Annotated in this window: 100 protein-coding genes, 1 tRNA gene, 1 other RNA gene and 4 pseudogenes (1 of these 106 cut by a window edge); 53 read left to right on the top strand and 53 right to left on the bottom strand. The window is 70.5% G+C overall.

What is annotated here, in order from left to right:
• The 4 genes and pseudogenes from ISO16_RS19635 to ISO16_RS19620 all read right to left on the bottom strand — a co-directional run.
• Nucleotides 1–108 (bottom strand): annotated as a pseudogene (locus ISO16_RS19635) (MlaE family ABC transporter permease); its annotated part reaches 414 nt to the left of the window's first position; the annotation flags it as partial.
• Nucleotides 109–167: 59 nt separating this feature from the next.
• Nucleotides 168–1,751, bottom strand: coding sequence for a fatty-acid--CoA ligase FadD5 (gene fadD5, locus ISO16_RS19630; RefSeq protein WP_072634061.1), 1,584 nt, complete (start codon nt 1,749–1,751; stop codon nt 168–170).
• A 273-nt stretch (nt 1,752–2,024) separates the two neighbouring features.
• Nucleotides 2,025–2,804, bottom strand: coding sequence for an enoyl-CoA hydratase (locus ISO16_RS19625; protein WP_072634060.1), 780 nt, complete (start codon nt 2,802–2,804; stop codon nt 2,025–2,027).
• Nucleotides 2,801–3,784, bottom strand: a complete 984-nt coding sequence (locus tag ISO16_RS19620) for an NAD(P)H-dependent flavin oxidoreductase (protein ID WP_072634059.1) — start codon at nt 3,782–3,784, stop codon at nt 2,801–2,803. The genes ISO16_RS19625 and ISO16_RS19620 overlap by 4 nt, the downstream gene beginning before the upstream one ends.
• Before the next feature lie 248 nt (nt 3,785–4,032).
• On the opposite strand from ISO16_RS19620, the gene ISO16_RS19615 reads away from it, so the two are divergent.
• Genes ISO16_RS19615 through ISO16_RS19605 form a run of 3 tightly spaced genes read left to right on the top strand, consistent with a single transcriptional unit; the run spans nt 4,033 to nt 6,907 of the window.
• The gene (locus tag ISO16_RS19615; RefSeq protein ID WP_072634058.1) at nt 4,033–5,313 is read left to right on the top strand and encodes a TetR/AcrR family transcriptional regulator; all 1,281 of its coding nucleotides are present in this window, start codon (nt 4,033–4,035) and stop codon (nt 5,311–5,313) included.
• The gene (locus tag ISO16_RS19610; protein ID WP_083662376.1) at nt 5,310–6,428 is read left to right on the top strand and encodes an NAD(P)-dependent alcohol dehydrogenase; all 1,119 of its coding nucleotides are present in this window, start codon (nt 5,310–5,312) and stop codon (nt 6,426–6,428) included. The genes ISO16_RS19615 and ISO16_RS19610 overlap by 4 nt, the downstream gene beginning before the upstream one ends.
• Before the next feature lie 2 nt (nt 6,429–6,430).
• Complete coding sequence (locus ISO16_RS19605; protein ID WP_072634057.1) at nt 6,431–6,907, top strand: DUF4334 domain-containing protein; 477 nt, start codon at nt 6,431–6,433, stop codon at nt 6,905–6,907.
• Nucleotides 6,908–7,016: 109 nt separating this feature from the next.
• Here ISO16_RS19605 and ISO16_RS19600 read toward each other — a convergent pair whose 3' ends face one another.
• The gene (locus ISO16_RS19600) at nt 7,017–7,700 is read right to left on the bottom strand and encodes a GntR family transcriptional regulator (RefSeq protein ID WP_072634056.1); all 684 of its coding nucleotides are present in this window, start codon (nt 7,698–7,700) and stop codon (nt 7,017–7,019) included.
• A gap of 4 nt (nt 7,701–7,704) precedes the next feature.
• Nucleotides 7,705–8,856, bottom strand: coding sequence for an acyl-CoA dehydrogenase family protein (locus ISO16_RS19595; protein ID WP_072634055.1), 1,152 nt, complete (start codon nt 8,854–8,856; stop codon nt 7,705–7,707).
• Nucleotides 8,857–8,986: 130 nt separating this feature from the next.
• Here ISO16_RS19595 and ISO16_RS19590 point away from each other — a divergent pair, with 130 nt between their 5' ends.
• Both ISO16_RS19590 and ISO16_RS19585 read left to right on the top strand, forming a co-directional pair.
• Nucleotides 8,987–10,501 (top strand): aldehyde dehydrogenase family protein, encoded by a 1,515-nt coding sequence (locus tag ISO16_RS19590; RefSeq protein ID WP_072634054.1) that lies wholly within the window; start codon nt 8,987–8,989, stop codon nt 10,499–10,501.
• The gene (locus ISO16_RS19585; RefSeq protein ID WP_083662375.1) at nt 10,471–11,481 is read left to right on the top strand and encodes an oxygenase MpaB family protein; all 1,011 of its coding nucleotides are present in this window, start codon (nt 10,471–10,473) and stop codon (nt 11,479–11,481) included. Before ISO16_RS19590 ends, ISO16_RS19585 begins: the two co-directional genes overlap by 31 nt.
• Nucleotides 11,482–11,540: 59 nt before the next feature.
• On the opposite strand, the gene ISO16_RS19580 is transcribed toward ISO16_RS19585, so the two are convergent.
• The 4 genes from ISO16_RS19580 to ISO16_RS19565 form a co-directional block, all read right to left on the bottom strand.
• The gene (locus ISO16_RS19580; protein WP_072634052.1) at nt 11,541–13,037 is read right to left on the bottom strand and encodes an MFS transporter; all 1,497 of its coding nucleotides are present in this window, start codon (nt 13,035–13,037) and stop codon (nt 11,541–11,543) included.
• 100 nt (nt 13,038–13,137) lie between these two features.
• A complete protein-coding gene (locus tag ISO16_RS19575) occupies nt 13,138–13,695 on the bottom strand; it encodes a TetR/AcrR family transcriptional regulator (RefSeq protein WP_006947463.1) in 558 nt (185 codons plus the stop codon).
• A complete protein-coding gene (recR, locus tag ISO16_RS19570; RefSeq protein WP_072634051.1) occupies nt 13,692–14,300 on the bottom strand; it encodes a recombination mediator RecR in 609 nt (202 codons plus the stop codon). Before recR ends, ISO16_RS19575 begins: the two co-directional genes overlap by 4 nt.
• Before the next feature lie 9 nt (nt 14,301–14,309).
• Nucleotides 14,310–14,633 (bottom strand): YbaB/EbfC family nucleoid-associated protein, encoded by a 324-nt coding sequence (locus ISO16_RS19565; RefSeq protein WP_050034469.1) that lies wholly within the window; start codon nt 14,631–14,633, stop codon nt 14,310–14,312.
• 76 nt (nt 14,634–14,709) lie between these two features.
• On the opposite strand from ISO16_RS19565, the gene ISO16_RS19560 reads away from it, so the two are divergent.
• Nucleotides 14,710–15,468: an Rv3717 family N-acetylmuramoyl-L-alanine amidase gene (locus ISO16_RS19560; RefSeq protein WP_083662374.1), complete on the top strand. Its 759-nt coding sequence runs from the start codon at nt 14,710–14,712 to the stop codon at nt 15,466–15,468.
• On the opposite strand, the gene ISO16_RS19555 is transcribed toward ISO16_RS19560, so the two are convergent.
• Nucleotides 15,465–15,899, bottom strand: coding sequence for an SRPBCC family protein (locus tag ISO16_RS19555; protein ID WP_029547133.1), 435 nt, complete (start codon nt 15,897–15,899; stop codon nt 15,465–15,467). The genes ISO16_RS19560 and ISO16_RS19555 overlap by 4 nt on opposite strands.
• Before the next feature lie 137 nt (nt 15,900–16,036).
• On the opposite strand from ISO16_RS19555, the gene ISO16_RS19550 reads away from it, so the two are divergent.
• Complete coding sequence (locus ISO16_RS19550) at nt 16,037–17,470, top strand: FAD-binding oxidoreductase (protein ID WP_006947457.1); 1,434 nt, start codon at nt 16,037–16,039, stop codon at nt 17,468–17,470.
• Nucleotides 17,467–18,768, top strand: coding sequence for a class I SAM-dependent methyltransferase (locus ISO16_RS19545; RefSeq protein WP_072634050.1), 1,302 nt, complete (start codon nt 17,467–17,469; stop codon nt 18,766–18,768). Before ISO16_RS19550 ends, ISO16_RS19545 begins: the two co-directional genes overlap by 4 nt.
• Before the next feature lie 38 nt (nt 18,769–18,806).
• On the opposite strand, the gene ISO16_RS19540 is transcribed toward ISO16_RS19545, so the two are convergent.
• The 7 genes from ISO16_RS19540 to ISO16_RS19510 form a co-directional block, all read right to left on the bottom strand.
• On the bottom strand, nt 18,807–19,844 hold the full coding sequence (locus ISO16_RS19540; RefSeq protein WP_065923560.1) for a type IV toxin-antitoxin system AbiEi family antitoxin domain-containing protein: 1,038 nt from the start codon (nt 19,842–19,844) through the stop codon (nt 18,807–18,809).
• Between the two features lie 123 nt (nt 19,845–19,967).
• Nucleotides 19,968–22,118 carry a 3-hydroxyacyl-CoA dehydrogenase NAD-binding domain-containing protein gene (locus tag ISO16_RS19535; RefSeq protein ID WP_029547131.1) on the bottom strand — a complete coding sequence of 717 codons (2,151 nt, stop codon included), beginning with the start codon at nt 22,116–22,118 and terminating at the stop codon, nt 19,968–19,970.
• Nucleotides 22,119–22,146: 28 nt separating this feature from the next.
• Nucleotides 22,147–23,361, bottom strand: coding sequence for an acetyl-CoA C-acetyltransferase (locus ISO16_RS19530; protein ID WP_006947448.1), 1,215 nt, complete (start codon nt 23,359–23,361; stop codon nt 22,147–22,149).
• A 148-nt stretch (nt 23,362–23,509) separates the two neighbouring features.
• Nucleotides 23,510–24,172, bottom strand: a complete 663-nt coding sequence (locus ISO16_RS19525; protein WP_006947447.1) for a response regulator transcription factor — start codon at nt 24,170–24,172, stop codon at nt 23,510–23,512.
• Complete coding sequence (locus tag ISO16_RS19520; RefSeq protein ID WP_072634049.1) at nt 24,157–26,091, bottom strand: sensor histidine kinase; 1,935 nt, start codon at nt 26,089–26,091, stop codon at nt 24,157–24,159. Before ISO16_RS19520 ends, ISO16_RS19525 begins: the two co-directional genes overlap by 16 nt.
• A 44-nt stretch (nt 26,092–26,135) precedes the next feature.
• On the bottom strand, nt 26,136–26,822 hold the full coding sequence (locus tag ISO16_RS19515; protein WP_072634048.1) for a hypothetical protein: 687 nt from the start codon (nt 26,820–26,822) through the stop codon (nt 26,136–26,138).
• Between the two features lie 217 nt (nt 26,823–27,039).
• The gene (locus ISO16_RS19510; RefSeq protein ID WP_072634047.1) at nt 27,040–28,599 is read right to left on the bottom strand and encodes a hypothetical protein; all 1,560 of its coding nucleotides are present in this window, start codon (nt 28,597–28,599) and stop codon (nt 27,040–27,042) included.
• A 352-nt stretch (nt 28,600–28,951) separates the two neighbouring features.
• Here ISO16_RS19510 and ISO16_RS19505 point away from each other — a divergent pair, with 352 nt between their 5' ends.
• Nucleotides 28,952–30,328 carry an MFS transporter gene (locus tag ISO16_RS19505; protein WP_072634046.1) on the top strand — a complete coding sequence of 459 codons (1,377 nt, stop codon included), beginning with the start codon at nt 28,952–28,954 and terminating at the stop codon, nt 30,326–30,328.
• A 7-nt stretch (nt 30,329–30,335) separates the two neighbouring features.
• Here ISO16_RS19505 and ISO16_RS19500 read toward each other — a convergent pair whose 3' ends face one another.
• A complete protein-coding gene (locus ISO16_RS19500) occupies nt 30,336–32,009 on the bottom strand; it encodes a PucR family transcriptional regulator (protein WP_072634045.1) in 1,674 nt (557 codons plus the stop codon).
• Nucleotides 32,010–32,263: 254 nt separating this feature from the next.
• Between ISO16_RS19500 and ISO16_RS19495 the strand changes: the two genes are divergently transcribed.
• The 8 genes from ISO16_RS19495 (at nt 32,264) to ISO16_RS19460 (ending at nt 39,218) form a co-directional block, all read left to right on the top strand.
• Entirely contained in the window at nt 32,264–32,713 is a 450-nt protein-coding gene (locus ISO16_RS19495; RefSeq protein ID WP_006943161.1) for a GlcG/HbpS family heme-binding protein, read from the top strand.
• A 185-nt stretch (nt 32,714–32,898) separates the two neighbouring features.
• Nucleotides 32,899–33,618 (top strand): TenA family transcriptional regulator, encoded by a 720-nt coding sequence (locus ISO16_RS19490; RefSeq protein WP_006943160.1) that lies wholly within the window; start codon nt 32,899–32,901, stop codon nt 33,616–33,618.
• 83 nt (nt 33,619–33,701) lie between these two features.
• Nucleotides 33,702–34,085: a Rieske (2Fe-2S) protein gene (locus ISO16_RS19485; protein WP_072634044.1), complete on the top strand. Its 384-nt coding sequence runs from the start codon at nt 33,702–33,704 to the stop codon at nt 34,083–34,085.
• Nucleotides 34,082–35,305, top strand: a complete 1,224-nt coding sequence (locus ISO16_RS19480) for an NAD(P)/FAD-dependent oxidoreductase (RefSeq protein ID WP_072634043.1) — start codon at nt 34,082–34,084, stop codon at nt 35,303–35,305. Before ISO16_RS19485 ends, ISO16_RS19480 begins: the two co-directional genes overlap by 4 nt.
• Before the next feature lies 1 nt (nt 35,306).
• Complete coding sequence (locus tag ISO16_RS19475; RefSeq protein WP_072634042.1) at nt 35,307–36,761, top strand: aldehyde dehydrogenase family protein; 1,455 nt, start codon at nt 35,307–35,309, stop codon at nt 36,759–36,761.
• Nucleotides 36,762–36,803: 42 nt separating this feature from the next.
• Complete coding sequence (locus ISO16_RS19470; protein ID WP_072634041.1) at nt 36,804–37,160, top strand: Rieske (2Fe-2S) protein; 357 nt, start codon at nt 36,804–36,806, stop codon at nt 37,158–37,160.
• Complete coding sequence (locus ISO16_RS19465) at nt 37,157–38,755, top strand: gamma-glutamyltransferase family protein (protein ID WP_072634040.1); 1,599 nt, start codon at nt 37,157–37,159, stop codon at nt 38,753–38,755. Before ISO16_RS19470 ends, ISO16_RS19465 begins: the two co-directional genes overlap by 4 nt.
• A gap of 7 nt (nt 38,756–38,762) precedes the next feature.
• Nucleotides 38,763–39,218, top strand: a complete 456-nt coding sequence (locus ISO16_RS19460; protein WP_230304393.1) for a RidA family protein — start codon at nt 38,763–38,765, stop codon at nt 39,216–39,218.
• Nucleotides 39,219–39,493: 275 nt separating this feature from the next.
• Here ISO16_RS19460 and ISO16_RS19455 read toward each other — a convergent pair whose 3' ends face one another.
• From ISO16_RS19455 to ISO16_RS19425, 7 genes are all read right to left on the bottom strand, one after another.
• Complete coding sequence (locus tag ISO16_RS19455; RefSeq protein ID WP_072634039.1) at nt 39,494–40,711, bottom strand: M50 family metallopeptidase; 1,218 nt, start codon at nt 40,709–40,711, stop codon at nt 39,494–39,496.
• A complete protein-coding gene (locus ISO16_RS19450; RefSeq protein ID WP_072634038.1) occupies nt 40,708–41,394 on the bottom strand; it encodes a cutinase family protein in 687 nt (228 codons plus the stop codon). The genes ISO16_RS19455 and ISO16_RS19450 overlap by 4 nt, the downstream gene beginning before the upstream one ends.
• Before the next feature lie 117 nt (nt 41,395–41,511).
• Entirely contained in the window at nt 41,512–42,384 is an 873-nt protein-coding gene (locus tag ISO16_RS19445) for a polysaccharide deacetylase family protein (protein ID WP_072634037.1), read from the bottom strand.
• Nucleotides 42,381–42,872 carry a hypothetical protein gene (locus ISO16_RS19440; RefSeq protein ID WP_072634036.1) on the bottom strand — a complete coding sequence of 164 codons (492 nt, stop codon included), beginning with the start codon at nt 42,870–42,872 and terminating at the stop codon, nt 42,381–42,383. The genes ISO16_RS19445 and ISO16_RS19440 overlap by 4 nt, the downstream gene beginning before the upstream one ends.
• 5 nt (nt 42,873–42,877) lie before the next feature.
• Nucleotides 42,878–44,824, bottom strand: coding sequence for a primary-amine oxidase (locus ISO16_RS19435; RefSeq protein WP_072634035.1), 1,947 nt, complete (start codon nt 44,822–44,824; stop codon nt 42,878–42,880).
• Nucleotides 44,821–46,302 carry an APC family permease gene (locus tag ISO16_RS19430; RefSeq protein ID WP_072634181.1) on the bottom strand — a complete coding sequence of 494 codons (1,482 nt, stop codon included), beginning with the start codon at nt 46,300–46,302 and terminating at the stop codon, nt 44,821–44,823. The genes ISO16_RS19435 and ISO16_RS19430 overlap by 4 nt, the downstream gene beginning before the upstream one ends.
• 209 nt (nt 46,303–46,511) lie before the next feature.
• On the bottom strand, nt 46,512–48,017 hold the full coding sequence (locus ISO16_RS19425) for an aldehyde dehydrogenase family protein (protein ID WP_072634034.1): 1,506 nt from the start codon (nt 48,015–48,017) through the stop codon (nt 46,512–46,514).
• A gap of 446 nt (nt 48,018–48,463) precedes the next feature.
• Here ISO16_RS19425 and ISO16_RS19420 point away from each other — a divergent pair, with 446 nt between their 5' ends.
• Together ISO16_RS19420 and ISO16_RS19415 are read left to right on the top strand one after the other, a co-directional pair.
• A complete protein-coding gene (locus tag ISO16_RS19420; RefSeq protein ID WP_044476308.1) occupies nt 48,464–49,885 on the top strand; it encodes an APC family permease in 1,422 nt (473 codons plus the stop codon).
• Entirely contained in the window at nt 49,882–50,637 is a 756-nt protein-coding gene (locus ISO16_RS19415) for an IclR family transcriptional regulator (protein WP_029547119.1), read from the top strand. Before ISO16_RS19420 ends, ISO16_RS19415 begins: the two co-directional genes overlap by 4 nt.
• A gap of 46 nt (nt 50,638–50,683) precedes the next feature.
• On the opposite strand, the gene ISO16_RS19410 is transcribed toward ISO16_RS19415, so the two are convergent.
• The 3 genes from ISO16_RS19410 to ISO16_RS19400 all read right to left on the bottom strand — a co-directional run bounded on the left by ISO16_RS19410 (nt 50,684) and on the right by ISO16_RS19400 (nt 55,205).
• The gene (locus ISO16_RS19410) at nt 50,684–51,397 is read right to left on the bottom strand and encodes a response regulator transcription factor (protein ID WP_072634033.1); all 714 of its coding nucleotides are present in this window, start codon (nt 51,395–51,397) and stop codon (nt 50,684–50,686) included.
• 92 nt (nt 51,398–51,489) lie between these two features.
• Nucleotides 51,490–52,905 (bottom strand): amidase, encoded by a 1,416-nt coding sequence (locus tag ISO16_RS19405; protein ID WP_075288587.1) that lies wholly within the window; start codon nt 52,903–52,905, stop codon nt 51,490–51,492.
• Between the two features lie 98 nt (nt 52,906–53,003).
• Nucleotides 53,004–55,205 (bottom strand): DNA polymerase III subunit gamma and tau, encoded by a 2,202-nt coding sequence (locus ISO16_RS19400; RefSeq protein WP_072634030.1) that lies wholly within the window; start codon nt 55,203–55,205, stop codon nt 53,004–53,006.
• A gap of 73 nt (nt 55,206–55,278) precedes the next feature.
• Between ISO16_RS19400 and ISO16_RS19395 the strand changes: the two genes are divergently transcribed.
• Nucleotides 55,279–56,073 carry an SDR family NAD(P)-dependent oxidoreductase gene (locus ISO16_RS19395; protein WP_044476307.1) on the top strand — a complete coding sequence of 265 codons (795 nt, stop codon included), beginning with the start codon at nt 55,279–55,281 and terminating at the stop codon, nt 56,071–56,073.
• Nucleotides 56,074–56,087: 14 nt separating this feature from the next.
• On the opposite strand, the gene ISO16_RS19390 is transcribed toward ISO16_RS19395, so the two are convergent.
• Nucleotides 56,088–56,417 (bottom strand): hypothetical protein, encoded by a 330-nt coding sequence (locus tag ISO16_RS19390; RefSeq protein ID WP_072634029.1) that lies wholly within the window; start codon nt 56,415–56,417, stop codon nt 56,088–56,090.
• Nucleotides 56,418–56,711: 294 nt separating this feature from the next.
• On the opposite strand from ISO16_RS19390, the gene ISO16_RS19385 reads away from it, so the two are divergent.
• The 5 genes from ISO16_RS19385 to ISO16_RS19365 all read left to right on the top strand — a co-directional run bounded on the left by ISO16_RS19385 (nt 56,712) and on the right by ISO16_RS19365 (nt 60,736).
• Nucleotides 56,712–57,860 (top strand): beta-mannosidase, encoded by a 1,149-nt coding sequence (locus tag ISO16_RS19385; RefSeq protein ID WP_072634028.1) that lies wholly within the window; start codon nt 56,712–56,714, stop codon nt 57,858–57,860.
• Between the two features lie 222 nt (nt 57,861–58,082).
• Complete coding sequence (locus ISO16_RS19380; RefSeq protein WP_006943118.1) at nt 58,083–58,358, top strand: DUF4193 family protein; 276 nt, start codon at nt 58,083–58,085, stop codon at nt 58,356–58,358.
• A 151-nt stretch (nt 58,359–58,509) separates the two neighbouring features.
• Entirely contained in the window at nt 58,510–58,788 is a 279-nt protein-coding gene (locus tag ISO16_RS19375) for a GlsB/YeaQ/YmgE family stress response membrane protein (RefSeq protein ID WP_006943117.1), read from the top strand.
• Between the two features lie 217 nt (nt 58,789–59,005).
• Nucleotides 59,006–59,188: a hypothetical protein gene (locus ISO16_RS19370; protein ID WP_029547113.1), complete on the top strand. Its 183-nt coding sequence runs from the start codon at nt 59,006–59,008 to the stop codon at nt 59,186–59,188.
• Between the two features lie 222 nt (nt 59,189–59,410).
• Nucleotides 59,411–60,736 carry an ammonium transporter gene (locus ISO16_RS19365; RefSeq protein WP_072634027.1) on the top strand — a complete coding sequence of 442 codons (1,326 nt, stop codon included), beginning with the start codon at nt 59,411–59,413 and terminating at the stop codon, nt 60,734–60,736.
• A gap of 11 nt (nt 60,737–60,747) precedes the next feature.
• Here the strand turns inward: ISO16_RS19365 and ISO16_RS19360 are convergent, their stop codons facing one another.
• Nucleotides 60,748–61,701 (bottom strand): IS5 family transposase, encoded by a 954-nt coding sequence (locus tag ISO16_RS19360; protein WP_230304392.1) that lies wholly within the window; start codon nt 61,699–61,701, stop codon nt 60,748–60,750.
• Nucleotides 61,702–62,154: 453 nt separating this feature from the next.
• Here ISO16_RS19360 and ISO16_RS19355 point away from each other — a divergent pair, with 453 nt between their 5' ends.
• The 3 genes and pseudogenes from ISO16_RS19355 (at nt 62,155) to ISO16_RS19345 (ending at nt 64,782) form a co-directional block, all read left to right on the top strand.
• The gene (locus ISO16_RS19355) at nt 62,155–62,484 is read left to right on the top strand and encodes a hypothetical protein (RefSeq protein WP_072634026.1); all 330 of its coding nucleotides are present in this window, start codon (nt 62,155–62,157) and stop codon (nt 62,482–62,484) included.
• A 448-nt stretch (nt 62,485–62,932) separates the two neighbouring features.
• The gene (locus ISO16_RS19350) at nt 62,933–63,901 is read left to right on the top strand and encodes an alpha/beta hydrolase (protein WP_072634025.1); all 969 of its coding nucleotides are present in this window, start codon (nt 62,933–62,935) and stop codon (nt 63,899–63,901) included.
• A gap of 279 nt (nt 63,902–64,180) precedes the next feature.
• A pseudogene (locus ISO16_RS19345) lies at nt 64,181–64,782 on the top strand (C40 family peptidase).
• A gap of 1,002 nt (nt 64,783–65,784) precedes the next feature.
• Here the strand turns inward: ISO16_RS19345 and ISO16_RS19340 are convergent.
• The 4 genes from ISO16_RS19340 to ISO16_RS19325 all read right to left on the bottom strand — a co-directional run bounded on the left by ISO16_RS19340 (nt 65,785) and on the right by ISO16_RS19325 (nt 72,401).
• A complete protein-coding gene (locus ISO16_RS19340; RefSeq protein ID WP_006943109.1) occupies nt 65,785–66,168 on the bottom strand; it encodes a Zn-ribbon domain-containing OB-fold protein in 384 nt (127 codons plus the stop codon).
• A complete protein-coding gene (locus ISO16_RS19335) occupies nt 66,165–67,004 on the bottom strand; it encodes an alpha/beta fold hydrolase (protein WP_442800801.1) in 840 nt (279 codons plus the stop codon). The genes ISO16_RS19340 and ISO16_RS19335 overlap by 4 nt, the downstream gene beginning before the upstream one ends.
• A 739-nt stretch (nt 67,005–67,743) precedes the next feature.
• On the bottom strand, nt 67,744–71,028 hold the full coding sequence (locus ISO16_RS19330; protein ID WP_072634023.1) for a protein kinase domain-containing protein: 3,285 nt from the start codon (nt 71,026–71,028) through the stop codon (nt 67,744–67,746).
• 797 nt (nt 71,029–71,825) lie between these two features.
• Entirely contained in the window at nt 71,826–72,401 is a 576-nt protein-coding gene (locus ISO16_RS19325; protein ID WP_072634032.1) for an HhH-GPD-type base excision DNA repair protein, read from the bottom strand.
• Between the two features lie 192 nt (nt 72,402–72,593).
• Between ISO16_RS19325 and ISO16_RS19320 the strand changes: the two genes are divergently transcribed.
• Entirely contained in the window at nt 72,594–73,820 is a 1,227-nt protein-coding gene (locus ISO16_RS19320) for a carboxymuconolactone decarboxylase family protein (RefSeq protein WP_139310934.1), read from the top strand.
• A 24-nt stretch (nt 73,821–73,844) separates the two neighbouring features.
• Here the strand turns inward: ISO16_RS19320 and ISO16_RS19315 are convergent, their stop codons facing one another.
• From ISO16_RS19315 to ISO16_RS19300, 4 genes are all read right to left on the bottom strand, one after another.
• Nucleotides 73,845–73,997 (bottom strand): hypothetical protein, encoded by a 153-nt coding sequence (locus ISO16_RS19315; protein ID WP_157127598.1) that lies wholly within the window; start codon nt 73,995–73,997, stop codon nt 73,845–73,847.
• A gap of 60 nt (nt 73,998–74,057) precedes the next feature.
• Nucleotides 74,058–74,747 carry a ZIP family metal transporter gene (locus ISO16_RS19310; protein WP_072634021.1) on the bottom strand — a complete coding sequence of 230 codons (690 nt, stop codon included), beginning with the start codon at nt 74,745–74,747 and terminating at the stop codon, nt 74,058–74,060.
• A gap of 207 nt (nt 74,748–74,954) precedes the next feature.
• Nucleotides 74,955–75,698, bottom strand: a complete 744-nt coding sequence (locus ISO16_RS19305; protein ID WP_072634020.1) for a hypothetical protein — start codon at nt 75,696–75,698, stop codon at nt 74,955–74,957.
• A 217-nt stretch (nt 75,699–75,915) separates the two neighbouring features.
• Nucleotides 75,916–76,407: a DUF2231 domain-containing protein gene (locus ISO16_RS19300; protein WP_072634019.1), complete on the bottom strand. Its 492-nt coding sequence runs from the start codon at nt 76,405–76,407 to the stop codon at nt 75,916–75,918.
• 81 nt (nt 76,408–76,488) lie between these two features.
• On the opposite strand from ISO16_RS19300, the gene ISO16_RS19295 reads away from it, so the two are divergent.
• Both ISO16_RS19295 and ISO16_RS19290 read left to right on the top strand, forming a co-directional pair.
• Nucleotides 76,489–76,881 carry a BlaI/MecI/CopY family transcriptional regulator gene (locus ISO16_RS19295; RefSeq protein WP_029547104.1) on the top strand — a complete coding sequence of 131 codons (393 nt, stop codon included), beginning with the start codon at nt 76,489–76,491 and terminating at the stop codon, nt 76,879–76,881.
• Nucleotides 76,882–77,002: 121 nt separating this feature from the next.
• Nucleotides 77,003–77,761, top strand: coding sequence for a M48 family metalloprotease (locus ISO16_RS19290; RefSeq protein ID WP_326839318.1), 759 nt, complete (start codon nt 77,003–77,005; stop codon nt 77,759–77,761).
• Between the two features lie 45 nt (nt 77,762–77,806).
• Here ISO16_RS19290 and ISO16_RS19285 read toward each other — a convergent pair whose 3' ends face one another.
• On the bottom strand, nt 77,807–78,262 hold the full coding sequence (locus ISO16_RS19285) for a DUF6098 family protein (protein ID WP_072634017.1): 456 nt from the start codon (nt 78,260–78,262) through the stop codon (nt 77,807–77,809).
• Nucleotides 78,263–78,670: 408 nt separating this feature from the next.
• Between ISO16_RS19285 and ISO16_RS19280 the strand changes: the two genes are divergently transcribed.
• A complete protein-coding gene (locus ISO16_RS19280) occupies nt 78,671–78,829 on the top strand; it encodes a hypothetical protein (protein ID WP_006943091.1) in 159 nt (52 codons plus the stop codon).
• 190 nt (nt 78,830–79,019) lie between these two features.
• Here the strand turns inward: ISO16_RS19280 and ISO16_RS19275 are convergent, their stop codons facing one another.
• Complete coding sequence (locus ISO16_RS19275; protein ID WP_072634016.1) at nt 79,020–80,309, bottom strand: aminotransferase class I/II-fold pyridoxal phosphate-dependent enzyme; 1,290 nt, start codon at nt 80,307–80,309, stop codon at nt 79,020–79,022.
• A 49-nt stretch (nt 80,310–80,358) separates the two neighbouring features.
• Nucleotides 80,359–80,453, bottom strand: an RNA gene (gene ffs, locus ISO16_RS19270) — signal recognition particle sRNA small type.
• Between the two features lie 117 nt (nt 80,454–80,570).
• Here ffs and ISO16_RS19265 point away from each other — a divergent pair.
• Both ISO16_RS19265 and ISO16_RS19260 read left to right on the top strand, forming a co-directional pair.
• Nucleotides 80,571–80,658 (top strand) — tRNA-Ser (locus tag ISO16_RS19265).
• A gap of 89 nt (nt 80,659–80,747) precedes the next feature.
• Nucleotides 80,748–81,014, top strand: a complete 267-nt coding sequence (locus tag ISO16_RS19260; protein ID WP_006943087.1) for a DUF1905 domain-containing protein — start codon at nt 80,748–80,750, stop codon at nt 81,012–81,014.
• Between the two features lie 13 nt (nt 81,015–81,027).
• Here ISO16_RS19260 and ISO16_RS19255 read toward each other — a convergent pair whose 3' ends face one another.
• A complete protein-coding gene (locus ISO16_RS19255) occupies nt 81,028–82,020 on the bottom strand; it encodes a GmrSD restriction endonuclease domain-containing protein (protein WP_072634015.1) in 993 nt (330 codons plus the stop codon).
• Between the two features lie 133 nt (nt 82,021–82,153).
• Here ISO16_RS19255 and ISO16_RS19250 point away from each other — a divergent pair, with 133 nt between their 5' ends.
• The 4 genes from ISO16_RS19250 to ISO16_RS19235 all read left to right on the top strand — a co-directional run bounded on the left by ISO16_RS19250 (nt 82,154) and on the right by ISO16_RS19235 (nt 85,827).
• Nucleotides 82,154–82,804 (top strand): YoaK family protein, encoded by a 651-nt coding sequence (locus tag ISO16_RS19250; protein ID WP_072634014.1) that lies wholly within the window; start codon nt 82,154–82,156, stop codon nt 82,802–82,804.
• A 60-nt stretch (nt 82,805–82,864) separates the two neighbouring features.
• Entirely contained in the window at nt 82,865–83,677 is an 813-nt protein-coding gene (locus ISO16_RS19245) for a helix-turn-helix domain-containing protein (protein WP_170914014.1), read from the top strand.
• On the top strand, nt 83,674–84,231 hold the full coding sequence (locus ISO16_RS19240; RefSeq protein ID WP_072634012.1) for a TIGR03086 family metal-binding protein: 558 nt from the start codon (nt 83,674–83,676) through the stop codon (nt 84,229–84,231). Before ISO16_RS19245 ends, ISO16_RS19240 begins: the two co-directional genes overlap by 4 nt.
• Nucleotides 84,232–84,294: 63 nt before the next feature.
• On the top strand, nt 84,295–85,827 hold the full coding sequence (locus ISO16_RS19235) for a metallophosphoesterase (protein WP_072634011.1): 1,533 nt from the start codon (nt 84,295–84,297) through the stop codon (nt 85,825–85,827).
• 7 nt (nt 85,828–85,834) lie between these two features.
• Here ISO16_RS19235 and ISO16_RS19230 read toward each other — a convergent pair whose 3' ends face one another.
• On the bottom strand, nt 85,835–86,764 hold the full coding sequence (locus ISO16_RS19230) for an LLM class flavin-dependent oxidoreductase (protein WP_072634010.1): 930 nt from the start codon (nt 86,762–86,764) through the stop codon (nt 85,835–85,837).
• An 81-nt stretch (nt 86,765–86,845) separates the two neighbouring features.
• Here ISO16_RS19230 and ISO16_RS19225 point away from each other — a divergent pair, with 81 nt between their 5' ends.
• The 3 genes and pseudogenes from ISO16_RS19225 (at nt 86,846) to ISO16_RS19215 (ending at nt 88,743) form a co-directional block, all read left to right on the top strand.
• Entirely contained in the window at nt 86,846–87,253 is a 408-nt protein-coding gene (locus ISO16_RS19225) for a hypothetical protein (RefSeq protein ID WP_006943069.1), read from the top strand.
• A gap of 113 nt (nt 87,254–87,366) precedes the next feature.
• Nucleotides 87,367–88,020: pseudogene (locus ISO16_RS19220) on the top strand (superoxide dismutase family protein).
• Between the two features lie 138 nt (nt 88,021–88,158).
• On the top strand, nt 88,159–88,743 hold the full coding sequence (locus tag ISO16_RS19215) for a TetR/AcrR family transcriptional regulator (protein WP_006943066.1): 585 nt from the start codon (nt 88,159–88,161) through the stop codon (nt 88,741–88,743).
• An 88-nt stretch (nt 88,744–88,831) separates the two neighbouring features.
• Here ISO16_RS19215 and ISO16_RS19210 read toward each other — a convergent pair whose 3' ends face one another.
• A complete protein-coding gene (locus ISO16_RS19210; RefSeq protein ID WP_072634009.1) occupies nt 88,832–89,569 on the bottom strand; it encodes a 3-hydroxybutyrate dehydrogenase in 738 nt (245 codons plus the stop codon).
• The gene (locus ISO16_RS19205) at nt 89,566–90,951 is read right to left on the bottom strand and encodes an MFS transporter (RefSeq protein ID WP_006943064.1); all 1,386 of its coding nucleotides are present in this window, start codon (nt 90,949–90,951) and stop codon (nt 89,566–89,568) included. The genes ISO16_RS19210 and ISO16_RS19205 overlap by 4 nt, the downstream gene beginning before the upstream one ends.
• Before the next feature lie 123 nt (nt 90,952–91,074).
• Here ISO16_RS19205 and ISO16_RS19200 point away from each other — a divergent pair, with 123 nt between their 5' ends.
• The 5 genes from ISO16_RS19200 (at nt 91,075) to ISO16_RS19180 (ending at nt 95,954) form a co-directional block, all read left to right on the top strand.
• Nucleotides 91,075–91,977, top strand: coding sequence for a LysR family transcriptional regulator (locus tag ISO16_RS19200; protein WP_006943063.1), 903 nt, complete (start codon nt 91,075–91,077; stop codon nt 91,975–91,977).
• Nucleotides 91,978–92,030: 53 nt separating this feature from the next.
• Nucleotides 92,031–92,954 carry a tRNA glutamyl-Q(34) synthetase GluQRS gene (gluQRS, locus tag ISO16_RS19195; protein ID WP_072634008.1) on the top strand — a complete coding sequence of 308 codons (924 nt, stop codon included), beginning with the start codon at nt 92,031–92,033 and terminating at the stop codon, nt 92,952–92,954.
• 181 nt (nt 92,955–93,135) lie between these two features.
• Complete coding sequence (locus tag ISO16_RS19190) at nt 93,136–94,050, top strand: membrane protein (RefSeq protein ID WP_029547082.1); 915 nt, start codon at nt 93,136–93,138, stop codon at nt 94,048–94,050.
• 49 nt (nt 94,051–94,099) lie between these two features.
• Nucleotides 94,100–95,134, top strand: a complete 1,035-nt coding sequence (locus ISO16_RS19185; protein ID WP_072634007.1) for a hypothetical protein — start codon at nt 94,100–94,102, stop codon at nt 95,132–95,134.
• Nucleotides 95,135–95,228: 94 nt separating this feature from the next.
• A complete protein-coding gene (locus ISO16_RS19180; RefSeq protein ID WP_006946396.1) occupies nt 95,229–95,954 on the top strand; it encodes a queuosine precursor transporter in 726 nt (241 codons plus the stop codon).
• 67 nt (nt 95,955–96,021) lie between these two features.
• Here the strand turns inward: ISO16_RS19180 and tgt are convergent, their stop codons facing one another.
• The 4 genes from tgt to ISO16_RS19160 all read right to left on the bottom strand — a co-directional run bounded on the left by tgt (nt 96,022) and on the right by ISO16_RS19160 (nt 100,420).
• Nucleotides 96,022–97,287, bottom strand: coding sequence for a tRNA guanosine(34) transglycosylase Tgt (gene tgt / locus ISO16_RS19175; RefSeq protein ID WP_006946397.1), 1,266 nt, complete (start codon nt 97,285–97,287; stop codon nt 96,022–96,024).
• A gap of 25 nt (nt 97,288–97,312) precedes the next feature.
• Entirely contained in the window at nt 97,313–98,545 is a 1,233-nt protein-coding gene (locus ISO16_RS19170; RefSeq protein WP_072634006.1) for an MFS transporter, read from the bottom strand.
• A 295-nt stretch (nt 98,546–98,840) separates the two neighbouring features.
• Nucleotides 98,841–99,338, bottom strand: a complete 498-nt coding sequence (locus ISO16_RS19165; RefSeq protein WP_072634005.1) for a cysteine dioxygenase — start codon at nt 99,336–99,338, stop codon at nt 98,841–98,843.
• 179 nt (nt 99,339–99,517) lie between these two features.
• A complete protein-coding gene (locus ISO16_RS19160) occupies nt 99,518–100,420 on the bottom strand; it encodes an amidohydrolase family protein (RefSeq protein ID WP_072634004.1) in 903 nt (300 codons plus the stop codon).
• A gap of 181 nt (nt 100,421–100,601) precedes the next feature.
• Between ISO16_RS19160 and ISO16_RS19155 the strand changes: the two genes are divergently transcribed.
• Nucleotides 100,602–101,126 (top strand): DUF6448 family protein, encoded by a 525-nt coding sequence (locus tag ISO16_RS19155; protein WP_230304389.1) that lies wholly within the window; start codon nt 100,602–100,604, stop codon nt 101,124–101,126.
• Between the two features lie 191 nt (nt 101,127–101,317).
• Here ISO16_RS19155 and ISO16_RS19150 read toward each other — a convergent pair whose 3' ends face one another.
• Complete coding sequence (locus ISO16_RS19150; protein WP_072634002.1) at nt 101,318–104,041, bottom strand: calcium-translocating P-type ATPase, PMCA-type; 2,724 nt, start codon at nt 104,039–104,041, stop codon at nt 101,318–101,320.
• Between the two features lie 158 nt (nt 104,042–104,199).
• Between ISO16_RS19150 and ISO16_RS19145 the strand changes: the two genes are divergently transcribed.
• Nucleotides 104,200–104,616, top strand: a complete 417-nt coding sequence (locus tag ISO16_RS19145) for a pyridoxamine 5'-phosphate oxidase family protein (RefSeq protein ID WP_006946406.1) — start codon at nt 104,200–104,202, stop codon at nt 104,614–104,616.
• Nucleotides 104,617–104,629: 13 nt separating this feature from the next.
• Here the strand turns inward: ISO16_RS19145 and ISO16_RS19140 are convergent, their stop codons facing one another.
• Nucleotides 104,630–105,229 carry a LysE/ArgO family amino acid transporter gene (locus ISO16_RS19140; RefSeq protein WP_029547076.1) on the bottom strand — a complete coding sequence of 200 codons (600 nt, stop codon included), beginning with the start codon at nt 105,227–105,229 and terminating at the stop codon, nt 104,630–104,632.
• A 72-nt stretch (nt 105,230–105,301) separates the two neighbouring features.
• Here ISO16_RS19140 and ISO16_RS19135 point away from each other — a divergent pair, with 72 nt between their 5' ends.
• Nucleotides 105,302–106,183 (top strand): LysR family transcriptional regulator ArgP, encoded by an 882-nt coding sequence (locus ISO16_RS19135; RefSeq protein ID WP_050034400.1) that lies wholly within the window; start codon nt 105,302–105,304, stop codon nt 106,181–106,183.
• Between the two features lie 163 nt (nt 106,184–106,346).
• Here the strand turns inward: ISO16_RS19135 and ISO16_RS19130 are convergent, their stop codons facing one another.
• The gene (locus ISO16_RS19130) at nt 106,347–107,534 is read right to left on the bottom strand and encodes a PucR family transcriptional regulator (RefSeq protein WP_072634001.1); all 1,188 of its coding nucleotides are present in this window, start codon (nt 107,532–107,534) and stop codon (nt 106,347–106,349) included.
• Between the two features lie 185 nt (nt 107,535–107,719).
• Here ISO16_RS19130 and ISO16_RS19125 point away from each other — a divergent pair, with 185 nt between their 5' ends.
• The 4 genes and pseudogenes from ISO16_RS19125 to ISO16_RS19110 all read left to right on the top strand — a co-directional run.
• On the top strand, nt 107,720–109,237 hold the full coding sequence (locus ISO16_RS19125; protein ID WP_072634000.1) for a flavin-containing monooxygenase: 1,518 nt from the start codon (nt 107,720–107,722) through the stop codon (nt 109,235–109,237).
• Between the two features lie 16 nt (nt 109,238–109,253).
• Nucleotides 109,254–110,171, top strand: a complete 918-nt coding sequence (locus tag ISO16_RS19120) for an alpha/beta hydrolase (protein WP_006946418.1) — start codon at nt 109,254–109,256, stop codon at nt 110,169–110,171.
• A 232-nt stretch (nt 110,172–110,403) separates the two neighbouring features.
• Nucleotides 110,404–111,636, top strand: a complete 1,233-nt coding sequence (locus tag ISO16_RS19115) for an MFS transporter (protein WP_072633999.1) — start codon at nt 110,404–110,406, stop codon at nt 111,634–111,636.
• Nucleotides 111,633–113,558 (top strand): annotated as a pseudogene (locus ISO16_RS19110) (glycoside hydrolase family 3 C-terminal domain-containing protein); the annotation flags it as partial. The gene ISO16_RS19115 and the pseudogene ISO16_RS19110, both read left to right, overlap by 4 nt.
• Nucleotides 113,559–114,513 lie beyond the last annotated feature (955 nt).

Genomic DNA, 114,513 nt, shown 5'->3' with positions numbered 1-114,513 from the left:
GACGCGCACGGTGGTGGCGAGGGTCTCTACCGAGAACCCGACCAGCGCACCGACCTGGATCGCCAGGTCGTGCACCGGTCCCCTCGCCTCGGGCAGCTCGAACGTCACTCCCACACCCCCTTACGCGTCATCGCGGCCTCCCCGTCCCCCGATGGCTCCTCGGCGTCTCAGCCCTGGACGACCGCCGACAGGCCGCCGCGCAACTGGTGCTTGACGACCTTGCCGCTGGCGTTGCGCGGCAGGGCCTCGACGATCACGATGTCCTTCGGATGCTTGTAGCGGGCGAGTTGCTCGTCGAGGAACGGCTGCAGCTCGTCCAGGGGGAGATCGTCGTGGCCGGGCCGCAACGCGATCACCGCGACCGGCACCTCGCCCCACTTCGGATCCGGACGTCCGATCACGGCGGCCTCGAGGATCTTCGGGTGCGAGAACAGCACGTTCTCGACCTCGGCGCAGTAGATGTTCTCGCCGCCGGAGATGATCATGTCCTTCTTGCGGTCGACGACGTAGACGAAGCCCTCTTCGTCGACGCGCACGAGGTCGCCGGAGTGGAACCAGCCGCCGTGGAACGCATCCGCCGTCGCAGCCGGGTTGTTCCAGTACTCGCTCATCATGGTGGGTCCGCGGTAGACGATCTCGCCGACCTCACCGGGGGCCACGTCGTTCATCTCGTCGTCGACGACCCGCGCCTGGATGGTGGGGATGACGCGGCCGACGGAGCCGAGCTTGCGCAGCGCGTCCTCGCCGTCGAGCACGCAGGTGATGGGTGACATCTCGGTCTGGCCGAACACCGCGACGTTCGACGCGTCGGGGAACGTCTCGGCCATCGCGCGCAGGATCGTGTCGGACGACGGTGCGGCGCCCCAGGAGATGTTGCGCAGGGCCAGCTTCCGCAGGTTCGCCTGCTGTGCCGCGCACACCGCCTGCCATTGCACCGGCACCAGGAACAGGTTGGTGACCTGCTCGGCCTCGAGGACGTCGAGCAGCTCGTCCGGGTCGAACGCCCCGACCGGATGGATCACGGTGGTGACGCCCAGCATCAGGTTGGGCGCCATCGCACCGAGTGCGGCGATGTGGAACATCGGCGAGGCGCAGAACCCGACGCCGGACTCGTCGAACAGGTGGAACGCACGGATGCACGTGAGGGCCTGCGCGGACATGTTGCTGTGGGAGAGCACCGCACCCTTGGGTCGTCCCGTGGTCCCGGACGTGTACATGATCAGGGCCGGGGTGTCGTCCGGGACGTCGACGGCCGGGGGCGCCTGGCCGGCCTCGGCGACCAGGTCCTCGTAGGCGAGGCTGTCGCCGTCCGGGGCCCCGCCGACGGTGACGGCCAGGCCGAGCCCGTCGCTCTCCGCGCGGGCCGCGGCGGCCAGCGGAGCGAGGGGTGCCTCGACCACGATCGCCGAGGCCCCGCTGTCGTTCATCAGGTACGCCACCTCGGGCGCGGTGAGACGGAAGTTGACCGGCACGGCGATCGCGCCGAGGGCGTTCGCGGCGAGCACGGTTTCGAGGTATTCGGGGCGGTTGAGCATGAGCACGACGACCCGGTCACCGAAACCGACGCCGCGCCGCGCGAGGGCGTCGGCGAGCCGCTCGACCCGCTCGTGCAACTCCGCCCACGTGATCGACCGGCCCTGGAACCGCAGCGCAGTGCGGTCCGGGATCATCAGAGCGTGCCGCGCGACGTGGTTGTTCCAGTTGTTGCGGCGCAGGCGCTGGGTCTCGGCGAGGGCTGACGGGGTGACCATGAGGGTTCCTCTCGGGGCGTGACGGGGGTGCCGACGGGACGCGATCCCGGTTCTCGATGTGAGGCACATTACAGGCATCGGCCACATTCGGCCACCACTTTGTTAATCGAAATTCTCATCCGATCTGACCGTCGACGCAGGGGCGGGTGCACGCAGAATGGACCGCGCTCCGGCATGAATATCACTGCTGCCCAGGGGTATAACAGAGATCCTCGGCGCAGACCCGCCCCTCGGCGGCCCGGGCACCCGGGCCTGGAAGTATGCGAGCGATCGTCAGGAGAATCGGGGTGGGCGCTTCTCGAGCATGGCCATGGCCGCCTCGGCGAAGTCCGCCGAGGCGAGCAGTTCCGTCTGGCCGCTCTTCTCCCGTGCCAGCGCGTCGTCGAGCCGGCCGAGTGTCGCTGCGGTGAGGGCCCGCTTGGTCAGCTCGAAGGCGCGCCGCGGCATGGTCGCCGTCCGGGCCGCCACGGCGTCGACGTGCGCGGCGAACTCCGCGTCCGGCAGCGTGCGCGCGACGAGGCCGAACCGGTCGGCGTCCGCGGCCGAGACCCGCTCGCCGAGCAACGCCATCTCCGCGGCCCGCGCACGTCCGACCGCGGCAGGAACGAGCAGGCTCGCGCCGCCGTCAGGCATCAGCCCCATGTTCACGAACGACAGCAGGAAGTAGGCGCTCTCCGTGGCGTAGGTGAGGTCCGCCGCGACAGCCATCGACACACCCACCCCCGCGGCCGGGCCGTTGACGGCAGCGATCACTGGCACCGGAACCGTCGCGAGGGATCGGATCACCGCGTTCGCGGCGTCCATGACCTCGGACGGGTCGGCCGGATTCGTCGCCGCCGCAGCGATATCGGCTCCGGTACAGAACGCGGTCCCCTCGCCGGTGAGGACGACGGTGCGAACCCGGGGATCGGCGCCGGCCTCGTCCAGCGCGGCGCCGAGCGCCCGCATGGTCGGCAGGTCCACGGCGTTCATCCGCTTCGGCCGGTCGATGGTCAGACGCAGGATGCCGTCGGCGAGTTCCGACCGCAGCCCCGCGACGGTCGGCGTACTCATGCCCGGACCCCGTGTCCGACGAATCCGCGGAGCCGGTCCTCGATGATCGACTCCGCCTCGGTCACCATGCGGTCGACGAGTTCGGCCACGGTCGGGATGTCGTCGATCAGGCCCTGGCTCTGCCCGGCCGTCCAGATGCCCGCCTCGAGATCGCCGTCCTCGAACACCTTCCGGCCACGCGCGCCGGCGACGAGGTGCGCGATGTCGCCGAACTCGGCTCCGCGCGATTCGATCTCGACGACCTCCGCGCTGATCGAGTTCGCCGCCACGCGGGCGGTGTTGTGGAGGGTGCGGAAGATGAGCCTGGTGTCGCGTTCGGTGTTGGCGACGATCTGTTCCTTGACCGCGTGTGCGACGGGCGACTCGACGGTGCACATGAACCGGGTCCCCATGTTGACCCCGTCCGCGCCCAGGGCGAGCGCGGCGACGAGACCGCGCGCGTCGGCGATGCCGCCCGAGGCGATCACCGGGATCTGCAGTTGCCGGGTGGCCGCGGGGATCAGGACGAGGCCGGGCACGTCGTCCTCGCCGGGATGACCGGCGCACTCGAACCCGTCGATGCTGACGGCGTCGACGCCGACCCGTTCCGCCTTGAGCGCGTGCCGCACGCTCGTGCACTTGTGGACGACCTTGACGCCGGCGTCCTTCAGGTGGGGCAGATGGTCGACCGGGTTGGAGCCGGCCGTCTCGACGATCTTGATGCCCGACTCGATGATGGCCTGCCGGTACTCGGCGTACGGCGGCGGGGTGATCGACGGCAGGATCGTCAGATTGACGCCGAAGGGCTTGTCGGTGAGCTCGCGGGTCCGGGCGATCTCCTTCACGAGGTCCTCGGGCGTCGGCTGGGTGAGCGCGGTCAGGAATCCCAGGGCGCCGGATTCGGCCACGGCGGCGACGAGCTCGGCGCGACCGACCCACATCATCCCGCCCTGGACGATGGGGTGCTCGACCCCGAATGCCTCGGTGAATCGGGTTCTCACTGGACCTCCTCGGATCCTGGACCTGCGCCGCGACGCGCAGGGGACGGACACGTCCGGCACAGCGCCGGGTACCGCGATGACTTCAAGAATTCTCGTTAACTTTCGCGGTGTGCGGTCTGGTTTGTCAAGGGCTCTCCGCAGGCTTTTCCGCAGGGCAGCCCGACGGAATTCGCCGCCGCGGATATGGTGCTGGACGCTAACGTTTGCGATAGGCTGCCGGGATCACGCCCGGCATGGATGGAGGTACGGTGGCGGAGCAGACCCGGACCGGTTCGCGGGCGACGCGGACACGGTCGACCGCCCGCACGTCGACCGAGGCGGCCCCGGCTCCGCGACGGCGGCCGAAGAACCGCAAGGCCCAGATCGCTGCCGTCGCCGCGGAAGCATTCAGCGAACGGGGTTACCACGGTGTCGGGATCGACGAGATCGCCGCCGCGGTCGGCATTTCCGGCCCCGCCCTCTATCGGCACTTCCCCAACAAGTACGCGCTGTTCCGGGACGCCGCGCTGAGCCTGGGCACGACGCTCGGCACGGCCGTCGCCGAGGCGGACGAGGACGCGGTGGACGATCCCGCCGAGCGGCTCGACCGGCTGCTGCTCGCCGCGATCCGCACCACCGTCGAGTGCCGCCGCACCGCCGGGCTCTACCGGTGGGAGAACCGCTACCTGACGGCCGAGGACCGCAGCGAGGTCCGCAGCGTGATCTGGGGCGTCAACCGCCGTGTCGGCGCCGCCCTGGCCGCCCTGCGCCCGGACCTGCCGGAGCCGGACAACGTGTTGCTCAGCGCCGCCATGCTCAGCGTCGTCGGCAGCATCACCGCCCATCGGGCGCCGCTGTCCAACCGCCGGATCGAGCGGTTGCTGCTGGACGCGTGCCGGTCGGTGGCCGCGGTCCGGCTCGAGGCGGCCGGCCCGTCGCGCGCCGCGGCCGTCCGGACCCCCGGCCTCGCCGTCGCCAACAAACGCGAGGTGCTGCTGCACGAGGCGATCCTGCTGTTCCACGCCCGGGGGTACCACGACGTGAGCATCGAGGAGATCGGCGCCGCAGCCGGCATCAACGCCTCCGGGGTCTACCGGCACTTCGCGAGCAAGTCCGACCTGCTCGCCGCGGCCTTCCACCGGGCCGCGGACCGGCTCTCCGTCGCCGTGAACACCGCGCTGGCCGACTCCACGTCTCCGGCCGAGGCGCTGCGCGCCCTCACCGACGTGTACGTCCGGTTGTCCTTCGCCCAGAGCGAGCTGATGTCGGTGTACTTCACGGAGATCGGCAGCCTGCCCGCCGCCCACCGCACCGACCTGCGCAACATCCAGCGGCTCAACGTCGAGGAATGGGCCCGTCTGCTCGCCGACGTCCGGCCGGGCCTGTCCGCGGTCGAGTGCCGATTCCTGGTCCATGCCGCGCTGAACCTCGTGCTCGACATAGGCCGGCTGATGCACTTCGAACCCACCCCGTCCAACGAGAGCCGGGTGCAGCAACTGATGCTGGTCACCCTCCTCGGCAACAGCGCCCCGCGGGAGGCGAACTCGTGACGCACACGGCCACCGCGGCGGTACTGCGCGACTACGGGACGACGCCGCGGGCGGAGCCGATCGAGTTGCCGCCGCTGCGGCCCGACGAGGTCCTCGTCCGGATCGGTGGCGTCGGCATCTGCCACACCGATCTCACCGCCGCCGCCGGCGGGGTCCCGATCCCGCTGCCGGCCGTCCTCGGACACGAGGGTGCGGGCACCGTCGTCGAGATCGGCCCCGACGTCACCGCTCTCGCCGTCGGCGACCCGGTGGTGCTCGGATTCGACTCGTGCCGCACGTGCCGCAACTGCGCGCGCGGCCGCCCGGCCTACTGCACCCGCTTCGCCCCGCTCAACTACGGCGGCCGTCGCCCGGACGGTTCGACCACCCTGTGCGACGCGTCGGGGGCGCCCCTGCACGGGAACTGGTTCGGACAGTCGTCGTTCGCGTCCCTCGCGATCGCCACCGAACGCAACGCCGTGCGCCTGCCGGACGACGTTCCGCTCGTCCCGGCCGGACCGCTGGGCTGCGGGTTGCAGACCGGCGCCGGAGCGGTGCTGCGGGTCCTGCGGCCCGAACCCGGCTCGTCGATCGCCGTGTTCGGTCTCGGCGCGGTCGGCATGGCCGCCGTCATGGCCGCCCGGATCGCCGGGTGCGGCACCGTCGTCGGCGTCGACCCGAACCCGAGGCGGCACGCGCTCGCCCGCGAACTCGGTGCGACGGAGACGCTGAACCCCGACGAGCACCCCGACCCCGGCCGGCGGATCCGCGAGATCACCGGTGGGGGCGTCGATCACGCCGTCGAAGCCGTCGGTACCGAAGCGGTGATCCGGCAGGCACTGGCCTCGCTCACGATCCCCGGCACCTGTGTCACGCTGGGACTGCGCGCCGGCCGGAATCCGGTCACCGTCGACCAGACGCATCTGCTCAACGGGCGCACCCTCACCGGGGTGATCGAGGGGGACGCCGACCCGCACGTGTTCCTCCCCGAACTCGTCCGTCTGTGGCAGCAGGGCTCGTTCCCGGTGGAGAAACTGATCCGCACCTTCCCGTTCGAACGATTCGACGAGGCGCTCGCCGCCGTCCGGGCCGGCGACGTCGTCAAGGCAGTACTCACCTTCGACCCTCAGGAGTGACCATGACCGTGGCCGACGAGCTGGCCGCACTGCGCAGCCGGACCGACGCGATCTCCCCGCGCGAACTCGACGCCCTGTGGACGCGTCTGGAGCCCGCCCGCCTCGACGATCTCATCGGATATCGCTGGCGCGGATTCAGTTTCGACACCGGCCACCGGACCCACACCCTCCTCGGCCGGGCCCGGTGGTACGGCAAGCAGTTCGCCGCCGCCGACGACGTGCAGCCGCTGCTGTGCTACGACACGAACGGGGAACTCTTCTCCGACGTCGACACCGGGCGCGGCGAGGCGAGCCTGTGGGAGATCCGGTTCCGCGGCGAGGTCACCGCCACGATGGTCTACGACGGCATGCCCGTGTTCGACCACTTCAAGAAGGCCGACGACGACACGCTCGTCGGGGTCATGAACGGCAAGGGCAACCTCGTCTTCGACGCGGGCGAACACTACTGGTTCGGCCTCGAACGCGACGTCGCGCTGTAGCGCCCAATCCTGTTGGCAGTGGCCGAATGTCACATCACCTCGGTCTGATCGAAGGAATGTGACATTCGGCCCTCACGACCACCGCAACCACCGCCACCCGGGGTGCGGGTCAGCTGCGAGGTGCGATCCGGTCCAGGTGGGCCAGCAACCGGGCCACCGCGTCGTCGAACTGCACCTCGGTCTGCGCGATCACCTCGGCGCGGTCCCCCCTGCGGAACGCGTCGATCAGCCGGGCGTGCGACGCGACAGCGAGCCGGCCCCAACCCGGATCCGCCGCGTAGAGCCGGTACGGGGTGTAGCGCGCCGCACAGTAGAGAAACCAGGCGAGCTTCGGACTGGCCGCGATCCGGTTCAGGTACCGGTGAAACTCGAACTCCGCGTCGGCGATCCGCTGTGCCTCTCCGGACTCGACGGCCAGGCACAGCGCATCGTTCAGGGCGCTCCACCGCTCGAGGTCCGCGGGTTCCGCGGAGCGCAGCGCGCGCAGGGCCAGTTCCACCGCGATCTGCTTCTGCAGCCAGAAGATGTCGGCCACGTCGCCCCGGTCGAGCGGCGAGACGACGTAGCCGCGGTTGGGTACCGACTGCACCAAGCCCTCGCCGCGCAGCGTCAGCAGCGCCTCCCGGACCGGGGTGACGCTGACCCCGAGTTCGGCGGCGGTCTCGTCGAGCCGCACGAAGTCGCCGGGCCGCAGCGCACCGGAGATGATGAGTCCGCGCAGGTGGGTCGCGACCTCCTCGGAGAGCTGGGGCCGTCGCCGTAGTCCGCGCGACGCTCGGGCCGGTGCCGTCATCGGTCTACAGCCCGTAGCTCTTGCCGATGATGTCGCGCTGGATCTCGTTGGTGCCGCCGAAGATCGTCGACACGATCGTCCTGCGCACGTGGTGTTCCATGTCGAATTCGGTGGCGTACCCGTAGCCACCCATCATCTGCATGCCTTCGAGGGCGGTCGTCTTCGCCACCTCGGTGGCCTTGAGCTTGACCATGGACGCCTCGCGCGGAAACAGCGTGCCCGGGTTGGCATCGACGAGGCGCGCGACGCGGTACACCAGCAGCCGGGTCGCCTCGATCTCGGTGGCCAGGTCCGCGACCCGGTGACGGATCGCCTGGAACGTGCCGACCGGGCGGCCGAACTGCTTGCGTTCGGTGACGAACTGCAGGGCGTCGTCGAAGGCGCGCTGCGCGGTGCCGAGCATCATCGCGGCCAGGATGAGCCGCTCGGTGTTCAGCCCGGCCATCAGCTGGGTCCAGCCGTTGCCGACCTCGCCGACGACGGCGTCCTCCGGCAGGCGCACGTCGGTGAGGTAGAGGTCGTTGACCTCCTTGCCGCCCATGGTGTCGATGCCGCTGATCTTCAGGCCCGGCGTGCCGGCCGGCAGATGGAACATGGTCAGGCCCTGGTGCTTGGCGCCGCTGCGGTCGGTGCGGGCGACGAGCAGGATGTTGTCGGCGAAGTGCGCGTTGGAGCACCAGGTCTTCTGGCCGTTGATCAGCCAACCGTCGTCGATCTTCTCGGCGCGGCAGGTCAGGGCGCCGACGTCGGAACCGGCCTCGGGCTCGGACATGGAGATGGACTGGGACCGGCCCTCGACGATGCCCCCGAGCACGGTCTCCTTCTGCGCTTGCGTGCCGAACTTCTCGTAGGCGGCGCCGGTGATGAGGGTGGGGCCGATGCCGCCGATGGGGGCCATGCCGCGCGTGCTCTGCTCGAGCAGGATGCACAGGTCGACCGTGCTGCCGGCGGACCCGCCGAACTCCTCGGGGACGGTCACGCCGAGCCAGCCGAGGTCGGCCATCTTCCGGTACAGCTCCTGGCTGTGGCTGTGCGTGCCGTGGTCGGTGAGGGCGTCGCGCTGGGCGCGGGTGCCCACCTCACGGCGGCAGAAGTCGGCGACGGCCGCCGCGAAGTCCTGCTGCTCCGGAGTGAACTCGGTGAGGTTGGTGTGCATGGGATCGGCCTCCTGGCCTGGACAAGTAGTGGGGGGTTGTCGACGCCGGGCGCGCCGCCTAGTGTGAGATCCACGACAGTGAATCACATCAAATATATTTGATGCGACCCAGTGAAGGAAGCGTCACTCCATGACCCAGGACCTCAGCACCCCCGGCACGCCGTCGCCCGCTCCCTCGTCCGCCACGTTCACCAGCCTCGACCCGCGCGACGGTTCCGTCCTCGCGGAGTACCCGATCGCCGACGCCACCGACGTGGCCGCCGCCGTCGACCGCGCCCGGTCGGCCGCCCGCTGGTGGGCCGCCCAGGGCTTCCGCGGCCGCCGGGACTGGCTGCTCGAGTTCAAGAAGGCCGTCGCAGCCGACGCCGAGGCCCTCGCGGCCGTCGTCTCCGCCGAGACCGGCAAGCCGCGCGGCGACGCCTTCCTCGAGGTGATGCTCGCGATCGAGCACCTCGACTGGGCCGCCCGCAACGCCAAGAAGGTGCTGCGCCCCCGCAGGGTGCCGTCCGGCCTCGCCAGCGCCAACCAGCACGCCACGCTCGAGTACCAGCCGCTCGGCGTGATCGGCGTCATCGGGCCGTGGAACTACCCGGTCTACACCCCGATGGGCTCGATCTCCTACGCCCTCGCCGCCGGCAACGCCGTCGTGTTCAAGCCGTCCGAACTGACCCCGGGCGTGGGCAGGTGGCTCGAGCAGAAGTGGAACGCGCTCGCTCCCACGCAGCCGGTGTTCCAGGTGGTCACCGGCCTCGGCGAGACGGGCGCGGCACTCGCCCGCTCCGGTGTCGACAAGATCGCCTTCACCGGCTCCGGCGCCACCGCCCGCAAGGTCATGGCCGTGTGCGCCGAGACCCTCACCCCGCTCGTCGCCGAGTGCGGCGGCAAGGACGCGATGATCGTCGCCGAGGACGCCGACCTCGACAAGGCCGTGGAGATGGCCGCGTTCGGCGCGTTCGGGAATGCGGGCCAGACCTGCGCCGGCGTCGAACGCATCTACGTCGTCGAGCCGGTCTACCGGCAGTTCCTCGACAAGCTCACCGCCACCATCGAGCGGGTGCGCCCCGGCGGCACCGACGACGCCAGCTACGGCCCGATGACGCTGCCCCGGCAGATCGACATCGTGCGCGGCCAGATCGACGACGCCCTCGATCACGGCGCCGAGGCCGTCGTCGGCGGTCGCGAGTCGGTGCACGACCGCTACGTCGACCCGGTGATCCTCACCGACGTGCCGGAGCGGTCCTCCGCCGTGTGCGAGGAGACCTTCGGCCCGACGGTGGTGGTCAACAAGGTGCGCGATCTCGACGAGGCCGTCGAGCGCGCCAACGCCACCGACTACGGCCTCGGCGCGTCGGTGTTCACCAAGGACCGCTCCCGCGGCCGCAAGATCGCCGACCGATTGCGCACCGGCATGGTGTCGGTGAACTCGGTGCTCGGCTTCGCGGGCATCCCGTCGCTGCCGTTCGGCGGCATCGGCGAATCCGGGTTCGGCCGCATCCACGGCGCCGACGGCCTGCGCGAATTCAGCCGGCCCAAGTCGGTGACCGTCGAGAGGTTCCGGGCCCCGCTGAACCTGCTCACGCTCGAGCGCACCGCGCGGGACATGAAGATCGCCGCGTGGATGCTCAAGACCCGGCACGGGCGGTGACACCGATGACGTCGACCTCCCCCGACCGCACCCAGGAACGCACGCGCGGCGCGTCCGTCGCCGCCCGCCCCGACGCCCGGACGGAGAAGGCCACCACCTTCCCGGCGCCGAACCGGGACCCGCACGCCGGGCTCGGCCGGTTCGGCTGGCTGAAGGTGATCGAGGGCCTGGACCCGGTGACCCACCATCAGGACATCCTGCGGATCACCGCGGGCTACGAGTTCCCGTGGGACTACCAGCGGTCGCTCGAGTTCGCGCTGTTCCGTACCTACTGCGTGCCGAGCATCTCCGCGCTGCTGGCCCGCACCGGCGAGTTCGAGCACCGCCCGCAGAAGCGCTACGACGACACCGCGATCCTGATGTCCGAGCTCGTCGAGCACGGCTACGACTCCGAACGGGGCCGCGAGTCGCTGCGCAACGTCAACCGGATGCACGGCAGGTACTCGATCGACAACGACGACATGCTCTACGTGCTCTCGACGTTCGTCTACGACCCGATCGACTGGATCGACCGCTACGGCTGGCGGCGGCTGCACCCGCACGAGCGCCTCGCCTCGTTCCACTTCTACCGGCAGGTGGGAATCCGGATGGGCATCAAGGACATTCCGGAGTCCTACCAGGAGTTCCAGCGGTTCAAGCTGGACTACGAGGACGAGCACTTCACCTACAGCGACGACAACCACCGCATCGGCACCTACACCCTGCGGCTGTTCCAGTCGTGGTATCCGAAGGCGCTCGCACCCGCCGTCGCCACCGCGGTGTACGCGCTGATCGACGAGCGGATGGCCGCGGCGTTCGGGTTCCCGCAGGGCTCTGCGCGGGTCCGGGCGGTCGCGGAGGCCGCGCTGCGCGCCCGGTCCGCGGTGGTGCGCCGGCTGCCCAAGCGACGGCTCTCGCGGGCGGCGAGCAACCCCAACAACCGCACCTATCCGGGATATCCGGAGGGCTACCGCCCCCGGGATCTCGGCGTGGGGTACTGATCCGGGGGGAGGGGAGGGCGCCGGCCTGCCGCCCGGGAGGGGTGGCGGGCCGGCGTGCGTCACCCGGCGGGCACCTCGGCGACGTGCTCGGCGGGACGCCGGTTCGCCGCCGGCAGGGCGAGCGCGGCGACGAACACCACCACCGCGCACGTCGCGCACACCAGGTAGGCGATCGAGAATCCCGCCGTGGTGATGCCCCCGTTCGACAGATGCGCCGCGAGAACGGTCGCGACCACCGCGCTGCACACGGTGCTGCCCGTGGTGCGCAGCAGCACGTTGACACCGTTCGCCGCGGCGGTCTGCTCCAGCGGGACCGCGCCCATGATCAGCACCGGCAGCGTGCAGTACACGAGGGTGGTGCCGATGGCGGCGACGCCGAGCGCCACCACCACCGACCACAGCGGCTTGTCCGGCACCGCATGCAGCGAGTATCCGCACAGCAGGAACAGTGCGCCGGCCAGCATGGGGACCTTCGTTCCCCACCGGTCGGACAACCGCGCCGCGACGAGGGAGAACGACATCATCGCGAAGCTCGCCGGCAGCTGGCACAGGGCCGCGAGCAGGATCGGCAGCCCGTAACCGGCGCCGCGGTCCGGGTCGGCCTGCAGCAGCTGCGTGGTGATGAGGGTGTTGCCGTAGAACGCGAACCCGACCAGCAGGGCGGCCAGGTGCGGCATCAGGACGGTGCGCCGCGCCGAGACCCGCAGATCCACGAGGGGGTTGCGGTTGCGCAGCTGCTGGAAGCCCCACAGTCCGAACAGGACCACGGCGGCGGCGAACATCGACAGCACGGCCGGGCTGGTCCAGCCCCAGGTGCTGCCCTGTGTGATCGGGACGAGCAGGCTCACCAGCGCGGCGGTCAGGCCGACCGCGCCGACGCCGTCGAACCGGCCGCCGGTGCGGGTGCGGGACTCCCGGATGAACACCGCGGCCGCGGTCATCACCGCCGCGCCGATCGCGGTGGTGACCCAGAACAGCACGTGCCAGTTCGCGAACTGGACGATGGCCGCGGCGAACGGGATGCCCAGGGCGGTGCCCAGTCCGAGCGTGGAGCTGAGCAGGGCGATCGCCCGTCCGATCCGTTCCCTGGGCAGTTCCTCGCGCAGGATCGACATGCCGATCGGGATGATCGCGGCGCCCGCGCCCTGCAGGCCGCGGGCGGTGATGAGCACCGCGATGTTCGAACTGATCGCGCAGAGCAGCGACCCGACGGTCATCAGGACCAGGGCGACGAGCAGCATGCGCTTCTTGCCGATCATGTCGGCGAGCCGCCCGAAGATCGGGGTCATCACGGCCCCGACGAGCAGCGTGGTCGTCACCAGCCACGACACGGCCGTGGTGTCGGCGCCCGTCAGGGCCGGCATGCTCGGCAGCAGCGGCACCATGACCGTCTGCATGATCGCCTGGAAGATCGCCCCGACCGCGAGGATCGGGAAGACGAAACGCGACGGCCGGGGCGCGACGGCCGTTCCCGACCCACCGGCGGACGCCGCGGCGAGGGGCCGGTCCGGCCGGGACCCGCGCAGCCGGAGGGGGTGGGTGGACACGTACGCCATCGGTCCTCCTCCGCGTGGGGTGAATAATTGTTTACTAGGCTAAGTGAATAGCCGTTTACCCCGCAACAGAGGTGACCCGCGTCTCACCCCGGACCGTCTGTCACTCCGCCCCGTCGAGCAGCTCCTGCACCAGCGGCGCGTACCGCGCCACCACGTCCGGCACCGAACCGGTGGCCCGCTCCCCCAGCATCCGGCGCCGCATGATCGCCAGCCCCATCACCATCGACATCGCCAGCTCCGCGCGCAGCCGCGCGTCCGGACCGGGCAACCGCGCGGCGAGCGCGTCGATCATCTGCTTCGAGTAGTTCTCCCGGAGTGTGCGGTTGCTCTCCTCGCTCGCCCCGCTCATGAACAGGATGTTCATCGAGAGCGGCTTGTACGGCTCGAGCGGCCGGGCCAGCATCGAGACCATCCGCTCCCCCAGCTCCCCGAGCGGGCCGTCGAACAGCACCCGCGCCGCCTCCTGGAAGTCGACCAGGGCGTCGAACAGCTGCTCCTTGGAGCCGAAGTACTTGATGATCAGCGGCGCGCTGACCCCGGCGTCCTCGGCGATGTCCTTGAGGGTGATCTCGCGGTACGGGCGCGTCGCGAACGCCATGCCCGCCGCGTCGAGGATCCGGCGGCGCGTCTGCTCCCCGGTGCGCCTCGGCGCCGTCACAGTGTGCGTCGGCCCGAGAGCGCCCGGCCGAGGGTCAGCTCGTCGGCGAACTCGAGGTCGCCCCCCATGGGCAGACCGGACGCCAGCCGCGTCACCGTCAGGCCGGGGAAGTCCCGCAGCATCCGCACGAGGTACGTCGCGGTGGCCTCGCCCTCCGTGTTGGGGTCCGTCGCGATGATCACCTCGGCGACGTCGACGCCGTCCTCCTGGTTGCCGATGCGGGTGAGCAGCTCGCGGATCCGCAGCTGGTCCGGCCCGATGCCGCTGAGCGGATCGAGCGCGCCGCCGAGCACGTGGTAGCGGCCCCGGAACTCGCGGGTGCGCTCGATGGCCTGCACGTCCTTCGGCTCCTCGACCACACAGATCTGGGTGCGGTCCCGGCGCGGATCGGAACAGATCCGGCAACGCTCCTGATCCGACACCGTGCCGCACACCTCGCAGAACCGGACGCCGTCGCGCACCTGCTGCAGGGCCGCCTGCAGCCGGTCGATCTCCAGCGGCTCGAGCGACAACAGGTGGAACGCGATGCGCTGGGCGCTCTTCGGACCGATGCCCGGCAGCTTGCCGAGCTCGTCGATCAGGTCCTGGACCGGTCCCTCGTACACGTGACTCCTCTAGAAGCCGGGCAGACCGGGGATGCCGCCGCCCAGCCCGCCGGCCAGTGGGCCGAGCTTCTCGGAGGCGATCTCCTGCGCCTTCGCCGACGCGTCGGCGATCGCGCCGATCACCAGGTCCTGCAGCGTCTCCACGTCCTCGGGGTCCACGACCTTCGGGTCGATGTGCAGGCCGACGACCTCGCCGGTCCCCTTCACCGTCGCCGTCACCAGGCCGCCACCGGCCTGGCCGGTCACCTCCGCCTGCGCCATCTCCGCCTGGGCGGCCATCAGCTGCTGCTGCATCTGCTGCGCCTGTGCGAGGAGCTGCTGCATGTCGGGCATTCCACCGGGTTCCAAGGCATGTCCTTTCCGCGGGATTTCGCAACTCAGGGTAGTCCGTCCCCGGTACCGTGACGGCATGCGCGTGCGTGGACTGTCCCGCCGGATCACCGTCGCCGCCACCTGCGTGCTGGCCCTGTCCCTGCCGGGACTGCCCGCGACCGCGAACCAGGACCTGCCGCTGGCCGGTCGCACCGTCTTCCTCGATCCCGGCCACAACGGCGCCAACGACGCGAGCATCGCCACCCAGGTGCCCACCGGTCGCGGCGGCACCAAGAACTGCCAGACCACCGGCACCAGCACCGACTCCGGCTACGCGGAGCACACCTTCAACTGGGACGTGGCCACGCTCGTGCGCGCCGAACTCGAGCGGCTCGGCGCGCACGTGCTGCTCAGCCGGCCCGACGACACGTCCGTCGCCGCCTGCGTGGACCGTCGCGCCGAGGAGGCCAACGCCTCCGGCGCGGACGTCGTGGTCAGCCTGCACGCCGACGGCGGGCCGGCCGACGGCCACGGCTTCCACGTCAACTACTCGGCGCCCCCGCTCAACGAGGTGCAGGCCGGCCCGTCCGTCGCCCTCGCCACCGCCGTGCGCGACGCCCTCGTCGACGCGGGCCTGACCCCGTCCACCTACCTCGGCACCGACGGCCTGCTCGGCCGCGACGACCTGGCCGGGCTCAACCTGGCCCGACGGCCGTCCGTGCTGGTCGAGTTCGGCAACATGCGCAACGCGGCGGACGCCGCGACGATGACCGGCCCCGAAGGGCGGCAGCGCTACGCCACCGCCGTCGTCGCCGGGATCGTCGCGTTCGCCGGCGAACCGGCCGAGGCTCTCTAGTCCAGCTCGCGCTTCAGGTTCGCCAGCACCTGCTCCTGGATCTTGCGCAGCCCGAGCGGCGCGAAGGTCTTCTCGAAGAAGCCGCCGATGCCACCCGCGCCCTTCCACTCAGTCAACGTCACCACGGTCGAACCGGTGCCGTTGGGCACCACGCTCCACGTGGTCACCAGGGACGAGTTCGCGTCCCGCTCGGTGATCGTGCTCCCCGACACCGCCACTCGCGCCTCGACGTCGCGGGCCCGCTTCTTCGTCGCCTGCAGGATCCAGTGCACGACCGTGCCGTCGCCGCGACCACCCGAGAGCACCCGGTAGTCGCGGTACTGCTCGGTGAGGATGCGCGGACGCACCGACTCGTAGTCCGCGAGGGCCTCGAGCACCCGCTCCGGCGCTGCGGCGAGCTGAATCGAACTGCTGGCGCTTACCTGTCCCACTGTTCCTCCTGTGTCTCGTGGGCCGCTCACGTCGCGGCCGTCACCGAGTCCCATCCTGCCTGCTTCATCGTCGCGCCCGGCCGGGCCCGCGGGGCTATTGTGAAGATCGCCACCGGCGCGTCGCCCCAGGGAGTCGTATGCAGAAGCCGAAGTCAGTCGTAGCCCCGAGCGGAGAATCCGCCCACCGGGCCGGTGTCGAGCGCCTGTTGCGCTCCTACCGCGCCATCCCAGCCGACGCCCCTGTGCGCCTGGCCAAGAAGACCTCCAACCTGTTCCGGGCCCGGGCCCGGGTGGACGCGCCGGGCCTCGACGTGTCCGGCCTCGGCGGGGTCGTCTCCGTCGACCCCGCCGCGCGCACCGCCGACGTCGCCGGCATGTGTACCTACGAGGATCTGGTCGACGCGACGCTCCCCCACGGCCTCGCGCCCCTCGTGGTGCCGCAGCTGAAGACGATCACCCTCGGCGGGGCGGTCACCGGCCTCGGGATCGAGTCGACCTCCTTCCGCAACGGCCTGCCGCACGAGTCGGTGCTCGAGATGGACATTCTCACCGGGGCCGGCGAGATCGTCACCGCCACTCCCGACGGCGAGCACGCGGATCTGTTCCACGGCTTCCCCAATTCCTACGGCACCCTCGGATACGCGACGCGCCTGCGCATCGAGCTCGAGCCGGTGAAACCGTACGTGGCGCTGCGGCACCTGCGGTTCGACTCGCTCGACGAGATGCAGTCCGCCCTCGACCGCATCGCCACCGAACGGGTGCACGCCGGGGTGCCGGTCGACTATCTCGACGGAGTGATGTTCTCCGCGACCGAGTCCTACCTGACCGTCGGCACGCAGACCGACGCACCCGGCCCGGTCAGCGACTACACCGGCGAGCACATCTACTACCGCTCCATCCAGCACGCGTCCGTCAACCATCCCAGGACCGACCGTCTCACCATCCGGGACTACCTGTGGCGGTGGGACACCGACTGGTTCTGGTGCTCGCGCGCCTTCGGCGCCCAGAACCCCCGGATCCGGCGGCTGTGGCCGAAGCACCTGCTCCGCAGCAGCTTCTATTGGAAGCTGATCGCCCTCGACCACCGCTACGGTATCGCCGACCGCATCGAGCGACGCAAGGGCAACCTGCCGCGCGAACGCGTCGTGCAGGACATCGAGGTGCCGATCGAGCGGACCGCGGAGTTCCTGCGCTGGTTCCTCGACGAGATACCGATCGATCCGGTGTGGTTGTGCCCCTTGCGGTTACGCGAGAACGGACCCGCAGCGGGCGATGTCCAGCGCCCGTGGCCCCTGTACCCGCTCGAGCCGAAGCGCACCTACGTCAACATCGGCTTCTGGTCGTCGGTGCCGACCGTTCCCGGCGAGATCGAAGGCGCGGCGAACCGTCGCATCGAACACAAGGTCGCCGAGCTCGACGGGCACAAATCGCTGTACTCCGACTCGTACTATTCACGCGCGGAGTTCGAGCAGCTCTACTACGGCGGCGGGGACTATCCCGCCCTGAAGAAGCGGTACGATCCCGAATCCCGTTTGCTGGACCTCTTCTCGAAGGCGGTGCACAACAGATGACCACGTTGCGAGAACCACGCACGAACGACGGCCGGCTCACCCTCGCCCAGATCCTCGAGACCGTGACCGGCGGCGAGCTGCCGGTGCGGTTCACCGCGTACGACGGCTCCAGCGCCGGCCCCACGGACGCCCCGTACGGCCTGCGGTTGACCTCGACGCGCGGCACGACCTACCTGGCGACGGCCCCCGGCGACCTCGGCATGGCACGCGCCTACGTCGCCGGTGACCTCGAGGCCGAGGGCGTCCACCCCGGCAACCCGTACGAGCTCCTGAAGGCCCTGGGCGACCTGCACTTCCAGCGCCCGCCGGCGCTGACGCTCGCCCAGATCGCGCGCTCGCTGGGGTTGGAGACGCTCAAGCCCATCGCGCCGCCCCCGCAGGAGCACCTGCCGCGCTGGCGCCGGTTCGCCGAGGGCCTGCGGCACTCGCGCAGCCGCGACGCCGAGGTGATCCACCACCACTACGACGTCTCCAACGCGTTCTACGAGCGCGTCCTCGGGCCCTCCATGACGTACACGTGCGCCCTGTTCGACTCGGAGACGCAGAGCCTCGAGGACGCGCAGGAGAACAAGTACCGCCTCGTCTTCGAGAAGCTGCGGCTGCAGCCCGGGGACCGGCTTCTCGACATCGGCTGCGGCTGGGGCGGGATGGTCCGGTACGCGGCGCGGCGCGGCGTCAAGGTGCTCGGCGTCACCCTGTCGCGTGAGCAGGCCGAGTGGGCGCAGAAGGCCATCGTCGAGGAGGGACTCACCGACCTCGCCGAGGTCCGCTTCTCCGACTACCGCGACGTGCCCGAGACCGGCTTCGACGCGATCTCGTCGATCGGGCTGACCGAGCACATCGGCGTACAGAACTACCCGGCGTACTTCCGGCGGCTGCACGAGAAGCTGCGCGAGGGTGGGCTGCTGCTCAACCATTGCATCACCCGCCCGGTCAACCGCGGTCCCGTGAAGGCCGGGGGCTTCATCGACCGGTACGTCTTCCCCGACGGCGAGCTCACCGGCTCGGGCCGCATCATCACCGAGGTCCAGGACGTGGGCTTCGAGGTGCTGCACGAGGAGAATCTGCGCCAGCACTACGCGCTGACTCTGAAGGGCTGGTGCGAGAACCTCGTCGCCGACTGGGACGCCTGCGTCGCCGAGGTCGGCGAGGGCACCGCCCGCGTCTGGGGCCTGTACATGGCCGGCTCCCGCCTCGGCTTCGAACGCAACGTCGTTCAGCTGCACCACGTCCTGGCCGTCAAGCTGGGCCCGGACCAGGAGCCGAACGTCCCGCTGCGCCCTTGGTGGGTGGCCTAGGCGGCTCCGCCGCCCGTGCGTGGTTCTGGTAGTGCCCGCTACCAGAACCGCGCACGGCAGCTGCAGGGGTTCGGCTCGTCCCGGACCCAGCCCAGCCGGGTCAGTACCGTCTCGACCTCCCGCGCGACGTCGCACGGCGACGACGCCACCTCCCGATATCCGAAGACCAGTCGCGACCGGCCGGCCAGCTCGGCGGCGTTGTCGCGGCGCCGGTCACGGAAGGCGACTTCGCGCATCGAATGGACCCACCTGCCGTCCAACCGCACCGTGAGCGGGCATCCGGCGCCGTCGTACGTGCAGTCCTCGTACAGGGTCCTGCCGTCCACGACGACCGGACTCTGCCGGCGCGCCACGGGCAGAGCGTGTGCACGCTCGACGTCGATCGCGTAGTGGTACTCGAGCACGGACTGCACCCCGTCTGCGAGCAACGTCACCGCCTCTGCCAGCGAACTCCGATACCGATACGGCGGTCGTTCCTCGAGTCGCAGACGCACATCGGCCAGTCGGATGCCGGCGTTCGTCACGGTGGCGATCAGCGACAGGTACGCCTCCCGCGGCGACGGTTGCGCGGTGGCCAGATCCAGTGCGGTGTCGACCTTGGTCGTGCGCGGCAAGTACCGATCGACGCCGATGTGTGCGTGTGCCCGTGACCGGTGCACGACTACCCCCGGATGGAGAACGGCAGTCGGCTTCGACACCGGCAGCTTCGCTTTCCGTCCTGGTGCCCGCACCGTGGCTCGCTGCGGCAGCGCAGACTTCCCCACGGGAACGGTGAGGTGAACCGGTGCGGTGTCGTCGACCGGAAGCATGCCCCACACCTCCGCCGCGGTCCGGTGACTGAGCATCGCCGCTCCACCCCCATACAGCAGGGCCGCCTCGAGCACCATGGTCCGCGTCAACGGTCCGCTGCTGACGGCATACACGCCCTGCAGGACACGTTGCCACCGTCCCGTATCGAGCAGATGCCGGACCGCTCCACGGCCCACCCCCAGCGCAGTCAGCTCCGCCTGTGTGACCAGGCCGGCCCGATCGTCGACCAGCTTCTGAATCTCGCTCTTCCCGAAGTCGTCCCCCATGCCGTCGATGATGGCCGACCCGGCGACGGGCAAGGGCTCCCGACCGTGGTCGGGAGCCCTTGCCTGTGGACAACTCGTGTGTGGTTCTGGCAGCGATTGCTACCAAAACCACGCACGGGCGCGTCAGCGCAGGGACGCCGGCGGGGTGAAGCGCTCGCCGTACTTGGCGGCGAGTTCCTCGGCGCGCTTGACGAAACCCTCCTTACCGCCCGGGTAGCCGGCGATGTACTGCGCGACGCCACCGGTCCAGGCCGGGAAGCCGATGCCGAGGATCGAGCCGATGTTGGCGTCGGCGGTGGTACGCAGCACGCCCTCGTCGAAGCACTTCTGGGTCTCGATGGCCTCGATGAACAGCATCCGCTCGATCAGGTCCTGGATCGGGATGTCGGTGGGCGCGCTGCTGAACTTTTCGCGCAGGCCCGGCCAGATGCGGGTGCGCTTGCCGTCGGCGTACTCGTAGAAGCCGCCGCCACCGGCGCGGCCCGGGCGGCCCTCGTCGACGAGGAAGTCGACGACGGTGGTCGAATCGTCCTGCGGCACCTTCAGACCCGACGCCTCGGCGGCAGCCTCGGTCTCCTTGCGGATCTTCTGCATCAGCGTCAGGTTCAGCTCGTCCGACAGCTGCAGCGGCGGAGCCGGGTAGCCGGCCTGCGAACCGGCCTGCTCGATCGTGGCCGGCTCGATGCCCTCGCCGACCATGCGGATCGCCTCGTTGACGAACGTGCCGATGACGCGGGAGGTGAAGAATCCCCGCGAGTCGTTGACGACGATCGGGGTCTTGCGGATCTGCTGGGCGAGATCGAACGCCTTGGCCAGCGTCGCGTCGGAGGTCTTCTCGCCGGCGATGATCTCGAGCAGCGGCATCTTGTCGACCGGCGAGAAGAAGTGCAGGCCGATGAAGTCCTCCTGCCGCTTCACTCCCTCGGCGAGGCCGGTGATCGGCAGGGTCGAGGTGTTCGACCCGAGCACCGCGTCCGGCGCGACGACGTCCTCGATCTCCTGGAACACCTTGTGCTTGAGCCCGGTGTTCTCGAACACGGCCTCGATGACCAGGTCCGCGCCGGCCAGGTCGGCGGCGTCGGCCGTCGGCGTGATGCGGGCGAGCAGCGCCGCGGACTTCTCCTCCGTGGTCTTGCCGCGGGCGAGCGCCTTGGCCTCGAGGCCCTCCGAGTAGGCCTTGCCCTTCTGCGCCGACTCGATCGAGACGTCCTTGAGGATCACGTCCATACCGGCCTTGGCGCACACGTAGGCGATGCCCGCGCCCATCATGCCGGCGCCGAGCACGGCGACCTTCCGGAAGGTGGTCTTCGGGAACGGCGTGCCGTCGGCCTGCTTGGGGCGCGACGCCCCGGAGTTGATGGCCTGCATGTCGAAGAAGAACGCCTGGATCATGTTCTTTGCGACCTGGCCGGTGACCAGCTCGGTGAAGTAGCGGCCCTCGATCTTCGACGCGTTGTCGAAGTCGACCTGCGAGCCCTCGACGGCGGCGGCCATGATGGCCCGCGGGGCGGGCATCGGGGCGCCCTTGAGCTGCTTGCGCAGGTTCGCGGGGAACGCCGGCAGGTTCGCCGCGAACGACGGCGACGCGGGGGTGCCGCCGGGGATCTTGAAGCCCTTCTTGTCCCAGGGCTGCACGCCGCCTTCGGGATTGGCCTTGATCCACGCCTTCGCGGCGGGGACGAGTTCGTCGATCGAGCCGACGACCTCGTCGATCAGGCCGAGTTCCTTGGCCTTGACCGGGTTGTACTTGTTGCCCTGCAGCAGCACCTGCATCAGCGCGGTCTGGATGCCGAGCATGCGCACGGTGCGGGTGACGCCGCCGCCGCCGGGCAGCAGGCCCAGGCTGGCCTCGGGCAGGCCGATCTGCACACCCTTGACGTCGGCCGCGATGCGGTGGTGGGTGGCCAGGGCGATCTCGAGACCGCCGCCGAGGGCCGCGCCGTTGATCGCGGCGACGACGGGCTTGCCGAGGGTTTCGAGCCGGCGCAGGTCCGCTTTGATGCCCTCGACCTCGTCGAAGATCCGCTGCGCGTCCTCGGGGCCGACCTTGATCATGTTCTTCAGGTCGCCGCCGGCGAAGAAGGTCTTCTTCGCGGAGGTGATCACGACACCGGTGATGTCGTCCTTCTCGGCGACCAGGCGGTCGACGGTGGCCTTCATCGACGCCTTGTAGAGCTCGTTCATGGTGTTCGCGCCCTGGTTCGGGTCGTCGAGGGTCAGCACCACGATGCCGTCGGCGTCGCGCTCCCAGCCGATCATGTTGTTCTCAGTCACTGTGAATTCCCCAGTCCCTTCCGAAGTTTCAGACACGCTCGATGATCGTGGCCACGCCCATGCCGCCACCGATGCAGAGGGTGACGAGGGCGCGGCGGGCACCGCGGCGCTCGAGCTCGTCGACCATCGTTCCCGTGATCATGGCGCCGGTGGCGCCGAGCGGGTGCCCCATCGCGATGGCGCCGCCGTTGACGTTGAGCTTCTCGTCCGGGATCTTCAGGTCCTTCTGGAACTTGAGCACGACCGACGCGAACGCCTCGTTGATCTCGAACAGGTCGATGTCGTCCACGGTCAGGCCGGCGGCGGCGAGGACCTTGTGCGCGGCCGGGGTGGGGCCGGTGAGCATGATCGTCGAGTCCGCACCCGAGGTGGCGGTGGCGACGATGCGGGCGCGCGGGGTCAGGCCCATGTCCTTGCCGGCCTGCTCGGAGCCGACGAGCACCAGCGCGGCGCCGTCGACGATGCCGGAGCTGTTGCCGCCATGGTGGACGTGGTCGATCTTCTCGACGAAGTGGAACTTCTGCAGCGCGACGGCGTCGAAACCGCCCATCTCGCCGACCATCGCGAACGACGGCTGCAACCCGGCCAGGCCCGCGAGGGTGGTGTCGGGACGCATGTGTTCGTCGTGGTCGAGGACGGTCAGGCCGTTCTGGTCCTTGACCGGCACCACGGACTTGGCGAAGTACCCGCCGGACCACGCCGCCGCGGCCAGCTGCTGCGAACGCAGCGCGTACGCGTCGACGTCCTCGCGGCTGAAGCCTTCCATGGTGGCGATCAGGTCGGCGCTCACACCCTGCGGCACGAAGTAGGTGTCGTAGTTGGTGGCCGGGTCGAGGGCCCACGGGCCGCCGTCCGAGCCCATCGGCACCCGCGACATCGACTCGACGCCACCGGCGACGACGAGCTCGTCCCAGCCGGAGCGGACCTTCTGCGCGGCCATGTTCACGGCCTCGAGGCCTGAGGCGCAGAAGCGGTTGATCTGCACGCCGCCCACGGTGTCGGGCATGCCCGCCGCGGTGACGGCGGTGCGGGCGATGTCGGCACCCTGGTCGCCCACCGGTCCGACGACGCCGAGGATCAGGTCCGAGATGCGGTTCTCGTCCAGGTCCGGGAACCGCACGCGCAGTTCGTCGATCAGGCCGGTGACCAGGGAGATCGGCTTGACCGAATGCAGCGACCCGGTCTTCTTGCCGCGGCCGCGCGGAGTTCGGATGGCTTCGTAGATGAATGCCTCGGAGGTCACAGTGCAGGGTTCCTTCCCGTGCTTTGCGGATGCGAGGGGCGGCGGCTCGTGACAGCCGTCACGCCCGACCTCGTTCACCCTAGGAGCCGGGGCGCCCCGGACTGAAGGACCGAACCGAGCGGAGTCCGTGACCGAACCGAGCGGACGTTCACGCCCCGAGACCGGCCTCGCGGGCCCGCACGATCGCGGTCGACCGGTCGGCCGCGCCGAGCTTGCCGAGCACGTTCGACACGTGGTTGCGCACCGTTTTCGGGCTCAGCACCAGCCGGCGGGCGATGGTCGCGTTGTCGTGCCCGCGCGCCATCAGGTCCAGCACCTCGCGTTCGCGATCGGTGAGTTCCGGGAACACCGCCGGCGCCAGGGTGCGGGAGGCGGCCATCGCCCCGATGGCCTTGGCGGCGACGGCGGCACCGACGATGACCTCGCCGTCCGCGACGGCGCGGATCGCCCGCTCGACACCCGACGGGTCGGCACCCTTGACGAGGTAGCCGCGCGCCCCGGCGCGCACCGAGGCGACGAGCGACTCCTCGTCCTCGTGCATCGTCACCACCAGCACCCGCAGCTCGGGGAACCGCCCGAGCAGCTGCCGGGTCGCCTCGATGCCCGAGCCGTCCCCGAGTTCGAGGTCCATGAGCACGACGTCGACGTCCGCGGTGATCACCTCGAGCGCCTCGGCGACCGAACTGGCCTGGGCCACCACCTCGATGCCGTCGAGGGTGCCCAGCAGCGCGACGAGCCCGAGCCGGAACACCGGATGGTCGTCGACGACGGCGACGGCGATCGCCGCGGGGGCGTTCACGACGGGCCCCACGGGAGGTCCGCCGTGACGACGGTGCCGTGCGGCTGCGCCGCCGTGATCTCGACGGTGCCGCCGACGTCCTCGGCGCGTTCGCGCATGCTGTGCGTCCCCACGCCCCGTCGCGCGTTCCGGTCCAGCCCGCGGCCCGCGTCGCGTACCTCGAGGGTGAGCCGGTCCGCCGCCGCCCGCACGAGCACCCGGCACCCGTCGGCGCCGCTGTGCCGACGCGCGTTGGTGACCGCCTCGGCGGCGATGCCGTACGCCGCGGCGACGACCGCCCCGCCCCGGCCCGGTGGCACATCGGCGTCCACGTCGACGCGGAATCCACTGCGCGAGTGGACCGCCGACATCTCCTCCAGCGCGGCGGCAAGACCCAGCTCGTCCAGGACGGGCGGCAGCAGCCCCCGGGAGAGCTCGCGCACGCCCTCGACCTGGTGGTCGAGTTCGCGCAGCAGCGAGTCGATCAGCGGAGCGGCGCCGGCGGAGTCGCTGTCGATGAGGTTGCGGGCGCCCTGCAGCCCGAGCCGGATACCGGCGAGGGACGGACCGAGCCCGTCGTGCAGTTCCCGGCGGATCGTGCGGCGCTCGGCGAGCCGGGCCTCGGTGAGCCGGTCGCGCGCCGCGTCGAGCTCCTCCGAGGACCGCAGCACCACGAGCCCGGCCTCCACCACGGAGGCGAGTTCGCCGAGCGCGCGGAAGCTGCGGGGCCCCAGCGTCTCACCGGGCGGGGCGGTCACCTCGAGCCGGCCGTCGCGCAGGACGACCTGCTCGGTGGGCCCGGTGGGGGTGCCCCATCGGGCGAGCGCCTCGTCGCCGCGGCGCACCGTCACCGACTCGAGGCGCAGCGCCACACCGACTCCGGCGGCGAGGTCCTCGAGCAGCTGCCGCGGCGTCTGCGCCCCCGCGAAGTGCTGGCCGAGCCGGCGCACCGCGCTCGCCGGGTCGTCGCCCTCGCCGTAGACGAGGGTGTGCACGCGCCGGGTCAGCCAGGCCCGCACCGGTTGCACGGCCAGGGCCACCGCGACCGCGGCGATGGCCTGGGCGACGACGGATCCGTCCGTCGGCAGGATCAGGGCGACGGTGGCGGTCACGGCGAGGTAGCCGGTGGCGAGTACCGCGACGAGGCTGCCGGCGACGGCGGCGCGGCTGACCGCGAGGTCGAGCCCCCACAGCCGTTGCCGCAGCACCACCACGAGGATCGCGACCGGGTAGAACGCCTGCGTGGCCAGGTGCAGCAGCGGCGTGAGCATCCACGGCAGGCCGGGCACCGCCAGCGGGATGTAGGACACCGCCATCAGGGCGGTGCCGAGCGCGAGCCAGCCCAGGCCGATGCGATCGGAGACCGGGCCGCACCGCCACCGGTAGGTGATGTCCGCAGCGGCGAGCAGGCCGAGCGTGACGACGGGCAGCACGAGCCAGCCGACGGCGGTGCCGGTGAAGGTACGGGCCCAGAAGAACCACGCGGTGACCACGGCACCGGCGAGCACGCCGAGGCGGGCGCGCCGGTCGAGCGGCGTGTCGCGGACCAGCCAGGGCACCACCAGGAACAACGCCAGGGTGCCGGGGATCCACGCGGTGCTCTGCAGCGGCGCGAGGACCCCGGCGAACGGCAGCCCGGGCCGCACCTCCGCGAGCTTCGTCCAGGCGTAGCTCAGGGCCGAGAGCCCGACGCCGATCGATGCGAGCGACAGCAGGATCGGCACCGGATGCACCCGGCGCGCCAGCACCACGCCGGCGACGGTGCCGTACACCGCGGCACCCACGGCGTCGACGAGGAAGAACAGCTGATCGGAGTCGAGGTCCGGGCGGGCGGTGGCGAAGACCACGAGGGCCGCGACGGCCAGGCCCCCCGAGAGCACGGCGACGACGGCGGCGGGCACCGGTGCGCCACCGGTGCCCGCCGCCGTCTCGGATGCGTCCGCAACAGCCATGATGCGGTGAGTATGCCCCGCGGCCGGATCCGTCGCGCGGCAGCCTATCGGCGCGCCCTGTCGGAGACGGCGAATCCGATGCCGGCGACGAGCACCCACACGGGACCGACGAAGCCGGCCATGTATTGCAGCGGGGAGATCCCGAGCAGCGCGGTCAGGCCGCCGAGCACCACGCTCGCCCAGCCCAGCCACCGCGGCGTCGCGCCGTGGCGCAGCGACGCGGCCGCCACCGCCAGGCCGCTGACTCCCGCGCCGACCCACAGCCACGGGATCGTGCCGACCCAGTGCGCGCCGACGACGGCGAACTCGGCGACCATCTGTCCCGGCTCGCCCAGCCCGAACAGCAGCTCGGTGTCCAGGCCGGCGCCGAGCAGTCCGGCGGTCGCCGTGAGCAGCAGACCGAACGCCGCGACCGACGGCAGCAGGCTGTTCTCGGGCAGGGCGATCCGCAGGCGGCGCTGCAGGCCGGCGGCGAAGATCAGCAGCAGCACCGTCGACACCATGAGCGACAGGTGCATCACCAGCAGTGGGGTTCGTTCGCCCGCGAACGCCTCGGCGATCGCGGGCGCGTTGCCGGCCGTGGATTCGTCGTAGGCGGCGCCCATACCCATGCTCGCCTGGATGGCGACGACCCCGGCGAGCCCGGCAACGGCCCCCGACCATGCCCAGGCGCTCGACGACGCGCGCCGTGCGGCCGTGCGTCCGTCCTCCGTCACGCTCACTGTGCTCATCGGTTCGGTGTCCCTCCCGTCGTACCGGCGCGCTCTGCGCCTGACGGAGAGGCTGCTGCGCCCGGCGTCCCGGTCGCCAGGGACACCCGTCCCGTCCCGGTGGGATTCCTCCGGCGGGATGCCGGACCGGTCCTCGCGCGCGTCGGTGCTTGCCGCGCGCGTGAGGACGCGCGCGACAAGCACCGTTCCGCGCGAGAGTGACCGCGCTGCAGGCGAATCAGTAGACCAGGACGGCGAACAGCGTGCTGAGCACGAGCCCCGCCATCACCGGCAGGAAGCACTTGCGGGCCAGGTCGAGGACGGGGACGCGGGCGAATCCGGCCACGGCGACGAGCGACGACCACGCGACGATCACCCCGCCGCCGGACCAGATGTTGCCCATCTGCCCGATCGCGGCGAGGGTCGACGGATCCATGCCGACCGCCGGGCCCAGCGCACCGGACAGCGAACCGGTCAGCGGCAGACCGCTGAAGCCGGACCCGTCCAGCCCGGCCACCACGCCGATGAGCAGGATGCCGAACGACGTGACGAACGGGTTCTGCGGCAGGTGCGACTGTGCCGCGTTGACGAGATCGAACAGGATTCCCGGACCCGTCTCGCCGTCCGCGTAGCCGAGGATGGCACCGGAGAAGTCGGGGTTGCCGATGAGGAAGAAGCCGGCGATCGGCAGCACGACGCCCATCGCCTTGAAGGCGAACACCAGACCATCGACGAGGTGCTCGGAGGTGGTCTCGAGGAAGCCGCCCCTGTCGTTGGACGCGGCGGCCGCGAACAGGATGAGCGCCGCGATTCCACCGACGATGGCCGCGGCGTCCCCACCTTGCAGGGGCGGCACCACCTGGGTGAACTTGCCCAGCAGCAGATACACGATGAAGGCGAGGTAGGCGAGCGGAACGAGCATCGCGAACGCCTTCGCGGTGCCCCTGCTCTCGGCGAGTTCGTAGCTGCCGGGGTCACGCTCGGCGACGATCACGGCCGTCGCCGTGCTCGCGGCACCGTCGGGGCCACCGGCGGGGCCGCCGCCCACGGGCTCGGGCTGCACCGGCTGCCGGCTCGGGGCGGATCCGCCGCCGGCCGGGCCGTCGACGCCGCGGTCGGCCTCGGCCTCCCACTCGACGAGCAGGTCCGGCGACGGCGCCCGCCACGTCCGGCGCTGCGCGACGAACGTGATCGCCAGCGCTGTCACGCCGACGACGAGCGACAGCACGAGCGACTTGTCCGCCACGGCGTCGACGTCGGCACCGGCCGCCGTGGCGGAGATGCCCGGTGCGACCTTGATGATGTAGTCCGACGACAGGGCCATGCCCTGGCCACAGATGGCGATGACCATGCCGACCGACAGCGGCGACAGGCCGGCCCGGATGGCGACGGGGATCAGCACGGCACCGACGAGCGGGACGGCCGGGGTGGGCCAGAAGAACAGGGAGATCACGTACGTCACGACGGCCAGCACGACGAAGCTGCTGGTGCCGGTGCGCATGACCCTGCGGAACGGCGCGACCATCAGCCGGTCGGCGCCGAGTTGCCGCAGCGCGCCGAGCATCGCGGTCACCAGCGCGATGATCAGGAAGATGTTGAACAGCTCCTTCGCGGCCACGAGGCTGGCGTTGAAGATCGAGGACAGTCCGGTGACGATGCTGCCGGAGAACACGAAGGCGGTCAGGAACGTTCCGATGACTGCGGGAACCACGATGTTCTTCCGCAGGGCCATGGTGGCCAGGATGACGACGATGCCGGCCACGTAGACCCAGTGGGCGGCTGTGAGTTGTACGTCCAATTCGAGTCCTAAGTCAGGAGCAGAACGAGTGAGGGGCTGTGTTCGTGGAACTTTCCGCGCTCGTTCATGCCTGGTCAACGCAAACCTTGCACAGTGCCCCGAACTGTAGATGTGCAGTGTGTTCCTGTTTTGCGTTTCCGTGTCCTCCGGTAGCGCGATCGTGAACAATTACTACGAACTTGTGTCTTCCGCCGTTTCCGCCGGGCGAACCCCGATTCCTTGGGCAGGGTGCACACTCCGGGCGCGTCCGCCTGTGCTGTTTACGAATTCGACGCCGATGCGGCGGTACCGGGCGCGGTGAGACAGTGAGGCCACGGCCCCCGCCGTATCGCTCGCGAGCCACAGGAGACAGATGACCACCCGTACTGCCGCGCCGACTCCGGCCCCGGCGCACGCCGATTCCGGAACCCCGCTCGCGCTGTCCGCCCTGCTGGCGGGAACCCTGGTCGGCACGATCAGCAACAACGTCGTGAATGTCCCGTTGGCGGAGATCCTGTCGGATTTCGGCACCTCGCTCGAGAGCGGGGTGCTCGTCGTCGCCGGCTTCCTGTTGACGTTCGCGGCGTCGATGCCGCTGGCCGGCTGGATCGGTGATCGCTTCGGCCGCCGGCGCGTGTACTGCGGCGCGCTCCTGGCGACGGCGGTGTGCTCGGCCGGCGCCGCGACGGCCCCCAACCTGGCGGTGCTCGTCGCGTGGCGCTCGCTGGGCGGTGTCGCCGCCGCCGCGTTCGCGCCCGCCGTGATGGGCCTGATCGCGTGGTTGTTCGGGCCCGAGCGGCGGGCGCGGGCCGTCGGGGCCTGGGCGGCGGTCAACGGTGCCGGTCAGGCCCTCGGACCGTCGATGGGCGGCCTGATCGCCGACCACTGGGGGTGGCGCTGGGTGTTCGTCCCGCTCGTGCCGGTGGCGCTGATCGGCTTCGCGGGGACCCTGCGCTGGATTCCCGCGTTCGAGGGCCGGCGCATGCGCCTCGACGGCCCGGGCGCGGCCGCGTTGACGCTCGGCGCGGCGGTGCTGGTGCTCGGGCTGACGCTGGTCCCGCAGCCCGGCGTGGCGCTGCCCGTCGCCCTCGCGCTGATCGGGGGCGCGGCCGTCGTGCTCGTGTGGTTCGTGCTGCACTGCCTGCGCACGCAGGTGCCGTTCGTCGACGTTCGCCTCGTGGCCGAACCGCGGTTCGCCCGCAGCGCGATCGCGGCGTTCGGTCAGATGTTCTGCCTCGGTGCGACCCTGCTCGCGGTGCCGCTGTACCTGACCGGCGCGGGGGTGTCCACAGCACTGGCGGGGACGATCCTGTTCGCGCTACCCGCCGTGATGGTCGTCCTGGCCCCGATCGTGGGCCGCACGACCGACAGGCTGGGCGCCCGGAGGGTGCTGCGGGCCGGGCTGGCGGTGCTGATCGTCGCCCAGTCGGCCCTGGCCGCCGTCCTGGCAACCGCGGCGACGAACCACTGGGCGGTCGTCGCGGTGCTCGCGGTCACCGGGGTGGGCAGCGCGCTCGTACAGACCCCGGCCGCGGCCGGGTCGACGCGCTCGCCCGCCGGAGCCCAGGGCACCGGGCTGGGGTTGTTCAACCTGATCCGTTTCGGCGGATCGGCGGTCGGCGCCGCGTGGGTGGCCATCGCGGTGGACTCGTGGTCGTACCCCGTGCTGTTCGTCGTGTGCGCCGTCGTCGTCGCGGCGGGGCTGGCCGCGTCCTTCCTCGGCCGCGACCCCGAACTGGCAAGCGTGTGAACGTTGTTCAGCGGTAGTTGATCTCGCGGTCCACGGCGGTGTGGACCTGGTCCAGCAGCTCGAGGCGGATCGCGAGCCACGCCGTGAACTGGTTCTCCGGCAGGCGCACGTCCATCGACAGCGCACGGGAGATGCGATCGAGCTTGGACAGCATCGTGTTCCGGTGCACGTTGAGCTCCCGCGCCGCGGCGTTGACGTTGCCACCCGCGCTCAGGTACGCGACGAGCGTGTCGTGCAGGTCGGTTCCGGCGCGGATCGGGCCGAGCACGTCGCGGACCAGGCGGCGGCTGCGGTCGGTCTCGGCGACGAGTTCGAGCACGCCGTAGCCGCGCAGGTCGCGGTAGGAGACGGCGCCGGACAAGCCCAGCCGCTGCCCGATTCCCAGGGCGACCCGGGCCTGACGGTAGCTCTCCCGGATCTCGTCCGCGCCGACGGCGGGCGCGCCGTGCGCGACCGGCACCGGCCGGCCGCGCCGGTCCTCCAGGTCCAGGGCCATGGCCTCGGCATACTTCTCGATCTCCGCCTCGACGTCGCGCCGGTCGTGCGACCGGAGCGAACGGACGACGACGAGGACGTCCCCGATCACGGTGACGTAGGACCGCACCGCCGGGTGCGGCAGCACGCTCGCCGCGTACCGCGCGAGCCGCAGCAGGCTCCCCGAGCCCTCGACGCCCGCACCACCGGCGTCCGGGGCGTGCCCGGCCGCGACGAACACCGCGAACGTCGAGGTCAGATCGATGTCGTGATACCCGGCCCGCGCCTGCATGTCGTGCTGGCTGGTGAAGCTGCCGTGCACGAGCGCCTGCACGAAGTCCCCGCGGGCGCGTTCCTCCGCTTCGTCCACACTGCGCTGCCGCAACATCTCCGAGCCGATGATCGCCGTCGCCTGTTCGGTGACGACCGCGTGCTGAGCCAGTTCGTGCGGGCCCGGGCCGGGACCGGCGGCGAGCACCGCGACCCAGCCCTCGAACCGCTTGCCCAGGCGGATGGGGCTGGCGGTGCACGTCCAGCGTCCCGAATCGCCGGACAGCTCCACCACCTGGGTGTCGTGGCCGTGCCCGGATCCACTCGTGGTCTCCGCGCCCTGCCGTTCGGCCAGCGCCCGCGGAAGCCGGTCGGAGACGAGGTCCGTGGTCGCGGAGTCCAGGCCGTGGACCGCGACGACGTGCCCGCGCGCGTCGAGCGCGACGGCGGGATGGTGCGCGAGGGCCGAGACCTCGCGGAGGAGCAGGGTCATGCCCGCGCCCCGGTGCAGCAGCCCCGCCAGGGTGGTGTGGACGTGCGACGAGTAGCGCATCACGTGCACCTCCTGCGTCAGGGCACGCTCGGCCAGGAGGCGGTTGAGCGCCGCGAAGCCGATCGGGAAGCTCAGCTCGAGGACGACGAGTCCCGCGGGCAGCGGCGAGTCCGCGGTCGTCGCGGGCAGCGAGCCGTCCACGACGAGGGCGGCGGCGCCGCGCGCGGCCAACGCCGCGACGGCGTGCACGTTGCCGGCGAGCGCCTCCGGACGGGCGTACACGGCGACGGCATCGAGGTCGTCGAATCGGCCCATGACCTCGCTGAACGGCAGTGCCCAGGTGAGGGCGCGGTCGAGGGCGGTGTGCCCGGACGCGATCCGCGCCCCGGTCATCAGCGACTCGTCGAGCAGACCCCGGACGGTCAGGCGCGGGCTCGGTTCCATGTCGACCTGCTTTCTGCGAGCGGGGCGCCGGCGCGAGGGACGACGTGCACCTTTTTCATCAAGTACCAGAGTCGAAGGTCCGCAGGCGATGTGCAACTTGTACACGAATTGTGTCGGGTACGGGTGATTCTGACCGTCCCTCCGTGGCCGCATCCCTGTTAGAAATAGCCCACTGGCGAAAACGCATCCACCGGCCGGACCCTCGCTTCCCGCTCCGCCAGGCCGGTACTCCCGCAGACCGAAAGTGGAGACCCATGCATCGAATTCATCGCATCACCCTCGACGACGCGCTCCCCCTCCTCGCCGCCGGCCGCGCGAAGGCGGAGGAGATCGGCGTCAAGCAGACCCTGTGCGTCTGCGACGAGAGCGCCAACGTCATCGCCCTGCACCGCCTCCCCGGTGCGCGGCTGACGGGTGTCGAGATCGCGATGGCCAAGGCGTTCACCGCGGCGGGCCACGAACGCGCCACGCACCTGTTCAACGAACCGCCCAACGGGCCGGCCCTGCCCGGCAACGAGGCCTTCGGCATCAGCCACATGCTGCCGGGCAAGTTCGCGATCTTCGTCGGCGGCTTCCCGCTGGTGTTCGACGGCCAGATCGTCGGCGCCGTCGGCATCAGCGGCGGAAACGGCGAGCAGGACAAGGCCGTCGGTGCGGCGATGCTCGCGGAGTTCGAGGCGATCACCGCGTCGGTGGCGCACTGACTGTGCACTTCGACCCCCGCCGGCGCCGCATTCCGGTCAGTGTGGCCGTGGCCGCACCCCGACGCCGGCACTAGTTTCGAAACCGACCGGAACAGGCTTTCACTCAGCCGATTTCGATCGTTCTCCGCAACGTCGCGGATCAACCCCAGCCCGACCGCACGACACAGCGTGAAAGGGAAACCACCATGACCGAACTGCTCGGACGCGACGAGTTCCGCGCCGCACTCGAGAACGCGATCAAGGGCCGCGAGGCCAAGGACGCCTCGTTCAGCAAGGCCTGGGCCGAGGGCAAGCTCGAGAAGCACCACTTCGCCCGGTGGGCCGAGAACCACTACCACTACGTGGGCCCGTTCGCGGACTACCTCGCGAACATCTACTCCAACACGCCCGACACGTTCACCGACGCCAAGGACTTCACCCTGCAGAACATGTACGAGGAGGAGCTGGCCGACATCCGGCACACCGACCTGCTCATCAAGTTCGCCGAGGCGTGCGGCACCACCCGCGAGCGCGTCGAGGATCCGAACAACATGAACGCCGTCACCCGCGGCCTGCAGGCGTGGTGCTACGCGGTCTCGCAGCGCGAGCACTTCGTGGTCGCCACCGCGGCCCTGGTCGTCGGTCTCGAGTCGCAGGTGCCGAGCATCTACAAGAAGCAGATCGTGCCGCTGCGCGAGGTGTACGGGTTCACCGAGGACGAGATCGAGTTCTTCGACCTGCACATCACCTCGGATGTCGTCCACGGCGAACGCGGATACCAGATCGTGCTGGACTGCGCCGACACCCCGCAGTTGCAGCAGCGCTGCCTGCAGCTCGTGCGCTGGGGCGCGGAGATGCGTTTCTCGTACACCAAGGGTCTGTACGACACGTACGTCGCTCCCGACCTCGAGCTGGCTCCGGCCTGACCGACGTGACCGGACCGCGGGAGGGTCCACTGCTCGGCCCTCCCGCACCGGTCCCGGCGGCCATCCCCGATCGAAGGAGAATCATGTCCACCGACGCCGCCTCGGCCCCGCCCGGGTCGACCCGCGACAGGCTCGCCGTCGCCACCGTCAAGGAGCTGACCCGCCGGCGCAAGCTGCGCGTCGAGGTCGACGGCGTCGGCATCGCGTTGTTCCACGCGAACGACCGGGTGTACGCGTTCGCCGACCTGTGCATCCACCAGGACCGCTCGCTCGCCAAGGGCACCCTGTTGCACGGGCGGGTCATCTGCCCCGGCCACCAGTGGCGGTTCGACCTCGAAACCGGCTACGAGGAGGACCAGGACCTCTGCCAGCCGACCTATCCCGTGACCGTCGAGGGCGACACCGTCTATCTCGATCCGGCACCGCGCCGAGTCGTTCCCGGCTCGCAAGAGGAGAGTTCGTCATGACCGTACGCACCGTTGTCACCGTCGGCGCCGGCCAGGTCGCCGCGGTCGCCGCACGCACGTTGCGCCGCCGCGGATTCGACGGCCGCATCGTCCTGCTCGGCGACGAACCGCACGCGCCCTACCAGCGGCCGCCACTGTCGAAGGAGTTCCTCGCCGGCCGGGAACCCGTCGGCTCCCTTTCCCTGCTCACACCGAAGTGGCTGGCCGACAACGATATCGACATCCGGACCGGTGTCACGGTACGGCGCGTCGACACCGCCTCGCGCAGCGTGGAATTCGACGGTGGGTCCGTCGCCGCCGACGCGGTGATCCTCGCGACCGGGGGACGCCCGCGCACGATCCCCACCTCCGGGACGCGCCCCGATCTCGTGCACTACCTGCGGACGCTCGACGACGCCGTCGCCCTCGCCCCGCGGCTGACCCCCGGTGCGCGCCTGGTCGTCGTCGGCGGCGGATTCGTCGGCCTCGAGATCGCCGCAACGGCACGCGGTCTCGGTGTCGACGTGGTCGTCCTCGAATACGCCGACGCCCTGCTGGGTTCCGTCCTGGGCGCCACGGTCGGCGGGTTCTGCGCCGACCTGCACCGCCGCAACGGCGTCGATCTGCGCACCGGCGTCGGCGTGGACTCCGTCGCGACCTCCGAGGCCGGGGTGCGGGTCCGCACCACGACCGGCGACACGATCGAGGCCGACGTGGTCGTGGTCGGCATCGGCATCACGCCGAACGTCGACGTGGCCGCCGCGAGCGGACTCCACACCGACAACGGCATCGTCGTCGACGCCGTGGGCCGCACCGCCGTACCCGGAATCCACGCCGCCGGCGACGTCGCGAACCGCTTCTCCGACCGCGCCGGCCGCCGAGTCCGGGTGGAGCACTTCGACAATGCCAACCGGCAGGCCGCGGTCGTCGCGGACACGATCGTCGGTCGCACCTCGCTCGCCGACGACGCCCACTGGTTCTGGTCGGACCAGTACGACACGAACATCCAGTTCACCGGAACATCCTCCGGGACGACGGAACTCGTCGTGCGCGGCGACGCCCGCTCGGGGGAGTTCACCGTCTTCTATCTCGCCGGCGACGTGCTCACCGCGGCGTTCGCCATGGACCGCGGCGAGGACATCATGGCCGCCCGCGAACTCGTCGGCCGGACGGTCGGCGCGCACCAGCTCGCCGACGCGGACGTGGACCTGTGGGAACTGGGCGAACAGGTGGTGAGCTGAGGTGGCCGTGACAGGACTGAACTTCATCGACGGTGCGTGGGTGCCGGCCGTCTCCGGCGCCACCTTCGAACGACGCAACCCCGCCGATTCCACCGACCTGATCGGAACGTTCCCCGATTCCGACGCCACCGACGTGCGCATCGCCGTCGACGCACTCGACAAGGCGGCCCCCGAATGGGCCGCCACCCCACCGGAGCGCCGGGCCGCCGTCCTGGAGGCCGCCGCCCGGCACCTCGAGGAGCGACGGGAATCGCTCGTCGAGGAACTGGTCCGCGAGGAGGGCAAGACGCGCGCCGAGGCCACCGTCGAGGTGAGCCGCACCCCCATGAACCTGCGCTTCTACGCGGGCGAGGCGCTGCGCGCGACCGGCGCGACGTACCCGGCCGCCGGCCGCACCATGATCTACACCGTCCGCGAACCCATCGGCATCGTCGGGGCCATCACCCCCTGGAACTTTCCGCTGAACATCCCGTCCCGCAAGGTCGGGCCGGCGCTCGCAGCGGGAGATCCGGTGCTGTTCAAGCCGTCCGAGATCACCCCGCTCATGGGGCAGCGGCTGGTCGAGGCGCTGCTCGCCGGCGGACTGCCCCCGGCGGCGATCGCACTGGTGCAGGGCGGCGGGCGGGCCGGGGCCGCGGTGGTCGCCGACGAACGCGTCGCGGCCGTCACCTTCACCGGATCGACGGAGGTGGGCCGGGCCATCCATCGTGGCATCGGCCCGGACCGGCGGGTACAGCTCGAGATGGGCGGCAAGAACCCCGCCGTCGTCCTCGCCGACGCCGACCTCGACGCCGCGGCCGCGTTGATCGTCAAGGGCGCTTTCGGGCTCTCCGGACAGGCCTGCACCGGCACCAGCCGGGTCGTCGCGATCGACGACATCCACGACGCCCTGCTCGAGCGGGTCGTCGCCCGTGCCGAGGCCCTCACCGTCGGACCGGGCCTGCGAGCGGGGGCGTCGATGGGTCCGCTCGCCAGCCGCGGCCAGCTGGACAAGTTCCTCGAGTACGTCGCCGTCGGGCAGGACGAAGGGGCCCGTCTGGTGTGCGGCGGAACCCGCTGCGACGAAACCGGTTTCGGAGACGGGTTCTTCGTGCGCCCGACGGTGTTCGCCGACACCGCGCCGGGCATGCGCATCCTGACCGAGGAGATCTTCGGTCCGGTGCTGGCGTTCCAGCGGGCGTCGTCGTTCGACGAGGCCGTCACGCTGGCCAACGACACGGCGTTCGGCCTGAGCGCGGCGATCGTCACGCGCGATCTCGACCGGGCCGGGCAGTTCGTCGCCCGTTCCCGCACCGGCCTGGTCAAGGTGAACCAGCCGACGAACGGCATGGCGATGAACGCTCCGTTCGGTGGGTACAAGGCGTCGAGCACCCAGACGTTCAAGGAACAGGCCGGGCCGACGCTGATGCAGTTCTACCAATCCGAGAAGACCGTCTACATCGACCCCGTCGCCTGACCGCCCGCGGTCGGAACAGACCCCAATGCCTGGAGGATGACCATGGAGTTCAAGAGAGTGGCCCGTTCCGGGCAGGTACCGGAGGGCATCGTGCGCCGCTTCTACGCCGGCGACTACGAGTTCGCGATCTCGCGGCTGGACGGGAAGGCCTACGCGACATCCAACTACTGCTCACACCTGGACTGCCTGCTCTCGTCCGGCAAGCTCGTGCAGGATGGAATCGGATGCTCCTGCCACGGAAGCGCTTTCGATCTCGCAACCGGTGAACCCATCTGCCCTCCCGCCACGGAGCCGATCAAGACCTATCCCGTCGAGGAGCGGGACGGCGAGATCTTCGTCGGTATCGATCCCGCCGAGCCGCCGGAGGGCCCGCGCCGGCGCCGGCTCCGGCAGGCATGACAGCGCGGCGGGTCCGTCCGGCGACGTTGTCGACCGGCGGCATGGTGTCCTCGAGCCACCCGCTGGCCGGCCAGGCCGGGGCGCGGGTGCTCGCCGACGGCGGCAACGCGGTCGACGCCGCGCTGGCGATGGCCGCGACCACGTGGCTGACCCTGCCCGGCCAGTGCGGCCTCGGTGGGGACGCATTCGCCGTGGTGCGGGAACCGGACGGCACAGTCTGGACGGTCGGCGGGAGCGGTTACGGCCCCGACGGCGGCACACCCGGCTTCTACCGGGACCGCGGGCTGACCGCGATCCCGCTGGACGGCGCCCTCGCGGTGGCCGTGCCCGGCGCTCCGGCCGCGCTCGCGGCACTGCACCGGCGCGGCGCCACCCGCAGCCTTGCCGAGCTGTGGGAACCGGCCGCGCGCCTCGCCGAGAATGGGTTGCCCTGCTCGGCCAAGACCCGCGACGACGTGCGGTCGGCGCTGGACGCCGTCCGGAGCGATCCCGGGCTGGCCTCCGTGTACGTCGACGGCGGCCTCGTCCCGCTCGTCGGTGACCGGCTGCCGCAACCCGACCTGGCGCGGACCATCCGCGAGCTCGCGCACGACCCGGCGTCGTTCTACACCGGGTCGCTCGCCGAGCGGTGCGTCGCCGCGCTGCGCGACGCGGGCGCCCCGTTCTCGGGAGACGAATGGGTCGCAACCGGGACGGTGACGCCCGAGGCGGCGCTGTCCGGCCGGTACGCCGGCGCGGTGATCCATCAGACCCCGCTGCCCACCCCCGGGTGGATGGTGTTGCACCAGGCGGCGCTGTGCGACGGCGTCGTCGGGTTCTCCCCGCTCCTGAGCGCGGCGGCGATCGACCGCATGGCCCGGGCCGCGCGGACGGCGTTCGAGGACCGGCTGCGCTGGTGCGGCGCCGACAACGACGGTGCCGCCCGCATCCTCGATCCCGGCCACATCCGCGCCGGCCGCGACCGGCTGTCGGCGACCGCGCCTGCCGGAGCGTTCACGGTGGCCGGCGGAGACACCACCTCGCTGGTGACGGTCGACCGGGACGGACGCGCGGTGAGCTTCATCCATTCGCTGGCGTTCACCTTCGGGGCCAAGTTCACCGTGCCCGGCACAGGGATCGTCCTGAACAACCGGCTGGGGCGGGGCGCGTACCTGATCGACGGGCATCCGAACGAGGTGCGGCCCCGCCGCAAGCCGCTGCACACCCTCAATGCCTGGATTGTCACGGACGAGGCGGGAGCGCTGCTCCACGTGGGCAACACCCCCGGCGGGGACGGGCAGGTGCAGTGGAACATGCAGCTGCTCTCGCACCTCCTCGACCACGGGCTCGATCCGCAGGAGGCGGTGTCGGCGCCCCGGTTCACGGTGTTCCCCGGCTCCGACGCGAACGTGCTCGGCGACCCCGCCGAGCTGCGCATCGAGGCCGACGTCCCGCCCGAGGTCCGCACCGCCCTGTCCGAGATGGGGCACGACGTGCGCACCCTCGAACCGCTCGGCGCCGAGGGCAGCGCCCAGATCATCTCTCTCGATCCCCGCGGCGTGCTCAGCGGCGGCAGCGATCCCCGTCAGGAAGGAGTGGCTCTCGGTGTCGAATGAACTCTCGGTGTCGAATGAACACGCGATCGGCGAGCAGCCGCCGCGGCCGCGCGGCCGCTACGTACCCGCGGTGCTGTCCGGCTCGACGGTCCACACGGCGGGGATGACCCCGCGCCGCGACGGCCGGCTGACCGTCACCGGCCGCGTCGGCGGCGAAGTGGACCCGGCCGTCGCCCGGGAGGCGGCGGGCCTCGCGGCCGGCAATGCCCTGGCCGCGGTCCGGTCGGTGCTGCCGCCGGGCGCGAGGTTCCGGTGCGTCGAGATGGTGGTGTACATCGCGTGTGCCGACGGCTTCACCGAGCTCTCGGCGGTCGCCGACGGCGCATCGGAGGTCGTCGAACGCGCGCTGGGCCCGGCGTCACTGCCCGCCCGCAGCGCGATCGGGGTCTATCTGCTTCCCGGCAACGCGCCGGTCGAGGTGGCCGTCACCGCGCACGTCGGAGACGGAGCGGGCGCGCGCTGACGACCGCGGATCAGACCAGCGCCGGCCCGATCACGGCCAGCGCGACGAGCGCGGACAGGCCCGCTATGGTCGCGCCTCCGACCGGCGACTCGACGTCTCCGAACAACGGTTCGTCCTCGTCCCAACACCACCGCGGCATCACTCCATGGAAGCGGTTCGCCCCTGCATGCGCAACGGGGCGAGCGGGATTCGGTCGAATTGCGGCAAGTTCCACGAGGTTTGCCCGGTTCCACCGGACTCCTCCGGTGGCGAGGAGGGCGGTCCGGGGGCCGGGATCAGGCCGGACGAACCGGGGCGACGATGTCCGCCGCGAGGGTGAGCAGCATGAAGGCCCCACCGACGACGACGAACGCGTACGTCACCGGCAGCAGCTTCACGAAGTCGACCGGCGCTCCGCCGGGCCGGCCCAGCCGGGCGCGCACCCGGTTCCGCAGACCCTCGTAGATCGCCACGGCCATGTGCCCGCCGTCGAGAGGCAGCAGCGGCAGCAGATTGAACAGGCCGACGAAGAGGTTCAGGCTCACCAGCAGCAGCACGAACGACTCCCAGGCGCCCCGCTCGACGGCCCGGCCCCCGAGCGATCCGGCCCCCACCACGCTGATCGGGGTGTCCGCGTCGCGTTCGCCGCCGGTCACCGACCGCCACAGCGACGCCACCTTCGTCGGCATGTCCACCACCGTGCGCGCCGTGAGCACGGCGAGGTCGCCGGTGAACGCGAGGGCGGCGGGCACCGCGGTCACGACGTCGTACCGCACGGGACCGGCGGGCGGGCGCGCGGATACTCCGATCGCACCGACGGCCGTCGAACGCTCGGCCCCCGTCCGAGGGTCGACCACCCATCGCTGCACTTGCTCGGTCGCGACGGGCAGCACCAGCCGGCGGCCGTGCCGTTCGATCGTCAGTTCGACGACTCCTGCGCTGTCCCAGATCTTTCCGACCAGATCGCCGAACCGGGTGACGCCCTCACCGTCGACGGCGAGGATCACGTCGCCGGGGCGTATCCCCGCGGCCGCGGCCGGTCCCGGGCCGTCGCACGCGGCGAGGCCGTATCCCGGGCCGGGCCGCTGCGACGACGGGACGCATCCGACGGACTCGACGACCACCTTCGGATGCAGCTCCGGCAGCCCCCACCCGACGGCGAGGACGAGGACGAGGACCCCGGCGAGCAGGAAGTTCATGCCGATGCCGCCGGACATCACGACCAGCCGCTTCCAGGTCTTCTGCCGGTACAGGGCGCGGTCGTACTCGTCGGGGGTCAGTTCGTCGAGCGCGGTCGTGCCGGCGATCTCGCAGAACCCGCCCACCGGGATCAGTCCCAGCCCGTAGTCGGTCTCACCGCGCCGGACGGAGAAGAGCATCGGGCCACGTCCGAGGGAGAATCGGCGCACCTTCATCCCGAGACGTCGCGCCGCCCACAGGTGCCCCGCCTCGTGCAGGGCGACGGACACCGCGACCCCCAGCGCGAAGAGCACGACGCCCAGCGCGAACGTCACGGGTGATACGTCGCGTGCTCGCGGATGTACCCGGTGACGTTGCCCTCCGGGTCGCAGACCATGTCGCCCTCGAGGCACTCGGTGGTGACCGGGATATGCCGCAACTCGCCCGCCGGCTGGGGAAGGGTGATGCCCGGGACGAGCGGCCCGGCGTACTGGGCGGGCCGGCCCTGCGCCGGATCGGCGATCAGGTGCACCCGCACCCGGTCCTGCAGGTCGGTGCCGTCGTCGTGCACGGGCGCCGCCGCATCGATCTCCATCGCAACCCTGCGCACGACGATCGCTCCCTGCGAGTAGCCGTACAGCTCGTAGCGCGTGCGTGGCCCGCAGGCGGCCTCGGTCCGGCCGATCTCCGCCCAGAGATTCTGCACACCGATCTGCACCGACTGGTCCATGAACGTGTCCCAGCCGAACACCCCGGCGACCATGCCCGCCGGATACCGCACGTGCCGCACCGCGAAGTCGGGACTGTTGCGGTACTGATCGGTGTAGGAGTTGAGCGGGCTCTCGGGATCGATCGAGTCCGGCGTTTCGGGACCCTTCGTGCCGTCGACGGCGAGCACCACGGTCGGCGCACAGTACGGGGCCGGGGACGGGTCGGCATGGGCGATCGAGACGGCACCGAGCATCGAGCCGATGGTCAGCGCGCCGACGATCGCCACCCGGACAGCGGAAAGGATCATCGAAACCGTCCTTCAGCCCATGGGATCCACCCCAACGATTCCCGACCGCGTTCATAAGTAAGCACAGTGATCGTGAAGTCCGCAAATCGAACACGCGGGTGCGGTGCACTCGGGGGCTCAGCGGACGACATCGGCCAGATCCACGAAACCGTAACCCCGCGTCCGCAGACCGTCGATGATCGCCGGCAGCGCATCGGCGTCCAGGGTCGTGCCGTCGTCGGGGTTCGCGCCCACGTGCATCAGAACGATCTGCCCGGGCGCGGCCGCGGCGAGGACCCGCTCGGTCACCGCCGCGGCGTCGAGACCACCGCTCGTGCCCTTCCAGCCGAGCGAATCCACGGTCCAGCGCACGGGCACGTAGCCGGCACCGTTGACGACGCGGATGTCGGCGTCGGTGCGAGCACCGAAGGGAAACCGGAACAACGGCACGGCCGGGCGACCCGTCAGTGCCGTGATGGCGTTCTCGGCCGCCGCGAGGTCGGCCCTGATCTGCTCGTCGGTCAGATCCGGATAGGAGGGGTGGGTGTTGCTGTGGTTTCCCACCGCGTGCCCGGCGGCGACGACGGCGCGGACCCGGTCCGGATACGTCCGCGCGAAATCACCGGTGACGAAGAACGTCGCCGGGACGGCGTAGCGGGCGAGCGTGGCGAGGATGCGGGAGACCGCCGTGTCGGAGGCTCCACCGTCGAAGGTCAACGCCACCACCTTCTCCTCGGTGGGAATCCGTTCGAGGTCGATGCCGCGCAGGGCGGCAGGTACACCGGCCGGAGGCACCGGCGTCGGCTCCGGACCGGACGGCGGAACGGGGACGGTCGCGGAGGGCCCCGGCGCCGGGGACGGAGGCCCGGGCGGCGTGGTCGCCGGTTCCGACGTCGGACTGCTCGTCGCGGTGGCTTCGGGCGGCTCGTCGGGCGGGCCGGAACCACAGGCCGTCACGACCAGGATCGACGCCGCGACGACGAGCGATCCGCGCCGGAACCGGATGTTCATGTGGACAGTGTGCCGCTCCACCTCGGCTGCGCCGCTGCGGTCGCCGGGTCCATCCCCCGCCGGGTGCGGTGGAACACGACGCTCACGGCAAGGAGGACCTCCGCGGCCGCGACCGCCAGCGCGGCCGCCATGAGAGGGGGAATCGAGGCGCCCGCCGCTGCACCGGCGACCGGAGGCACAGCGTGCCCGTGGTGGCCGCCCGCGGCCCGGTCCGGGCTCATGGTGGTCAGGTGCACCATGATCATCGCGACGTTCATGACGGTGACCAGGATCCAGTCCCGCTGGTCTCCGCGCATCCACAGGTGACGGGCGCAGTAGAGGCATCCGGCGACCATGACGAGGGTCAGGGCCGCCGACCCGGGCGACGGGGTGTGCTCCGCGAGCGAGCCGGCGTGCAGGACGGCCGCCGACACGGCGAGGGCGGCGGCCGCCCGGCCGCACCACGTGGTGGTGGTGCGGCGGGCGGCTTCCGGAACCGTGGTGGACATGCCCGTCAGTCCGTGCAGCAGTGCTTCGACGTGCCGGCCGGAACGTCGAGGGCCGGGTTCCGGTCGAAGAACCCGACCGGCTTCAGCGTGAACCCGGCGTAGTCGACGGGCATCACGGGCCAGTCCTCCGGGCGCGGGAAGTGGGTGAGCCCGAAGGTGTGCCACAGCACCAGGTCCTCGCCCTCGATGTTCCGGTTGCCGGCGACGAATGTCGGCAGTCCCGCCTGTCCCGGATGCTGGTTGACGAAGTCACCGGCCGGATAACGCTGCGCCGGGTCGTACCGCGTGACCCACAGGTGCTTGGTGGCGAACGCGGCGCGGGCGGCGATGGAACTCGACGGGTCGGCCAGCAGCACGGGCTGACCTTCCGGGTGCAGTGCGTATCCGACGTTCCGCCCGAGCCGGTTCTGCTTGGTCGGGTTGGTGATGTGCCAGACCCTCGCCTTGGTGTTGTCGGCCAGCCTCTGCCCGTCGGCCTCCGTGGTGAGGGTGGTCTTGCGGCAGCGGAACGCGTTACCCCACGGGTTGTCCGGTCCCATCGGTTCGGGCACGGCGTCGACCTCCTCGACCGTGTTGACGTTGCCGTCGACCGCCATGTCCAGGCGGGCGCTGAAGAGGTGCTGGTGGAACGGCGCACCGAGCCCGGGCGCCATCTCGGTGGCGAACCCGTCCTCGCCGCGGTAGGCGGAGGTGAAGACGATGCCGGTGGCCTTGGCTTCGAGTTCGATGGTGCCGTCCAGGTAGAGGTACCAGTAGAAGCCGTAGTCGTAGTTGCCGATGGTGAGGAAGAAGGAGATCACGAGCCGGCGCGACCGACGGGTCTCGGTCATGCCGTTGAACATGTCCGTGTGCTTCCAGAGGACGCCGTAGTCCTCCTCGTGGAGGCAGATCGCGTTCTTCATCACCCGGGGATCGCCCTTCTCGTCGGCGATGGTGACGTCGAAGTACTGGATCTCGCCGAGGCAGTCGCACCCGAGTTCCAGCGAGTTGGTGTAGCGACCGAAGAGGTATTCACCCTGGTCGAAGTAGTTCTGCCAGTACCGCACCGGGGACGGGTCGGCGTAGGGCACGACCATCTCGGCGATGGATGCGCGGTAGATCACCGGGCGCTCCACACCGTCGTCGGAGAACGACAGCTGGTGCAGGGTCAGGCCCTCGCGGACGTCGAATCCGAACCGGAACGTCCAGTCCGCCCAGGTGATCCGGTTGCCCTCGACCGAGAAGCTCGGCCCCTCGGGCTGGGTGATCTCGATCGGCTTGAGATCGGTACGGACCGGCTTCGCGTGCGGCGCGGCGTCCCATTCGCCGCGTTCGGCCGGCACGGGAAGGGTGATCTCGTCGACCACCTTCACCACGCGCTGCTCGGTGAGGTCGACGTAGGCGACCACCCCGTCGATCGGATGTGCCCAGGGCAGGTCGGCCTCGTCCTCCTGGTGGAACGCGAGCACGCGGACGATCCGGTGCCCCACCTCGTCCTCGTGCCCGAACACCCCGGCCGACAGCGGAACCGCGCGCACCTTCTCCGGATCGATGCCGCGCGCAGCCATCGCCGCAATCCAGTCGAAGCTGGACAGGAGGAACGATTCGATGTCCTCGAACTCCTCGTCGAGGATCGGGACATGCCCTTCGGTGGCGGCGTCGACGGCGACGGTGCTGAGGATCCTGCGTTCGGTGACGGACACGAGGTGATCGGAGCCCGTCCCGGTCGCACGGTCGAGGAGAAGGACGCGGGCACGGCGCTCGATGTGCTCCCCCGGCCTGAACGCCAGGACCGTCGACTTGTGCGGTTCCTCGAGCCCGACGTAGACGAACCGGACGTGCTCGGTTACCAGCCCCGCCGCCGATACCGTTTCCTTGACGGCGGTGATCTCGTCGGCGGTCAGAGGGGTGAGCGGGTGGTCCGGTGCGGGCGTCGATGCCGCTTCGGTGAACTTCGTGGTGGCAGTGCTCATCGGGCGATCTCCTTGTCGATCTCGGTTTCGGTCGTGGCGGCGGGCGCGACGCCGCCGGAATGGTGGTGATGTCGTGCAGCGTCGGGGCGGAGAACGGCCACGGCCGTTCCGCCCGCGAACGCCCCGGCGAGAAGCACGCCGACGACGGCGGCGAGGGTGCCGGATCCGCCCACGAGCAGCGGCAGGTTCGCGATCGTCATCGCGAGCAGAGCGCTCAGCCCCGCGAGACCCAGCACCGGCGCGATCAGCGTGGGCCACGGCCGGGTGTCGGCCCGGGATCGCCGGAAGAAGACGAGGACGGCGATCGACGTCAGCGCCATCAGGGCGAGCACGCCGACGGACGCGACACCGGCGAACCAGGCGAAGACCTCGGTGACGGGATCGAGTCCGCCGACGGCCGAGGCCACGACGAGAACCAGGGCCGAGACCGTCTGCACGATCGAGGCCACGTAGGGCGAGGCATGGCGTACGTGCGAGCGGCCGCATCGCGCCGGCAGTGCCGCGCTGTTGCCGAGCGAGAAGATGTAGCGCGAGAGCACGTTGTGGAAGGACAGCAGGGCCGCGAAGAGACTGGTGACGAGGAGCACCTGCACGACATCCCCCGCCGCCGCTCCCACGTAGCGGGTCGCGGTCTCGATGATCATGCCCTCGGGGTTCTCGGTGGCCAGGACGACGGCGCCCTCGTCGCCCCACGCGCTGACCAGCGCCCAGCTCGACAGCGCATAGAAGCCACCGATGACCACCAGGGCGAGATAGGTGGCCCGCGGAATGGTCCGGGCCGGATCGCGCACCTCGTCACGGAAGACCGCGGTCGCCTCGAAGCCGATGTAGCCGGCGACAGCGAAGATCAGGGCGATTCCCGGTGCGCCCGAGAAGAACTCGGAGGGGCGTAGCGCGGCGGTGGAAAGACCCTCCGCTCCGCCACGGGCGATCACCGCTGCATCGATCACCAGCACGATGCCGACCTCGCAGAGCAGCAGGACCCCGAGGACCTTTCCGGACAGGTCGATGTGGCGGTAGCCGAGAATCGCGACCGCCACCAGAACGATCAGAGCCCAGAGATACCAGGGCAACTCGGGACCGCCGTGCGAGGTCACGAAGTCGCCGAGGGCCGCGCCGAGGTATCCGTAGACGGCACCCTGCACCGCGGTGTAGGACAGCAGCGCCAGGAACGCGGAACCCAGTCCGACGTGCCGGCCGAGTCCGTGGGTGACGAAGGTGTAGAACGCCCCCGCCCCGGGCACGTGCTTCGCCATCGCGGTGAAGCCGACGGCGAAGAAGAGCAGGACCACCGTGCAGACGATGTACGAGGCGGGGTACGCGGCCCCGTTTCCGGCGGAGATACCGAGTGGGACCGTGCCGGCGATCACGGTCAGCGGGGCCGCGGCCGCGACCACCATGAAGACGACGGCGCCGGGGCCGAGGCTGCCGGACAACCGGTGGGTGGGGGGTTCGTGTGCGCGAGCGTTGAGGGTCATCGGTGCTTCGACTTTCGGGAGAGGGAGTGCGCCGGCGATGTCGGTGCCGACCGCCGGAAGAAGCGTGCGCCCGGACGTTGTCGGTGCGGTCACCGCGGCGTCACGGTTCGTCGACGGCAAACGAGAAGGGCGGGGGGCCGGGTTCTCGTTCGGCCCGGCAGGGGTACGGACGGCGGTGCCCACCCAGTGCCGGGCACCGCCCCGACCGGTCACAGTGCGATGTTGACCGACTTGGTCTGGGTGTACTCCGCCAGGGCCCCCTCACCGAGTTCCCGCCCCCAGCCCGACTGCTTGTATCCCCCGAAGGGCAGTGCGGTGTCGAACGCGTTGTGGCAGTTGATCCAGACCGTGCCCGCCTTGATCTCGGCGGCGACCTCGTGGGCCCGGGAGACGTCCCGCGTCCAGACGCTCGCCGCGAGCCCGTAGGGGGTGTCGTTGGCGGCGGCACGAACTCCCTCCTCCCGGTTGAAGGGCACCGCGACGGCGACCGGGCCGAAGATCTCCTCCCGGTACACACCGAAGTCGCTGCGCACGTCGACGAGGAGCGTCGGCTCGACGTAGAAGCCACTGTCGCCGTGGCGCTTTCCTCCGGTCAGGGCACGAGCCCCGTCCTCGAGGCCGGCGCGGAGGTAACCGGTCACCTTGCCGAGTTGCTCCTCGGAGATCAGCGGACCGATATCGCTGGTGGGATCGAGTCCTGGACCGATCTTCTGCGACCGGGCGAATTCCGCTACGCCCTGGGTGAATTCGTCGAAGATGCGATCCTCCACCAGCAACCGCGTCCCGGCGGTGCACGCCTGGCCGTGGTTGAACAGGAATCCGCCGGCGACACCGGGGATCGCGGCCTCGAGGTCGGCGTCCGCGAAGACGACCTGGGGGCTCTTGCCGCCGAGTTCGAGCGAGACCTTCTTCAGGTTCCCGGCGGCGGCGCCCACGATCTTCTTGCCGACCTCGGTCGAGCCGGTGAAGGCGACCTTGTCGACGTCGTGATGGGCCGACAGGGCCGCACCCGCGTCCCCGAAGCCCGTGACCACGTTGACGACGCCGTCGGGCACCCCGGCCTCGGCGGCGACCTCGGCGAGCAGCAGGGCGGTGAGCGGGGTCTGCTCCGCAGGCTTGAGCACCAGCGTGTTCGCGCACGCCAGCGCAGGGGCGAGCTTGAAGGCGGCCATCACCAGCGGAAAGTTCCACGGCACGATCTGGGCGCACACCCCCACCGGCTCGCGGCTGGTGAACGCGTGGAAACGGGCGCCCGGAGCCCACGGAACCGACACCGGGACGGTGCGGCCCTCGATCTTGGTCGCCCAACCGGCGTAGTAGAAGAAGATCTCGGCCGCCCAGGTGACGTCGACCGCCTTTGCGACGACCACCGACTTGCCGTTGTCCAGGGACTCGAGCTGGGCGAACTGGTCCGCCCGGGCCAGGATGCCCTCGCCGATCCGCCACAGGATGCGCTGGCGCTCGGCCGGGGTCAGGCGCCGCCACGGCCCCTCCTCGAACGCCCGGCGGGCAGCGGCGACGGCCCGGTCGACGTCCTCGGCGCCGCCGTGCGGCACCGTGGTCAGCACCTGCCCGGTGGCGGGGTCGACCGTGCCGAACCGCCGACCCGAGGCCGACTCGACCCACCGGCCGCCGATCAGCATCTGCTTCGGCGACGAGAGGAAGTCGACCACCTCGGGAAGCAGGCCGGTGGCGGATTGCGCAACTGCAGTCATGATGTCTCCGACTCGTGAGAGATAGCGAAAAAGACTCGGGTACAGTCGTTTCGACGCAGAACCGCCGGTTTCCGTCGCTGTGACCCGAACCCACGATAACCACACGATGTGGCGGGAGTCACCCCCGATTCCGGATGGAAATTACGCGGTGTCCGATTCTCATTCGACTGCGGCCCAGACCGTTTCCCGATTCTCGTTCGACTTCTCGACCGCAGCCCAGGTGACGGCCGCACGAGCACCGCCGGCCCCGCCCGATCGGGCGCCGGACGGCCCGTCGTTCTCATTCGAGTGACCGAAAATTGATGTGCGATCGGTGCAGCGCACTGCGTGCCTGCGCTACCGTGCACCCCACGGGATCGTCCGGCGGCAGACGCTCGACGTCCCCTGGCGAGTGTGGAAGCAGGTGCAAGGTGTCCGGTACACCACAGATCCGAAGTAGTTCGCCGGTGGCCGGCCTCGAGCGCGGACGCCTCACGTTCTTCGAGGTGCTCGCACAGTCCGTCTCGGCCGTCGCCCCGTCCGCGGTGATGGTCACCCTGCCGGCTCTCGTCATCCCCGAAGCCGGGCGGGCGGCGATCCCGGTGTTCGTCGCGGCGGCCGTCCTGATGGCTGCCGTCGGATACTGCATCGGGCAGTTCGCCACCCGCATGGTCGCGGTCAGCGGTTTGTACAGCTACACGGTGAAGGGTCTCGGCCCCCGCCTCGGCTTCGCCGGGGGATGGTCGCTGCTGATCGGCTACGCGGCCGCCGCCATGGCCAGCACGGTGGGGGCAGCGAGCTATCTGGCGTCGCTGCTCGAACGGATCGGGTTGCCGGCCGGAGCGGCGACGAGTGCAGTGCTCGTCGGCGTCGTCGGCGCCGTCGCGCTGCTGCTGATGGTCCGCGGCGTCCAGCTCTCCGCCCGCATCATGCTGGGCGTCGAGGCGTTCGCCATCGTCGCCGCATCGGTCGTCCTGGTGATCGCGTTCGCCGTGTCCGTCCGGGACGGCGACCCGCCCTCGGCGCCGACCGGAACCGGTTCGGAATCCGCGATCGGCTTCGCGCTCCTGCTGGCGATCACCTCGTTCGTCGGCTTCGAGAGCGCCGGAACGGTGGCACGTGAAGCCCACAGCCCGCTGATCAGCGTGCCGCGCGCGATCAGGTGGACGCCGGTCGTGCTCGCGGCGCTCTACGTGTTCGCCGCGACGATGCAGCTGCCGGAGTCCGCCAGGGAAGGAGTCGGTTCGCTCCGGATCGTGCTCACCCTCCCGGACACCGCCGGGAGCGGCTCGGCGGTGCTGTCGGTCCTGATGGAACTCGGAATCACCGCGTCGTGGTTCGCGTGCGTCATGGGCTCCACCACCGCGCTGTCGCGCACCCTGTTCGCGATGGGCCGCGAGGGGGTCGCCCCGGCGGTCGTCGGCCGTGCCCACGCCCGGTTCCACACGCCGCACGTCGCCCTGGCCGTCGCGATGCCTGTCGTCGTTGTCGTGCCCGTCGTCTTTCTGGCGGCGACCGGCTCGAACCGCGACGTCCTGATCGGGCTGCTGGCCCTCTCGGCGCACGGGTACGTCCTCGCCTACATCCTCCTCTGCGTCGCTACGCCCGCGTTCCTGCGCCGGATCGGCGAGCTGACCCGCCTGCCGCTGGTCATCGGCGCGCTCACCGCCACGTGCCTGGTGGCGCTGATCGTGTGGGCGGCTGCGTCGGGGATCTACGTGGCGGGCGCAATGACCGCCGTGTACGCGGTCCTGATGCTCCTCGGGGGCGCGCTGCTCGCGGTCCGGGTGCGGCGCGCCCCGGACGTCGCGGACCGGATAGGCGTCTACGACGAGACCGTCGCCGCCGATCTGCTCGGCCGGCACCGCCCCTGGCAGGTGCGGCGGTGAGCCCCGTGGACGGAACCCTGTCGGGGCGGCAGCCGAAAGCGGTGATCAGCGCCCTGCGTGTCCTCGAGGAAGTCGCCCGGGCCGGGGCCGGGGTCACCGCCAAGGACATCGCCGCACACCTCTCCCTGCCGCCGGCGACCACCTATCGGCTCCTGAACCTGCTCGCCGGAGAAGGCTACGTCGTCCGGCTACCCGATCTGTCCGGCTTCGCACTCGGGCGCAAGATCGGCATACTGGTCGACGCGGCGGTCGTCCCCACCGTCTGCACAGCCGCACGTAACCTTCTCACCGAACTTCGGCTGACCGTCCGCTTCGGCGTCCACCTGTTCTACTACACCGACACGGCGCTCCGCCTTGCCGACGCCGACCCCGAATATCCACCCCGCGCCGACGAGGCCCTCCTCAATCGGCACCTCCAGGCGAGCGCCGTCGGCAAGCTGCTGCTCGCCGAGAAGATCGACCTCGACACCGTCCTCCCCCGGTGGGAACCCCATGCCCTCACCGGCCGCACGATCGTCGTGCGCAGCGACCTGCTCCGTCATCTCGGGGAGATCCGCGACCGGGGCTTCGCCACCCAGCTCGGCGAACTGCGCGACGACTCCGCGTGCCTCGCCGTTCCCGTCCGCTCCGCCACCGGCACCCTCGTCGCGGGCCTGGTCCTGTCCGGCAGCATCGACCACCAGCACCTGCTGCTGCGCCACCTCGACTCACTCCGAGAGCACGCGCAGCAACTCGTGCCCCTGCTCACCTGAACGGGACGTCCATATCGGGATCCCTCCGCCGGCCCGGAGCGGGCTGCTACGTGGGCTGCGCCCACGGATCCCGATTCGACACCAGACCGAGCCGGACCGCGCGCACCACCGCACCGACCCGGTTGGGGGCCTTCAATTTGCGCAGCAGATGCTCCACATGAGTGTTGACCGTGCTGCGCGACAGCTGCATTCGCTGCGCGATCTCGCGGTTGGACAGGCCGGCGATCACCAGTTCGAGAACTTCGTGTTCTCGTGGGGTGAGGGCCACCTCTTCCTGCCGCGTGAGCGTGTCCACCGACCAGGCGGCGTACTCCCGGGCATCGCTCAGCGTCGTCTTGACCCCGTGGGGAACCGAATCGCGCGCCACGCTGACGTGCAGAGCCCCCACCGCCACGCCGGTGGGGGACGTCAGAACGACGGAGGTGCCTTCGGAGAATCCGGCAGGGACGAACACTTCGCGCACCGAGTAGCTCTGACGATACGACGGGATGTCCCGCCAGGTCAGTATCGCGGAGGGCTCGGCCCGAACCGCCTGCATGCCCGGATCCTTGTCGACGAAATCGGTGACGAGGTAGTCCAGGGTCCGGTCGTCGTAGCCACGGCTGGCCACCACCGCGTGCCGACCGCGCGCCACGCGTGTCACGGCAGCCGCCGCGCAGTCGAGCTGATCGGTCATGTACCGGGTGAGTCCGGCCATGCGGTCGACGGCGTTCTCTCCCAGCAACACCGAGACCAGTCCACTGAACACGGGTACGACCATTGCTCGACGATAGTCGAACCCCGTGTCCAGCGGAGCCGAATTCTGTTACCGGGCAGATATTTTCCCTCTCGTGTGCCCGTTTCCCCGCCCGGTCACAGTTCCGGGATGCGGTCCGCCCAGGGGCGAGCGCGTTCGAAGTTCGCCGCTGCGCGCAGTACCGCAGCGTCGGCGTGGAGCCGTCCCGCGATCTGCAGTCCGACCGGACGTCCGTCCGACGTGAATCCGGCAGGGACGGTGACGGCCGGGGTCGTCAGCATGTTGTACGGATAGGTCATCAGCCAGCCGAGCAGTTGGGAGCGCAGAGCCGTGCCCGCCAGCCGGCCGGGAGCGAACTGTCCCAGCGGATGGGCCGCTTCACACAGCGTGGGCGAGACCAGCAGGTCGTAGTCCTGCATGAACGACGAGAACGTATCCCACATCCGGCCACGGAACAGGTCCGCCCGCCCGACATCGACACCTGTGAGACGCTCTCCTTCACGCATCAATTCGACGAGATTGTCGTCGACCTGGCCCTGCCACTCGTCCCAGTCGATCATGTCGTGTTCGGCCGCGAAACCGGGAACCCAGATGCCGTGCCACATCGCTTCTTCCGGGTCTCCCCAGCCGGGCGTCGCCTCCTCGACCCGGGCACCGAGGTCCTCGAACGCCCGAACGGCCTGCGCGCAGATCGCCGCCACCTCCGGATCGACCTCTGCGAAGCCGAGATCCGGTGACCACGCGATGCGCCACCCGGCGATGTCCTTCTTCGTCTCGGCGACGTAGTCGGTGTCCGAGGCCGGCAGACTGAGCGGATCGGATTCGTCGGGTCCGGCGACGACACCGAGCATGAGGGCATTGTCTTCGACCGTGCGGGTGATCGGACCGTGGTAGGCCCAATGGTAGAAGCGACCACCCAGAATGGTCTGCGGCACCCGCCCGGTCGAGGGCTTGAGCCCGACCACGCCACAGAGCGACGCAGGAATGCGCACCGACCCCGCCCCGTCGCTGCCTTCGGCCAGCGGGCCGAGACCGGCCGCGACGGCGGCGGCGGCTCCGCCGCTGGAACCTCCCGCGCTGTATCCGCGCTTCCACGGATTGTGGGTAGGACCGAACAGGTGGTTGTCCGTGCCGCCGTAGTACCCGCTCTCCGGTGTGTTGGTCTTGCCCAGGTAGAGACCGCCTGCGGCCTTCAGCCGCCGAACGATCACCGCGTCGTGCTCGGCGATGTTGTCCTTCATCGGCACCATGCCGAACGTCAGGGGCCGGCCCGCCACGGCCGTCAGATCCTTGATCGTGAACGGCACTCCGTGCAGAGGTCCGACGGACTCGCCGCCGACCAGGTTCGCATCCAGTGCGCGCGCGTCCGCCAGGACCTGTTCGCGATCGAAGTCGACGATCGCGTTGATCGCCGGGTTGACGTTGTCCACGCGCCGCACGAAGTGCGCCGCGACTTCGCTCGCGCTGATCTGTCCTCGGCGAACGTCGGTCGCGAGTTCGGCTGCACTGAGCCAGGAAAGGGTATCGGTCATGGTTGTCTCCGTGAATCGCGGGGTTCCGGTTGAGGTGGCTCGACCATAGGAACCCGGCGATCACGCCGACAATCGGTCAACTTACCGATCTTTCGTGCTCACTCGCTGATCTTCTTCGCGCCCAGGATGTCCTGCAGCAACTCGATCGCCACGTCCTCCGGTTCGCGCCGCGTCGACGGGTCGCCCGGGGTGGCGGCCTCGGCGAACATCTCTTCCTCGTCCTCGGGGGTGACGTCGGCGGGGCTGATCCGCGGCGGCTCGTAGTCCGGCTCGGGACCGGGGTCGTCCGGGTAGTCCGGCGCCTCGGGCGGCGGGATGTCGTCGACCTCGGGACGCGACGGAACCGGGGGCGCGCCGGGGGACGTCACGCGCGTTTGCGGGGCGGGCTGGGCCTGCCGGGCCTGGCTGGGCCGGGAGAACCGAGGCTGACCGGAAGGGCGCGACCCCGCCTGCGCCGGGGCCGGTTTCGCGGCGGTGGGGGGTGTCGCAGCGCCCTGCACGCAGGTCACCTCGAAGTCCACCCCGAACACCGCCCGCAGGGCATCGGCGATCACCGCGGCGTTGCGCGGTTCGACGAGCCTCTTGACCAGGGGGGCCGAATCGTGACCGAGCACGATGCGGCCCGCTTCGACGCTGCGGACCGTGGCGCCGGACAGCATGACCTCGACGGTGCGGCTGCGCTCGCGGACCTTGGTACGGACCTCGGACCACACCGCGCGGACGGCGGCGGCGTCGGGCCCGGCGGCGGGGGCGGGCTCCGGTGCGGGCGCCGGCTCCGGTGCCGGCTCCGGCTGGGGTTCCGGCGCGGGCGGCTCGTGTTCCTGCACGACGGGGCGCGGTGCAGGCTCCGGTTCCTGCACGACGGGGCGCGGTGCAGGCTCCGGTTCGCGCGCCGGTGGGGCGGGCGTCGGCGGTGGCACGGGCGTCGGCGGTGGCACGGGCGCCGGCGCCGCGGCGGCCGGTCGTGACTCCGCCGGTGGAACGGGGGCCGGCTCGGCCGCAGGCTCGGGGACGGGCGCGACCGAGGACGGTGCGGCTCGTCGCTGCGAGGGTCGCTGGAAACGGGCGGCCGGCTCGTCGGGGGCGATCGGCGGCGTGGGCGCGGCCGGCGCCGGAGCGACGGCCCGCGGGGCGGCGCCCTGCGGGGCCGCGATCCCACTTTCGAGACGCTCGAGGCGTTGCAGCACAGCCGATTCCGAACCCGAGGCGGCGGGCAGCAGCATCCGCGCGCACATCACCTCGAGGAGCAGGCGCGGGGCCGTGGCACCGCGCATCTCTCCCAGACCGGAGTGCACGATCTCCGCGTACCGGGTCAGGGTGGCGGGACCGATCCGGTCGGCTTCCTCCCGCATCCGCTCCAGCACGTCGCCCGGGGCGTCGACGAGACCGCGATCGGCGGCGTCGGGCACCGATCGCATCAGGATGAGATCTCGGAGCCGCTCGAGCAGGTCGACCGCGAACCGTCGCGGGTCGTGGCCGGCATCCATCACCTTCTCGACGGTCCCGAACAGACCCGCACCGTCGCCGGCGGCGAGGGCATCCACGGCCTCGTCGATGAGGGCGACGTCGGTGACGCCGAGCAGCGAGAGTGCACGGCTGTAGGTCACGCCCTCCTCGCCGGCGCCGGCGAGGAGCTGGTCCATCACCGACAGCGAGTCGCGCGGCGAACCGCCGCCCGCACGGATCACCAGGGGGTAGACGGCGTCCTCGACCGGCACGTTCTCCTGCGTGCAGATCTTCTCGAGCAGCCCGCGCATGACGGGGGGCGGCAGCAACCGGAACGGGTAGTGGTGGGTGCGCGAGCGGATCGTCGGCAGCACCTTCTCCGGTTCGGTGGTGGCGAACACGAAGATCAGGTGCTCCGGCGGCTCCTCGACGATCTTGAGCAGGGCGTTGAAGCCCTGCGTGGTGACCATGTGGGCCTCGTCGACGATGAAGATGCGGTACCGCGACTCGGCCGGCGCGTAGAAGGCACGGTCGCGTAGTTCGCGGGTGTCGTCGACGCCGCCGTGGCTGGCGGCGTCGAGCTCGATGACGTCGAGGTTGCCGCCACCGCCGGGGCCGAGCGCCACGCAGGACCGGCACGTCCCGCACGGGGTCGACGTGGGGCCCTCCGCGCAGTTCAGGGAGCGGGCCAGGATCCGGGCCGAGGAGGTCTTGCCACAGCCGCGCGGGCCCGAGAACAGATACGCGTGATTGATGCGACCTGCGTCGAGGGCGATGCTCAGGGGCTCGGTGACGTGCTCCTGACCCACCACCTCGGCAAAGGTCGCCGGTCGGTACTTACGGTAGAGGGCCACGCGCCGAGACTACCGGCGCCGACCGACACCCCGGCCGCGTGGTTGCGGCGGAGTGATGCGGGTATCCGGGGCCATGACCGAAACACGACCGTTGGCCCTGGTGACCGGAGCGTCGAGCGGCATCGGCCTGGAACTCGCCCGACTGTTCGGCCGGGACGGATACGACCTCATCCTGGTGGCCCGCTCCGATGCCCTCGACGACGCCACCCGCGCTCTCGCCGCCACCGGCGCCGCCGTGATTCCGGTGCGCGCCGACCTCCGGACGGCGACGGGCGTGGAGGAGGTGTGCACCGCCGTGACGGCGACCGGCCGGCCACTGGCCGCCGCTGCGCTCAACGCCGGCACCGGCCAGGGTGGCCTGTTCGTGGACACCGGACTCGACGACCAGCTCGAGGTGGTGGACGTCAACGTGCGCTCGACCGTGCATCTGGCCAAGTACGTCCTCGACGGCATGGCCGGGCGCGGCACCGGGCGCGTGCTGATCACCTCGTCGGTGGTCTCGGAGATGCCCGGCCCGTACCAGGTCGTCTACAACGCCTCCAAGTCGTTCCTGCAGTCGTTCTCCGAGGGGCTGCACGAGGAGCTGCGCGGGACCGGGGTCACCGTCACCGCGCTGATGCCCGGAGCGACCGACACCCCGTTCTTCCGCAAGGCCGGGATGGCGGACGCCCCGATCGCCCGCGGCCCCAAGGACGACCCTGCGAAGGTCGCCCGCAAGGGCTACGAGGCGATGCTGAAGGGCAAACGGAAGGTGGTGGCCAGCTCCCCCATGTCCAAGGCGATGGCGGCGGCGTCGACGGTGACACCGGATTCGGTGAAGGCCTTCCTCCACCGCTTCATGGCCGCGCCGGCGTCCGCGCCTCGCTGACCGAGGCAGGTGCCTCAGAGGTTGGGCAGCGCCCAGCTGAGGAACACCACGCCCGCGAGGATGCCGAAGATGCCGGTGAGCATGCCGACGAGAGCGTCGAGGGACTTCTCCTCGTCGGTGAACACGGCGGGCCGGCGGGTGGCGGCGATGCCGGTCCCGATGGCCGCCGCACCGAGCAGAATCCCGAAGCCGAACGTCCAGAAGGTCACGATCGACAGGGCGCCGAGCATCAGCGCCAGATCGGCCCCCTGGTCCTCGACCGCCTCACGCAGCGTCGACAGCGCGGGGAGTTCGAGGCGGGAACGGTGCGGTCCGGAGCGGAAGGGAGTCTGCAGGACGGACATGGTCTTTCGGATCCTCGTCGGCGATGGCGGAAGGGTGCGCAGCATCCGGTGGCGGGGTCGTACGGAACCTTCTGCAGGACAAGAATTCCGGGATGGGTGAACGGTTCGGCGACCACCGCTCGATGCGACCGGGAACAGATACGGGACACGGCATCTACTCCTGGATCAACCTCACTCGTCGGCCCGGCTGCTACGCAGCACAGATTAGCACTCACCGAGCCTGAGTGCTAACGCGGCGGTGTCGCGCGGTTCGCATGCGCAGCCGATCCGGCTCCGCGCCAGTACAGTTCCTCCATGGGATCGGGGAGCACGGCAAAGGCGTGGGCGGTGGGTCTCTCGATCGTCGCCGCGGCGACGATCGGCACGGCCGGCACCGCCGCCGCCGATCCGGATCCGGGCGCGCGGGTCACCACCGACGGCACGGCGCTGCGGCTCGACGGGCAGCCCTGGTGGCCGACCGGCTTCAACGCCTACCAACTGGGCACGAACTGGGCGGTGAACTGGGGCTGCGGCGCCATGGTCGATCTGGATGCGTACTTCGGCGCGCTGCCATCGCATTCGCTCACCCGCTTCAACGCCTTCCAGGCCCTGGCCGTCGACCGGTTCACCGGCGAACTCGACTTCGGCCCGCTCGACGCCGTGTTCGCCGCGGCGGAGGCCCACGGTCAACTCGTGATCCCGGTCCTTGCCGCCCAGGACGGCGCGTGCGAGGACGAGGCGTTCAAGGACCGGCAGTGGTATGTCGACGGATGGACGGAGCCGGTCGATCACGAGCGCGCCGTGCTGAGTTTCCGGGACTGGGTGACGACGGCGGTGACGCGGTGGAAGGACTCCCCGGCGCTGGCTGCATGGGAACTCGTCGGCGAACCCGAGACCAGCATGTGCACCGACGCGGCGTGCTCGTGGTGGCTGCGGCAGTGCCCGCCGGACGCGGCGGCCGTCCTGCGCGGGTTCTTCGACACGGCGGGGGCGCAGGTCCGCGCGATCGATCCCCGCACCCTGATCACCGCAGGGCTCACCGGCGGCGGGCAGTGCGGCACACAGGGCGACGAGTACGCGCTGGTCGGGTCGTCCCCCTTCGTGGACGTCGTCCAGTACCACGACTACGGCGCCGACGGGATCCCGTTGCCCGGCGACCAGTGGAACGGCCTGGCGCGCCGCATCGCCCAGGCCCAGCAGATCGACAAGCCGCTGCTGGTGGCCGAGATCGGCGAGCCGGCGGGCTGGTGCGGGGCCACGGCCGACCGCGCCGAGCACATCGCGACGAAAATCGAGGGACAGAAGACGGCCGGCACCGCCGGGGCGCTTCTCTGGGCCTTCGTCCCCGATCCCCGGCCGGACTCCTGCACCTACGACATCGGCCCAGACGACGAATTGTGGGACGTGATCGAGGAATTCGGAACCTCGGGCGCATCCGTCGGGCCCATCCCGAACACCGGATAGCCGGGGCCCGCGCGCGGCGAGACCACCCGTCCGGTCGGACGGCCGGCCTGGATCGCCCACCGGTTCCGGCACAGTGGTTTGGTATCTCCCCGGTCCGGGTACAGGAGGGCGATCACGGCCCGGCGTCGCCCTCACCGGCACCCGCCGGAAGGTGACACGAAGAAGACATCGCACCGCGCGGCTGGTGCCGTCGCCGGGCGGCGACCAGGACTGAGGAGGGTCATGACACTCGACTACGACACCCGTAAAGAGCTCGACACGGACGAGCTGACCGCCCCGACGCTTCCGGCGGTGAGCGAGACCGTGGAGCCGGACGACGGCGACATCGCCGAGTTCTTCGAACTCCCCGGCGCCGACCTGTCCGGCGAGGAGCTCACCGCCCCGGTCGTCCCCCGGCGGAACGACGAGTTCGTCTGCGACAGCTGTTTCCTGGTCCACCACCACAGCAGGCTCGCGCCGTCCGACGACGGCACGACACGCTGCCGGGACTGCAGCTGACGGACCTCGGCGGAAGGCGCAGAACGAGAACAATTTTCCGCCGAGGTGTAGTCCCTCGCTCTACGGGGTAACCGAAGTCGTGACCACGCCGGCGACGGCGGGTGAAGACCGGAGGGGATCGACGAGATTCCCGAACGAAGGGAAGTGGAGCGTGCTCGGACTCGGAATCATCGGGTGGATCATCATCGGCGGCCTCGCCGGCTGGATCGGTAGCAAGATCATGAAGACCGACGAGCAACAGGGCATCCTGCTGAACATCGTCGTGGGTGTCATCGGCGGTCTGCTCGGCGGCTTCCTGCTCAAGCTCTTCGGTGTCGATGTGGCGGGCGGCGGCCTGATCTTCAGCTTCCTCACCTGCCTCCTCGGTGCGGTGATCCTGCTGTTCCTGGTCAAGGCTGTCACCGGCCGCCGCACGGTCCACCACCGGTAATCTCGCCGACCAGTCACCACACGCGCAGCGGCCTCCCGTCGCCCCGTTCCGGGGCACGGGAGGCCGCTGCGCTGCACGGGCCGAATCCGCGCCGGGCGTGTCGGCCGTCATCCGCTGCGAAAACGGGACCTTTCCGGCATGCTGGCCGGGTGGATGGCGCGTGCGGTGAGCGTGGCGGTCATCCGGGGAACGCCGCCGAGCGACGAGAGGGACACCGATGGACGACACCGCAGCAACGAGGGCACGCTCCGCCACGGCGGGCCGCACCCCGCAGGAGACCCCCGAGCTGTCCTCGGAGGATCTCGCCGCCGTCGTGGAGGCGCTGACCGGCCGTCCGGCAGACATCCCGGAGTCCGAGCCGGCCCCGAAACGACGCCGATCGCCCCGCAAGAAGACCTGAGCCCCCGGCCGCCGACCTCGTCGGTCCCGTAGCGGGCGAACCTCGCGAACACCGCTCTGCGGCACCGCCCGTGCGCGGCTACCGGGACTCCCTCGCGGCCACTTGTCCGAAATGACCGTTTCCGTAACTCGCTCGCAACACCCGCGCCGCGTGGCAGAAACCGGACCGGCACATCGTGGATACCCGGCGCACCGAGAACCGTGCGCGTGAGGAGAATCTGCCGTGTCACCCACGATCGACGCCGGGGCCACCGCGTGGCTGCTGGCGAGCACCGCCCTCGTCCTGCTGATGACCCCGGGTCTCGCCTTGTTCTACGGCGGGATGGTCCGCTCCACCGGCGTCCTCAACATGATCATGATGAGCTTCGTGTCGATCCCGCTCGTCACGGTCACGTGGCTCGTCGCGGGCTACACGCTCAGCTTCGACGACGATCTCGGCGGCGGAGTGCTCGGCGGATTCGCACACCTGGGGATGAGCGGTATCGGGCCCGACACCGTCCACGGCCAGGTACCGGAACTCCTGTTCGCCACCTTCCAATTGACCTTCGCGATCATCACCGCCGCCCTCGTCAGCGGGGCGATCGCCGACCGGGCCAAGTTCTCCGCCTGGATGCTGTTCGTGCCTGTCTGGGCACTGCTCGTGTACGTCCCTGTCGCCCACTGGGTCTGGGGACCCGACGGCTGGATCGCACGGCTCGGCGTGCTCGACTACGCGGGTGGACTCGTCGTCGAAACCGTCTCCGGAGCGTCCGGTCTGGCCCTGGCACTGGTGCTCGGACCAAGGCTGGGATTCCGTTCCGAGTCCATGCGGCCGCACAACCTCCCGATCGTCCTGCTCGGCGTGGGCCTGCTGTGGTTCGGCTGGTTCGGATTCAACGCCGGCTCCGCCCTGGCCGCCGACGGCAAGGCCGCCGCGGTCTTCCTCAACACGCTCGTCGCCGGGTGCACCGGCATGCTCGGGTGGCTGTTCGTCGAACAGCGCCGCGACGGGCACCCCACCACGTTCGGCGCCGCCTCGGGCGTCGTCGCCGGCCTGGTGGCGATCACCCCCGCGTGCGGCACCGTCGATGTTCTCGGTGCGCTCGTCGTCGGCGCGGTGGCCGGCATCGTCTGTTCGTACGCCGTGGGCTGGAAGTTCCGCCTGGGCTACGACGATTCGCTCGACGTCGTCGGCGTGCACCTGATGGGCGGCATCGTCGGCACCGTTCTCGTCGGCGTGCTCGCGACCGCCGTGATGACCGACGGTCCGGAAGGATTGCTGTACGGCGGCGGCTTCGCGCAGCTCGGCAAGCAGGTCCTCGCGGTACTGGTGGTGGGGTTCTACGCCTTCGGCGTGACCTTCGGTCTCGGCAAGCTGATCGACCGCACCTTCGGCTTCCGGGTCAGCAAGGAGGACGAGGCGTCCGGTATCGACCTGGCCCTGCACGCCGAATCCGCCTACGAACACGGCGTGCCCGGGCACGGGGCGATGGGCGGGGTCAATCCGCTGCACTCGGTCTTCCCGTCCCAGGCACGGGAAGACGCCGTGCCCGGCGACGACGAGCACTAGGGCGTGTTTCATCAGCGGTCGGGCCGGAGCCACTGATTGATGGCGGCGATTCGGACGGTGGCGGTATAGCGGACCGCAAGTTTGTCGTATCTGGTTGCCACCGCGCGGTTCTGCTCGAGCGTGTTGATACCGCACTCGACAGCATGACGCTGCTTGTAGTGCTCGGTGTCGAACTCCGGCGGACGTCCACCGGACGACCCCTTCCGCGTCCGGTGGGCAGCCTGATCGGACTTGACCGGAATGGTCGCGCGGATACCGCGTTTACGCGGGTAGGCGCGATTTCCGGTGCTGCTGTATGCCTTGTCGGCCAGCACACGATCCGGCCGGGTACACGGCCGACCGCGGCCGGTCCGCGGCACACCGATCCCGTCGAGAACCGCGGTGAACTGCGGACTGCCCCCGCTGACCGGCGGTGACCACGCTCGACAACGGTTTGCGGCCCTGCTCGCAGGCCAGATGGGTCTTGGTGGTCCACCCACCACGCGACCGTCCCCACGCGTGATCCTCCGGTTCGGTCTCCACCCCGCCGGGTGGCTCTCGATCTGCTGATCGCCGTCCCCGCGGGCCCCGGCCGCATGCTGGTGCGCCCGCGCGATGGTCGAGTCGACGCCGACGTCCCACACGATCGCGCCGGCAGCGTCGGCGAGTGCCTGCAACGCCGTCAGGATCTGTGCCCACACTCCGCCGCGCTGCCGGCGCCGGAACAGCCCGTACACCGTCTGCCACGGTCCGTACCGGGCCGGGACGTCCCGCCAGGGGGTGCCCGTGCGGGTCCGCCACCGGATGCCGTCGATGAGCTGGCGTTTCGTCCATTTCGGCGGGCGGCCCGCCTTCTCTCCCCGGGGCAGCTGCGGAGCCAACCGCGCCCACTGCGCGTCGGTCAGGTCTGCTCGCCCCGGCCGATGCCGATACCGTGTCCGGTCACGGCCGAGACCACCGGGCACCGCCCGGAGGCCTGCCGGCATCCTCGACGAGGGTGGCCGCCGTCCGCGTGGTGCAAGCCTCGCGTCGAGCCGAAACCGGTGGTCCTCGAGAGGTTTCGGCACGTGCACACTGCGGAATGCCGGGAGCACCCACCTCATCGCGACCGCCCGTGGTGATGAACGGGGGGCAGGGACAGCTGTCGCCCCCAGGCCGTCGATGGCGGTGTCACCTGTCTGCTCCCTCCGGGTCCGCGGGCGCACCCAACCGGCCTCGGGCGGGCGAACGATCCGCCGCCCACCCCGGTCGAGAGTTCCGTCGGCGAGAAACAGGTATCCCTCCGGGTCGTTCGGCCGATGCCCTCGGGCCCCACGGCGGGCAACGATACGCCCTGACACACACTGCGCAGGCCGGGTTCCCTGGTGGCGCCGACACCGTTCGTCGTCGCCCTTCGGAATGGACCCGGCGCGTGGACTGCACGAAAGGGGCCCGCACCGATGACGGCAGAATCGTCCGGCTGGGGGGACTATGTCACGGCGGCGTTCTCCCGCGATTTCGTCGCCGAGGGATTCGACTACGACACCGTCGAACAGATCCACCGCGGCGACTTCGACGAGTGGCGGGTTGCGCTGGCCCGCTCGGGTCTGTTCACCAACCGCGCCCTCGCCGAGGCGGTGCGCTGCTGGCAGAACAATCCCTCCTCCCTGCTCAACGCCCTGCTCGCGGACGCGGACGAGATGACCGACAAGCGCTACCGGACCGCGTGGAACGCACTGGACCGAACTGCACACGACGGCTCCGTCCGGGCCGCGGCCCGGTATGCATGAGCGCTCCCCGCGGCAGAGCGGTCTGCAGCACGCCCCACGCCGCGAGCGGACCCACCGGCCGGCGAGACCGCGATGCTCCGAAACAGTACGTCCGGTCTCGCTGGGCGCCGACCGGGCAGATGCCGCGATCGCCCCGGCAGTCGTCGTCGGTGCGTGCGCCCCCGGACCGGCACCGTGTCCAGACCCCGACGTCGGCACCGCCGTTGTGCCGACGCCTCAACAGATATGTGCACGCCGACTCGGACTCCACCTCGGCAGCGTGCATAGTCCCCCGGCCCACACGTGCCCGACCCGTCCGGCGGCGCAAGAACGAACTGATGTGAGGACCATCGTGACGACCACCCCACCGTCGGAACCCGGCGATCTCGACGGATGCGCCGCACCGCACGGGCCAGGAGTCCCCCTTCGCCCCACCCAGGTGCGTGGGAGGCACTTCCCCGGAGCCAGCGTGCAGGCGCAACTGCTGGCGCGATCGCTCCAGCTGACCCTGCGCCCTGTGCTCTCCCTGTGGGCGCGCGCGTCCGGGCTGCCGTGGCCGACCAACCTGATCGAATCCGTCGGAAACCTGCTGCCGCCGATCGAGGGCACCCGGTGCGGACCCGCGACGCTCCCGCACTGCGGCGCGCTCTGGGTCCAGGCCCGCGACGTCGGTGCCGACCGCGTCGTCCTCTACCTGCACGGCGGCGCGTTTCTGTGCTGTGGCCTGCGCACGCACCGGCGCCTCGTCTCGCGCATCTCCGCCGAGGCACATGCACCGGTGCTGATGGTCGACTACCGGATGCTGCCCACCCATACGATCGACGACGCCATCGACGACAGCATCGACGGGTATCGGCTGCTCCTGGCCACCGGCTACCGGCCCGAGCAGATCGTGATCGCCGGCGACTCCGCCGGCGGCTACCTGTCGTTCATGGTGCCGCTGCGGCTCCGTGACGCGCACCTGCCCGCCCCCGCAGCCGTTGTGACGCTCTCCCCGCTGACCGAGTTGGATCCGGCCCGCAAACTGGCCCACCCCAACGCGGACCGGTGCGCCCTGCTGCCCGCCACCGCCGCGGCGGAACTGTCCCGACTCGCCCGACGCCTCGAAGCCCACCGGGCGACCAGCCCCTACGCCCGGGCCCGGCTGTGCCCGATCGAACACGATCTGCGCGGCATGCCCCCGACGCTGATCCAGGTGGGGTCGGACGAGCTGCTGCTGCCGGACGCCGAAACCATGGCCCACCGGCTCACCGAGGCCGGCAGCTACTGCGAGCTGCAGATCTGGGACCGCCAGGTGCACGTGTTCCAGGCCGCGGCCGATCTGCTGCCCGAATCCCGGCGGGCCATCGCCGAGATCGGCCACTTCATCCGGTCCATGGTCCCGGCCCGGGCACCCGGTGCGGTACGCCCCCAGAAGACACCGGGATGCCCCGCATAGCATGCGGTTTCGGGACCGGAGTGGGACCCGCGCCCGCCGACTCACCGACCGATTCCGGCGTGACGGGTTCCGGGGCGGCGACATATCTCAGCGTGGGTGACCCGGCCGCCGGTGCCGGGAGGTAGGCCCGCTTGTGATCTACCCGCATCACCGAACCAGGTAGGTGTATGGGCCGATCGGCCGTTGTCCGCCTCGTTCGTGACCGGAATGTTATGGAGTGTTCCGTCCGAGCGGCACCTGGATCCCTCGGACACCGTATGACACGAAGGACTCCATTTCATGTCCAAGCACAGAGTGCGTCGGGGCAACCGCCAGCAGGTCTCGACCACAGGACTGCTGATCGCCGGGGGTGTGACGGTGGCAGCATGCCTGCTTCCGGCGTCTCCTGCCGCAGCGGAGCCGATCACGATTCCCGGGATCGGAACGTTCGACCTCCCCCACACGCCGGCGCTTCCTCCTGCGCCCACCCCTGCACCCCTCCCGGTTCCCCACCCTGCGCCCCTCCCCGACACGGCACCCTCACTGCCGCCGTCGCCGTCGACCCACGGTGCGCGGGCGCTCGCCGCGGCCGAGTCGAAGATCGGCGCACCGTACGTCTGGCTGCGGCGGGGCCGGATGCGTTCGATTGCTCGGGTCTGGTCCAGTGGGCGTACCAGCAGGTCGGCGTCGTCGTGCCGCGCACCACCTACGACCAGCTCGACGGGGGACAACCGGTGGATCGGGCACACCTGCAGCCCGGCGATCTCGTGCTGTTCAACGGAGCGCAGCATGTCGGGCTCTACGCCGGGAACGGCACGGTCGTCCACGCCCCCACCGCCGGGCAGTCGGTGAAACAGGCACCACTGGACTCGATGCCGTTCTACGCGGCCCGCCGGTACTAGGCTCGGCCGCCCCGGGTTCCTGCCGAGAATCAGCCGGTACGAGGGGTGAACGGGTCCCGGGGCCCGACGAAACTCCGATCCGGTGCACAGCCCGTGAGCCATGCTCACAGGGTGCAGAGGCGATCGTCGGGTGTGCCCGAACGCCGTGGTGGGTCGGCGTGTGCGGCCGCGGTGGCGATCGGTGGCGCATCGAGAACCAGCGACGAGACCTGGGGTAAGCCGCTCCCCCAGGCCACGATCCGGCGGCACCATGCATCGATCCGCGCCTTACGCCGGACCTTCCCTCCCGCGGGGCGCTCAGGGATATCGGTACTGCCCTCGTTCGGTGGGAAGTCGCACTCGACGGGATCCGCCACCAGGAGCACGCGCGTGCCCCGCGGGAACATCCCAAGCCCGAAACCTGGCATACCTGACTGCTAAGTGCTTTTCGTCAGTGCGGGCATGTGTTCGCCTCTCGATCGCCATGCTGCTCCCGATCGTGGGTTCCATGCGCCCCGGCCGATGCCGATACCGTGTCCGGTCACGGTCGAGACCACCAGGCACCGCTCGGGGCCTGCCGGCATCCTCGACGAGGGCGGCAGCCGTCCGCGTAGTGCAGAGCTCTTCGTCGCGCCTCTTCACTGCGATGCACTGCGCTTCGGACGGCGCGGGTGCCATCGAGGCGATGCCGGGACGTCGGCGCCGTCGGTACGAGCGTGGCGGCGTCACCGAGAACACGTCGCCGACGGGACGCCCAGATCGCAAACAAACTCGACTGTCGGCCTCTCGTCGGCATCACGCCCGGGACGGCCGCCCCTTCCGGACGCGTACATCGTGTCGTGCCGGAGGGAAATTGCTGTCCACCAGCGGTCGATGACGAGACGCTGTCCGACCCAGGTCGGGCCCTGCGTCACGAAACAGGGACGGCAACGACACAAACTTCGGCGAGGAGTTGACCCCCTTCATGTCTCCTCCCAATACTGTTGTTCAGCAATGCTTTTCAAGTGCAGACAGGAGCGGTGGTCACTCGGAGTCGCGGGGTACGAAGATCGGGAATCGCTCGCCTGGCTGCGTGGACCGGAACCGCACCCGTACCGGCCGCTCGGTGGGCACCGGAACGTCGCCGTCGATCCACGAATAGACCCAGGGGCCCTCGTCGAGTGCGACGATGGCGATGATCGACGGGCAGGGCGCGCCGCACACCGGGTCGGGGGTGCGATCGACGACCCGGCACGAGACGATCACTCCCGCGCCGGCCGAGGAGATGGGTTCGAGAGTGCGGGCGCCGCACGAGGGACAGCGCCCGGTCAGGGGTGCGAGCACCGCGGCGCAGCCCTGGCACTTCCAGATGACGAGTTTGCCGAATCGGGTGGTCTCGCGTCCGCGACGGGCGAGACCGGTGCTCACGACGCCACCTCGGTGGGGAGCCGGTCCAAGGCGGTGCGCATCGTGTGACCGAAACACTCCGGGTCGGTGATCGGCCACCCGTGTCCACCCGCGACGGTGAACACCGGCGGTCCCCCCAGGCCCGCGCGGAGCGATTCGACGCTCGCCCACGGGACCAGGCGGTCGCCCCGGCTCCACACCAGCGCTACCGGTAGACGTCGTTGCGCGAGCCGGTGCAGCTCAGCGGTCAGGTCCCCACCCCGGGCGGTGGGGTCCGTGCGCCCCACGCTTCCCGGATCACCGACGTCGTGGCGACTGGTAGTGGTGGGACGAGTCCGTGTGGTCGAGGCGAGCATCCGCAGCGACAGCGCGTCCCCCAGAGCCTCAGCGCCCCGCTCCCACAGAGGTCCGTCACCGTGCGGGGGCGTCGCACCATTGACGTCCGGCCACGCTCCTGCCCCGACGGAGTTGACGAGAACCAGTCGCGCTATCCGATCCGGAAGATCGTGGGCGGCCCGGATCGCCAGCGCCCCGCCGAACGAGTGCCCGACCAGGGTGACCGGACCGAGTCCGGCAGCGCCGAGGAACCGTCCGAGCCAGGCTGCGCCGTCCGCCAGGGTCCGCTTGTCGAGGGGACGGTCCGGCACTCCGGCGAACCCGGGGATCGCCGGGGCGTAGACCCGACAGCTCCGGGCAAGCCGGGCCAAGGCGTGACGGTAGATCCAAGGCGTCAATCCCCATCCGGGAACGAAGACCACCGGCGATCCCCGCCCGAGAACGCCGCACACCTCCGCCTGGGCGTCGACGCGAACAGTGGACCAATGGATCGCTGTGTGGTGACCGTGGGCTCGGGTCACCGGAGATCGGTGTCGGTAGTGCATCGGATGGACCTTCGGTCGATCTGGTGAGACATGTCACACCATGGCCCGCCTGTCGCGGCCAGGCGACGGCCGTAATACCTAGCGGCATACCTATTTTTTCAGAGGAAGGAAACTGGTCGGTACGAAATGAAGGCCGACGGCCGCACTCCGGCATACCTTTTCGCACTGCCCGAACGTCCCTAGGGGCGGAGTCATCGGCCTCCGTGTCCCGCCAAGTATCGGTTGCCGCGACATGACCAACACCGAAAGCGATTATTTCACAGCACTATTCTGTGTCGATTGCATTCATTCACGGCAGTGGAGTGCAAAGTTCACCGTCGAATACTGCAGAAGTTACCGCTCACACATCCCTTTCGCGGCACAGTCCGGTGCATACCGATCGGTCCTTACAAGAGCTGGGAAGCGCGGTGTTTGGGACTGTCAGGTACTACCGGTCCGTCCACGCAACGTCCCTGCGAGTTCCGCGACTTCCTCGAGGCTGTGCGAGTACTCCGACCCGGAAAGAAGTTGTATGTGGTGATCAACGACTTCAGTGTGAGGCTCCGCGCTCCTTCGCGCTGGACGGACCTGTTCACCAAGACCATGCGGACCACACGCCGCCATCGTTCCTACACGCTGGCGAAATCCCGCGCCGATCTGAAGACGAATTGTTCCGCCCCAACGATCCTGGACCGTGCAGCCGCATTACTCGGTCCAGGTTTTCCTGACATGCCACTTAGTCGTGCGTCTGCTCGGTGACCCAAGCCGCGACCTGGGCCCGGGAGGTGAATCCGAGTTTGGCCAGGATGTGCTCCACATGGCCTTGTGCCGTGCGAGGGGAGATCACCAGGCGACGGGCGATGGCCTGATTCGTCAGGCCTTCGCCGATCAGGTCGGCGACTTGGCGTTCCCTCTTGGTCAGTCGCGCCGACGCCTCGGTGCCGGGCGGGGAGTCGACTGGCGGGTGCTCGCGCAAGGCGTAGGCGATGGCCGCGTCGAAGCCGAATTGCTCACCTTGGCGGTAGGCCGCGCTGAAGGCGTCGCCCCCGAGCTTCTGCCGGGTCTTGCGGGCACATTCTTCGTGGTAAGCAACCAGATGGGAGTGAATGATCGGGGAACTGCCGATCGCCTGCGCCAACCCGTCCGCAGCTCCCATCAGAACCGCAGCCCGACGTGCATCGCGTTGGTCGACGCTGATCCAGGCCAGCGCCTCGAGGGAGGCTGCAACGATGTGGGGACTGCGCACCTGCCGGGACAGCTCCAGTGATTCCTCGAGAAACTGCGCCGAACGACTTGTATTACCCTGCTGCCACAGGATAATTCCCAAGGCCCACAGCGCATACGATCGATGCACCGTCTCGCCGTGCGTTGTCGTGATCGCGAGGACCCGCTCATGGCATTCGAGTGCCTCCTCTCTCAGGCCGGACAGCCCATAGGCCGTCCCGAGTGCCGTCAGCGCAGTCACCTCGAGCGTCCGATCGCCGCGTTCACTGAACTGTGCAAGTGCGGATTCGAGGTGAGAACGGGCATGTTCGAAATCACCGCTGAGGAGTCCGAGCCTTCCGTCGGCGAAGGAAACCAACGCGCGCGCCAGAGGGTCGGTGGTCTGCGCGGCGAGCGTGCGCGCGTGCTCGACGAGTGTGGTCCCGGCGTGGAAGTCGCCCTGGACGTTGGCCATTACGCTGGCACAGTAGAGCGCCCTGGCCCGTTCGAGGATGGGTGGGCCGTCCTGGCGGGCGAGCAGCTGGTCGTACCAGCGCCGCCCCTCGTTGTAGAGGCTCTGAGAGCTCCAGAACGAGAACAGTGCGGCAGCGATGCGCAGTCCGGCGACGGGATCGTCCTTGACGCAGAAGTCCAGTGCCTCGCGAATGTTCGGTTGTTCCCGCTTCAGTCGGGCGATCCAGTCGAGCTGGCGGGCGCTGATCCACTCGGCCTCCGCGGCGCGCGCCAACGCCTCGTACCAGTCCCGGTGCCGGCGACGCACGGCAATGTCCTCGCCGGACTGCTCGAGCTTCTCGACGCCGTAGTCGCGCAGCGTCTCGAGCATCCGGAACCGCACCACCGACCCGGCCTCCTCCCGGATCAGGATCGACTTGTCCACCAGGGCGGTCAGGGTGTCGAGCACCTCGCCCGCGGCCATATCTGCACCGCACACCTGCTCCGCGGCGTCGAGGTCGAAGCTGCCCGCGAACACCGCCACCCGACCCCACACCCGTTGCTCGACGGCGGTGCACAACTCGAAACTCCAGTCGATACACCACCGCAGCGTCTGTTGCCGCGTCGGCGCACCCCGGCTGCCGCGGGTGAGCAGGGTGTAGCGGTCGGTGAGCCGCTCGAGGATCTGCACGGGGGAGAGCGCCCGCAGCCGGGCCGCGGCCAGCTCGATCGGCAGGGGCAACCCGTCGAGCCGGTGGCAGATCCGTGCCACCGTCGCCGCGTTGTTCTCGGTGAGCGCGAAACCGGGCACGGCGGCCGCGGCGCGTTCGGTGAACATTTTCACCGCCTCGTATCGGGGCAACGTCCGCATCGAGGGTGGCTGCTGTGGATCCGGGACCGTCAGCGGGGGGACGGCGAGCACCGCCTCTCCGCCGAGGACCAGGGGTTCGCGGCTGGTGGCCAGGATCCGCAGCCGAGGACACGTTCGCAGCAGCAGGTCGGCGAGGTCGGCGACCGCGTCGATCAGGTGCTCGCAGTTGTCGAGCACCACCAGCACCTGCCGCGGGGCGAGGAATTCGAGCAGCACTTCCTGCATCGGCCGCGCCGACTGGTCCCGCAGCCCCACTGCGGCGGCCACCGCGTCGAGCAGCGACGCGCGGTCGTGCAGCTCCCCGAGTTCGACCAGGCGCACCCCTTGGGCGTAGTCGCGCTGCACCGCCGCGGCGACGCGCATCGCCAGGCGGGTCTTGCCGACTCCGCCGATTCCGGTCAACGTCACCAGCCGGGAGCCGGTCAGGAGGTTCTTCGCCTCGGTGAGCTCGTGCCGGCGGCCGACGAAACTGGTCCGCTCCAGGGGCAGACTGCCGGTGGTGCCCGGCGTGGTGGGTGCCGTGGTCCGGCGTCGGCCGCTCAGCACCGGCCCGGGGTCCCCGGCCTCCGAGTCGACCTCGGCCTCTGCGTCGGGTTCGGCGCGTAGGGCCATGTCGTCGACCGGGAGGTCGTGGTTGCGTTGCAGCTGCTGCAATTGGGTCCCGAAGGCGGCGGCGGTGGCCGGACGCCGACCGGGCTGGCGGGCCATCGCCCGGGCGATCGTGTCGGCCACGTCGTCGGGGATCCCGTGCTCGCGCAGATCCGGCACCGGTTGCGTGGTGATCCGCAGGAACTGCGCGACCACCTGCTCCCCGCTGCGGCGTTCGAACGCGGCGTGGCCGGTCAGCGCACTGAACACGGTGGCGCCGAGTCCGTAGACGTCGGCGGCCGGACTCGGTGGATCCCCGGCCAGCACCTCCGGCGCGGTGTAGGCGGGCGATCCGGTGACGGCGCCGGTGGCGGTCTCGAACGCCCCGGCGATGTGCGCGATGCCGAAGTCGGCCAGTTGCGGTTCGCCGTACTCGGTGAGCAGGATGTTCGCCGGTTTGACATCGCGGTGCATGATGCCGAGCCGGTGCGCGGCCTCGAGCGCCCCGGCCATCTTCACCCCGAGCCGCAGGGCCTGATCCAGCGGCAGCGGCCCGTGCCGGTGGAGTCGCGCGTCGAGGGAACCCTGCGGGTGGTACGGCATCACCAGGTAGGGCCGGCCGCTGGCGGTGGTGCCGACCTGCAGGATGGGGACGATGTGCGGGTGCCCGGTCAGCCGCCCCATCGCCCGCTGCTCCCGGAGGAACCGTGCCCGGTTCTCCTCGTCGAGGTCGACGGTGAGTACCTTCACCGCCACCGTGCGATCCAGGTCCGCCTGGGTGCAGCGGTAGACCACGCCGAACCCGCCGCGGCCGATCTCCTGAACGTCGTCGAACCCGGCGTCGGCCAACTCCGCGGCCGGAGGCGGTGGGTATCTCTGCGTATCGCGCGGATCTCCGGCACCCATCGGTACGAGCTACTCACTCCGTCGACTCGCTACTCCCGCGCACCGGTCCCGACGGCCCGACCAGCGCAAGCTTCTCTGTGCACCCACCTGGTGAGGTGTGCCCTCAGGATATCGCCGTACGCAGTCGACAGCGCCGTCGACCGCTTCGGACCTGTCGACAAGACCCCTCCCCGGTGCGGCACCCGTGGTGATCAGTTTCGAGGCCACGGACCACGGGGTGCAGGGTGCGGCAGGTCATCCGCTGGAGACCGCAGCCATCCCCATGTCCCAGACTCTCGCCTGGGCCGTCGATGAAGCACCTCGGCGGCGACGGTGACCTGGGCGACGGTGACCTCGAGATGCCGGCAGCCGGCGAGGACCTGCTCGAGCCCGCTCTGCTCGTCGGCGGTCAGGTCATCGGAGCGCAGCCTCGAAAGACACGATCCGCCGGACCTTCGGCGCCGACCTTCCGAGCGGGGCGGCTCCGACCTTACGCCGTGGCCGTAGGTAGTGGCGGACGGTGGCGCAGCTCCGGCGATACTCCAATGTCCGACGTTCCTCGGAGACAGCAGAAGTGGAGACTTATCCGTAGTTGAGCCCACGCACGGAGACATCCGGCGAACTCGTCCCGCAGGCTGGGACGGCCGGCACGGCGATGACGAAGCGGAATCCACCGAGACAATCGGATCTTCCGGTAACCGGCGCCGGTGCGCCGAACCCCATTACCAATTGGCCACTCACATTCGTCGTTGCCGCGACATGGTGGGTGTCCATGTGGGTGCCGCTCCCCATAGACGCCGATCGCGCTCTAGCGCGGCTCACTTCTTCTTCGCGGCCGCCTTCGACGCCTTCTTGAACTCCCGGACCTCCTGCAGGGTCTGCGCGTCGACGACGTCGGCGATGGACCGCCGCGACCCGTCCTCGCCGTACTCCCCCGCGGCTTCCCGCCAGCCCTCCGGCCGCACCCCGATCTGCTTGCCCAGCAGAGCCAGGAAGATCCGGGCCTTCTGGTCGCCGTAGCCGGGCAGGGCCTTCAGGCGCTTCAGCACCTCCTTGCCGTCGGGGTCGCCGCTCGTCCACAGTGCTGCCGCGTCGCCGTCGTAGCGGTCCGTGACCTCGGCGCACAGCGCCTGGATCCGCTTGGCCATCGATCCGGGAAACCGGTGCACGGCCGGCGGCCGGGCGCAGATCGCGGCGAACTCGTCCGGATCGGCGTCGGCAATGCGGTACACGTCCAGACCACCGAGGCGGTCGGCGAGCTTCTTCGGTCCCGCGAACGCGATCTCCATCGGAACCTGCTGATCGAGGAGCATCCCGATGAGCAGGGCGAGCGGATCGGCGGCGAGCAACGCATCGGCGTCGGCATCGCCCACGAGGTTCAACGTCGGTGCCATGGCCACGATCATGGCATCCGCGGCGGGCATGGGCCGAGGAGGCACTCCGCTTCGGTCGGTCATGTGAGTCAGGCCGCAGCCTGGGGCGGAGGGCGTGTTCGGCGGCGTAACGCCGGGCCGACGAACTCCTCGACCTTCGCCGGCGTGCGCGGACCTGGTACCGCGGTCGGTGTCGGCGGTACGATTCGCCTCGTGACGTCCTCGCCCGGGACAATCGCTCAGGCGCTGCACGGATCGTCCGTGGACATGGTGACCCTGCAACGCCGATACGGTGCGCAGTTTGCAATGGTCCGGAAGGTTCTCGGCGTAGCGCCGAATGCCGCCGCGTATTTGGAGATCTGGCCGATCGGGATGCGCACGTACAACGTGCTCGTACCCAACTTCCTCAACCTGCCCTTCCTGCTGTTCGGTTTCGGACCCCCCAAGGCGACGGTCGGCCTCGCCATGTACACGGCCAGCCGCGCAGCGGGGTGCGCATACTGCGCATCACACTGCTGCGCGTTCGCGCTCCGGCGTGGGGCCGACGAGGGTGATCTTGTGCGGATCGTGGGCCGGGGGCCGGCGTCGGGTGGCTACAGCAGTGCCGAGCGGTCCGCGCTCGACGTCGCCGAGGGACTCGGACGCGTTCCCGGGTCGCTGACCCCGGCGCAGCGGGATGCACTGCGCGATTCCTTTTCTCCGGCGGACGCGGAGTGGTTGGTGCTCGCAGTCGCGGTGATGGGCTTCTTGAACAAATTCAATGACACTGTGGGCATTCCGCTCGAAGAGAGCATGCTGGCCCTCGCCGACGAGGTGATCGGTCCAACGGGCTGGACGGCCGGAAAACACCTGCCGATACCGGCAGCCACCGTAACGCCGACCAAGCCGCAACCGGACAGGTTTGTGGACCTGCTCGGCTTGTTGCCGGTCTTGCCGTCGGTGATCCGCGCCGACAAGCACTGGACGTCCGGTGTGCCACACAGTTGGCCGGCAGTCGGGATTCATCTCCGCCAGCGGACGGGCCACGACTTCCCGATCCTGGCGCACCTGTCACACGGCCGGGCGATTCGCGCACTCGCCGCCGTCCTCGGTGCCAACACCGACCCGAAGCAGAGCCGGCTCGGGTTGCGCGCGAAGCACCTGGCCGGTCTCGTGTACGCGAACGCAGTCGAGGACGAGGCGCTCGCGAGATCGGCGCGCAATCTGGCCGAATATGCCGGCGCAACCACTTCACAGCTCGCCGGGAGCCGCGCCGGGCTCGACGTGCACACCGACACGGCCCTCGCCTACGCCGAGGCCGCATCGAGCAGCCCCGCGCAGATCACCCCGGAGGTCGTCGCCGCTGCCACGAAGGAACTTGCGCCGCCGGAGATTATCGAACTGACGGTGTGGATTTCCGTGATGCAGCTCCTGCACCGGCTGCACGCCTTCTACGAGTGAGTTCTTCCACTTCCGCGCCGCGGCTCAACGCATGCTCTCGTGTTCGGCGTCGAGGTAGTCGAGCATCGGGGTCGGGGCGGGCAGCGTGCGGCGGCAGCCGGTGAGCCCGGCGACCGGCGGCCCGCCCGCCGCGAGGTGCGTGCCGTCGCGCAACGGCCACCGCCGACGTCGTGCCACACGTTCCTCTACCTTGCTCGCCGGCGGTGAAACGGACGGGTTCGGATGCCGGCGACGACGTCACCCGCCCAGAGCGGACGCGACGAGGAATCCGAGGGCGGTGGATATTCCCACCCACCAGCCACCTTCCCGGTATGCCTCCGGCATCAGGGAATCGGCGAGGACCGCGATCGTCGCGCCACCGGCGAAGGCCTGGATGAGCGAGATCCCCGCGGGGGGCAGCGAGTCGGCATACGCCGTCGCGACGACCACCACGACCACCAGCAGCGCCGCCGTGATGCCCCAGATGAGCACGGCCTTCCGCCGGTCGAAGTTCGAGCGCATCGACGCGGCACCGGCGACCGCCTCGGGCACGTTGCCGACGGCGATGGCGACCAGCAGTACCATCCCGCCGGCACCGGCACCGCCGAGTGTCACCCCGAGGGCGGCGTTCTCCGGGATCCCGTCGAGCAACGCCCCGAGCATCAGCGCCCACCCCAATGCAGCGGCGCCGAGCCGGCGCTCGATCAACCGGTCGGCGACGACGTACACCACGGCACCGAGCAGCAGCGCGCCGCCTGCGGACCACAGGCCCTGGTCCGCGAAGGCGGGCGCGAACAATTCGGTGGACACCGCGGAGACCATGGCTCCGGCACCGAACGCCATCAGGGCCGCAAGCAGCGGACGGGGCAGGTCGCACCGGAGCCCCATCAGGGCACCGGCGAACAGCGGCACCGCGGTACCCAGGCCGTACCAGAAAGCTGTCAGCACCGTGCCACTCTACGGCAGAACGTGGCGCCCGCCCGGCCGGTGCCGGGTGGGCGCGTCCGGCACGAAAACTGTTGAATGCCAACGGTTACGTACCATTTCGCTGGAAACCCGACTGCGGCGCGCCTTCCGCCGCAGGGCCCGTATCGGAGGGCCCGGCAGCGTCCCGGTGCCCCGCCGACATCAGTCACACCCCCGTGAGGGTGACGGCTACGTTTCCTCGGCGCCGGGGCGCATTCCTCCCACCGCATCACATGCGCCCTGCTCATCCCGCCGGTGGATCCGGTCTCGAGTCGCGATCGGCACGGCCATGCCGGCGCTTGCCCCCGGCAGGCCGAGCGGACGGGCCGCCGACCGTGCGAGCAGGACCAGGCCCAGGACGATCCCGTGGGCCATACGTACCTCCGGCGGCGTGAAGAACTGCGGGAGGTAGGTCGCCAAGCCCAGTCCGGCGAGCAGGCCGCCGACACGCGTAGCGCCGCCCGCTGCCCACGTGCCATGCGCGAGGCGCCCGCCGACGAGCATCAGCAGCAGGAGCCCGACGGTGAATGTCGCGACTTCGAACGGCGCATAGCGGAAGGACTCCGCCACCGTCAGGACGTCGGTGTCCCCGTCGAGCGCGTAGCGACCCACGGCGCTCAGGCCGTAGGCCTCGGCGCCGTAGTACGGAAGCAGCAGTGCGAGTGCGAGCCACATCCGGGTCTCGACCTCCCGCAAGGATCTGCCGCCCCAGCGCCACGGCGTACCGGTCGCGACAAGGGACCGCAGGGCCAGGGCGAGAGCCGTGAAGCCGATCATCCCGAGGGTGTGGGATGCCAGCCACGCGGTGGACGCAAGATCGACCGCGAACGCTGTGCCGGACTCGGGGCCGTAGGGGCGCAGGAGTGGGTAGGCGGCGAACGCAACGCCCGAGACGACCAGGCCGGCGGCAGCGGGGCGGGACGCGACATGCATGGCGGGATTCCCTTCGAAGGGAGAGCGGTGCTCTCGCACGAAAGTCAGTCGTGCCACCGCCTCGCGCGGAATGCAAGAGCGTCGCTCACTATTGTGATTGTCGCTCTGCCACCCGGTATCTCGGTACGCGACCAAGGGACCCCACCCACGCCGGCCGGTGGGCTCAGGCGATGCCGGCCAGGGCGGCACCGTGTCCGGCGGCGAGCCGCCGGACAGGTCACGGCGACTCCCCCGCGGCGACGCCCACCCGGTCCTGCCAGGTGGCCTGCGCGCCGGAGTCGCCCACCCGATACACCTGAACCGTCGCGCCGACCCCGACGAGGACCGCGACGAGGGCGGTGATCACGGTCAGGAGCCGCACTCGCGCGGCCGGGATCGACCCACGCGAATGCAGCACGTGCAGGGCCCCGACCAGCATCGCCGCGGCGAACAGCCCAGCGGCGACGAACGGCATGGTGTCACCGAGCTCGGTATGGGTGTGCAGCAGTGCGGTGCGGTCGACCTGATGCTCCAGCGACTCACCGGCCTCGGCGGTCAGCGGGGTCAGGACGAGCAGAGCGGTGGCCAGCACCGCAGTGGGCCACACGAGCCGCATCCGGGCGGCGGGCCAGAGGGCCGAAAGGACGACTCCGACCGCCACGAGCGGCACCAACACTACGATGGCGTGCACGAACAGTATGTGCGCCGGGAGTCCGTTGATCTGGGACATGCTGCTCCTCGGGAGAGGGATGACCGGACATCTACTACTTTCTCGATAGTAGTAAGCCGTCCTGAGAGGAGCCTGAAACCGATGGCGCGGCGCCTACGCGGCACCCTGGAGCAGGAGATCGTCGACGTCCTTGCCGGCGCGGAAGAGCCGCTCACCGTGGCAAGGGTGAACGAGTTGCTGCCAGGAGCACTCGCCCACACCACCGTGATGACGACGCTGGCCCGCATGCACGGCAAGGGAATTCTGGACCGGACGCCATCCGGTCGTGGTTACGCGTATCGGCTCGCGGCACCGATCGAGACGCTCCCGGCTGCGCAGGCCGCCCGGGACATGCATCGGCTTCTCGACAAGTACGGCCGCCGCGCGGACGTGCTGGCCCGGTTCGTCGCGGAATTGACACCCGACGACGAGCGGATGCTGCTGAGGCTGCTCGGGCGCGAGGACGGCGAGCCGGACGAAGGGAGAGAGCCGTGATAATGCCTGCTGTCCTCGCTCCACTCGCGGTGGGAGCAGCGCTCGGTATCGGAGCCGAGCGCATCGCGGTACAGGCCCGGCCGGCGACAACGGTCCGGCTCCTACCTGTTCTCTCCGCTCTGTGCGCCCTGACATTGCTCTCGTCGGCGACTGCCGTGGCCCTCACGCTCATCCACCACCGGCCCGGCACGACATCCGTCGCAGTCGCGGCGATCCTCCTCACCGCCGCTCTGTGTGCCACAGCCGGAGGCCTGCGGCACCTCTGGCACGTCCGGCAGAACCTTTGCGCAGCAACTCGATTCTGCCGAAGCCTCCCCGGACGGAGAGCTACCTCCTCGCCCGGAGCCCGGTCGCCGACGCCTACTCCGTCCCCGGGCGAGGGGGCGGGATCGTCGTGACGACCGCCATGAAGTCGGCTCTCACCGAGGACGAACTGACCGTATTGCTCGCACACGAGCACGCCCACCTGCGGCACCATCATTCCCGGTGGATCCAGATCGCCGAGACGGCGGCCGCACTCCACCCGCTGCTGCGGCCGGTTCCCGACGTCGTTCGCCGGGCCGCGGAGCGGTGGGCCGACGAGGAAGCCGCCGCCGGTGGCCGTCGCGCGGCCGCCCAGGCCGTCGCCGCCGCAGCCGTCGCGAGAAGCCGCTCCCTCGAGGCTCATTCGTCGACCACGCTCTCGGTGGCGGGCGGTGACGTCGTCGAACGCGTGCACGCGCTGGTCGATCCGCCTCGGCTTCCGTGGGCTCGCACGGTCGCCGCGACGCTGATCGTGGCGATCGCTCTGGTGTCGTTCTCGGCTCTGCGGACAACGGATATCGTCCAGGACGTGCTTCTTCCGGAACACGAGACGCCCCACCTCGTCCTGCAGCGGTGAAGCCGGGCGGACGACGCCGGCCGCCCGCCTCACCGCCTCATTGACTCACCGCTCTGGGGATTCCGCCTGCACGTCGAACCGCTCGTGATACCGCTGCTCCGCCTCCCGTAGCACCCTGGGACTGAGCCGCGCGTGCGGCTGGATGTCGATCACCAACGGTTCCTGGTCGGGTCCGCGGCCGACCATCGTCCCCTTGAGCAGCCAGAGGAAGCATCCGTCGGGCACATCCCGCGTGGCGTACCGGTGGACCCGCCGTGCCACCCAGTCCTCGACGGGCCGACGCCACCACGGCTCCGGCGCGACCGGCACGACAGACCAACCAGGCAGGGTGACATTGCCTTCGACATCCCGCGTGGGGCCGTCCGCGGCGTCCGCGGCCGGTCCCGGTGAACAGCGCAGATAGATGAGCGGATCCCCCGCGACGAGAGCGGCGAGCTGATCGAGGCTCGCGATGACCTGCATGTCGTCGGGATCCGGATACATCTCCTCACGTGGCGCCATCGAGGTCCTCGGTACGTCGGGTAACCGCAGGATTCGTCGGCGAGGAGCCGGCGATCTGCGCGAGATGGTCGTGCCGGCACGTCGCGCGTTCCGAGTCCTGCGACCTAGCGATGGTGGCTCCCTCCGTCGACGGTCCTTCACGGACGCCGTCCGGATACCCGGTACCCGGCGCGCTACTCCCGGTCCGCGGTCGACAGGGGCTCCCCCGACCAGTGCGCCTGGGGTGGGATCCGGTGACGCGAACGCCGACTCGAGCGCCTCGGCGATCCTTCGGTCCCTGATCTCCGGTTGGGATGGTCTCCGTGATCGAGCAGCGGTGGGATCCACGCCACCGGCGGAACCCTTGAAGGGTGCGGGCGGGCACAGAACGCAGGCCGGACGCACCATGTGCGCGCGTATCGTTCGCCTATGGCACTGCACGGTGACGAATCCGAGTACACCCGCGTTCTCGAGGACGTTCAGGCCCTCGTCGCACACGCGATCGGTGCCGGGAACTCGGCCGACAGCGTCCGGGAGTTCTGGCACGAGCAGATCGACCGCTACGTCGAGGACGCGGCCACCGGCTGAATGTCACACGCGTTCGATGTGACCGAAGCGATGTGACATTCGGCCAGGACGACCGGGCCGTGACGGCGAGAATTGCCCGCGGCCCGACCGAGCCGAGTTGTCCACCGCTTGTCCACAGAGTTGTCCACAGGTGGGGGAAACACCCGTAGGCCCCGGTCGCCGCGTGACGACCGGGGCCTACGGGGAGGAGCTACTTGCCCAGGGCCTTCTCGGTCGCCGCGAGCAGCACGCACGTCGCGACGCCGTCCATGGCGGTGGCGAGTTCGTTCAGCGACGGGAAGCTCGGGGCGAGCCGGATGTTCTTGTCCTCGGGGTCGTCCTTGTACGGGAACGCCGACCCGGCCGCGGTCAGCGCGATCCCCGCGTTCTTCGCGAGGGAGATGACCCGCTTGGCGGTGCCCTCCACCACGTCGAGGCTGATGAAGTAGCCGCCCTTCGGCTCGGTCCAGGACGCCACCTTCGACGGCCCGAGCCGGTCCTCGAGGATCTTCAGCACGAGCGCGAACTTCGGCGCGAGGAGCTCGCGATGCTTGGCCATGTGGGCCCGCACCCCGTCGGCATCACCGAAGAAGCGCAGATGACGCAGCTGGTTGACCTTGTCCGGGCCGATGGTCTTGATACCCAGGAACTTCTCGTACCACGCCAGGTTCTCGGCCGAGCTGCCGAAGAAGCTGACGCCGGCGCCGGCAAAGGTGATCTTGGATGTCGAGGCGAGGACGAACACACGGTTCGGGTGCCCGGCCTCGGCCGCCATGCCCAGGATGTCCAGGGCGGGGGCGGCCTCCTCGACCAGGGGATGCACGGCGTACGCGTTGTCCCAGAAGATCCGGAAGTCCGGCGCGGCGGTCGGCATCGACGCCAGTTCGCGGGCGGCGCGCTCGGAGTACACGGCGCCGGTCGGGTTCGAGTAGGTGGGCACCGCCCACATGCCCTTGATCTGCGGGTCCGAGCCGACGAGCGCGGCGATCTTCGCCAGGTCCGGCCCGTCGTCGTGCATGGGCACCGGGATCATCTCGATCCCGTACGACTCGGTGATCGCGAAGTGCCGGTCGTAGCCGGGCGCGGGGCACAGGAACCTGACGACGGGTTCCTGGGACCACGGGCGCGGTGAATCCACCGTGCCGTGCAGCAACGACGCCACGACCAGGTCGTGCATGATCTCGAGGCTGGCGTTGTTGCCGGCGATCAGGTTCTCGGTGGGGATGCCCAGGAGCTCCCCGAAGATGGCGCGCAGCTCGGGCAGTCCGCGCAGGCCGCCGTAGTTACGGCAGTCCGTGCCGGACGCGTCGCGGTAGTCGTCGACCCCGGGCAGCGACAGCAACTCCGCGGAGAGGTCCAGCTGCTCGGGGGACGGCTTGCCGCGAGTCAGGTCCAGCGTCAGCTTCTCGGCTTCGAGTCGCGCGTAGTTGTGGGACTGGCGCTCGTGCTCTGCGACGAGTTCCTCATGGCTCATCAACCCAATCTGGGTTTGGGTAGGCATGCGGAAGGACCTTTCACCGCGCCCAACGGCACGGGCATCGGCATCGGAAGCTAGGGGACCCCGCGCACCCGGCAGAGCCCGTTGACCCTTGCTGCCTTCCGGCCCTGGGGGAGTTCACAGGATGCGCGCCGCGCGGGATCCATCGGCCAGTGTAGACAAACATCGCCCCGAACCGTGAATCGGCACCGCCACACCCCGCCGAAACCCGCGGCGACCTCCCCGTTTGGCAACCACCAGGTCATATTCGGTATGCTTCCCCACGGAGGATTCGCCTAGTGGCCTATGGCGCTCGCCTGGAACGCGGGTTGGGTTAACGCCCTCAGGGGTTCAAATCCCCTATCCTCCGCCACGGGGAAGCCCCTGTGATCCGCAGCTTCGCGGATCACAGGGGCTTTTTCGCTTCCCTGTCGTGTCGGCCCCACCCTCTAGCCTCGCGGCATGCGCTTCTCCGGCATCGTCGAGGTCTTTCCCGGCCCGGGCGGCTGGCACTACGTCGACGTGCCGGCCCGGATCGTCGAGGCCGTGACGAGCGTCGCCGTACGCGGACTGATCCCGGTACGCGCCCGCATGGGCGGCACCGAGTGGGACACGTCCCTGCAGCCGCGGGGCGACGGCCGGCATTTCCTCGCGTTGAAGAGGTCGGTGCGCGCCGCCGAGTCGGTCGAGGTGGGCGACACGGTGACGATCACGGTCGCGGAGTGCTGACGCGCCGGGCGGCTCACTCGCAGGCGACACCGTCCCGGTCACCGTCCATCTCCTCGCTGTACCCGGGCTGACCGGCGTACAGCGGCGCGGCGCCGGCGGCCCGCGCCTCGGCGCAGTTGCGGTAGGTCGCGGCGGCGGCCGGCGGCGATGCCACCGACGGGGCCGGTTCCGGCGCCACGGTCGCGGCAGGTGCGGCGGGCACGGGCGCCGGGGCGACGGCGCCGCACTCGGTGAGGACGCGGACCATCGCGTCGTGCTCGGCCTGGGTCACCCACAGCTGATAGAGGGCCTTGACCTCGATCTGCCGCGCGACGTACGTGCACCGGTAGGACCGGTTCGGCGGCAGCCAGGTCGCGGCGTCGCCGTCGCCCTTCTGCTGGTTGGCGTCGCCGTCGACGGCCTGCAGGTTGCGGGGATCGTTGGCGAAGTTCGCGCGGGTCTGCTGGTCGAGCTGCTGGGCACCCTTCTGCCACGCGTCGGACAGCGCGACGACATGGTCGATCTGCACGTCGGCGGAGGTGTCCTGGCCGCGGCGGAACTCGATGGTCGTGCCGGTGTAGGCGTCGTGGAGGGTGCCGAAGAGGACCACGCAGTCCCGGGTGGCGGTCTTGTAGGTGATGTCGACGAGGTCGCGCCGCAGGATGTCGTTGCGGGTGTCGCAGCCGTTGCGGCCGCCGTCGACGTCGACGTCGTCGCTCCACGCCGGGCCGAAGAGTTCGCGGTCGTAACCGGTCTTGGGCGCTCGCCCCTTGACCGGCAGCGTCGCGAGCGTGGCCAGCGCCGACGAGGCGGATGCGTCCGCGGGAACGTGGGTCGGCGCCGGTGCGGGGGCCGGGGGCGGGGTGGTCGTCACCGTCGGGGTCGCGGCGACGGTGGGCGCGTGCGCCGGGGTGGCGGTGTCCGTTGCTGCGGCGCATCCGGTCAGCAGCAGGGCCGCCGCGGCGAGTCCGGCGCTCCATCCCCGCCTGCGGTGGTTCGGGGACTGGCGGGACGGTGAGGCGAACACGCTGGGTACTCCTGGGGCGCGATGCGGTACGGCGGCACCCTCCGCGGGGGAACGAAAGGGCGTCTCCTGGAGGTCGTACCGGACATCCCTTTCGTTACCAGAGGTAACAGCACAAGGTGATTACGATTTGTCCGTGGTCGGATACGGCAGACAACTCACGGCCCTCGCCATCGCGCTGTCCGGCCTCGCCGGATTCGTCGACGCGCTCGGCTTCATCACCCTCGGGGGCGTGTTCGTGTCGTTCATGAGCGGCAACTCCACGCGCATGAGCGTCGGCCTGGCCGACGGCGCCTGGGGCCAGGCGGCCCTCACCGCCGGCATCATCGGGCTCTTCCTCGTCGGTGTCGTCCTCGGCGGGGTGGTGGCGCAACTGTCCGACCGCAGCCGTCGCGCCCGCAAGACCGCCGTCCTCGCCGCAGTCTCCGCGCTGCTGCTGCTCGGTGCGCTCGCCCACACGGCAGGGTGGACGCCCGTCGCGGTGGTGGCGATGACCCTCGCCATGGGCGCGGAGAACTCGGTGTTCCAGCGCGACGGCGAGGTGAGCGTGGCCCTGACGTACATGACCGGGGCGCTCGTCAAGATCGGGCAGCGGCTCGCGGCCGCCCTGTTCGGCGGGCCCCGCTGGAGCTGGCTGCCGTACCTGGGCCTGTGGCTGGGCCTGGTGACCGGCGCCGTCGGCGGTGCCCTCGCGCATCGGGCGCTCGGACTGCACGCCCTGTGGGTCGCCACCGCGGTCGCCGTCGCACTCACCGTCGCGGTGCGGCACCTGCCGTACCGGCCGTGACGGAAGCCGGTTCCCCACGCAGGCAGCGATTGTCGGTGCCTGCGCCTACGCTCGTGGGCCATGAGGTGGTATGTGCCGAGCACTCCCAGCGCGGACCTCGCCGAGCACCTGGTGTGCGTGTGGTCGGCGGTCTCCGACGGGCAGAGTCACCTCCTCGTTCCGGACGGATGCGTCGACGTCCTGTGGATCGCCGGCGTCGGCATCCGCGTGTGCGGTCCGGAAACGTCCGCGTGGTCGTTCACCCTGCCGCCCGGCGTCGTCTCCGCCGGCGTGCGGTTCCGCCCCGGTCTCGCCTCGTTCGCCCTGCGCGCGTCGGCCGCGCAACTCCGCGATACCCGCGTCGGGCTGGACGACCTGATCGGCTCGGCCGGGGCCAGACCACTCGCCGACCGGCTCGACAACGCCCGGACCGCCCCCGAACGGCTCGAGGTGTTCCAATCCGCGGTGCGGCGCTGGCTCGCGCACGGCCTTGCCCCCGACCCGCTGATCGGGCACCTCCGGCAGGCACTGTCCGGGCACTCGTGGAGCATCGGCACGCTCGCCGACACCGCCGCACTCACCGAACGTCAGCTGCAGCGCCGCTGCAACGAGGCGTTCGGGTACGGCCCGGCCACGTTGCGATCGATTCTTCGCCTGCAACGGTTCATGGCCCTCGCCGACGCCGGTCCCGGGCGCGGACTGGCCGAACTCGCATCGGTCGCCGGCTACAGCGACCAGTCGCACCTGAACCGTGAGGCCCGCAGGATCTCCACCCTGACGCCCACCGCCCTGCTCGCCGGCGAGGCGCCACGTTGGCACGGCCCGGGCTCGGCACTCGATGTCCGAAGTATCCAATCCCTCGGCGACCTCGGGGCGGAAGAATCCGCGGCATGACCGAGACCCTCTCCCCCGCCCGTCACTACCGCGAACTCGCGGCGAAGTTCACCACACGCGTCGAGGCCGTGCCGGCCGACCGGTGGGACGCGCCGTCGCCCTGCGAGGGCTGGACCGCCCGCGACGTGCTGCGGCACGTCGTCGACACGCAGCGGCAGATCGTCACCGTCGTCGGCCTGGAACTGCCCGCCGGCCCCTCGCCGGACACCGACCCGGCCGGTGCGTGGGCCGCCACCCGCGACGGCATGCAGGCGATCCTCGACGATCCGCAGCGCGCCGGCCTCGAGTACGACGGCCACTTCGGCCGCACCACCCTCGCCGCGACCGTCGCGCGGTTCTACAACTTCGACCTCGTCGTGCACGGCTGGGACATCGCTCGTGCCGCCGGCCTGGACGACTCCGTCGACGACGAGGATCTCGACTTCGTGGAGGCGACGGCGCAGGCCCTGGGCGACTCGATCCGTATGGAGGGGGTCTGCGGGCCCGCCGTCGAGGTGCCCGCGGACGCCGACCGGCGGACCCGGGTGCTCGCGCACCTGGGCCGTCGCGCCTGATCGGCGGTAGCGCCGCGCCTGATCGGCGGTGGCGTTGCGCCTGATCAGCGGTAGCGTCGGGGCATGCGCGCCCCGGGCTCCTGGCTTCCGGTGTCGTTGCTGGCTGTGGCCGCCCTCCTGTCCGGCCCCGCCGGGGCGGCACCGTCGGTGCCCGCGCCCGTCACGTCCGTCGGCATCCCGGCGACGGGACTGACCACCGACGTCCCGGCGACGTCCGCGACGATGTACGCGGGCGTGACCGACTCGGCGGACCCACCGCTCCCGCGCGACGTCGCCGAGAGCGGCGCCCCGGTGTCCGTCGGCGACAAGTTCGACGAATATCCCTATGTCCGTTACGAACTCGAATTCCCCACCGGAACCGAGGCGGTGACGCTCCGGTGGGAGGGCCGCAGCGTCAACCTCGACGACCTCGCCCTGCACGTGCGCACGGGCCGATCGTGGGGCGAGCCGCGCGCCATGGCCCGGCCCGCGGCGCCCGGCGGACCGATCGTGCTCGAGGCCCGGATCACCGGCGTCGCCGGCCCCGTGGAGATCCTGGTGATCGACGGGCCCCGTCGCGACCGGGGTTTCCGCGACGCCAACGCCGTACCGGACCAGGCGTTCGCCGATCCGGCGGACTACGACTTCGCTATCCAGCACCTCACCGACACCCAGTACCTCGCCCGCGACGACACCGCCGCCTTCCGGGCCATGACGACCTGGACGGCGCAGCAGGCCCGCGACCGGAAGATCGCGTACACCGTGCACACCGGGGACCTGATCCAGTCGTGGATCCGGCCGGGCGCCCCGGACGCCCGCGCCCGCGCGGAGTTCGAGGTCGCGTCGGAGGCGATGGGAATCCTCGAGGCGGCCGGGATGCCCTACGGGGTCCTGCCCGGCAACCACGACAACCTGTGGAACGTCGCGGGCCGGCTCGTACCGGGCGAGCACGAACGCAACCACGCGCTGTACAACGAGTACTTCGGGCCGCAGCGGTTCCGGGACCGGCCGCAGTGGGGCGACTCGGTGACCGACACCGACAACTCGGCGCACTACGACCTGTTCGAGATCGCCGGCGCCCGGTTCCTCGTCCTCTACATCGGCTACAACCCGGCGGAGCACGTGATGCGCTGGGCCGAGCAGGTGCTGGCCGCCCATCCGGACCGCAACACGATCGTCGCCGCGCACTACTACCTGGACGAGGACGGGCGCCTGCGGATGAGCGGATTCGGCGACATCGGCGGCAGTTCGGGCCAGCAGATCTGGAACCGGCTCGTCGTGCCGCACGAGTCGGTGTTCATGGTGCTGTCCGGGCACGTGGACGGGCAGACGACCGTGACCGACCGCCCGATCCCCGACACCGACCGGCGCGTGGTCGAGATGCTCGCCGACTATCAGTACTTCCTCGTCGACGGTCGACGCGCGACGGCGTTCCAGCGGTTGCTGCAGTTCGATCTCGACGACGGCACGGTCGCCATCACCACCCACTCCCCCGCGCTCGACAGCTTCCGGGTGGAGGACCACGACCCGCGGCGCCGCTACACGCCGGAGGACGGCGACTTCGTGGTGGACGTGCAACTGCGCGCCGGCGTGCCACGTGCGGTACTCCCCGGCTGAGTCCGGATCACCTTGCCGCCGAGACGAGTTCGCGGACGCGCGGCGCGACCTCCTGCGCGAATCGCTCGATGTCGGGGCGGGCATCGGTGCCGAGCACGAAGCCGCTGATGCCGTGGCGCAGGGTCAGCTCCGCGAGCTGCTCCGCCCACACGGCGGGCGGCCCGGCGAGGAACCCGCCGTCCGCACCGCCGTCGAATCGGCCGCTGATGTTGTAGAGCCGGCGGATCTCGCGCGGGTCCCGGCCGGCGTCCACAGCCGCCTCGTCGACCCGCCTCGACATCCCGGCGAGCCGGTCCGGCGAAGCGGCGAACGCGCTGGGCAGCCACCCGTCGGCGGCGCGTCCGGTGAGTGCGAGCATGCGAGGACCGTAGGCGCCGAGCCAGATTCCGATGTCGTGGGCGGGCGCCGGGCCGCGCTTGGCGCCGGCGAGACGGTAGTGGGTGCCGTCGACGCGGGCGCCACCCCGGCGGTCGGCCCACAGCTCCCGGATGACGGTGATCGCCTCCTCCAGCGCGTCGACGGCTTCGCCCGTGGTGCGGTGCGGTCCGCCGTTCGCGGCGATCGCGTCCCAGTAGGCGCCCGCGCCGAGGCCCAGCTCCACGCGTCCGCCGCTGAGGCGGTCGAGGGAGGCCGCGCTGCGCGCGAGGATCGCCGGGCCGCGCAGCGGCAGGTTCGCCACGTTCGGCGCCACGAGTACCCGCGTCGTCCGCGCGGCGACCCAGGTCAGCAGGGTCCAGGCGTCGAGGAAACGGGCCTGGTAAGGGTGGTCCTGGAAGGTGACCAGGTCCAGGCCGGCGCGTTCGGAGGCGACCGCGAGGTCGACGACCGCGGCAGGGTTCTCGGCGTCCGGCGTGAGGAAGCTGCCGAAGAGGAGCTTCCGGCCGTACTCGGCATGGCGTCCTCCCGGTGGTGAGCCGACCGCTTCATCGTGCTGCATCCGGACGGCCGTGGGAAGTTTGCCGCCACCGTCACGGGGAATGCGGGATAATCGGTCACATTCGATCCTCCGGAGGTTCCCGTGCGACTGAGCAACGTTCCGCTCCGGCTGGCCACCGGTGCTTTCATCCTCAATTCCGGGCTGGGCAAGCGCGATCTCCCGCCCGAGGCCGCCGCAGGGCTGCAGGACATGGCGAGCAAGGCGCTCCCCCGGCTCGGGAAGATGCGGCCGGAGACGTTCGGCCAGGCCCTGTCGACCGCTGAGATCGGCGTCGGCACCCTGCTGCTGGCGCCCGTCGTCTCCCCCGTCGTGGCCGGCGCCGCGCTGACCGCGTTCAGTTCGGGTCTGCTCGCGATGTACTGGCGGATGCCCGGCATGCACGAGGGCGGATCGTTCCGCCCGACCCAGCAGGGCACGCCGATCGCCAAGGACGTCTGGCTCCTCGGGGCGGGCCTGTCCCTGATCATCAGCGGGGTGAGCAGGACCTGACCGAGCGGGACCGCGGCGGTGCAGGTCCGGCAGGTGTGCCCCTGTCTCACCGTGCCACGGGTGAGCGCTTCGCCGGAGGTTCACCGCGGCGCACCAGGGGGTAACGCCGAATCATGAACACACGACGTACAACCTTGATCGCAGGCGTGTCCCTGACCGCACTCGTCGCCGCCGGATGCGGCGGCGACGACGCCTCGACGGACAACCAGGCCACCGTCGAGACGCCTCCCGCGTCTTCGGAAACGACGACCACCGGCATGCCCACCCCCCTGCCCGGCACGGATGGAGTGGCCTTCCAGCTGCCCGGGGAAGGTGGTGGCGACGACAACGCCTACACCTACGACGAAGCCGCCGTCCCGGTGGGGTCGACCGTGACCGTCGAATCCGAAGAGGAAGACGGCCGCACGACGGTCACGCTCAACGCAACCGGTCTTACGCCCACCCGCGACTTCGGCGTGCACGTACACACGCAGCCGTGCGGGCCACAACCGTCGGATGCGGGGCCGCACTATCAGAACAACGTGGACCCCGCGGCCACCCCGCAATCTCCGTCGACGGATCCGGCCTACGCGAACCCCCGGAACGAGATCTGGCTCGACATCACCACCGACGGCGACGGCAACGCCCAGACGTCGACGACCGTCGACTAGGCGGTCCGCGACGGCGAGGCCGCATCCGTGGTACTCCACGCGCAGCGCACCAGGACCGGTCCCGGCGAGGCCGGCATGGCCGGTGATCGCCTGGCCTGCATCGACGAGGACTTCTGACGAACGCCGGCGGTCCTGGAACCGCCCGGCCGCACGCGGCACCGCAGGTGGTGCAGCGACGGTCGCCGACACCGCCCCGAGGTGCGGGGTCGATGCCCCATACCGACGTATGGAGATGCGCGCAGGTACGGTGCATCCATGCGCGCGCGCCCCTATGCCACCACCAGCCCCACGCGTCTCGCCGCAGCCCTGCTCGAGGTCGCGGCGCGGATCGGGCTCGACGGCGCCAGCGTGCGCGAGGTGGCCAGCCATGCAGGTGTATCGATCGGCGCCGTGCAGCACCACTTCCCTACCAAGGACGAGATGCTCGCCTACTCGTTCCGCGCGCTCGCCGAACGGGTGCTGACGCGGCTGAGCACCGTCGACCCCGACATCGATCCGGCGCGCACCCTGTTTGCGGCGCTGAGCCAGCTGCTGCCGCTCGACGACCAGCGCACCGCCGAGGCGCACGTGATGGCGGCGTTCACCGTGCGGGCCGCGACGTCGCCATCGTTGAGCACGATCCGGCACACGACGCTGTTCACGATGCGCACCGCTGTCTCCGCCGTCCTGATCCGGATGGGCACCGCGGAGCCCGAGACCCGGGCGGCGCTCCTGCTGGCCGCGGTCAACGGCCTGGCCCTCGACGCCGTCGCCAGCCCGGAGCTGTATCCGCCGGAGTACCTCACCCACGCGCTGCACACCCAGATCCAGCTGTCGCTCGACGGCGCCGACGCCCACTGATCGCCTTCGAAATGCCTGTGGCCGAATGTCACACGCGTTCGATCTGATCGACGCGATGTGACATTCGGCCACACACACAGGGGGTGGGTCAGCGGGCGGTCCAGCCGCCGTCCATCGTGTAGGAGGCGCCGGTGACCATGCCGGCGTCGTCCGAGGCCAGCCACGCGACGAGGGAGGCCACCTCCCCGGGTTCGACGAGCCGCTTGATCGCCGGCTCGGTGAGCAGCACGTCGGCGAGCACTCGCTCCTCGTCGATGCCGTGCAGCCGGGCCTGGTCGCTGATCTGCTTCTCCACCAACGGCGTTCGCACATAGCCCGGGTTGACGCAGTTGCTGGTGACGCCGTGCGGACCGCCCTCGAGGGCCGTGACCTTCGACAGCCCCTCGAGGCCGTGCTTGGCGGTGACGTACGCGGACTTGAAGGCCGACGCCCGCAGGCCGTGCACCGACGACACGTTGACGATGCGCCCGAATCCCCGGTCGTACATGTGCGGCAGGGCCGCCTTCACGAGGAGGAAGGGCACCTCCACCATCAGGGTCTGGATCCGGCGGAAGTCGGTGAGGGCGAACTCCTCGATCGGGCGGACGACCTGGATGCCGGCGTTGTTGACGAGGATGTCGACCTCGAGCCGGAGCCCGTCGAGCTGGTCGGTGTCGAGCAGGTCCACCGCCCACGCCTGCCCGCCGATCTCGTGGGCGAGGGTCTTGGCGGCAACCTCGTCGACGTCGGCGACGGTGACCTGCACGCCGCGGGCGGCCAGTTCCCGGGCGCACGCCGCCCCGATGCCGCCGGCGCCGCCGGTGATCAGCGCGGTGCGGGCACTCATGCGGACACCGCCGTCTTCTCGGCGCCGACGGCGCGGGCATCCGCGGCATCGATGTCGCGCAGGCTGATGCCCTTGGTTTCGCGGGCGGCGACGACGGCGATGATCGTCACCACGGACGCCACGGCCAGGTAGATCGCGATGGGCACAGCGCTGCCGTAGCGGCTGAGCAGCGCGGTCGCGATGATCGGCGCGAGCGAGCCGGCGACGATGGAGGTCACCTGGTAGCCGAGCGAGACACCCGCGTAGCGCATGCGGGTCGGGAACATCTCGGCCATGATCGCGGGCTGACCGGCGTACATGAAGGCGTGGAACACCAGGCCGATGACGATGGCGGACATGACGAGGGCGTTGTGCCCGCTGTCCATCATCGGGAAGGCGAAGAAGCCCCACGTGCCGGCGGTGACGGCACCGACCATGTACACCGGGCGGCGGCCGAAGGTGTCGGACAGGCGCCCGACGACGGGGATGATCGCGAAGTGCACGGCGTGCGCGGCGAGCATCCACCACAGGATGGTGGAGGTGTTCGCACCGACGACCACCTTGAGATAGGTGATCGAGAACGTGACGACGAGGTAGTACATGACGTTCTCGGCGAAGCGCAGACCCATGGCGGTGAACACGCCGCGCGGGTATCGCTTGACGACCTCGACGACGCTGTACGAGCTGGACTTGATCTGCTCGGCCTCACGCTGGGCCTCGAGGAAGATCGGCGCGTCGGTGACCTTGGTGCGGATGTAGTAGCCGACCAGCACGATGACGGCCGACAGCCAGAACGCGATACGCCAGCCCCACGAGAGGAACGCCGCGTCGGACAGCGTGGTGGTCAGGATCAGCAGGACGACGGTGGCGACGAGATTGCCCATCGGCACGCCGGCCTGCGGCCACGACGCCCAGAAGCCGCGCGAACGGTTGGGGCTGTGCTCGGCGACGAGCAGCACCGCGCCGCCCCACTCACCGCCCACGGCGAAGCCCTGGACGAAACGCAGCGTGACGAGCAGCGCGGGCGCCCAGTAGCCGATGGCACCGAAAGTGGGCAGACAGCCCATGAGGAAGGTGGCGACGCCGACGAGCACGAGGCTGGTCTGCAGCAGCTTCTTGCGGCCGAACTTGTCGCCGAAGTGGCCGAACACGACGCCGCCGAGGGGCCGCGCGACGAAGCCGACGGCGTAGGTGACGAACGCGGCGATGATGGCGTCGAGCTCGTTGCCGTTGTCGGGGAAGAAGACCTTGGAGAACACCAGGGTGGCGGCGGTGCCGTAGAGGAAGAACTCGTACCACTCGACGACGGTGCCGGCCATCGACGCGCCGACGACCTTGCGCAGGCCCGAGGCGGGGGTCTCGTCCGGTGTACGGCCGTCGGGCCGTGCCTGTTCGACGCTCATGGGTTCGTCCTCCTCGGTTCGACTGTGACGGGCAACACTTCTGAACGCATGTGCCGAGTATTGATGCACAGATCTGCATGCACAATGACGCGATCCGCAGAGCAGATCTGCAAGAATGCACACATGAGCGCGCCGTCGGCCGATGACCTGCTGGTTCTGCTGGCCGTCGGCCGCACGGGCCGCTTCACGACCGCCGCCGACGACCTCGGCGTCAACCACACCACCATCGCCCGTCGTATCGCGGCGCTGGAGAAGAGCCTCGGCGGGCGCGTGCTGGCCCGCGCGTCGGGCGGATGGGAGCTCACCGAGCTCGGCCGCTCGGCCCTCGCCGCGGCCGAGCGGATCGAGGCCGCCGTCGCGGGGCTGGCCGGACCCGACGGGGACCGCGGGCTCGAGGGCGTCGTCCGGGTCTCGGCGACCGACGGCTTCAGCGCCTACATCGCGGCCCCGGCCGGTGCGCTGGTGCGGCGACGGCACCCGGGCGTGGCGGTGGAGATCGTCGCGGCCACGCGTCGCGCGTCGCAGCAGCGGTCCGGCCTCGACCTCGAGGTGGTGGTGGGACGCCCCCAGGTGCACCGCGCCGAGGCGCACCGGCTGGCCGACTACACCCTCGGCCTGTACGCGGCGCGGGACTACGTCGCCGAACACGGTGCCCCGACGACGGTGCGTGAGCTGAGCCGTCACCCCCTGGTGTACTTCATCGACTCGATGCTGCAGGTCGACGACCTGGACCTGGCCCGTCGCATCGCCCCGGACATGCACGAGTCGGTGAGCTCGACCAACGTGTTCGTCCACGTCGAGGCGACCCGCGCCGCGGCCGGGCTCGGGCTGCTGCCGTGCTTCATGGCCGACCGGCACGCCGACCTGGTGCGGATCCTCCCCGGGGAGGTGGAGGCGCGGCTGAACTACTGGATGGTGGCGCGGTCGGAGACGCTGCGCCGGCCGGAGGTCGCCGCCGTCGTCGCGGCGATCCGCGAGACCGTGCACGCCCAACGCTCCGTCCTGCTCGGCCGGCCCGTCGCGTGACCCACCGGCGTGCAGGTGACCGAATGTGACATCACGCTCGATAGTCTGACCAAATGTCACATTCGGCCGGGGACGCGCGGGTTGGGGCCGGCCGGTTCGCCCCGAGCCCGTCGGGCGACCTGCACCTCGGGAACCTGCGCACGGCGGTCCTCGCGTGGCTGTTCGCCCGGAGCACCGGGCGGCGGTTCCTGATCCGCGTCGAGGATCTGGACCGGGTCCGGCCCGGCGCGCAGGAACGTCAGCTCGCCGACCTCGCCGCGTTGGGCCTGGACTGGGACGACGAGGTGGTGCACCAGTCGCGGCGGCTGCCCCTCTACGACGCCGCGATCGCCCGCCTCACCCGCGCGGGCCTGACCTACGAGTGCTTCTGCACGAGACGCGAGATCCAGCATGCGGCGTCCGCGCCGCACGCCCCGCAGGGCGCCTATCCGGGAACGTGCCGGAACCTCACCGAGGCCGAACGGGAGGCGAAACGGGCGTCGGGGCGGCCCGCCGCGCTGCGCCTGCGGTCCGGCGCCGCCACCTTCACCGTGGCGGACGTGGTGCACGGCAGCTTCACCGGTGTCGTCGACGACCTCGTGCTGCGCCGCGGCGACGGCATCCCCGCCTACAACCTGGCCGTCGTCGTCGACGACGCGGCGCAGGGCATCGACCAGGTGGTACGCGGCGACGACCTGCTCACCTCGGCACCGCGGCAGGCCTATCTCGCGGCGCTGCTCGGGCTTCCGGTACCCACCTATGCGCACGTGCCGCTGGCGCTGAACGTGCACGGCAAACGCCTCGCCAAGCGCGACGGTGCCGTCACGCTCACCGACCAGGCGGCGCTGGGCCACACCGCGGCCGACGTCCTGAGCCGGATCGCGGTCTCGCTCGACCTGGCGGACAAGGACGAGCCCGTCACGCCGGAGCTGCTGCTCGAACGATGGAATCCGGCCCGGCTCCCGCGGGAGCCGTGGGTGTACGACGGCAGCTGGTGACCGGTATCGGTGCAGCGCGACAGCCCCACGGGGTCCGCGCGGCCGGCACCGCCGCGTAGTCCGGTTCGCTCCGGTCGTCCGGCTCGCGGAAGTGCCGGTGATCGTGCAATTCGGGCGCGTCGGACGTAGTGTGCGCAGTCGACAACGCGATTGGCTCCACCCTCCCACCGAGAAGGATCCGATGACGACCGGCGGTTACGACCCCAGCAAAGAGCCCAACAACCAGGGCGGCGAACCCAACCCCCCGCAGGGCGGCTACCCGCCGCCTCCCGGCAACTACCCGCCCCCCGGCAACTATCCCCCGCCCGGGAACTATCCGCCCCCGCCGGGCAACTACCCGCCTCAGGGTGGCTACCCGCCCCCGCCGGGCAACTACCCGCCTCAGGGCGGCTACCCGCCCCCGCCCGGCAGCTACCCGCCCCCGCCCGGCAACTACCCCTCGGGCGGTAGCCAGTACGGCGGATTCGGCGCCCCCACGCAGCTCAACGTGGGTGACGCGATCGGCTACGGCTGGAAGAAGTTCAGCCAGAACGCGGGCGTCTGGATCGCGTTCGTCGTCGCGGCGGCGCTGATCCAGTTCGTGATCAACGTGATCTTCGGCGGCTTCGACACGAACGAACTGACGGCGCTCAGCATCATCGGCGCGATCGTCAGCGTGTTCGTCAGCATCCTGATCCAGGCCGCCTACGTGCGCGGCGCGCTGCACGAAACCGACGGCAATCGTCCGTCGTTCGGCTCGTTCTTCCAGTTCGAGAACATCGGCGCCGTGGTGGTCGCGAGCCTGCTCGTCTCGCTCATGACCGTGGTCGGTTTCATCCTGCTGATCATCCCCGGCTTCATCGTCATCTTCCTGACCTGGTGGACGCTGCAGTTCGTCATCGACCAGAACCAGCAGCCGGTGGACGCGATCAAGTCCAGCTTCCGGGCCATCTCGTCCAACGTGGGACCGCTGCTGCTGCTGGCGCTGGCTCTGGTCGGCATCAACATCCTCGGCGCCATCCCGTGCGGCCTGGGTCTGCTCGTCACGATTCCGCTGACGATCATCGCCTCCACCTACGCCTACCGGGTGACCACCGGCCGCGGCGTCGCGCCCTGACGGACCCGGGCGTTCCACGACGCGGCACGTTACGAACAAGAGGAACAAGATGACCACCGGGGGCTACGAGTCCAATCCCGATCCGCAGGATCCGAACAAGTACCCGGGCGCGCAGCCGTACGGCCCACCGCCCGGGTACGGTCCGCCCCAGGGTTACCCGCCGCAGGGACCGAACTACGGCGGGCCCCCGCCCGGCTATGCCCCGCCGCAGGGCCCGCCGCCGCAGTACGGCACTCCCCAGTACGGCGCTCCCCAGTACGGCGCTCCGCAGTACGGTGGCGCCCAGTACGGTGGCGCACCGCAACAGCCCGGCCCGCAGTACGGGCCGCCGCAGTACGGGAATCCGGCCGGGTACGGACCGCCGCCCGGATACGGCGCCCCCGGCGGCTACCCGCCTCCACCCGGCTTCGGCCCTCCCCGCGCGCAGATCAACATCGGCGACGCGCTGAACTACGGGTGGCGCAAGTTCAGTGAGAACGTCGGCGGCTGGCTGAGCCTGGCCGGTGTGATCGTCGTGGCCGCCCTCGTGTTCGGTGCCCTGATGTTCGGCGTCGTGATGGCCTCGACCACGACGGATCGCTACGGCTACAGCACGGGCATGTCGGGCGTCGGGATCGTCGTGATGATCGTGCTGATCGTCGCGTTCGTCATCGGCATGCTCGTCGTCCAGGCCGCCGCGGTGCGCGGGGCCCTGTACGAGCTGGACGGGCACAAGCCGGCGCTGAAGGACTTCTTCCGCGTCGGCAGCCTCGGTCCGATCCTGCTCGTCTCCCTGCTCATCGCGCTCGGCACGTTGCTCGGCTCGCTCGTCATCGTCGGCGGCATCATCGTCGCCTTCCTGACCGTGTGGGCGCTGCATTTCGTCATCGACCAGCGGCAGGACGCGGTCACGGCGATCAAGTCGAGCGCGTCCGCCGCCGCGGCCAACGTGGGGCAGCTGATCCTGCTGTGGCTGGTGCTGTCCGCGATCAACTTCGTCGGCGCGCTGCTGTGCTACGTCGGCCTGCTGGTCACGGTGCCCGTCACCACCATCGCCTACGCATACGCGTACCGGGTCGTCACGGGCGGACGGGTAGCCCCCTGACGGCACGTCGCGGGCCCCGATCCAACCGGGTCGGGGCCCGCGTCCTTTTCGTCCGTTCTTCGCCTTCCTCCGGTCCGAGTGCTTGGATGGCCGGGTGACAGAGCACGTGCAGACCCAGCAATCCGACCACGCGCACTTCGCCCGCGTGGTCCGCAGCTACTACCCCGGGCTGGTGGCCCTGTTCACGGCGGTGCTCATCATCTCCAACGTCGCTGCCAGCAAGGGCGTGGCCTTCTTCGGCGACGCCGAGTGGGCGCTCGGCCCGCTGCAGGTCCTGCCGATCATCACCGACGGCGCGTTCTTCCTGTTCCCGCTCGCCTACATCGTCGGTGACGTCCTGAGCGAGGTGTACGGCTTCGCCGCGACCCGTCGCGCGGTCTACTACGGCTTCGGTGCGGTGGCGCTGGCCGCGTTGTGCTTCTGGATCGCCCAGCAGCTGCCGCCCGCCGACTTCTACGAGAATCAGGCCGCATTCGAGGCGGTCCTCGGGGTGGTGCCGCGGCTGCTGCTGGCCGGCCTCGCCGGCTACCTCGTCGGGCAGCTGCTCAACTCCTACGTGCTGGTGCGCATCAAGGAGGTCACCAAGGAGAAGCACCTGTGGGCGCGGCTGATCGGCTCCACCGTCGTCGGCGAGTTCGCCGACACGCTCATCTTCTGTGCGATCGCCGCCGGCGTCATCGGCATCACCACGTGGGCGGACTTCGTGAACTACGTGGTGGTCGGGTTCCTGTGGAAGACGCTGGTCGAGGTCGCCGTCATGCCGGTCACCTACGCGGTCATCGCGCACGTGAAGCGGCGCGAGCCGACCTACGCCGAGTGAGCGCCGCGACCGGTCCGGTCGTCCGCGGCAGCCGTCGTGGACGACGGTGGGGTTCGCGGACGCTCACTCACCGCCGCGCGTAGAACCGGCCCAGGGTCTCGGCCTTGTGTTCCTCGAGGTACCCGCCGTCGATGGCGGCGCGGATCTCGTCGACGAGGCGCACCGTGAACCGCTCGTTGTGGATGGTGCACAACGTGGACGCCAGCATCTCCTTCGCCTTGAACAGGTGGTGGATGTACGCGCGCGTGTAGTGCCGGCAGGTGTAGCAGTCGCAGTCCTCGTCGATCGGGGTGAAGTCGCGGCGGAACCGGCTGGTGTTGATGTTGAAACGCCCGTCCGGGTGGTAGATCGCCGCGTTGCGCGCCACCCGCGACGGGTTCACGCAGTCGAACGTGTCGACGCCGTGCTCGATCGCGACGAACATGTCGTCGGGCTCGCTGATGCCGAGCAGGTGCCGGGGCTTGTGCTCGGGCAGTTCCTCGGTGCACCAGCGGACGATGGTGCCGAGGTTCTGCTTCTCGAGCGCCCCGCCGATGCCGTAGCCGTCGAAGCCGCGGCCCGACTCGCCGACGATCGATTCGAGCCCGCGGCACGCCTGCCGGCGCAGGTCCTCGTACTGCGCGCCCTGCACCACCCCGAACAGCGCCTGGTACGGACGGTGGGCGCGCTGCGCCGTGAGCTTCTCGTGTTCGGCGATGCACCGCACCGCCCACGCCTGAGTCCGTTCGACGGACTGTTCCTGGTAGCCGCGGGTGTTCATCAGGGTGGTCAGCTCGTCGAACGCGAACATGATGTCGGCGCCGAGCTGATGCTGGATGCGCATCGACACCTCCGGGGTGAACCGGTGCCGGGAGCCGTCGAGGTGGGATTTGAAGGTGACCCCGTCGTCGTCGACGTGCGCGAGCCGCTCCTTGCCTTCGGCGATGACGTCGTCGGACCGCACGCCCACGGCATCCATCGCCAGGACCTTCTTGAAGCCGACCCCGAGGGACATCACCTGGAATCCGCCGCTGTCGGTGAAGGTGGGCCCGTCCCAGTTCATGAACTTACCGAGCCCGCCCGCCTCGTCGACGATGTCCGACCCGGGCTGCAGGTACAGGTGGTACGCGTTGGCGAGCAGGGCCTGCACCCCGAGTTCCTTCATCGCCTCGGGCAGGACCGCCTTGACCGTCGCCTTGGTGCCCACGCCGACGAACGCCGGGGTGTGGATGTCGCCGTGCGGGGTGTGGATCGTGCCGGTGCGTCCGAGTCCGTTGGCGAGCCGGGTGCCGACGGTGAAGAACGGGTCGGGCGGGGTGGGCACGGCGGAAGCGGTGGCACTGGGGTCGGTCACGTCGGTATCCAATCACGATGTCCGATCACGGCGCCGACGGCAGCCGCACGGCGAGCGCGAAGACGGCGACACCTGCCAGCGCGAGCACCGTGCCGACGGCGGCCGGCGCGGTGTAGCCGAAGCCGGCGGCGATCACCGCGCCCCCGATCCAGGCGCCGAACGCGTTGGCGAGGTTGAACGCCGCGTGGTTGAGGGACGCGGCCAGGGTCTGTGCGTCCTCGGCGACGTCCATGAGCCGGATCTGCAGTCCCGGGCCGACCGCGGCGCACCCGGCTCCCAGCAGGAACACCATCGCCAGGGCCGTGTACGGGTTGTGCGCCGCCGCGACGAACACGGCCAGCAGCACCGCCAGCGTCGTCATGGTCGTGAAGATGCCCGGTACCAGGGCCCGATCGGCGACGCGGCCGCCGACCACGTTGCCGACGACCATGCCGATGCCGAAGAGCATCAGGGCGACCGGAACCAGCCCCTTCGAGACGCCGGCGACGTCGGTCAGGGTGGTGCTGATGTAGGTGTACACGGCGAACACGCCGCCGAAGCCGATCATCGCGACCGCGAGCGTCATCCACACCTGCTTGCGCCGCAGGGCACCGAGTTCGGTGCTCACGCTGGTGGTGCGGATCGCCAGGGCGGGCACCCAGGCGGCGATCACGGCGACGGTGACCGTGCCGATCACCGCCACCAGCGCGAACGCGGAGCGCCAGCCCAGCGCCATGCCGAGCCACGACGCGACGGGCACCCCCACCACGTTCGCGACGGACAGGCCCATCATCACCAGCGCCACCGCCCGGGCGCGCTGCCCGCGACCGGCCAGATGTGCGGCCACCAGCGCGGCGACCCCGAAGTAGGCGCCGTGCGGCAGACCGGCGACGAACCGGGACGCGACGAGCAGTCCGTAGTTCGGCGCGAGCACCGTCGCCGCGTTGCCGACGGTGAACGCGATCATCAGGGCGATCAGCAACGTCTTGCGCGGGAGCCGGGCCGTCAGCGCCGCGATCAGCGGCGCACCGACCACGACCCCGGCGGCGTACGCCGACACCACGTGCCCGGCGGTGGGCTCGGAGACTCCGAGACCGGTCGCGATGTCGGGCAGCAGGCCCATCGCCACGAACTCGGTGGTGCCGATGCCGAACCCGCCGAGGGCGAGCGCCCACATCGCCCGGGCGCGCCCCGGCCGGGCGTCTGCTGCCGGCGCGGCCGCGGGGGCGTCCGCCGGTACTGCGGAGTCGGGTGGGCATGCGGATGCCGTCGTCGTCATGAGCGGGAACCTTCGAATAGTGCGGGATGCGCTGGATCTTGTCGGCGTGCGAACCAGCCGAGTCTCCATTGTCTTGCACACGCCGACCCGACCTCGAATCGAGCGGACGTGAGTTCGGCCACCCCCGGCACGAGCCGCGCCCTGCGAAGGATCGGTCCACGACCCGCCGCGCCCGAGACGGCGTGAGCAGATCGCGCGCCGCGGGCCGGCTACCGCACCTGCAGCGACGTTATCCAATATAGTTCTGCGACAAAGATTTCGGATACTGCTACGACCGGCGCAGCCGCGGCGGAGTTCACCAGTCCGCGCCGGCCCGTTCGGATGCGCGCAGCCGGAGCACCCCGTCGTCGATCCGGTACCGATTCATCGCCGTCAGGGCGGGTGCGTACACGTGGATGCTGACGGCCGGAGAATTCGTGTCGTTCGTCACCTCGTGGACGTGGTCGGCGTCGAAGCCGCGGGCCATACCCGCACGAATCCTATTGCGTGACAACGCAACTTCGACTCCATCGAGACCCCCGACCGCCGGGGTGCAGACGGTGGTCTCCGTCAGCACACCCTGCGCCACCGCGAAGGCGCCCGCGCTGTCGCCGTGATCGTGGATTTCGGTTCTCTGCCCGGGCAGCCACGAAAGCAGCCACACTTCGTGGTTGTCGGCAACGGCCAGTCGCCTGTACCAGCGCTGCTGCTCGTCGAATCGAACGATCGGCATCCAGCGGCCGGGATCGTTCGCGATCCGCAGGGCGAGGGAGGTGAGGTCGGCGCGCGTCGGCAGGGCATACGTGGAGAGCATCGAAGAGTCCTGGAATGAGGAGGCACGGGCGTGCCCGGGCCGGGCTGGGCGGAGACGGATTCAGCGACGACAGCCGGGACACGACTCGGCGGCACGGGCCGACGCCGTGCACAGTCCGCGCTGCCGCGCGCTCACCGAGAATGTCACGACGACCATGCCACCCCGGCCGGGTCCGCGTGTCAAGGGTTCTGCGCAGGCACTTTCGCGAAGAAGCGGGCCGGATTGTCCGTCCGCAGGCGCATGCCGGCGGAACCACCGAGCACCAGCGGCCGCGCGTAGGGACGATCGGAGCCGAGCAGTACCCGGTCCTCGCCCAGGCATGCGGTCACCGCCGCGACGACCTCCCGCCCGTACGACGACGTCTCCACGTAGACCCCCGGCCCGGGAACATCGCCGGGCCCGCCGCGCACCGCCATCCGATCGGCGTGCAGCGGAGCCAGGCCGGCGAGCATCGCGAACAACACCCGCAACGCCGGGAACCGGCGCGCCCCGAACTCGTGCCAGGCGAACCAGGCGGTGTGCATCTGGGTCACGTACGACACCATCGCCGGCCACCATGCCGGAGCGCCGGGCGCCGACGCCGGGCCGGGATGCACGAACAGAGGCTTGCGCGCCCGCTCGAGTTCCGACAGCAGCGGCGCACACCGGTCGAAGCCCGCCGGGTCGGCCAGGGTGGTCGCCGGCAACTGCAGGCCCACGCACCCGGCCGCGAGGACGTCGCGCAGCGTCTCCGGATCGGGCTCGGTGACGCCGGCGGCGGCCCACACGCCGAACCGGTCGGGCAGGCCCAGCGCCCCCTCGTGATAGGCGTCGAGCAGCGGCCGGGACTCCTCGGCGGGCAGTTCCTCGATCCCGAGGGGGCTCGACAGCGACACCAGCGCCAGATCGATTCCGTCCCGGACCGCCAGGGCCGTCCGCGCGGGGATCGAATGGTCGGCGGGGTCCACCCGGTACGGCGGTTCCCCGGGCAGGTGCAGCGTCCAGCCGTCGAGCCGGGGCGCGGCGCTGCGCGCCCGGAGGGCGTCGACGAAGGACGCCGGCCACACATGTTGATGCACGTCGACGCGGGGACGTCGCCTCATGCGTCCACGTTCGCCGCCGCGGCCCGCCGTGTCAACCGTCCTCGCATCCAGGCGACGAACCGGGCCGTCGAGCGACGCGGCCCCGGCGCGACCGATACGCCCTGCGCTCGCTCGACGCCGGACGCACCCCGGCACTAGCCTGGGACCGAGCGTCTCCGCCGACCGCCGGAAGGAGCACCCCGTGCCTCCCCACTGCGATTCCATGGACGGTCCCGTCGTCAAGGCCGCCGAGGCGGCGCTGGGCGACGACAACGTCGAGCTGATCCTGCCGTTCGTGCCCGCCGACGCCGAGGACGAAGTGCGCACGGCGTTCGAGCGGGCGACGGCGGCGCGGGCGGAGGGCCCGATCGCCCACGAGGTGGCCGATCTCTACTTCTTCGACACGGTGGTCCGGCTGCACCGCGCGGGCGAGGGCGCCCCGTTCACCGGTGTGAAGCCGGCCGGCGGCGACGTCGGGCCCGTGATCCCGCTCGCCGAGGACGCGATCGAAACGGGCTCGATCGAGAAGCTCCACGCGTTCCTGTCCGCCGAGCTGCACCGGCAGCTGCAGTCCCGGCTGGATCGGATCGTCGCTCTGACCGACGCCGTGACGACCGCCGAACGGCGGGAGTACACCGAGGCGATGCTCGGCCTGCAGGTGTACAGCCATCACCTCTACAAGAGCATTCACAGGGACCCGCACGAGGGCGGGCACTCGCACGGCTGATCCGGGGCACCGACGGTCACATCGGCATCATGTGATGCAGTCACATCGGCATCATGTGATGCATCGGCATACCCGGCATCAGCATGTGGTGCATCTGCATCATCAACATGTGCAGCATGTGCATCAAGCCCATGTCCATCGTTCCCACCTCCGCGTCCTGCGGTGTTCGTCGGAGGGCGACACCACCTCCACTATGCGCCCGCCCGAGCAGGCGTGTCACCACGCCGACGCCGCACGCTCCGTCCGGTGGCCTTGACGAGTTCGTCCACCCACAGCACCGAGGATCCGACGCCGACGGCGAGCGCCCACTGCTGCGAGGTGAGCGCGGTGGTGTCGAAGAAGCCCTGCAGGAAAGTCGTCTGCACCACGCACACCTGCAGGACGACCACCACGACGAGCGCGATCCAGATGCTGTGGTTGGTGAGGGTCTGCAACGAGAACACCGAGCCGAGTTCGGAGCGGACGTTGAGCAGATTGAACACCTGGAAGAAGACGAACGTGGTGAACGCGAGGGTGGTGGCGAACAGCGGGTCGCCGGCGCTCTCGGGGAACCACTGCGGCGCGTAGTGCAGCACTGCGACGGTTCCGGCGGTCATGACGATGCCCAGGCCGAGGATGCGGCGGAGCCGATCGCGGCTGAGCAGGCGCTCGTGGGCCGGCCGCGGCGGCCGGGACATGGTGCCCGGCTCGGTGGGGTCGACGCCGAGGGCGAGGGCCGGCGGGCCGTCCATGATGATGTTGACCCACAGAATCTGCAGCGCCGTGAACGGCGCACCGCCGGCGAGCCCGAGGGCCCCGGCGACGAGGAAGATCAGCACGAACCCCCACGCCGTGGTCAGCTGGAACTTCACGAACTTGACGATGTTGGCGTAGATGCCGCGGCCTTCCTCGACCGCGGCGACGATGGTCGCGAAGTTGTCGTCGGTGAGGATCATGTCGGCCGCGCTCTTGGACACGTCGGTGCCGGTGATGCCCATGGCGACACCGATGTCGGCCTGTTCGAGGGCGGGCGCGTCGTTGACGCCGTCGCCGGTCATGGCGACCACCTCGCCGTTCGCCTGCAGCGCCTTGACGACCCGGATCTTGTGCTCCGGCGCGACGCGGGCCAGCACACCGAAACCTGCTGCCCGGGAACGTAGCTCGTCGTCGTCCAGGGCGTCGAGGTCGGCGCCGGTGGCCGCGGCGCCGCCGATGCCCAGTTCCGCGGCGATCGCCGACGCGGTCACGAGGTGGTCGCCGGTGATCATGTGCACCTCGATGCCGGCGGCGTGGGCCACCTCGATGGCCCGCTTGGCCTCCGTCCGCGGCGGATCGACGATGCCGACCACGGCGTAGAGGGTCAGGTCGGACACCACGCGCTGCAGCGCCTCCCCGTCGCCCCGCGGCACCGCGTGCAGGTCCCGGCCGGCGATCATCAGGGTGCGCAGCCCCTCGGCGGCGAGCGACTGCACCGCCGAGCGGAGGCGCTCGCGGCGGCGGTCGTCGAGCGGGACGGGGCCGTCCCCGTCGAGCATCGCGGTGGCGCGGTCGAGCAGCGCACCGGGCGCGCCCTTGGCGAAGCACCGGTAGCCGCCGTCGGGCAGGGCGTGGAAGGTCGCCATGTACTTGTAGGCGGAGTCGAACGGCACCTCCGCCAGCCGCGGCACCGCGAGACGCGCCCCCTCGACGTCGATGCCGCCCTTCTCGGCGAGCACCACCAGCGCGCCCTCGGTGGGATCGCCGACGAGCACCCCGTCGCGGACGACGGCATCGTTGCACAGGGCCATCCCGAGCAGCGGCGTGGTCAGGTCCGGGGCCGGCATCCCGTCGCCGACGAGGATCTTGCCGGCCGTTTCGTACCCGGTGCCGGTGACGCGGAAGCTGCGGCCACGGGCCAGCAGCCGCTGCACCGTCATCTGGTTGAGGGTGAGGGTGCCGGTCTTGTCGGTGGCGATGTGGGTGGTGCTGCCGAGGGTCTCGACGGCGGCGAGCCGTTTGACGATGGCGCCGCGCGCGGCGAGCCGCGACGCGCCCATCGCGAGGGTGAAGGCGACGACCGCGGTCAGCCCCTCGGGAATGGTGGCGACGGCGAGCGAGACGGCGGTGATCAGCAGGTCGGACCACGACTGCCCGCGCAGCAGACCCAGGACGAACACGACGGCGACGACGGTGAGCGCAACGATGGTGAGGGTCTTGGCGAGCTGGTCGATGCGGCGCTGCAGCGGGGTCTTCTCCACCCCGGCGGCACCGAGCAGGGTGGCGATCGCGCCGATCTCGGTCTGCATCCCGGTGGCCGTGACCACCATCGTGCCCCGCCCGCGGGTGACGTCGGTGTTCATGAACAGCATGTCGGCACGGTCGCCCAGCGGGGCCTGCTCGTCGACGACGGGTTCGACGGTCTTGTCGACGGGCTGGGACTCGCCGGTGAGCGCGGACTCGGCGACCTGCAGCCGCGCCGCCCCGACGACCCGGCCGTCGGCGGGCACGGAGTCGCCGGCCTCGAGCAGCACGACGTCGCCGGGCACGAGTTCGGTGCGCGGCAGGTGCTGTTCACGGCCGTCGCGGCGGACGCGGGCGGTGTCGACCGCCATCTGTCGCAGCGCCTGCAGGCTGTTCTCGGCCCGGCGCTCCTGCACGTAGTTCAGGACGGTGTTGAGGGTGATGACGGCGAGGATGACGACGGGGGTCTCCCATTCGCGCGAGACCACGGCGCTGACCACGGCGGCGACGACGAGGACGAGGGTCATCCGGTCGGCGAGCAGGGCGAGCACCTTGCGCCAGCCGGGGACGGCTGCCGTTTCGGCGAGGGCGTTGGGCCCGTGCTCACGCCGGCGCTCCTCGACGACGTCGGAGGGCAGCCCGGCCGCGGGGTCGACGTCGAGTGCCGCCGCGACGTCGTCGGCGTCGCGGGTGTGCCACGTGGTGGCCAGCGTCATCTCGCACGCTCCTCGGTGGGGTGAGGTCGGGCGGCTCCCACGCTATCGATGTGACGGACACCGCGCGATTCGATGGACGATCCGCCTGTGCCGGGCGCGGATTCGTGATGTGCTGGAGGCGGTGATATCGAGGCGGACGCCGCCGGATCGGAGGAACCATGAGTGAGCCGAACGTCGACAACCCCGTCGTCGTCCTGAACGACGACGAGAGCTGGGAGCTGCTCGGCACCGAGCGGATCGGCCGGCTCGTGGTGGTCTCGGGCGGGCGGCCGGACGTCTTCCCGATCAACTACGCCGTGCGGGACAGGAAGCTGTACTTCCGTACCGCTGAGGGCAGCAAGCTGGTCGAGCTGACGGTGCACGCGGAGGTCGCCTTCGAGGCCGACCACGTGGAGCAGGACCGGGCCTGGAGCGTGGTGCTGCACGGACGGGCCCGGAATCTCGTGCACTACAACGAGATCCAGGAGGCCGAGGAGCTGGGGCTGCAGGCCTGGGTGCCCACCCCGAAGTACAACTTCGTCGAGGTCACCGCGAGCGAGATCAGCGGCCGCCGGTTCGCCCTGGTCAAGGGCTGACGCGGGCTCGGCGTCAGCCCGCCACCATGCCGACGCCGAGCCCGACCATGAGCACGGCGATGCCGCCGTCGAGCACGCGCCACGACGCGGGTTTCGCGAATACTCCGCGCAGCAGGCGGGCCCCGTAGCCGAGCCCGAGGAACCACACGACGCTGGCCAGGACCGCGCCGGCGCCGAACCACCAGCGCCCCGGGTCACCGTGGTGGTTGGCGACGGAGCCGAGCATGAGCACGGTGTCGAGGTAGACGTGCGGGTTGAGCCAGGTCAACGCCAGGCAGGTGGCCAGGGCTGCGCCGACGGTGAGGGAGCCGCCCGCCGCGGCGGTCAGGGCCGACGGGCGCAGCGCCCGCCTCGCCGCGAGCACGCCGTAGCCCACGAGGAACGCCGCCCCCGCCCAGCGGATCACCCCGAGCGCGCCGGGCACCCGGTCGAGCACGGTGGCGATGCCGGCGATGCCGGCGGCGATGAGAACCGCGTCGGAGAGCGCGCACACCGCGATCACCGGCAGCACGTGGCGTCGCGCGATCGCCAGGCGCAGCACGAAGGCGTTCTGCGCGCCGATCGCGACGATGAGCGACAGTCCGGTGAGGAATCCGACGGCGACGAGGTGCATGCCACCCACGCTAGGAACCGCCCTCGATGAAGAACAGTTGATTTTTCTTCAGTACCGTTAGAGTTGCTTCACATGGATCTGGACTTCGCGCAGCTGCGGACCTTCGCCGCGGTGCTGGACGAGGGCACCTTCGACGGCGCGGCCGCTGTCCTGCGCGTCACCCCCTCCGCGGTGAGCCAGCGGATCAAGGCCCTCGAGCAGCAGGCCGGCCGGGTCCTGGTGCGGCGCACCCGTCCGGTGTCCGCGACCGCCGCGGGCGAGGCGGTGATGCGGCTGGCACGGCAGGTGGCGCGGCTCGAGCAGGACACCGCCGAGGCGCTCGGGCTGACCGCCGGCCGGGACGAGTACGTGTCGGTTCCCCTCGTCGTCAACGCCGACTCGATGTCGACGTGGATGCTGCGCGCCCTGGCCCGCATGCCCGAGCGTCATCGCGCGCTGTTCGAACTGCACCGCGAGGACGAGTACCACGCCCCCGCGCGCCTGCGGGACGGCACCGCGATGGCCGCCGTGACGTCGGTGCCCGAGCCGGTGCAGGGGTGCGTCTCCGAAAAGCTCGGCGCCATGCGGTATCACGCGATGGCGAGCGTCGACTTCGCGGACCGCTGGTTTCCCGGCGGCGCGGGCGCCGAGTCGCTGCGGCAGGCCCCGATGCTGAGCTTCGACCGCAAGGACGACCTGCAGGACCGGTTCCTGCGGCGCCGCACCCGGCGCCGGCTCGACCCGCCCCGGCACTACGTGCCCGGCGCCGCCGAGTTCGTCGAGGCCGCACGGCTCGGCCTCGGCTGGGGCATGCTCCCGGAACCGATGCTCACCGACACCGAAGGACTCGTCTTCCTCGACTCGGACGATCCGCTCGACGTACCGCTGTACTGGCAGCGGTGGCGGCTCGAGTCGCCGGTGCTCGACGCGCTCACCGACGCCGTCCGGCGGACCGCCCGGGAGGTGCTGCGCTGACAGTGAGGATGGGCGAGTGATCCAACTGGCTGCCAGCACCCGATACGGGCGAGTGCGACGTGACGCTGCGCCCCTACCGGCCCGACGCGAGCACTGCGGACGGAGGCGGGAACCCGCCGGGCGTCAAGACCGGTCCCTGCCCACCGACCGCGGGCGTTGTCCCTCAGTCACGGGCCAGGACTCGTGGCCCGATGTGGTGAGCCAACTCCAGCGCGAGCTCGACGGGAAGCCTGCGCTCGCCGGGGCGGTGGCCGAGCAGTTCGGTTGCGCGGCCGACACGCTGCAGGATGGTGTTGCGGTGGGTGTGCAGGCGTGCGGCGGCGCGAGGAGCGTTCTCGGCTTCCTCGAGGAACACCCGCAATGTCTGGCGGAGACGAGCCGCGCTGGGTGTGTCCGCACCGAGCGGGCCCAGTGTTGTGGCGACGAATTCGGCCGCCCGGTCCAGGTCGCGAGCGGCCAACGTGGCGACCTCGAGCTCGCGGTAGAGCGCGACGCGGTCGCCGTCGCGTTGCCCGCTGACCAGACGCTGAATGGCCAGCGCGGCGTCGTGTGATCGGCGGAAGCCGGTGATGCCCGCTCGGGTGGGACCGACGGCGACCCGAATGTTCGACTGCGCCTTGGTGATTTCTCCGCGCAGTGTGTCGAGCGCGGGTTCGGATTCGGTGCCCAACCACGCCCACAGCGTCGAGGTGCCCGCGGGCAGTGTGAGGGGCGTGCGGGCGCCGGCGGCCTGGGCCAGCAGCGTCGCGGCAGACTCCAGTGCCCCCTGCGTCCCGCCCGCCGGTTCGGCCCACAGGACGAGTGCGGTGTGGCGGCGAGCGAGCTGGTATCCGAGGCGTTCGCCGGCTCGGCGGGGGTCGATCGGGGCGCCGTCGAGGATCAGGTGCACGGTCTCGGCGCGGCGGGCCAGCGCGCCGCCGAGCACCTCCTCGCGTTCCCGCTGGGCGTCGGCGATGACACGGCTCACGACATGGTCGACGTAATCGAACATCAGCTGCGAGGTGACCTCCAACAACTCCACGAATTGTGGCCCCGGCGGGACGATCCGTCCGGCATGAGCCAGAAACCGCTGCCAGGCGACATTCTGGCCCCGGCGGTAGGCCTGGTAGATCACCTCGAGGTCGATGCCGCGGCGCACGACGGTGCGGACGACGTCGAGGGCTTCGGGCGGCACGTCGATCGGCGCGCCTCCGACGTCACGCCGAGCGAGGGTGGTCAGCAGGCGCGCGGCATTGGCGCGGTTGCTCGCCGACATCTCCGCGACGATCGCCGCGTCTGCGCCCAGCATCGGGGCCACCGCCACCTCGGCGGCGTCCATCTCGGCGACGAGCTGATCGAGTTCACGCAGCATCAATTCGGCGACGTCACCGACGAGGGAAACAACTTCGGGTGCCACTGGCTCACGGAGCACGTACCAAGTGTGCCACAGCACACATATGGGTGCGAATGGTGTGCCGGCATACATGTCAACGGGTGCCGTTGCGGTCCTACTGTGAACGCCGTCACGCCCCAGCATACCGCTCGAGGAGACCGACCATGAGCATCCCGACGACCACCGAGCCGACCGGTCGCCATACGGCAAGCACGCATTTCGACGTCTTGATCGTCGGCGCCGGCATTTCCGGCATCGGCGCGGCGTATCACCTCCAGACACGCCGTCCCGGTACGACGTTCGCAGTCCTGGAGGGCCGGGATTCGATCGGCGGCACGTGGAGCCTGTTCCGCTACCCGGGCATTCGCTCGGACTCGGATATGCCGAGTTTCGGCTACGGGTTCAAGCCGTGGACGCATCGGAAGTCGATCGCAGACGGGCACATCATCATGGATTACCTGAGGCAGACCGTCACCGAGAACCGTCTCGACCAGCACGTTCGTTTCGGCTACCGGGTTATCGGCGCAGAGTTCTCCTCGGCGGACGGATACTGGACCGTCACCGCGCAATCGTCCGGCAGCGCCGAGCACGTGCACTTCACCGCGCGATTCCTGTTCCTGGGCACCGGCTACTACGACTACGAGGAAGGCTTCACGCCCGACATCGAGGGTGTGGAGGAGTTCGCGGGCCGGCTGATCCACCCGCAGCACTGGCCCGAGGACCTCGACTACGCCGGCAAGCGCGTGGTGGTCATCGGCTCCGGCGCGACCGCCGTGACGCTGATCCCGTCGATGGCCGGCAAGGCCGGTCATGTCACGATGCTGCAGCGCTCGCCGAGCTACGTGTTCTCGATACCGGCCGAGGACGCGATCGCGAACACCCTGAACAAGGTGGTCGGTCCCACCCGCGCGCACCGGATCGTCCGGCGCAAGAACATCATGCTCAACCGCGGGATCTACAAGGCCTGCCAGCGCGCGCCCAAGCTCATGCGCAAGCTGTTGATCGCCGATGTGCGCCGGCAGCTGCCCAAGAGCTTCGACGTAGACACCCACTTCACCCCGCGTTACAACCCATGGGACCAGCGCCTGTGCATGGTCCCCGACGGGGATCTGTTCAAGGCGATATCCGCCGGGCAGGCCTCGGTGGTGACCGACCGGATCAAGCGGTTCACCGAGGAGGGGATTCTGCTGGAATCGGGTCAGGAGTTGGCCGCCGACATCGTCGTCACGGCGACCGGACTCAACATGACACCGTTCGGCAACATCGCGCTGAGCGTGGACGGGCGGCGCGTGAACCTGCCCGACACCACGGTCTACAAGGCGATGATGTTGTCCGGTGTGCCGAATCTCGTGTTCGCGCTGGGCTACACGAACATCTCCTGGACCCTCAAGGTGGACTTGGTGTGCGAGCACTTCTGCCGACTGCTCGACTACATGGACAGCCACGGCTACGGCACCGTCGAACCAGTGCTCGACGATCCGCACATGGATCGTGTCCCCGTGGTCGAGATGAGCTCGGGATATGTCCAGCGGGCCGTTGCGAAGTTCCCGCGCGGCGGCACCAGCGGCCCGTGGACGGTACAGATGGCCTACGAGAAGGACGTCGAGCGGCTGCGTCGCGGGCCGGTCGAGGATCCGGCGCTCGAGTTCGCGCCCAGCCGCACGGCTGCCGTCGCGTCGTAGGAACGGAGCGACCGAGATGAAGAAGGACCTGACCTTCCCCAGCCACGGCGTCGCCTGCGCGGCCTGGCATGTTCCGGCTACCTCCGACGTGCTGGCCGGCGCGGCCGGCCGCCCGTGTGTGGTGATGGCACACGGCTTCGGCGGCACCCGAGACACCGGCCTGATCGGCTATGCCGAGGGGTTCGCCGACAGCGGCATCGACGTATTGGTCTTCGACTACCGTGGCTTCGGCGACTCGGAAGGAACACCGCGCCAGGATGTTTCCTTCCGGCGTCAGCGCCAGGACTACCACGCGGCGATCGCCGCCGCCCGTCACCTGCCCGGCGTGGACGCCGATCGAATCGCGTTGTGGGGAACGTCGTACTCCGGTGGTCATGTCGTCGCAGTCGCCGCGCAGGACAGGCGCGTCGCGGCAATCGTATCGATGACCCCCGCGACCGACGGACTGGCAGCCGCGGTGCAGATCGCCCGCTACGCCGGAGCCGGTCAACTGGTGCGCACCACCGGCCACGGGTTGCGCGACCTCGCTCGCCGGATTACCGGACGCCGGCCGCACCACATCCCGGTGGTGGCGCGGCCGGGAAAGGTGGCGATCATCAGCGCCTCCGGCGCCGAGGAGGCCTACACCTCGATCGCCGGACCGACGTGGCGCAACGAAATCTGCGCGCGCACAGCACTGGAGGTGGCCGTGAACCGGCCCATCACCGCTGCCGGCCGCCTTGGCTGCCCAATCCTTGTGCAGGTGGGCACACACGACCGTGTCGCACCGCCCGTCGCCGCGCGCAGGACCGCGAAGAGGGCAGGGGCCACTGCACTGTTGTGCGAGTACCCCGTCGATCACTTCGACGTCTACGACGGTCCTTGGCAACAACGGATGCTGCGTGACCAGCTCAGCTTCCTGATCCGCGCCCTCGATCCGGCGCGGCCCTGCTGATCGTCACCGTTCCCCCGAGCTGCTCGCGCTCGACGCCCATGACATTCCGATGGTGCGCGACTCGCTCGGCGGAGAGTCGAGATCTACCACGTCCTGTGCAGTGCACACGTTCACACGTTCGAGCATCGGGCCCTGACCGCAGCCGCTCGACATCCCTCGGAGCATCCACCGGTGCGTCCCGAGCGGCCGGTCGGTTAGCGTGACGGGTCCGGCCCCGGCGAGAGGACGAACGATGACCACAGCAGCACCTGCACCGGCACGACAGCTGAGCCGGGCCCTGGCCGGCGTGCTGGCCGTCCTCGTCACCACCGGGTGGGCGGCGAACCACTTCGCCGCGATGATCCCCGTCCTGCGCGAGCACGAAGGCCTCTCGCGCGCGCTGCTCGACGGGGTGTTCGGCATCTATGCGCTCGGGCTGCTGCCCGGTCTCGTCGGCGGCGGCGCACTCTCGGACCGGACCGGCCGTGCGGCGGTCGTCCTCCCCGGTGCGACGATCGCCCTCGTCGGCACCGTGCTGCTGCTCGTCCGGCACGACGCCGCCGGACTCGTCGCGGGCCGCCTCGTCGTGGGCATCGGCGCGGGCCTGGCCATCGGTGCGGGCACGGCCTGGGCCACCGACCTGCGCGGGAAGGTCGGCACGGTGCTCGCCGGCGTCGCGCTCAGCTCCGGATTCGCCCTGGGGCCTTTCGTGTCCGGTCTGCTCGCCGAGTTCGGCCCCCGGCCGCTGTCCCTGCCGTTCGTGCTCTCGGCCGCGTTGTCGGCCGCGGCCGTCACCGCCGCGACGGTGTGGAGCCGGCCGGCCCACTACGCGGCGGCGGACCTGCAGCCGGTCGTGCCGGGACACGGACGGTCGGTGGCCGGTGCGCTGTCCTGGTCACTGCCGCTGGCACCCTGGGTGTTCGCCTGCGTCACAGTCGCTTTCGTGACGTTTCCGGCCCGGGTCGCGAGCGCGTACGCGGGACCGGCGCTGACCGGGGCCGCGGCGCTGCTCGCCCTGGGCTCCGGGATCGTCGTGCAGGCCGTGGCCCGTCGGCGGGAGTGGGGCCCGCAGGCCGGGACGGCCGGCGCCGTCCTCGCCGGACTCGGGTTCCTCCTCGTCGGCGCCGGCGGGGCGCACCCGCCGCTGTGGCTGCTGCCCGTCGCGGCACCCGTGCTCGGGGTGGCCTACGGGCTGTGCCTGCGCGAGGGCCTGCTCGACCTGGAGTCACTCGCGCCGAAGACCTCGCGCGGGACGCTGACCGGCGTCTTCTACGTCGGCACCTACCTGGGCTTCGCGCTGCCGCTGCTGCTCGTGCTGTTCGAGCCCACTACCGGCGCGAGCCTGCCGCTGTTCGTGCTCGCCGTCCCGGCGTTCGCGGTCGCGCTGGTACGGGCCCGCCGGCTGGCCGTCGCCGAGCACCCCCGCGCCGTCGACGCGCCGCGCAGCCCCGGCGAATCGTGGCGGACGGAAGGACACCGGTCATGACCACGCGCCCCGACCTGACCCTCGAACAGCAGGCCGCCCTGCTGTCCGGCCACGATTTCTGGAGCACCGAGGCCATCGAGGAGGCCGGGATTCCGAGTGTCGTCCTGACCGACGGCCCGCACGGCGTGCGCTATCAGTCCGGCGACAGCGACCACCTCGGCCTGCACGCCAGCCTGCCCGCGACGTGCTTCCCGCTCGCCGTCGCCGTCGGCTCGAGCTGGGACCGGAGAGTCGCCGAGGAGGTAGGCCGCGCCGTGGCACGGGAGGCGCGCGCCCTCGGCGTGCACGTGGTCCTCGGGCCGGGCGTCAACATCAAGCGCTCACCGCTGTGCGGACGCAACTTCGAGTACTACTCGGAGGACCCGCTGCTCTCCGGCGTCCTCGGTGCGGCGCACGTGCGGGGTCTCCAGTCCGTGGGGGTCGGGGCGTGCGTCAAGCACTTCGCCGCCAACAACCAGGAGACGGACCGGATGCGGGTCAGCGCGGACGTCGACGACCGGACCCTGCGCGAGATCTACCTGCCCGCCTTCGAACGAGTCGTCGCCGAGGCCCGGCCCGCGGCGGTCATGTGCTCCTACAACAAGGTCAACGGCGTATCTGCGGCCGAGAACCGATGGCTGCTCACCGAGGTGCTCCGCGAGCAGTGGGGATTCGCCGGGGTCGTCGTCTCCGACTGGGGCGCCGTCGCCGACCGGGTGGCCGGGGTCAGGGCCGGGCTCGACCTCGAGATGCCGGGCAGCGGCGGCGGCACCGACCGGCAGGTGGTCGACGCCGTGCGCGACGGCCGCCTCGACCCGCGTCTCGTCGAGGCGAGCGCCCACCGGGTCCTGGCCCTGTCGGACCTCGTGCGGCCCGCCGCCGGCGACCTCGACCTCGACGGCCAGCACGCGCTTGCGCGCCGGCTCGCCGCCGACTGCGCGGTGTTGCTGAAGAACGACGACGGCGTCCTCCCGCTGCGCCGCGGGCAGCACGTCGCGGTGCTGGGATCGTTCGCCACCACCCCTCGATTCCAGGGCGGCGGAAGCTCGCACATCGCGCCGACCCGGGTCGATCCGGCGCTCGACGCCGTCCGCGCGCTCGCCGCGGCCCACGGCCTGACGGTGTCCGCGGCCGACGGCTTCCCGCTCGGAGCGGACGGCGATGCCCGGGCCCTGCTCGACGAAGCGGTGCGCGTGGCGGCCGTCGCCGACGTGGCCGTCGTGTTCGCCGGCCTCACCGAACGTGAGGAATCCGAGGGCTTCGACCGCGACACGCTCGACCTGCCGCCGGTGCAGGTCGCCCTCGTGCGGGCCGTCGCGCAGGCGGCACCGCGCACGGTCGTCGTCCTCGCCCACGGCGGCGTGGTCTCGCTCGAGGGCTGGCACGACGAGGTCGATGCGATCCTCGACGGCTGGCTGCTCGGGCAGGCCGGCGGGTCGGCGATCGCGGATCTGCTGCTCGGTGTCGCCAACCCGTCCGGACACCTCGCCGAGACCGTCCCGCTGCGACTCGAGGACACCCCCTCGTACCTCAACTTCCCCGGCGAGCAGGGGCACGTCCGCTACGGCGAGGGCGTCATGGTGGGCTACCGCGGCTACGAAACCCTGCGCCGCGCCGTCCGCTACCCGTTCGGACACGGCCTGAGCTACACGACGTTCGTCACCGAGTCCCTCGACGTCGCGCTGGGGGGCGACGGCACCGTCGCGGTGCGCGTGCGCGTGCGCAACGCCGGCGACAGTGCCGGCAAGCACGTGGTGCAGGTGTACGTCGCCACCGACGCCGGTCCGGTGCGACGCCCGGTGCGCGAACTGCGAGCGTTCGAGAAGATCGAGCTGGCGCCCGGCGAGGCGCGCGACGTCGAGTTGACCTTGGAACGAAGGGCTTTCGCGTACTGGGACGTCGAGCTCGACGACTGGGTCGTGGCGCCCGGTGAATACGCGATCCAGGTGTGCGCCGACGCCGCCACGGTGCTCGAGGCGCGCACCGTCACACTCGCGGGCGATGTGGTCTCGCGCCCCCTCTCGATGGAATCGACGGTGGGTGAATGGTTCTCGCATCCGACGGTGGGACCGGCGTTCCTCGAGGTCCTCACCGGGGCGACGGGTTCCGCTCCCACCCCGGATCCGCAGGAACACGCCGGACTGCTGCGCATGGTCGAATCGATGCGCATGGCCCAGTTCCTGACGTTCCTGCCGATCCCGGTCCCTCAGGAGAAACTCGACGAACTCATCGCGCTCGGTGGCACGGTCGCGAACTCGGCCACCGACGCGGCCGCGGGCAACCGGGACCACCCGGCTCCGACGCCGCCCGGGCAGCCGGGCGGACCGTGAGACGTCACCGCCCGCCGATCGTCGTTCGTCGTTTTTCTCCGAATTCCGAGGGGTGCGCGCCGATTCCTCGAATCGCCGATTTCTCACGGCCCCGATTTTCCGGGGAATCGAATGCGAGAAACCGTGTGACCCGAATCGAAGAGACGATCGAAGTTGTTCCGCCGATTCGCGAAATTCTGCATTCACCTTCCGGAATCGAATTCGGTGAGGAAATCGCGTGCCCAAACTCGGTCGAAAACCCTTTCCGCGCCCGTGCACCCGAGCACCGACGCAGAGCAGACCGGAAGACGGTTGTACGCCCGGAATCACGGAGTCGAATTGGCGTAACTTCCGGAATCACACACTCCGGGTCCGAAAATTCCCATACGTTCCTCAACGTTGTGCCCTGAGTATCAAAAGAGGCAGGGCGGGCTGCGCACCGATCACGACAGAACGGTCCGAACTCTTCCCACCTTGCCGATATGGAATCCCGAATATTGCGACACGAGCAGGCGGGAGCCTATGCTGTGCAAGCACGCCGGCTCACACAGCCGCGGGAATTACACCGGCCGTCGCAGGGAACGGGCCA

The organism is Rhodococcus sp. M8, assembly GCF_015654185.1.
Lineage (GTDB): Bacteria > Actinomycetota > Actinomycetes > Mycobacteriales > Mycobacteriaceae > Rhodococcus > Rhodococcus aetherivorans.
The sequence above is the reverse complement of the archived record's forward strand: the minus strand, read 5'-3'. Positions and strand labels throughout refer to the sequence as shown.

Coding starts and splice junctions, on each gene's coding strand:
- fadD5 (WP_072634061.1), bottom strand. CDS start 1,751: ATGGTCACCCCGTCAGCCCTCGCCGAGACCCAGCGCCTGCGCCGCAAC.
- ISO16_RS19625 (WP_072634060.1), bottom strand. CDS start 2,804: ATGAGTACGCCGACCGTCGCGGGGCTGCGGTCGGAACTCGCCGACGGC.
- ISO16_RS19605 (WP_072634057.1), top strand. CDS start 6,431: ATGACCGTGGCCGACGAGCTGGCCGCACTGCGCAGCCGGACCGACGCG.
- ISO16_RS19600 (WP_072634056.1), bottom strand. CDS start 7,700: ATGACGGCACCGGCCCGAGCGTCGCGCGGACTACGGCGACGGCCCCAG.
- ISO16_RS19595 (WP_072634055.1), bottom strand. CDS start 8,856: ATGCACACCAACCTCACCGAGTTCACTCCGGAGCAGCAGGACTTCGCG.
- ISO16_RS19590 (WP_072634054.1), top strand. CDS start 8,987: ATGACCCAGGACCTCAGCACCCCCGGCACGCCGTCGCCCGCTCCCTCG.
- ISO16_RS19580 (WP_072634052.1), bottom strand. CDS start 13,037: ATGGCGTACGTGTCCACCCACCCCCTCCGGCTGCGCGGGTCCCGGCCG.
- ISO16_RS19565 (WP_050034469.1), bottom strand. CDS start 14,633: ATGCCCGACATGCAGCAGCTCCTCGCACAGGCGCAGCAGATGCAGCAG.
- ISO16_RS19560 (WP_083662374.1), top strand. CDS start 14,710: ATGCGCGTGCGTGGACTGTCCCGCCGGATCACCGTCGCCGCCACCTGC.
- ISO16_RS19550 (WP_006947457.1), top strand. CDS start 16,037: ATGCAGAAGCCGAAGTCAGTCGTAGCCCCGAGCGGAGAATCCGCCCAC.
- ISO16_RS19545 (WP_072634050.1), top strand. CDS start 17,467: ATGACCACGTTGCGAGAACCACGCACGAACGACGGCCGGCTCACCCTC.
- ISO16_RS19540 (WP_065923560.1), bottom strand. CDS start 19,844: ATGGGGGACGACTTCGGGAAGAGCGAGATTCAGAAGCTGGTCGACGAT.
- ISO16_RS19520 (WP_072634049.1), bottom strand. CDS start 26,091: ATGGCTGTTGCGGACGCATCCGAGACGGCGGCGGGCACCGGTGGCGCA.
- ISO16_RS19515 (WP_072634048.1), bottom strand. CDS start 26,822: ATGAGCACAGTGAGCGTGACGGAGGACGGACGCACGGCCGCACGGCGC.
- ISO16_RS19505 (WP_072634046.1), top strand. CDS start 28,952: ATGACCACCCGTACTGCCGCGCCGACTCCGGCCCCGGCGCACGCCGAT.
- ISO16_RS19500 (WP_072634045.1), bottom strand. CDS start 32,009: ATGGAACCGAGCCCGCGCCTGACCGTCCGGGGTCTGCTCGACGAGTCG.
- ISO16_RS19495 (WP_006943161.1), top strand. CDS start 32,264: ATGCATCGAATTCATCGCATCACCCTCGACGACGCGCTCCCCCTCCTC.
- ISO16_RS19490 (WP_006943160.1), top strand. CDS start 32,899: ATGACCGAACTGCTCGGACGCGACGAGTTCCGCGCCGCACTCGAGAAC.
- ISO16_RS19485 (WP_072634044.1), top strand. CDS start 33,702: ATGTCCACCGACGCCGCCTCGGCCCCGCCCGGGTCGACCCGCGACAGG.
- ISO16_RS19480 (WP_072634043.1), top strand. CDS start 34,082: ATGACCGTACGCACCGTTGTCACCGTCGGCGCCGGCCAGGTCGCCGCG.
- ISO16_RS19470 (WP_072634041.1), top strand. CDS start 36,804: ATGGAGTTCAAGAGAGTGGCCCGTTCCGGGCAGGTACCGGAGGGCATC.
- ISO16_RS19465 (WP_072634040.1), top strand. CDS start 37,157: ATGACAGCGCGGCGGGTCCGTCCGGCGACGTTGTCGACCGGCGGCATG.
- ISO16_RS19450 (WP_072634038.1), bottom strand. CDS start 41,394: ATGATCCTTTCCGCTGTCCGGGTGGCGATCGTCGGCGCGCTGACCATC.
- ISO16_RS19445 (WP_072634037.1), bottom strand. CDS start 42,384: ATGAACATCCGGTTCCGGCGCGGATCGCTCGTCGTCGCGGCGTCGATC.
- ISO16_RS19440 (WP_072634036.1), bottom strand. CDS start 42,872: ATGTCCACCACGGTTCCGGAAGCCGCCCGCCGCACCACCACCACGTGG.
- ISO16_RS19435 (WP_072634035.1), bottom strand. CDS start 44,824: ATGAGCACTGCCACCACGAAGTTCACCGAAGCGGCATCGACGCCCGCA.
- ISO16_RS19430 (WP_072634181.1), bottom strand. CDS start 46,302: ATGACCCTCAACGCTCGCGCACACGAACCCCCCACCCACCGGTTGTCC.
- ISO16_RS19425 (WP_072634034.1), bottom strand. CDS start 48,017: ATGACTGCAGTTGCGCAATCCGCCACCGGCCTGCTTCCCGAGGTGGTC.
- ISO16_RS19410 (WP_072634033.1), bottom strand. CDS start 51,397: ATGGTCGTACCCGTGTTCAGTGGACTGGTCTCGGTGTTGCTGGGAGAG.
- ISO16_RS19405 (WP_075288587.1), bottom strand. CDS start 52,905: ATGACCGATACCCTTTCCTGGCTCAGTGCAGCCGAACTCGCGACCGAC.
- ISO16_RS19395 (WP_044476307.1), top strand. CDS start 55,279: ATGACCGAAACACGACCGTTGGCCCTGGTGACCGGAGCGTCGAGCGGC.
- ISO16_RS19390 (WP_072634029.1), bottom strand. CDS start 56,417: ATGTCCGTCCTGCAGACTCCCTTCCGCTCCGGACCGCACCGTTCCCGC.
- ISO16_RS19385 (WP_072634028.1), top strand. CDS start 56,712: ATGGGATCGGGGAGCACGGCAAAGGCGTGGGCGGTGGGTCTCTCGATC.
- ISO16_RS19380 (WP_006943118.1), top strand. CDS start 58,083: ATGACACTCGACTACGACACCCGTAAAGAGCTCGACACGGACGAGCTG.
- ISO16_RS19370 (WP_029547113.1), top strand. CDS start 59,006: ATGGACGACACCGCAGCAACGAGGGCACGCTCCGCCACGGCGGGCCGC.
- ISO16_RS19360 (WP_230304392.1), bottom strand. CDS start 61,701: ATGCCGGCAGGCCTCCGGGCGGTGCCCGGTGGTCTCGGCCGTGACCGG.
- ISO16_RS19355 (WP_072634026.1), top strand. CDS start 62,155: ATGACGGCAGAATCGTCCGGCTGGGGGGACTATGTCACGGCGGCGTTC.
- ISO16_RS19330 (WP_072634023.1), bottom strand. CDS start 71,028: ATGGGTGCCGGAGATCCGCGCGATACGCAGAGATACCCACCGCCTCCG.
- ISO16_RS19325 (WP_072634032.1), bottom strand. CDS start 72,401: ATGGCACCGACGTTGAACCTCGTGGGCGATGCCGACGCCGATGCGTTG.
- ISO16_RS19305 (WP_072634020.1), bottom strand. CDS start 75,698: ATGCATGTCGCGTCCCGCCCCGCTGCCGCCGGCCTGGTCGTCTCGGGC.
- ISO16_RS19300 (WP_072634019.1), bottom strand. CDS start 76,407: ATGTCCCAGATCAACGGACTCCCGGCGCACATACTGTTCGTGCACGCC.
- ISO16_RS19295 (WP_029547104.1), top strand. CDS start 76,489: ATGGCGCGGCGCCTACGCGGCACCCTGGAGCAGGAGATCGTCGACGTC.
- ISO16_RS19285 (WP_072634017.1), bottom strand. CDS start 78,262: ATGGCGCCACGTGAGGAGATGTATCCGGATCCCGACGACATGCAGGTC.
- ISO16_RS19280 (WP_006943091.1), top strand. CDS start 78,671: ATGGCACTGCACGGTGACGAATCCGAGTACACCCGCGTTCTCGAGGAC.
- ISO16_RS19275 (WP_072634016.1), bottom strand. CDS start 80,309: ATGCCTACCCAAACCCAGATTGGGTTGATGAGCCATGAGGAACTCGTC.
- ISO16_RS19260 (WP_006943087.1), top strand. CDS start 80,748: ATGCGCTTCTCCGGCATCGTCGAGGTCTTTCCCGGCCCGGGCGGCTGG.
- ISO16_RS19245 (WP_170914014.1), top strand. CDS start 82,865: ATGAGGTGGTATGTGCCGAGCACTCCCAGCGCGGACCTCGCCGAGCAC.
- ISO16_RS19240 (WP_072634012.1), top strand. CDS start 83,674: ATGACCGAGACCCTCTCCCCCGCCCGTCACTACCGCGAACTCGCGGCG.
- ISO16_RS19235 (WP_072634011.1), top strand. CDS start 84,295: ATGCGCGCCCCGGGCTCCTGGCTTCCGGTGTCGTTGCTGGCTGTGGCC.
- ISO16_RS19230 (WP_072634010.1), bottom strand. CDS start 86,764: ATGCAGCACGATGAAGCGGTCGGCTCACCACCGGGAGGACGCCATGCC.
- ISO16_RS19215 (WP_006943066.1), top strand. CDS start 88,159: ATGCGCGCGCGCCCCTATGCCACCACCAGCCCCACGCGTCTCGCCGCA.
- ISO16_RS19210 (WP_072634009.1), bottom strand. CDS start 89,569: ATGAGTGCCCGCACCGCGCTGATCACCGGCGGCGCCGGCGGCATCGGG.
- ISO16_RS19205 (WP_006943064.1), bottom strand. CDS start 90,951: ATGAGCGTCGAACAGGCACGGCCCGACGGCCGTACACCGGACGAGACC.
- ISO16_RS19200 (WP_006943063.1), top strand. CDS start 91,075: ATGAGCGCGCCGTCGGCCGATGACCTGCTGGTTCTGCTGGCCGTCGGC.
- gluQRS (WP_072634008.1), top strand. CDS start 92,031: ATGTCACATTCGGCCGGGGACGCGCGGGTTGGGGCCGGCCGGTTCGCC.
- ISO16_RS19190 (WP_029547082.1), top strand. CDS start 93,136: ATGACGACCGGCGGTTACGACCCCAGCAAAGAGCCCAACAACCAGGGC.
- ISO16_RS19185 (WP_072634007.1), top strand. CDS start 94,100: ATGACCACCGGGGGCTACGAGTCCAATCCCGATCCGCAGGATCCGAAC.
- ISO16_RS19170 (WP_072634006.1), bottom strand. CDS start 98,545: ATGACGACGACGGCATCCGCATGCCCACCCGACTCCGCAGTACCGGCG.
- ISO16_RS19165 (WP_072634005.1), bottom strand. CDS start 99,338: ATGCTCTCCACGTATGCCCTGCCGACGCGCGCCGACCTCACCTCCCTC.
- ISO16_RS19160 (WP_072634004.1), bottom strand. CDS start 100,420: ATGAGGCGACGTCCCCGCGTCGACGTGCATCAACATGTGTGGCCGGCG.
- ISO16_RS19150 (WP_072634002.1), bottom strand. CDS start 104,041: ATGACGCTGGCCACCACGTGGCACACCCGCGACGCCGACGACGTCGCG.
- ISO16_RS19145 (WP_006946406.1), top strand. CDS start 104,200: ATGAGTGAGCCGAACGTCGACAACCCCGTCGTCGTCCTGAACGACGAC.
- ISO16_RS19140 (WP_029547076.1), bottom strand. CDS start 105,229: ATGCACCTCGTCGCCGTCGGATTCCTCACCGGACTGTCGCTCATCGTC.
- ISO16_RS19135 (WP_050034400.1), top strand. CDS start 105,302: ATGGATCTGGACTTCGCGCAGCTGCGGACCTTCGCCGCGGTGCTGGAC.
- ISO16_RS19130 (WP_072634001.1), bottom strand. CDS start 107,534: ATGCTGCGTGAACTCGATCAGCTCGTCGCCGAGATGGACGCCGCCGAG.
- ISO16_RS19125 (WP_072634000.1), top strand. CDS start 107,720: ATGAGCATCCCGACGACCACCGAGCCGACCGGTCGCCATACGGCAAGC.
- ISO16_RS19120 (WP_006946418.1), top strand. CDS start 109,254: ATGAAGAAGGACCTGACCTTCCCCAGCCACGGCGTCGCCTGCGCGGCC.
- ISO16_RS19115 (WP_072633999.1), top strand. CDS start 110,404: ATGACCACAGCAGCACCTGCACCGGCACGACAGCTGAGCCGGGCCCTG.